The 115,343-nt window shown below is 32.2% G+C and carries 96 protein-coding genes, 4 pseudogenes and 1 CRISPR repeat array (1 of these 101 running past the window's edge); of the genes and pseudogenes, 52 read left to right on the top strand and 48 right to left on the bottom strand.

Annotated features, from left to right (window positions below):
- The 9 genes from E0F91_RS09450 to E0F91_RS09410 form a co-directional block, all read right to left on the bottom strand.
- Positions 1–477, bottom strand: the 5' end (the start) of a protein-coding gene (locus tag E0F91_RS09450) for a DNA translocase FtsK (protein WP_132066245.1). Its footprint begins 1,971 nt before the window's first position; the window shows 477 of its 2,448 coding nt (coding positions 1–477); the start codon lies at positions 475–477; its stop codon lies off the left edge, out of view.
- Positions 478–495: 18 nt separating this feature from the next.
- On the bottom strand, positions 496–870 hold the full coding sequence (locus tag E0F91_RS09445) for a diacylglycerol kinase family protein (RefSeq protein ID WP_132066243.1): 375 nt from the start codon (positions 868–870) through the stop codon (positions 496–498).
- Positions 871–880: 10 nt separating this feature from the next.
- A complete protein-coding gene (gene tpx, locus E0F91_RS09440) occupies positions 881–1,378 on the bottom strand; it encodes a thiol peroxidase (protein WP_132066241.1) in 498 nt (165 codons plus the stop codon).
- Positions 1,379–1,566: 188 nt separating this feature from the next.
- A complete protein-coding gene (locus tag E0F91_RS09435; protein WP_132066239.1) occupies positions 1,567–1,824 on the bottom strand; it encodes a DUF6952 family protein in 258 nt (85 codons plus the stop codon).
- A gap of 110 nt (positions 1,825–1,934) precedes the next feature.
- Positions 1,935–2,243 carry a thioredoxin family protein gene (locus E0F91_RS09430; RefSeq protein WP_132066237.1) on the bottom strand — a complete coding sequence of 103 codons (309 nt, stop codon included), beginning with the start codon at positions 2,241–2,243 and terminating at the stop codon, positions 1,935–1,937.
- A gap of 128 nt (positions 2,244–2,371) precedes the next feature.
- Positions 2,372–3,010, bottom strand: a complete 639-nt coding sequence (locus tag E0F91_RS09425) for a peroxiredoxin (protein WP_132066235.1) — start codon at positions 3,008–3,010, stop codon at positions 2,372–2,374.
- A 142-nt stretch (positions 3,011–3,152) separates the two neighbouring features.
- Positions 3,153–4,763, bottom strand: a complete 1,611-nt coding sequence (locus E0F91_RS09420; protein WP_132066233.1) for a glycoside hydrolase family 3 protein — start codon at positions 4,761–4,763, stop codon at positions 3,153–3,155.
- Between the two features lie 127 nt (positions 4,764–4,890).
- Entirely contained in the window at positions 4,891–6,159 is a 1,269-nt protein-coding gene (locus E0F91_RS09415) for an MFS transporter (protein WP_132066231.1), read from the bottom strand.
- Between the two features lie 27 nt (positions 6,160–6,186).
- Entirely contained in the window at positions 6,187–7,719 is a 1,533-nt protein-coding gene (locus E0F91_RS09410) for a glycoside hydrolase family 10-like protein (RefSeq protein ID WP_132066229.1), read from the bottom strand.
- 237 nt (positions 7,720–7,956) lie between these two features.
- Between E0F91_RS09410 and E0F91_RS09405 the strand changes: the two genes are divergently transcribed.
- The 4 genes from E0F91_RS09405 to E0F91_RS09390 all read left to right on the top strand — a co-directional run bounded on the left by E0F91_RS09405 (position 7,957) and on the right by E0F91_RS09390 (position 17,718).
- Entirely contained in the window at positions 7,957–10,872 is a 2,916-nt protein-coding gene (locus tag E0F91_RS09405) for an FAD-binding and (Fe-S)-binding domain-containing protein (protein ID WP_132066227.1), read from the top strand.
- Between the two features lie 273 nt (positions 10,873–11,145).
- Positions 11,146–13,068: an amino acid permease gene (locus tag E0F91_RS09400; protein WP_132066225.1), complete on the top strand. Its 1,923-nt coding sequence runs from the start codon at positions 11,146–11,148 to the stop codon at positions 13,066–13,068.
- A gap of 372 nt (positions 13,069–13,440) precedes the next feature.
- Positions 13,441–14,664 (top strand): metallophosphoesterase family protein, encoded by a 1,224-nt coding sequence (locus E0F91_RS09395; RefSeq protein WP_132066223.1) that lies wholly within the window; start codon positions 13,441–13,443, stop codon positions 14,662–14,664.
- Between the two features lie 12 nt (positions 14,665–14,676).
- Complete coding sequence (locus E0F91_RS09390) at positions 14,677–17,718, top strand: AAA family ATPase (RefSeq protein ID WP_132066221.1); 3,042 nt, start codon at positions 14,677–14,679, stop codon at positions 17,716–17,718.
- Between the two features lie 150 nt (positions 17,719–17,868).
- Here the strand turns inward: E0F91_RS09390 and E0F91_RS09385 are convergent, their stop codons facing one another.
- The 10 genes from E0F91_RS09385 to E0F91_RS09350 form a co-directional block, all read right to left on the bottom strand.
- A complete protein-coding gene (locus E0F91_RS09385) occupies positions 17,869–18,429 on the bottom strand; it encodes a DUF6642 family protein (RefSeq protein WP_132066219.1) in 561 nt (186 codons plus the stop codon).
- Between the two features lie 1,369 nt (positions 18,430–19,798).
- Positions 19,799–20,527: a superoxide dismutase gene (locus E0F91_RS09380; protein ID WP_113637765.1), complete on the bottom strand. Its 729-nt coding sequence runs from the start codon at positions 20,525–20,527 to the stop codon at positions 19,799–19,801.
- A complete protein-coding gene (gene chrA, locus E0F91_RS17985; protein ID WP_243698870.1) occupies positions 20,524–21,195 on the bottom strand; it encodes a chromate efflux transporter in 672 nt (223 codons plus the stop codon). The genes E0F91_RS09380 and chrA overlap by 4 nt, the downstream gene beginning before the upstream one ends.
- A gap of 95 nt (positions 21,196–21,290) precedes the next feature.
- Positions 21,291–21,692, bottom strand: a complete 402-nt coding sequence (locus tag E0F91_RS17980) for a chromate transporter (protein ID WP_233206888.1) — start codon at positions 21,690–21,692, stop codon at positions 21,291–21,293.
- 12 nt (positions 21,693–21,704) lie between these two features.
- Positions 21,705–21,959: a bL27 family ribosomal protein gene (locus E0F91_RS17975; RefSeq protein WP_233206889.1), complete on the bottom strand. Its 255-nt coding sequence runs from the start codon at positions 21,957–21,959 to the stop codon at positions 21,705–21,707.
- Between the two features lie 122 nt (positions 21,960–22,081).
- Complete coding sequence (locus tag E0F91_RS18095; protein WP_255409050.1) at positions 22,082–22,210, bottom strand: hypothetical protein; 129 nt, start codon at positions 22,208–22,210, stop codon at positions 22,082–22,084.
- A 54-nt stretch (positions 22,211–22,264) separates the two neighbouring features.
- The gene (locus tag E0F91_RS09365) at positions 22,265–22,543 is read right to left on the bottom strand and encodes a helix-turn-helix domain-containing protein (protein ID WP_394335943.1); all 279 of its coding nucleotides are present in this window, start codon (positions 22,541–22,543) and stop codon (positions 22,265–22,267) included.
- Between the two features lie 29 nt (positions 22,544–22,572).
- A complete protein-coding gene (locus E0F91_RS09360) occupies positions 22,573–23,136 on the bottom strand; it encodes a TonB-dependent receptor domain-containing protein (RefSeq protein ID WP_099715203.1) in 564 nt (187 codons plus the stop codon).
- Positions 23,137–23,149: 13 nt separating this feature from the next.
- The gene (locus E0F91_RS09355; protein ID WP_099715204.1) at positions 23,150–23,545 is read right to left on the bottom strand and encodes a hypothetical protein; all 396 of its coding nucleotides are present in this window, start codon (positions 23,543–23,545) and stop codon (positions 23,150–23,152) included.
- A 6-nt stretch (positions 23,546–23,551) separates the two neighbouring features.
- On the bottom strand, positions 23,552–24,229 hold the full coding sequence (locus E0F91_RS09350) for a TetR/AcrR family transcriptional regulator (protein ID WP_099715205.1): 678 nt from the start codon (positions 24,227–24,229) through the stop codon (positions 23,552–23,554).
- A gap of 310 nt (positions 24,230–24,539) precedes the next feature.
- Here E0F91_RS09350 and E0F91_RS09345 point away from each other — a divergent pair, with 310 nt between their 5' ends.
- The 15 genes from E0F91_RS09345 to E0F91_RS09285 all read left to right on the top strand — a co-directional run bounded on the left by E0F91_RS09345 (position 24,540) and on the right by E0F91_RS09285 (position 38,747).
- The gene (locus tag E0F91_RS09345) at positions 24,540–24,818 is read left to right on the top strand and encodes a hypothetical protein (protein ID WP_099715206.1); all 279 of its coding nucleotides are present in this window, start codon (positions 24,540–24,542) and stop codon (positions 24,816–24,818) included.
- A 5-nt stretch (positions 24,819–24,823) separates the two neighbouring features.
- Positions 24,824–24,949, top strand: coding sequence for a hypothetical protein (locus E0F91_RS18090; protein WP_262510255.1), 126 nt, complete (start codon positions 24,824–24,826; stop codon positions 24,947–24,949).
- Positions 24,950–25,151: 202 nt separating this feature from the next.
- Positions 25,152–25,328, top strand: coding sequence for a hypothetical protein (locus tag E0F91_RS17730; RefSeq protein WP_158234597.1), 177 nt, complete (start codon positions 25,152–25,154; stop codon positions 25,326–25,328).
- On the top strand, positions 25,321–25,602 hold the full coding sequence (locus E0F91_RS09340) for a hypothetical protein (protein WP_099715207.1): 282 nt from the start codon (positions 25,321–25,323) through the stop codon (positions 25,600–25,602). The genes E0F91_RS17730 and E0F91_RS09340 overlap by 8 nt, the downstream gene beginning before the upstream one ends.
- A gap of 6 nt (positions 25,603–25,608) precedes the next feature.
- Entirely contained in the window at positions 25,609–26,445 is an 837-nt protein-coding gene (locus tag E0F91_RS09335; RefSeq protein ID WP_099715208.1) for a DUF6671 family protein, read from the top strand.
- An 8-nt stretch (positions 26,446–26,453) separates the two neighbouring features.
- Complete coding sequence (locus E0F91_RS09330; RefSeq protein ID WP_099715209.1) at positions 26,454–27,413, top strand: L-threonylcarbamoyladenylate synthase; 960 nt, start codon at positions 26,454–26,456, stop codon at positions 27,411–27,413.
- 9 nt (positions 27,414–27,422) lie between these two features.
- Positions 27,423–28,385: a sodium-dependent bicarbonate transport family permease gene (locus E0F91_RS09325; protein ID WP_099715210.1), complete on the top strand. Its 963-nt coding sequence runs from the start codon at positions 27,423–27,425 to the stop codon at positions 28,383–28,385.
- A gap of 195 nt (positions 28,386–28,580) precedes the next feature.
- Positions 28,581–29,360 (top strand): carbonic anhydrase, encoded by a 780-nt coding sequence (locus E0F91_RS09320; RefSeq protein ID WP_199074795.1) that lies wholly within the window; start codon positions 28,581–28,583, stop codon positions 29,358–29,360.
- A 116-nt stretch (positions 29,361–29,476) separates the two neighbouring features.
- Positions 29,477–30,166: a DUF2490 domain-containing protein gene (locus tag E0F91_RS09315; protein WP_158234598.1), complete on the top strand. Its 690-nt coding sequence runs from the start codon at positions 29,477–29,479 to the stop codon at positions 30,164–30,166.
- A 98-nt stretch (positions 30,167–30,264) separates the two neighbouring features.
- On the top strand, positions 30,265–31,611 hold the full coding sequence (locus E0F91_RS09310; protein ID WP_099715212.1) for a dihydroorotase: 1,347 nt from the start codon (positions 30,265–30,267) through the stop codon (positions 31,609–31,611).
- Between the two features lie 224 nt (positions 31,612–31,835).
- Positions 31,836–32,459: a dethiobiotin synthase gene (gene bioD, locus E0F91_RS09305; RefSeq protein ID WP_199074831.1), complete on the top strand. Its 624-nt coding sequence runs from the start codon at positions 31,836–31,838 to the stop codon at positions 32,457–32,459.
- Positions 32,460–33,034: 575 nt separating this feature from the next.
- Positions 33,035–33,469 (top strand): phosphate-starvation-inducible PsiE family protein, encoded by a 435-nt coding sequence (locus tag E0F91_RS09300; RefSeq protein ID WP_099715214.1) that lies wholly within the window; start codon positions 33,035–33,037, stop codon positions 33,467–33,469.
- Between the two features lie 77 nt (positions 33,470–33,546).
- Positions 33,547–36,279, top strand: a complete 2,733-nt coding sequence (locus E0F91_RS09295; protein ID WP_099715215.1) for a cation-translocating P-type ATPase — start codon at positions 33,547–33,549, stop codon at positions 36,277–36,279.
- Between the two features lie 660 nt (positions 36,280–36,939).
- On the top strand, positions 36,940–37,851 hold the full coding sequence (locus E0F91_RS09290) for a TerC family protein (RefSeq protein WP_099715217.1): 912 nt from the start codon (positions 36,940–36,942) through the stop codon (positions 37,849–37,851).
- A 62-nt stretch (positions 37,852–37,913) separates the two neighbouring features.
- Positions 37,914–38,747, top strand: coding sequence for a universal stress protein (locus E0F91_RS09285; RefSeq protein ID WP_099715218.1), 834 nt, complete (start codon positions 37,914–37,916; stop codon positions 38,745–38,747).
- 119 nt (positions 38,748–38,866) lie between these two features.
- On the opposite strand, the gene E0F91_RS09280 is transcribed toward E0F91_RS09285, so the two are convergent.
- From E0F91_RS09280 to E0F91_RS09245, 8 genes and pseudogenes are all read right to left on the bottom strand, one after another.
- Positions 38,867–40,891, bottom strand: a complete 2,025-nt coding sequence (locus E0F91_RS09280; RefSeq protein ID WP_315167353.1) for a TonB-dependent receptor family protein — start codon at positions 40,889–40,891, stop codon at positions 38,867–38,869.
- 385 nt (positions 40,892–41,276) lie between these two features.
- A pseudogene (locus E0F91_RS09275) lies at positions 41,277–42,563 on the bottom strand (HTTM domain-containing protein).
- Positions 42,564–42,741: 178 nt separating this feature from the next.
- Entirely contained in the window at positions 42,742–43,479 is a 738-nt protein-coding gene (locus E0F91_RS09270; RefSeq protein ID WP_099715219.1) for a DUF2490 domain-containing protein, read from the bottom strand.
- Positions 43,463–43,981, bottom strand: a complete 519-nt coding sequence (locus E0F91_RS09265; RefSeq protein WP_099715220.1) for a mechanosensitive ion channel domain-containing protein — start codon at positions 43,979–43,981, stop codon at positions 43,463–43,465. Before E0F91_RS09265 ends, E0F91_RS09270 begins: the two co-directional genes overlap by 17 nt.
- 2 nt (positions 43,982–43,983) lie before the next feature.
- The gene (locus E0F91_RS09260) at positions 43,984–44,781 is read right to left on the bottom strand and encodes a Fic family protein (RefSeq protein WP_099715221.1); all 798 of its coding nucleotides are present in this window, start codon (positions 44,779–44,781) and stop codon (positions 43,984–43,986) included.
- The gene (locus E0F91_RS09255; RefSeq protein WP_099715222.1) at positions 44,778–45,488 is read right to left on the bottom strand and encodes a TerC family protein; all 711 of its coding nucleotides are present in this window, start codon (positions 45,486–45,488) and stop codon (positions 44,778–44,780) included. The genes E0F91_RS09260 and E0F91_RS09255 overlap by 4 nt, the downstream gene beginning before the upstream one ends.
- 6 nt (positions 45,489–45,494) lie before the next feature.
- A complete protein-coding gene (locus tag E0F91_RS09250; RefSeq protein WP_099715223.1) occupies positions 45,495–46,271 on the bottom strand; it encodes a DUF2490 domain-containing protein in 777 nt (258 codons plus the stop codon).
- 51 nt (positions 46,272–46,322) lie between these two features.
- Positions 46,323–46,988, bottom strand: a complete 666-nt coding sequence (locus E0F91_RS09245) for a hypothetical protein (RefSeq protein WP_199074796.1) — start codon at positions 46,986–46,988, stop codon at positions 46,323–46,325.
- Positions 46,989–47,416: 428 nt separating this feature from the next.
- On the opposite strand from E0F91_RS09245, the pseudogene E0F91_RS18200 reads away from it, so the two are divergent.
- Positions 47,417–48,890 (top strand): annotated as a pseudogene (locus E0F91_RS18200) (IS1182 family transposase); the annotation flags it as partial.
- 286 nt (positions 48,891–49,176) lie between these two features.
- Here E0F91_RS18200 and omp85 read toward each other — a convergent pair.
- Both omp85 and E0F91_RS09225 read right to left on the bottom strand, forming a co-directional pair.
- Positions 49,177–50,583 (bottom strand): Omp85 family outer membrane protein, encoded by a 1,407-nt coding sequence (omp85, locus tag E0F91_RS09230; RefSeq protein ID WP_099715225.1) that lies wholly within the window; start codon positions 50,581–50,583, stop codon positions 49,177–49,179.
- A 105-nt stretch (positions 50,584–50,688) separates the two neighbouring features.
- Entirely contained in the window at positions 50,689–51,714 is a 1,026-nt protein-coding gene (locus E0F91_RS09225) for a helix-turn-helix domain-containing protein (RefSeq protein ID WP_243698869.1), read from the bottom strand.
- A gap of 358 nt (positions 51,715–52,072) precedes the next feature.
- Between E0F91_RS09225 and E0F91_RS09220 the strand changes: the two genes are divergently transcribed.
- Positions 52,073–52,513: a transposase gene (locus E0F91_RS09220; protein ID WP_243698868.1), complete on the top strand. Its 441-nt coding sequence runs from the start codon at positions 52,073–52,075 to the stop codon at positions 52,511–52,513.
- A gap of 104 nt (positions 52,514–52,617) precedes the next feature.
- On the top strand, positions 52,618–53,097 hold the full coding sequence (locus tag E0F91_RS09215) for a hypothetical protein (RefSeq protein WP_131909008.1): 480 nt from the start codon (positions 52,618–52,620) through the stop codon (positions 53,095–53,097).
- Between the two features lie 427 nt (positions 53,098–53,524).
- Here the strand turns inward: E0F91_RS09215 and E0F91_RS09210 are convergent, their stop codons facing one another.
- The 5 genes and pseudogenes from E0F91_RS09210 to dinB form a co-directional block, all read right to left on the bottom strand.
- The gene (locus tag E0F91_RS09210) at positions 53,525–53,872 is read right to left on the bottom strand and encodes a helix-turn-helix domain-containing protein (RefSeq protein WP_131909007.1); all 348 of its coding nucleotides are present in this window, start codon (positions 53,870–53,872) and stop codon (positions 53,525–53,527) included.
- Between the two features lie 833 nt (positions 53,873–54,705).
- Positions 54,706–55,443, bottom strand: a complete 738-nt coding sequence (gene istB, locus E0F91_RS09205; RefSeq protein ID WP_113667236.1) for an IS21-like element helper ATPase IstB — start codon at positions 55,441–55,443, stop codon at positions 54,706–54,708.
- 17 nt (positions 55,444–55,460) lie between these two features.
- Positions 55,461–57,008, bottom strand: coding sequence for an IS21 family transposase (gene istA / locus E0F91_RS09200; protein WP_132066216.1), 1,548 nt, complete (start codon positions 57,006–57,008; stop codon positions 55,461–55,463).
- 175 nt (positions 57,009–57,183) lie between these two features.
- Positions 57,184–58,998, bottom strand: a pseudogene (locus E0F91_RS09195) (PHP domain-containing protein); the annotation flags it as partial.
- A gap of 4 nt (positions 58,999–59,002) precedes the next feature.
- Positions 59,003–60,184, bottom strand: a complete 1,182-nt coding sequence (gene dinB / locus E0F91_RS09190) for a DNA polymerase IV (protein WP_132066214.1) — start codon at positions 60,182–60,184, stop codon at positions 59,003–59,005.
- Positions 60,185–60,272: 88 nt separating this feature from the next.
- Between dinB and E0F91_RS09185 the strand changes: the two genes are divergently transcribed.
- Complete coding sequence (locus tag E0F91_RS09185) at positions 60,273–61,037, top strand: XRE family transcriptional regulator (RefSeq protein WP_132066212.1); 765 nt, start codon at positions 60,273–60,275, stop codon at positions 61,035–61,037.
- A gap of 67 nt (positions 61,038–61,104) precedes the next feature.
- Here E0F91_RS09185 and E0F91_RS09180 read toward each other — a convergent pair whose 3' ends face one another.
- The 10 genes from E0F91_RS09180 to cas9 all read right to left on the bottom strand — a co-directional run bounded on the left by E0F91_RS09180 (position 61,105) and on the right by cas9 (position 82,798).
- Entirely contained in the window at positions 61,105–61,446 is a 342-nt protein-coding gene (locus E0F91_RS09180; RefSeq protein WP_132066210.1) for a hypothetical protein, read from the bottom strand.
- Between the two features lie 143 nt (positions 61,447–61,589).
- Positions 61,590–62,696, bottom strand: a complete 1,107-nt coding sequence (locus tag E0F91_RS09175) for a HigA family addiction module antitoxin (protein WP_132066208.1) — start codon at positions 62,694–62,696, stop codon at positions 61,590–61,592.
- 9 nt (positions 62,697–62,705) lie between these two features.
- On the bottom strand, positions 62,706–63,029 hold the full coding sequence (locus tag E0F91_RS09170; RefSeq protein WP_132066206.1) for a type II toxin-antitoxin system RelE/ParE family toxin: 324 nt from the start codon (positions 63,027–63,029) through the stop codon (positions 62,706–62,708).
- A 322-nt stretch (positions 63,030–63,351) separates the two neighbouring features.
- Positions 63,352–68,289, bottom strand: coding sequence for a P-loop domain-containing protein (locus E0F91_RS09165; RefSeq protein ID WP_132066204.1), 4,938 nt, complete (start codon positions 68,287–68,289; stop codon positions 63,352–63,354).
- 372 nt (positions 68,290–68,661) lie between these two features.
- Complete coding sequence (locus tag E0F91_RS09160) at positions 68,662–71,778, bottom strand: Eco57I restriction-modification methylase domain-containing protein (RefSeq protein WP_132066202.1); 3,117 nt, start codon at positions 71,776–71,778, stop codon at positions 68,662–68,664.
- A 148-nt stretch (positions 71,779–71,926) separates the two neighbouring features.
- A complete protein-coding gene (locus E0F91_RS09155) occupies positions 71,927–72,106 on the bottom strand; it encodes a hypothetical protein (protein ID WP_132066200.1) in 180 nt (59 codons plus the stop codon).
- 236 nt (positions 72,107–72,342) lie between these two features.
- Entirely contained in the window at positions 72,343–73,188 is an 846-nt protein-coding gene (locus tag E0F91_RS09150; RefSeq protein ID WP_132066198.1) for a TraM recognition domain-containing protein, read from the bottom strand.
- Between the two features lie 755 nt (positions 73,189–73,943).
- Positions 73,944–77,401: a CRISPR direct-repeat array (repeat unit 46 nt; unit sequence GTTGTGAATTGCTTTCAAAATTGTATTTTAGCTTATAATTCCCAAC).
- A gap of 117 nt (positions 77,402–77,518) precedes the next feature.
- The gene (gene cas2 / locus E0F91_RS09140; protein ID WP_132066196.1) at positions 77,519–77,866 is read right to left on the bottom strand and encodes a CRISPR-associated endonuclease Cas2; all 348 of its coding nucleotides are present in this window, start codon (positions 77,864–77,866) and stop codon (positions 77,519–77,521) included.
- Positions 77,859–78,755, bottom strand: a complete 897-nt coding sequence (gene cas1 / locus E0F91_RS09135) for a type II CRISPR-associated endonuclease Cas1 (protein ID WP_132066194.1) — start codon at positions 78,753–78,755, stop codon at positions 77,859–77,861. Before cas1 ends, cas2 begins: the two co-directional genes overlap by 8 nt.
- Before the next feature lie 2 nt (positions 78,756–78,757).
- The gene (gene cas9, locus E0F91_RS09130; RefSeq protein ID WP_132066192.1) at positions 78,758–82,798 is read right to left on the bottom strand and encodes a type II CRISPR RNA-guided endonuclease Cas9; all 4,041 of its coding nucleotides are present in this window, start codon (positions 82,796–82,798) and stop codon (positions 78,758–78,760) included.
- Positions 82,799–83,346: 548 nt separating this feature from the next.
- Between cas9 and E0F91_RS09125 the strand changes: the two genes are divergently transcribed.
- The 9 genes and pseudogenes from E0F91_RS09125 to E0F91_RS09085 all read left to right on the top strand — a co-directional run bounded on the left by E0F91_RS09125 (position 83,347) and on the right by E0F91_RS09085 (position 92,457).
- Positions 83,347–83,853 (top strand): hypothetical protein, encoded by a 507-nt coding sequence (locus tag E0F91_RS09125; RefSeq protein ID WP_132066190.1) that lies wholly within the window; start codon positions 83,347–83,349, stop codon positions 83,851–83,853.
- Between the two features lie 1,125 nt (positions 83,854–84,978).
- On the top strand, positions 84,979–85,614 hold the full coding sequence (locus E0F91_RS09120; RefSeq protein ID WP_132066188.1) for a hypothetical protein: 636 nt from the start codon (positions 84,979–84,981) through the stop codon (positions 85,612–85,614).
- Between the two features lie 285 nt (positions 85,615–85,899).
- On the top strand, positions 85,900–86,193 hold the full coding sequence (locus E0F91_RS09115) for a hypothetical protein (protein WP_132066186.1): 294 nt from the start codon (positions 85,900–85,902) through the stop codon (positions 86,191–86,193).
- Positions 86,194–86,313: 120 nt separating this feature from the next.
- Positions 86,314–87,060 (top strand): hypothetical protein, encoded by a 747-nt coding sequence (locus E0F91_RS09110; RefSeq protein ID WP_132066184.1) that lies wholly within the window; start codon positions 86,314–86,316, stop codon positions 87,058–87,060.
- Between the two features lie 727 nt (positions 87,061–87,787).
- The gene (locus E0F91_RS09105; protein WP_132066182.1) at positions 87,788–88,816 is read left to right on the top strand and encodes a hypothetical protein; all 1,029 of its coding nucleotides are present in this window, start codon (positions 87,788–87,790) and stop codon (positions 88,814–88,816) included.
- A gap of 184 nt (positions 88,817–89,000) precedes the next feature.
- Positions 89,001–89,831: pseudogene (locus E0F91_RS09100) on the top strand (IS982 family transposase).
- A gap of 194 nt (positions 89,832–90,025) precedes the next feature.
- Positions 90,026–91,060, top strand: coding sequence for a leucine-rich repeat domain-containing protein (locus tag E0F91_RS09095; RefSeq protein ID WP_132066180.1), 1,035 nt, complete (start codon positions 90,026–90,028; stop codon positions 91,058–91,060).
- A 173-nt stretch (positions 91,061–91,233) separates the two neighbouring features.
- Complete coding sequence (locus E0F91_RS09090) at positions 91,234–91,749, top strand: hypothetical protein (RefSeq protein WP_132066178.1); 516 nt, start codon at positions 91,234–91,236, stop codon at positions 91,747–91,749.
- A 198-nt stretch (positions 91,750–91,947) separates the two neighbouring features.
- The gene (locus E0F91_RS09085) at positions 91,948–92,457 is read left to right on the top strand and encodes a hypothetical protein (protein ID WP_132066176.1); all 510 of its coding nucleotides are present in this window, start codon (positions 91,948–91,950) and stop codon (positions 92,455–92,457) included.
- 225 nt (positions 92,458–92,682) lie between these two features.
- Here the strand turns inward: E0F91_RS09085 and E0F91_RS09080 are convergent, their stop codons facing one another.
- Positions 92,683–94,221 (bottom strand): IS1182 family transposase, encoded by a 1,539-nt coding sequence (locus tag E0F91_RS09080; protein WP_243698867.1) that lies wholly within the window; start codon positions 94,219–94,221, stop codon positions 92,683–92,685.
- A gap of 145 nt (positions 94,222–94,366) precedes the next feature.
- Here E0F91_RS09080 and E0F91_RS09075 point away from each other — a divergent pair, with 145 nt between their 5' ends.
- From E0F91_RS09075 to E0F91_RS09060, 4 genes are all read left to right on the top strand, one after another.
- Entirely contained in the window at positions 94,367–94,696 is a 330-nt protein-coding gene (locus E0F91_RS09075) for a BatD family protein (RefSeq protein WP_132066174.1), read from the top strand.
- Between the two features lie 48 nt (positions 94,697–94,744).
- On the top strand, positions 94,745–95,539 hold the full coding sequence (locus tag E0F91_RS09070) for a hypothetical protein (RefSeq protein ID WP_243698866.1): 795 nt from the start codon (positions 94,745–94,747) through the stop codon (positions 95,537–95,539).
- Between the two features lie 210 nt (positions 95,540–95,749).
- Positions 95,750–96,100: a hypothetical protein gene (locus E0F91_RS09065; protein WP_132066171.1), complete on the top strand. Its 351-nt coding sequence runs from the start codon at positions 95,750–95,752 to the stop codon at positions 96,098–96,100.
- Positions 96,101–96,475: 375 nt separating this feature from the next.
- A complete protein-coding gene (locus E0F91_RS09060) occupies positions 96,476–96,757 on the top strand; it encodes a hypothetical protein (protein WP_132066169.1) in 282 nt (93 codons plus the stop codon).
- Between the two features lie 191 nt (positions 96,758–96,948).
- On the opposite strand, the gene E0F91_RS09055 is transcribed toward E0F91_RS09060, so the two are convergent.
- The gene (locus E0F91_RS09055) at positions 96,949–98,964 is read right to left on the bottom strand and encodes a sensor histidine kinase (RefSeq protein ID WP_132066167.1); all 2,016 of its coding nucleotides are present in this window, start codon (positions 98,962–98,964) and stop codon (positions 96,949–96,951) included.
- 302 nt (positions 98,965–99,266) lie between these two features.
- Between E0F91_RS09055 and E0F91_RS09050 the strand changes: the two genes are divergently transcribed.
- From E0F91_RS09050 to E0F91_RS18085, 14 genes are all read left to right on the top strand, one after another.
- Positions 99,267–99,923 carry a response regulator gene (locus E0F91_RS09050; protein WP_132066165.1) on the top strand — a complete coding sequence of 219 codons (657 nt, stop codon included), beginning with the start codon at positions 99,267–99,269 and terminating at the stop codon, positions 99,921–99,923.
- Positions 99,924–100,307: 384 nt separating this feature from the next.
- Positions 100,308–100,619 (top strand): hypothetical protein, encoded by a 312-nt coding sequence (locus tag E0F91_RS09045; protein WP_132066163.1) that lies wholly within the window; start codon positions 100,308–100,310, stop codon positions 100,617–100,619.
- 281 nt (positions 100,620–100,900) lie between these two features.
- Positions 100,901–101,374 carry a hypothetical protein gene (locus E0F91_RS09040; protein ID WP_132066161.1) on the top strand — a complete coding sequence of 158 codons (474 nt, stop codon included), beginning with the start codon at positions 100,901–100,903 and terminating at the stop codon, positions 101,372–101,374.
- Positions 101,375–101,536: 162 nt separating this feature from the next.
- Positions 101,537–102,406, top strand: coding sequence for a hypothetical protein (locus E0F91_RS09035; RefSeq protein WP_132066159.1), 870 nt, complete (start codon positions 101,537–101,539; stop codon positions 102,404–102,406).
- A 146-nt stretch (positions 102,407–102,552) separates the two neighbouring features.
- On the top strand, positions 102,553–103,317 hold the full coding sequence (locus tag E0F91_RS09030) for a hypothetical protein (RefSeq protein ID WP_132066157.1): 765 nt from the start codon (positions 102,553–102,555) through the stop codon (positions 103,315–103,317).
- 109 nt (positions 103,318–103,426) lie between these two features.
- Complete coding sequence (locus E0F91_RS09025) at positions 103,427–104,449, top strand: alpha/beta hydrolase family protein (RefSeq protein WP_132066155.1); 1,023 nt, start codon at positions 103,427–103,429, stop codon at positions 104,447–104,449.
- Between the two features lie 169 nt (positions 104,450–104,618).
- Positions 104,619–105,095: a hypothetical protein gene (locus E0F91_RS17725; RefSeq protein ID WP_165930114.1), complete on the top strand. Its 477-nt coding sequence runs from the start codon at positions 104,619–104,621 to the stop codon at positions 105,093–105,095.
- Positions 105,096–105,475: 380 nt separating this feature from the next.
- Positions 105,476–105,787 carry a PH domain-containing protein gene (locus E0F91_RS09020; protein WP_132066153.1) on the top strand — a complete coding sequence of 104 codons (312 nt, stop codon included), beginning with the start codon at positions 105,476–105,478 and terminating at the stop codon, positions 105,785–105,787.
- Between the two features lie 576 nt (positions 105,788–106,363).
- Positions 106,364–106,657, top strand: a complete 294-nt coding sequence (locus E0F91_RS18195; protein WP_132066151.1) for a CPBP family intramembrane glutamic endopeptidase — start codon at positions 106,364–106,366, stop codon at positions 106,655–106,657.
- A gap of 806 nt (positions 106,658–107,463) precedes the next feature.
- Complete coding sequence (locus E0F91_RS09010; protein ID WP_132066149.1) at positions 107,464–108,081, top strand: CPBP family intramembrane glutamic endopeptidase; 618 nt, start codon at positions 107,464–107,466, stop codon at positions 108,079–108,081.
- Positions 108,082–108,164: 83 nt separating this feature from the next.
- Positions 108,165–108,830 (top strand): hypothetical protein, encoded by a 666-nt coding sequence (locus tag E0F91_RS09005; RefSeq protein ID WP_132066148.1) that lies wholly within the window; start codon positions 108,165–108,167, stop codon positions 108,828–108,830.
- Between the two features lies 1 nt (position 108,831).
- Positions 108,832–109,989 (top strand): hypothetical protein, encoded by a 1,158-nt coding sequence (locus E0F91_RS09000; RefSeq protein ID WP_132066146.1) that lies wholly within the window; start codon positions 108,832–108,834, stop codon positions 109,987–109,989.
- Positions 109,990–110,588: 599 nt separating this feature from the next.
- Positions 110,589–111,722, top strand: a complete 1,134-nt coding sequence (locus tag E0F91_RS08995) for a hypothetical protein (RefSeq protein WP_132066144.1) — start codon at positions 110,589–110,591, stop codon at positions 111,720–111,722.
- A gap of 198 nt (positions 111,723–111,920) precedes the next feature.
- Positions 111,921–112,049, top strand: coding sequence for a hypothetical protein (locus E0F91_RS18085; protein ID WP_279432787.1), 129 nt, complete (start codon positions 111,921–111,923; stop codon positions 112,047–112,049).
- A 205-nt stretch (positions 112,050–112,254) separates the two neighbouring features.
- Here the strand turns inward: E0F91_RS18085 and E0F91_RS08990 are convergent, their stop codons facing one another.
- Positions 112,255–112,782: a Riean_0653 family protein gene (locus tag E0F91_RS08990; protein WP_132066142.1), complete on the bottom strand. Its 528-nt coding sequence runs from the start codon at positions 112,780–112,782 to the stop codon at positions 112,255–112,257.
- 247 nt (positions 112,783–113,029) lie between these two features.
- Here E0F91_RS08990 and E0F91_RS18275 point away from each other — a divergent pair, with 247 nt between their 5' ends.
- Positions 113,030–113,287 (top strand): transposase, encoded by a 258-nt coding sequence (locus E0F91_RS18275; protein WP_165930113.1) that lies wholly within the window; start codon positions 113,030–113,032, stop codon positions 113,285–113,287.
- A complete protein-coding gene (locus E0F91_RS17715) occupies positions 113,224–113,397 on the top strand; it encodes a hypothetical protein (RefSeq protein ID WP_165930112.1) in 174 nt (57 codons plus the stop codon). Before E0F91_RS18275 ends, E0F91_RS17715 begins: the two co-directional genes overlap by 64 nt.
- Positions 113,398–113,618: 221 nt before the next feature.
- Here E0F91_RS17715 and E0F91_RS08980 read toward each other — a convergent pair whose 3' ends face one another.
- Positions 113,619–114,776: a hypothetical protein gene (locus E0F91_RS08980; RefSeq protein ID WP_132066138.1), complete on the bottom strand. Its 1,158-nt coding sequence runs from the start codon at positions 114,774–114,776 to the stop codon at positions 113,619–113,621.
- Positions 114,777–115,343: the final 567 nt, after the last annotated feature.

The raw sequence follows: 115,343 nt of genomic DNA, 5'->3' as shown, positions 1-115,343 counted from the left end.
AAATAAATTTAGTTCATATCCAATTGTTCCACCTAATTCTGGTGCTGAAGTAGCAAAGAACCCAAACAAAACGGATAAAACAATGATTACGAATAAATCCCAAAACCATATATTTTTTAATTTCCTAACCGGAATTCCAAGTACTAAATAAATACCCGAAAGGAAAAATAATCTTACAAATATAAAGGCAGCAATTCCAAAACCTTTGTATATTAGTAAATCAGCTAAGAAGGCGCCAAATTTTCCAAGCCAATTCTCAACGGTTTCTGAACGATTTGATAATTCTTGAACAGCGCTTTGATCTTGTTGTCCATAAATGAAAAAGGACACAAAGGCAAACAATAAAGCAATAGAAAATAAAACCAACAGCGAGCCGAAAACAATTTTGTGTTGTTTGGTCAACTGTAATGGTGTTTTATCTACTGATTTAGTATCTGTTTTTTTATTTAAAGGGGCTGTTTTTGTTGTTTTTGCCATTCTTTTTTGTGCTACTACCTAAAAAATAAGTGGTATATATATGATTAAACCAATTGCTACTGCTGTCAAAGCAGCAAAAAATACCGCTCCCGCAGCAATATCTTTGATGAATCCAATTCTTTCATGGTAATTTGGATGAATAAAATCTGCTATTTTCTCAACAGCAGTATTTAAACCTTCAATACTCATCACTAAACCGATAGCTAAAGTTTGAAAAAGCCATTCTGTTTTAGAGATACCAAAATAAAATCCAGCAATGCTCATCAAAATCCCAATGGAAAATTGAACCATGACACTGTGTTCCGTAGCGATTAATTTTAAGGCTCCCTTCAATGCATAAGAAACGCTTTTTAATCTTCCGGTAAAGAAAGTATTGTCTTTTTGAAACTCCATCAAGTTGGGATTATAGTACTGCTAATGCAGCTTCGTAGTTTGGTTCATCTGCAATTTCAGCAACTTGTTCCGTGTGCGTAATTATTCCGTTTTCATCAACAACAATGATCACTCTTGAATGCAATCCTGCCAATGGTCCATCAGTTATTTCTAAACCATTTGTTTTACCAAAACTTCCTTCTGGAAAATCAGATAAATTCACAACATTTTCAAGTCCTTCTGCTCCACAAAAACGTTTTTGTGCAAAAGGTAAATCTCTTGAAACGCATAAAACAGTTGTGTTTTCTAAAGTACTAGCGCTTTCGTTAAATTTACGAACAGATGCAGCACAAGTTCCAGTATCTATACTAGGAAAAATATTTAGTACTAATTTTTTACCTGGAAAATCACTTAATGAAGCTACAGAAAGATCTGTTTTAACTAATTTAAAATCAGCAATTTTAGTACCTACTTTTGGTAAATCTCCTGAAGTGTGAATTGGATTTCCTCCTAATGTTATCGAAGCCATAATGATTGTTTTTTTGTGAGGTTCAAAAGTATGAAAATTAATTAAGAATTAGTCCTCAAATATCGCGATAAGTTTAGCGTTTTTGGTCAATATTTAAACTGCATGGCTGCAATGTGTTTTGTATTTTGCATAAAAAAAACGCACCCGTTGCGGAGTGCGTTATAGAATTCAGAATTAAAAAATTCTTTTTATTTGTCGATGGAACCCAAAACACGTTTCATAAAACTGTTTAAAGCTTCTTTTTTATCCGTTCCGTTTTTTACTAATTTGTTGACTTCTAAAGCGCCATACATATTAGAAATTAATTCCCCAATAACATCTAATTCTTCCTCTTTCAAGGATGAAATCTCAGTCATTGCTTCTAGAACTTCTATTGTTTCGATGATATAATCTTCATCATTTTCTTCTATAAACTGCGTTAAATGCTTAATTACGGGTAATTTCATTTTTATTTGTTTAAAGTTTAGGGTTTAAAATAAGTCTAAGGTTTTAATTTGCTGTTGCATTAAACTTATGAATAAATTCAGGCAACTTTAAACTTTAAACTAGGAAATCATTAAACAATTTCGTTCACTAATTCAATCAACACTTCTTGTTTGTTAGTTTGTGTTTCGTTTACCAGTTTACCATTTACAAAAGTGGCAAAAGTTGGTAAATTACTAACATTGGCCAATTTTCTAGATTCTGGGAAATTTTCCGCATCAACAAGCGCAAAAGTGATTGTTTCGTTCTCTAAAGCTAATTTTTTAAATTTTGGCTTCATGATTCTGCAATTTCCGCACCATGATGCCGAAAATTGAACCACTACTTTTTCGTCTTTTGCAATTAAATCGTGTAACGTATCTTCGGTTAATTCGATTAACATAAGTTTGTTTTTTTAAGGTTGAAAGAGGCAAAGGTTCAAAGGGGCAAAGTTTTAGAACTTCGTTAATTTGGGCAACAAAAAACCTTTGTTGCTCACAGGACCTCTGAACCTTTGTATCTTTATTTTAATTAGTTTAAACTTAAGTATTCAGCAGTACTGGTTCTATCAGCGCTCATTGCTTCTTTACCAGCTTCCCAGTTTGCAGGACAAACTTCCCCTTTTTCTTGAATGTGCGTGTAAGCATCAACCATACGTAAATACTCATTTACGTTACGACCTAGTGGCATATCATTTACACTTTCATGGAAAATTTTTCCAGTCTCATCAATTAGGTAAGTCGCTCTAAAAGTTACATTAGAACCTTCAATGATAATAGAATCCGTTTCTTCAGAGTATTCCGTTGAATCGATATCTAGAATCCCTAATATGTTAGATAAGTTTCTGTTAGTATCAGCAAGAATTGGGTACGTAACACCTTCAATTCCACCGTTGTTTTTTGGAGTGTTTAACCAAGCAAAGTGTACTTCGTTAGTGTCACAAGAAGCTCCTATAACGATTGTATTTCTTTTTTCGAATTCCGGTAAAGCAGCTTGAAAAGCATGTAATTCAGTTGGGCAAACGAATGTAAAATCTTTTGGGTACCAAAATAAAAGTACTTTTTTGTTTTTGTTTATAGCCTCTTCAAAAATGTTGATTTTTAAATTATCACCCATTTCTGAGATAGCATCTACTGCAATACTTGGAAATTTTTTACCTACTAATGACATTTGATTTACTTTTTAAGTTGTTTTTTTTGATGGTGCAAAAGTAGCTATACGAAAGGGAAATTAAAATGATTTTTAATTAGAAATATTTATTTTAAAATAGGGAATTACTATACTATGATTTTTGATAAATTGAAGTTTGTAATTACATCAAGTTAACTGTCACGGGTAGAGTTCCTTTGCTTTCTGAGTTTTCTAAAAGTTGGTTTGCAGCGGCTTCTTGAAATTCTGAAAAATCTTGATATACTTGCACAATTCCTTGCGCTTGGTTCAGATTTGGGATAACTTGTAGTACGTACGGATTTCCAAAAACGTATAAAACACATTTTTTGGTGGTAAATAAATGGCTTAAAAACTGAAGCACTGCATCTTCAATGCCAAAATTACTTAAAGGTTTTGCCTTTGGAACAAATAAAGAAATGAGTATTGTGTCAAATTTATTCAGTTCTTTTTCCAATTCAATCAATACGGATTCACCTCCATTTTCATAACTAAATTCTGCTGAAGGCAAATCAGCAGCTAAACTTTTGAAAAATGTATTATCTGTGTTTTTATAAAGGCTTATTTTGGCAAGCGTGTTGCTTTTATTTGCCTCAAAAACACTTTTTGAATTAGTACTGTCTTTTATTTTGGTAAGCGAGTTTTGAGCAATTTTTAAGTTTAATTTAGAAGTAGTTTCAAAATCAAAATCACTTTCGGAGTGCTTTAGCAAATTAAGATTTCCATCTATAATTCCTACTTTTTGTTTGCATTTCCAAATACGGTTAAAACTTTCTTCAATACGTTCGATGGATGCATTTTTTAAGATTTCCTGAATTCCTTCGGGAATATTTTCAGCAAAGCACAACACATCATTTCCAGCATTAAAAGCCTCCCATTCTAATTGCCCTTTTTTGTCAAATAATTTAGAAACACTATGCATATTTAACGCATCCGAAATTACTAAACCATCATATCTTAGTTGCTTTCGCAAAAGCGTTTCGATAACTGATTTTGATAATGTGGCCGAAGTATCTTTTCCATCATTTAAAGAGGGAACTGCCAAATGACCAATCATAATCGAATCAACATTATTCTGGATTCCTTTTACAAAAGGGACTAATTCATTGGCTACTAATTCTTCGAGAGTTTCTTTTAAAACGGGTAGTCCTAAATGCGAATCGACATTGGTATTTCCATGTCCGGGAAAATGTTTCAGACAACCCAATATCCCAACATCATTCATGCCTCTGAGATATTCAAGAGCAAAATCACTTACTTTTTCTTTGTTTTCACCAAAGGAACGGTAGCCAATTACAGGATTATTCGGATTGTTATTGAGGTCGGCAAGCGGTGCTAAATTATAATGAATTCCAACTGATTTTAAGTCTAAACCAATTTGCTTTCCTACCTCATAAACCAGCTGTTTTTCACTGTGAGGTAAAGCACCAAGTGTTATTGCGTAAGGATATTGTGGCGTTTTCTCGACGCGCATGGCTAATCCCCATTCAGCATCAATACTCATTAATAATGGTGTAGAAGCACATTTTTGGTACCGGACAATGAGTTCCTTTAATTGTTGACAACTATCGTCGTTTAAAACTACTTTTTTCTTCGTTTCATAATTCGTTGCTGCGCTAGCTCTGCTATGAAAAAAAGTTAATCCACCTATATTGTAGTCTTTAATTAAGCGTTCTGTAGCTTTAATATTTTCTTCGGTATCATTGATGAAAACCGCTGGAAAGAAAAATTGTCCTATTTTTTGTTCTAATGTCATTATCGTAGTTTACTAGTATCAAATAAAGCTTGGAATACTTTTTACCGAAGATTCACAGATTATAAATTTTTTAAAATAATTTGCGAATCTGCGGTTAAATTTTTGCATCAATCCTTGATAACTATTTTTAGGTTGTCTTCTTTCCAAAATCCTTCGGAAATATCAGAAATCTCGACAATATCAATCCTGGAATGGTTGCCAAAAACACCCAAATAAAGAAATTTCCATAGCCTAGATATTCTTGGATATAACCGCTCAACATTCCCGGAAGCATCATTCCTAAAGCCATGAATCCGGTTGCGATAGAGTAGTGGGATGTTTTAGATTCCCCATCGGCCACATAAATCAGGTACATCATGAACGCTGCAAAACCAAAACCATAACCAAATTGTTCTGCAATTACCGTTGCATAAATATAAAAAACGGAACCAGGATGAAAATGAGATAGTAAAATAAATCCTATTATGGGCAAGTGCATGGCTAAAATCATAGGCAACATCCATTTTCCTAGACCGTCTCTGGAAATGACAATACCTCCTAAAATACCGCCAATAGTAAGTGAAAGTACGCCAAAAGTTCCGTAAATAACACCAACATCTTGGGTTGTTAAACCCATTCCTCCATCAGTTATGGGGTCTATTAAAAAAGGAGTTAACATTTTTAACAGTTGTGATTCACCTAATCGGAACAATAGAATAAAAGCCAAAACTAAACCAATTTGTTTCTTTTGAAAAAAAGTGGCAAATACGACTCCAAAGCTCTTATTCGAAGTTGATTCTGAAGTTGATTCTGCTATTTTGGCTTCAATTTTTGGAGTCGAAAAATAATTGTAAACTGTAATTACGGTCATAATTAATCCTACAACGACCATCGTATACGACCATGCTTTTTGTTTGTCGCCATATTCCTGTTCCAGATAACCAGCAATAACTACGATTAATCCGTTTCCAGTAAGCATCGAAAGTCTGTAAAATGTACTGCGTATTCCAAGGAAAAAGGATTGTTGATCTTTTTCTAAAGCTAATAAATAGAATCCATCACTGGCAACATCATTGGATGCGGATGCAAATGCAGCGACCCAAAAAACAGCTAAACTGATAACGAAAAAATTGCTCAAAGGAATCGTTAAACCTACAATCAAAAAGGCAATAGAAATAAGCAATTGCATGCTTAAAAACCATTTTCTTTTGGTCGAATACAAATCTATGAAAGGACTCCACAGCGGTTTAATCACCCAAGGTAAATAAAGTAAACTGGTATAAATTCCAATGTCTTCATTGTTGATTCCAAGGTTTTTGTACATGATTACCGAAACCGAAATAATAATGGCATAAGGCAATCCAGAAGCAAAGTTTAAAATGGGAATCCAATACCAAGGTCTATTGTCTGTTTTCATCTAAGGCAAATTATAATCAATTAAATTTTATAGCGTAAAGTTCACTAAAGTTGGGTCACTTTCATTACCATAAAAATCAATGAATGTAATCGCACAGGTGGTATTTTTGTCTAGTTTATAGGATGGAATTACCACTTCAACCGTATCACTATCATCTTTGAATGCAATTTTGTCAATAATTTGGCTTGGATCATTTACATTAATTTCCGAATTGAATTTGGCACCATAAACCATAACATAGCGAACTTTACTGTACATTGGATAGGTAACATTAAATCGGGATGCAATTGGATCTATCAAAATATTATTTGCTGTAGGCACGATAGCCATTTTTTTTACGGAACCGGGCACAACAGTTGGAAGAGCGGGATATTTGTATTGGTTTTCTGTTAGTAATTTAGTCACACTTTGATTTTTGTTCAGAAATGATTTGGCACTAAAAAACGCATTTCCCTGAACGTTTTTGTACGATCTTGTGATGTCAATTTGATTTGGAATTTCTTGTGGATTATTCCATCTTTTATCCGAATCAGTATTTATTTTATAGGTTCCATTTCCAATATAAATTGCGGTATTTGTGGAGTTTTCAGACCACCAACGCAACAACTTGGAATAAGATGCTTTCGGGTGATCCATACTCCAATACAATTGTGGAACAAGGTAATCAATCCATTTGTTTTCCATCCAAGCCAAAGGATCAGCAAATAAATCATCGTAATTTGTTTGTCCTGCTTCAGTTTCAGAACCTCTTGGATCTACTGATTTATTTCTCCAAACCCCAAAAGGACTAATACCAAATTGTACCCATGGTTTTATATGTTTTATAGAAACTGATACCTCTTTTACAAAAGTATTCACATTGGAGCGTCTCCAATCTTCAATACTTAGTCCATTTCCATATTTTTTGTATGAAGCGGTATCATTAAATAATTCTCCTTTTATTCTGTACGGATAAAAATAATCGTCGAAATGTATTGCATCAATATCGTACTTTTCTACAACTTCCTCTACAATAGCTAGAAGGTGGTTTTGAACTTCAGGTAATGCCGGATTATAATAATATTTCCCACCATATTTAATCATCCATTCCGGATGCTTAAAAAAATCATGTTGCGGGCTCAAAAGTGCTGTATTGTAATCCATCGTAGCTCTATACGGATTCATCCAAGCATGAAATTCAAAACCTCTAGCATGCGTTTCAGCGATCATCCAAGCTAATGTATCAAAGTAAGGTTTTGGCGCCTGACCTTCTTTACCGGTCAAAAAACGGGACCAAGGCGCTAACTCTGTTGGGTAAAAAGCATCACCTACGCTTCGTATTTGAACAATTACAGCATTATAATTTAATTTTTTATAGGCATCTAAGATCTCAATATAATCTGCTTTTTGCTTGGCAACATTATCTGTACTGGTTTTTGGCCAGTCAATATTGACCACGGTAGCAATCCAAACGGCCCTAAATTCATTTTTTGGATTGGTTGCCAATACTTGTGCGTTGCTATTCCATATAGAGAGCAGTAGAAACGCAATAAGCAAAAGAGTGTGCTTGTGATTTTTCATTAGAGTCCTGTATTTAAAGTATTCAAAAATAGTTTTTTTAGTGAAATGGACCAGCTAAAATGCTTTTAAAATTTCATCTATTTTAGTAGCGCAATTTCTTTGCCAATTTTTTCAAAAGAAGTTCAAAAAGTACTTTGCCGTAAATAATAAAAGGATTTGAATATTTACTAACGGTTTTAATCGAATCCATTGCTATATATTTATATTTGTGAAAATAATAGCAATTTATTCTAAGCAATGTCAATCTCATCTCAATTACAGCAGTTATCTCAATCATTAGAAGGAACCCTTTTATATGATGAACTTCATAAAACCTTATACGCTACAGATGCTTCTGCGTACCGAATACTGCCAATTGCTGTTGCTGTACCAAAATCAGAGGAGGATATTGTCAAAATTATTTGCTTTGCAGCAAAAAATAAGATTTCAATCACGCCCAGAACGGCAGGAACTTCTTTAGCGGGTCAAACGGTAGGTAATGGAATAATTGTGGATGTTTCGAAACATTTTACCAAAATTGTTGCTTTTGATTCCATAAAAAAAACGGTTACCGTTCAGCCAGGAGTGATTCGGGACGAACTGAATTTGTATTTAAAAGAACACGGATTGTTTTTTGGACCTAATACTTCAACTTCCAATCGATGCATGATGGGAGGAATGGTAGGCAATAATTCTTCGGGAACCACATCTATTCGGTACGGAGTTACCCGAGATAAAATAGTCGAGATCAAAGCGGTTTTGAGTGATGGGACTTTGGCAGTATTTAAAGAAATAACGTCGGCGGAATTCATTGAAAAAACAAAAGGGAACACCCTCGAAAGTTCCATTTACAAAACTATTTTTGAAGAACTTTCGAACACAAAAAATCAAGAAGAAATTATAAAGGAATTTCCAAAACCTGAAATTCACAGACGAAATACCGGATACGCGATTGATTTATTATTGAAATCAGAACTTTTTGGAGGAACTGAAAATACAATAAATCTAGGAAAACTCCTTTGCGGAAGCGAGGGAACGCTAGCTTTTACAACCGAAATTACGTTGAAAGTGGACGATGTACCTCCTACGAATAATATTATGGTTGTGGCTCATTTTCATACCATTCAGGAAAGTTTAGAAGCTGTGGTTACGGCCATGAAACATCATTTGTACACCTGTGAAATGATGGATGACACGATATTGGATTGTACTAAAACCAACAGAGAGCAAGCCAAAAATAGATTCTTTATTCAAGGAGAACCAAAAGCGGTTATTATGCTCGAAGTGGCTTCGCATCTTAGCATGGAAGATGCCGAAGTACAAGCAAATGCGTTGATTGCTGATTTAGAAAGAAATAATTTTGGATATGCTTTGCCTAAAATTTACGGAGCTGATATTGATAAAATAAATGAGTTGCGAAAAGCAGGTCTTGGACTTCTAGGAAGTATTGTCGGCGATAATAAAGCGGCAGATTCTATTGAAGATACCGCTGTTGAGTTGAGCGATTTGCCCAATTATATTGCCGAATTCTCTGCGATGATGGAACGCCACGGTCAGAGTGCCATTTACTATGCACACGCCGGAGCTGGAGAATTGCATTTGCGACCGGTTTTAAATTTAAAGACAACAGAAGGACTGCATCAATTTAGAAACATCGCAACCGAAGTGGCTATTTTGGTCAAAAAATATAGAGGTTCGCTGAGCGGGGAACACGGTGACGGAATTGTCAGAGGTGAGTTTTTACCTTTTATGATTGGAGAACAAAATTATGAACTCTTGAAAAGAATTAAACTTGCTTTTGATCCTCATACGATCCTAAATGTAGGGAAAATTGTAAATGCTTTCAAAATGGATGAAAACCTAAGAGTGGAAGCGGGCAGAGCGGAACCCGAGATACAAACCATTCAGGATTTCTCGGACAGCATGGGGATTTTGCGTGCTGCAGAAAAATGCAATGGCTCCGGTGATTGCCGAAAATTACCTTCGGCAGGTGGAACCTTGTGTCCCAGTTATCGCGCTACCCGAAATGAAAAAGATACCACTCGGGCCAGAGCCAATGCGCTGCGAGAATATTTGACTCATTCCGATAAAGAGAATAAATTTGACCATGAAGAATTGTATAAGGTATTTGAATTGTGTGTGAGTTGTAAAGCTTGTGCCAGCGAATGTCCTAGTAATGTAGATGTGGCCGCTATGAAATCAGAGTTTTTGTACCACTATCAAAAAGCAAATGGTTTTTTATGGCGCAATAAAGTATTTGCTTTTAACGCTAAACTAAATGGTTTAGGCAGCATTGTTCCTCGGTTTACTAATTTTATGGTGAATTTGCCGATGGTGAAAAAAACTATGGGAATCGCGTCCCAAAGAGAAGTACCATTATTGGCTCCAAATACTTTTAGAAAATGGTATGAAAAAAATTGGAACCAGGCGCCAAGTGATTCTTTTGTAAATGGAAAAGTCTGCTTGTTTTGCGATGAATTTACTAATTATTATGATGTTTCGGTGGGGATTGATGCCTATGAATTATTGACTTCATTAGGCTATGAAGTGATTTTGGTAGATCATGAGGAAAGTGGAAGGGCTTTTATTTCCAAAGGCTTTCTTGAAGAAGCCAAAGCCATTGCCAATACTAATGTGGCTGTTTTTTCGGATTATATTACTGCTGAATTTCCTTTAGTAGGAATAGAACCTTCAGCCATATTAACCTTTAGAGATGAATACATCCGATTGGCTGATGATAAGGAAAGTGCCGAAAAATTAGCCAAGAACGTATTTACAATTGAAGAGTTTTTTAAAAACGAAATTGGTGCTGGAAAAATACATTCAGACCAATTTTCTGAGGAGCAGAAAACAATAAAAATTCATGGCCATTGTCACCAAAAGTCCTTGAGTACAATGGAAGCTACTTTTGCGATGTTAAATGTTCCTAAAAACAGTTCAGTTACTATTTATAACTCGGGTTGTTGTGGCATGGCAGGTTCTTTTGGATATGAAAAAGAACATTATGAAATCAGTATGCAAATGGGAGAAGATACGTTGTTTCCAAAAATTAGAGCCACTGATGCTGCGACTGCCATTGCCGCGGCAGGAACGAGTTGCCGCCACCAGATCTTTGATGGAACCAGTAGAAAAGCCTTGCATCCAGTTTCTATTTTAAAGAGCTGTTTGAAGTAAGCTGGAGCTTAAACCGATTGTAATACGAAAACGAATTCTTACTTTTTTAAAATTATTTTCCTTTTAAACGTTTTATTAAGTTTAATTTGACTTTTTAAAGAAATATAATAAACTATTTTAACTTATTTTTTAAATTAATATAAAAAATAGTTGGAGAAACTGTATTAGTTCAATTTGTTTTATACTTTTGAATTTCGAACATTATTTGCACGATTTAGAGGATAAAAATATACAATTCACATTATATTAATTTTTAATGATAAAATTCACAATATGGCATTAAAGGGTTTATTTAGAAAAAAAACAGTACAGGATATTTTAAAACAGGTGGAGAAGAATAATGCCGATGGACATAATGCGCTAGGTAAGCATTTGACAGCGCGTGATTTGACTGCATTTGGAATTGCAGCCATTGTAGGAGCAGGTATTTTTAGTACTATTGGAAAAGCCAGTTCTGATGGAGGACCAGCTGTTATTTTTCTATTCTTGTTTACTGCTATTGCTTGTAGTTTTGCCGCTTTCGCTTATGCAGAATTTGCTTCTATGGTTCCGGTTTCCGGAAGTGCTTATACGTATTCTTATGTTGCTTTTGGCGAAATTATAGCTTGGATTATTGGTTGGGCCTTGATTATGGAATATTCTGTGGGTAATATAACGGTTGCTATTTCATGGAGTGATTATTTTACGAGTTTACTAGATAGTGGAGGCATTCATTTACCACAATGGGTTCAGATGGATTTCTTGTCTGCCTCCAGAGGTTTCGATGACGCTACTGCGCTAATGCAAGGGGGAAAAGAATATGCTAAATTGAGTCCGGCTTTGCAAGATGCTTATATGGCATGGACCACTTCACCAGTGATAGGTTCGTTTCATTTTGTAGCGGATCTCCCAGCCTTATTGATTATTGTTTTAATCACCGCATTGATTTACCGTGGAATGAAAGAGTCTCGAAATGCGAGTAATATCATGGTAGTAGTGAAATTATGTATCGTTTTACTGGTGATTGCGGTTGGGGTGTTTTACGTTGATACGGCAAATTGGGATCCTTTTGCTCCTAATGGGGTTACTGGAGTTTTAAAAGGTGTATCTGCTGTATTTTTTGCTTATATCGGTTTTGATGCCATTTCAACAACTGCCGAAGAATGTAAAGATCCACAACGTGATTTGCCAAAAGGGATGATGTGGGCTATTATTATATGTACTATTTTATATATTGCCATAGCGTTAGTATTAACGGGAATGGTTTCTTATGATCAATTAAACGTAGGTGATCCACTCGCTTTTGTATTTGAAAAATTAGATTTGAAATGGATGTCGGGAATTATTGCGGTTAGTGCCGTGGTGGCTATGGCTAGTGTTTTATTGGTTTTCCAAATGGGGCAACCGCGTATCTGGATGAGTATGAGTCGTGATGGTTTATTGCCAAAACGTTTCTCAAAAGTACATCCAAAATACAAAACACCTTCTTACGCGACTATTGTTACCGGTTTTGTAGTGGCAGTTCCAGCGTTGTTTTTAAACTTGACGTTGGTTACTGATTTATGTAGTATTGGAACTTTATTTGCTTTTGTGTTGGTTTGTGCAGGAGTGTTAGTCTTACAAAATAGAACTGATATTCCTCGTGGAAAATTCAAAACACCGTATGTAAATTCAAAATTTATATTGCCCGTTTTGATTGTAATTGGATTGGTATTTGCTTTTGGTTACAACAAAAAAGCGACAATGGATTTCATTACTAATGAAACTCAAATCAATAGCTCAGAAGCAATTATTACTTCGTTAAATAAAGAGGAAACTAAAAAAGTATATGCTTACTTAGTAGGTGTAGATGCTAAAAACAGTACTGATAAAACACCAGATTTAGAACTTTTATTAAATCAGTATCAGAAAGATGACGCCAAATATTCTAGTGTTATTGCAGGTTTGCCCTTAGCAGATGCTGTTAAATATGAAAGTGGATTTAGCTTGTTCAAGCATAAAATTCCAATGTGGATTTTCCTTATTGTTATGGTAGGATTAGTCGTATGGTCTTACAGATCAAACTTATCATTGATACCATTATTAGGTCTTATATCTTGTTTGTATATGATGGCAGAATTGAGTGTTTGGAACTGGATTTATTTTGGAATTTGGTTGTTGATCGGTTTGATGGTCTATTTCAGTTTTGGTCGAAAGAATAGCAAATTGAATATTTAAAAGTATTTTAAAATCTTTAGGACCGTCTTTTTAATAGGAGACGGTTTTTTCATTTTAATTACTACCACCTTAAAAATTATTTTTAGTAGGTCGTTGCAATACTAGCGACAAATCCTATTTAAAAGCGCTACAGCAAAAAAAAAGAAATTGTAAAAGGTCATATGCCAGAGATCATCTGCAAATAGTATTGCTTTGACAAGTACAGCTAATCTTTAATCTTGTGAAGTGGAGAAAGCGATTTAAAACGTCAAAAAATAACAAGATCTAATTTTATAAAAACTCCATTTTATAATTTTTTTATTACCATATTGTTGTAGAAAATTAGCTTTTAAAACTACTATTTTTGAAAGTCCTATTTAATAGAAATACAGCATGAAAATACTACACACTGCCGACTGGCATTTGGGAAAGAAACTGGATCACTTTTCTCGTTTGGAAGAACAAAAGAAAGTAATGAATGAAATATGTACAATAGCGGATGTCCAAAATGCAGATGTAGTTATCGTAGCAGGGGATTTATTTGATACGTTCAATCCGCCAGTCGAAGCTGTAGATTTGTTATATAAGACGTTGAAAAAATTGACTAATAATGGCAAACGTCCTGTAATTGCTATTGCGGGAAATCACGATAGTCCAGATCGAATTGATGCTCCAAATCCTTTGGCTAGAGCATGTGGGATTCTTTTTGTAGGGAACCCTGATGTGACCATTCCCACCGTCACCATCGAAAACGGTTTTGAAATTACGCAATCGGAAAATGGATTTTTAGAAATTCAACTGCCGCAATATGAATTTCCTATTCGCATTATCACAACACCTTATGCGAATGAGATGCGATTGAAAACCTATTTAGGAGCCGAAAATAAGGAGGAACAATTGAATCAATTATTACAGGATTCTTGGGCGGCGCTGGCAGATAAATACTGCGATACTAAAGGCGTTAATATCCTAACCACCCATTTGTATATGCTGAAACGTGGAGGCGAAATCTTAGAAGAACCAGAGGGTGAAAAACCGTTGCGAATTGGTAATGCAGATATAGTTTACACGGATTGCATTCCACACCAAATTCAATATACCGCTTTGGGACATTTACATCGTTTTCAAAACGTGGGTGGCCATCCCAATCCAGTCGTGTATTCCAGTAGTCCGTTGTGCTACAGTTTTGCAGAAGCGGGTCAGGATAAAAAGGTAGTTCTAATTGAAGCACAACCAAACGAGGTTGTAAAATTTACAGATATTCCGCTGCAATCGGGTAGGGTTTTACATCGAAAACGATTTGAAAATACAGACGAAGCAGTAACATGGTTATTAGAAAACCCATACTGTTTGGTTGAGCTGACTTTGGTTAGCGATACTTTTTTCGCCAGTCAAGATTTAAAAAGAATCCATGAAAGTCACGACGGAATTATCTTTATTATTCCAATTGTGACTAAGGATGGGAATGCGGAACAACACACTCCAAAAGTAAATTTAGATCAGAATATTCAGGGATTGTTCAAAGATTACTTTGTATCGAAACACAAACAGGAACCGAACGAGGAACTATTGGATTTGTTTAATGAGATCATTGGAAGTCAAGCTAAAAACGTCTAAAAAAAACCTTTTATGTTACCACTAAAGTTAAGTATAAGCGGATTGTATTCCTATCAGAAAAAGCAAACGATAGATTTTGAAGAATTGACTAATGCTGGATTATTCGGTATTTTTGGAGCAGTAGGATCCGGAAAATCTTCTATTTTGGAAGCGATTGGTTTTGTTTTATATGGGGATACGGAGCGTTTAAACAAGACAGACAAACGTTCCTATAATATGTTGAATCTAAAATCGGATAAAGCCAATATCGAATTTGAATTCTTAAATTTTGAAGAACGGAAATTCAAATTTGTAGCCGATTGGAAGCGAAAAAAACGCTTTGAAGAAACCACTTCTATTGAACGCCTAGCCTATGAATGGAAAGGGGAGGAATGGGTTCCAATGAATTCTGCTGATGCCACTATCATCATTGGTTTAACCTATGAAAATTTTCGTCGGACCATTATCATTCCACAAGGAAAATTTAAGGAATTTTTAGATTTGAAAGGCAAAGATCGTTCAGATATGATGAAAGAGATTTTTCACCTTCAACGTTTTGATTTAGCATCCAAAGTGGGATTATTACAGAGTACCACTAGAACAAAACTAGATCAATTAAAAGGCGCTTTATCAGGATTTGAAGCTATTTCTGCTGATGCTATTTTGGCCTTGGAGAAGGAAGTTATAGCAGCGAATAACGAATTGCAAAACGACAAAATAGGGTTAAGTTTAGTTGAAAAAGAACTAAGTGAACTCAATACATTAAAGGCAAACTTTGAGGATTTAGAAAAAAAGCAACAGCAGCTTTCTAAATTGAATGCTGAAAAAGTGACGATGAATGCTTTGGAGTTGGAAATAGATTTGTTCGAAAAGACGGAACGGAATTTTAAATCTACTTTAATCACTTTAAAAACTGAGAAGACGGCTTTAGAAAAAGCGAAAGAAAATCTGGTTGCTACTGAAAATCTGAAGAAATTAGTAGTGGATGGCAATTTGAAAAGTCAAAATGATTTAGAAATAGTACAGCCTGATTTTGATATCCTTGAAATTTCTAAGAGTAAAGTATCCGATTTAGAATCCATTGAAAAAATTACAATCGCAAAGAGTGCTTTGGCCGTTTTAGATGAAAAAATAAAAGTAGAGGAAGCTTTGTTTTTAGCTAGTGAAAAAAAAGAAAAGGAGGTAGTTGCAAAATTAGATAGAATTCTGGGGCAATTGGTCGACGCCAAAAAAAAGCGATTGGAGGCTTCTTTCTTAGTTGATTTAGGAACTTGGTATCAGCAGCAGCGAAATCTCCAAAATAATTTTGATGTACTTAACATAAAACTTAATTCATTGAAACAAGAATTAAAGTTAAAAACAGCAGCTTTTCTACTTTTGGAACTGCCTTTTGATAGTTGGAAAAACGTGTTAAAAACTAAAGTAGAATCAATTTTTTTCGAAAAGGAAAAAGCAATTGATATAAAAACTAAACTATTAGTGTCGAAAGAGTTGGTCCACTATGCTGAGAATTTGCACGATGGCGAAAATTGCCCTCTTTGTGGTTCGCAAGAACATCCAAATGTGATGCAAGGGGAAGATGTTTCGAATCAATTAGTACTTATTACCCAAACAATTGCTGATTTAGCCAATAAAGAAGCGCAAATCAGTTTAAAACAGGCACAAGCTGAGAAATTAGAATTCGAAATAAATCATGTTCAAGCGCAACTGAAAGGAATTATTGCGGAATGCGAAACCATTGAAAAGGACCAGAAAATGCACCTGTCAAATTTCATTTGGAAAGATTTTGACGCAAAAAATTCGCAGTCTTTTGAATCTACTAAAACACAACAACACCTTTTAGAAAAAGAAATAGTGGCTTTAGAAAATGACGAAAACGAACTTCGCAAGGAGCGGGAAATTATTTCGTTGGTACTAAAAAACAACAATACTTCGAAGGGCGAATTCGAAGCAATAAAAGCTGCTAAAAGTGGTGCTGTTGCTAATGAATTGTCGCAATTGAAAGTACTTTCATTTGCCGATTACGAATCAATTTCAGCTGCTTCAATTCAAGCTGAAAAAATCGTCCTACATAATAAAAATATAAAAATAGCTACAGATTATCAAGTGATAAAGGAGCAAATTGCACTTCAAAATCAAGAAATAGCAACGCTCACAGGAAGTTTAATTACATTACAATTGCAAGTAATTGAGAATGAAAAAATTCTAGTACAGACACAAAAAATAATTGCCAAATTACTGCAAGAACATTCTTTTTTATCGGTTGAAGAAGTGAGAACAATACTTTTAAAAAACTGGAATATAGCAGCAGAAAAAGAGAAAGTGAAAGTTTTTACCGGGAATGTACTAATTGTTATTAATTCTGTTTCCGAAGCGGAGAAACTGATCCTTGGTAAAACTTTCGAAAATAAGATTTTAGAAGAAAAAACCACACAATTTTCTGCTTTCAAATTAAAATTTGAAACTCAATTAGGAATTGTTTCTGCCCTACAAGATAATTTGAAACGCGTTCAGGCACAATTTGTTGAAAAAGCAGATTTGCTAGCCCAATTTGAACTATTAAATACCCGTGCGACTAATTTAGTTACGCTGGCAAATATGTTTAATGCAAGTGGCTTTGTAAACTATGTTTCGAGTATTTATTTACAAAATTTAGCCGATGTGGCCAATGTTCGTTTTCATCGCATGACCAAAAACCAATTGAGTCTAACGATTAATAGTTCCAATGAGTTTGAGGTAATTGATTATCTTAACAATGGAGCTTCAAGGAGTGTGAAAACGCTTTCCGGAGGTCAAGGATTTCAAGCTTCCTTATGCTTGGCTCTGGCTTTGGCAGAAAGTGTTCAGTCCTTAAATCAGAACGATAAGAATTTCTTTTTTATTGATGAAGGTTTTGGAACACAAGATCCCGAAAGTGTCGCTGTGGTTTTTGAAACGTTGCAATCGCTGTACAAAGAGAACCGAATTGTTGGAATTATTTCCCATGTAGCCGAACTGCAAGAACGGATTCCCCGCTCAATTAATGTCTTTAAACAGGAGGAAAAAGGAAGTGTGATAAGCGAAAGTTGGAATTAAATGAGGTGTCTTTTATAAAAAATATAGGAGTAATCAGCTTTCACAATTCGTGCTTTTTTTGATGCATATTTTGCTAAAAAATTAAAAAGAGGTTCAACGGTGTAATTCTTTACTTTTTTAATTGGTTAAAAAGGTGTTGAGATTTGCTTTTTAATAGTACAATCTAAAATCAAGGAGCTTACAAAGAGCAAAGTGCTTTTCATGTAATTCTTCAACGATTTGTATCAGATCATCTTCGTCTTGGCACAAACTGAAAAACACTTTATCCAAATGAATGCTACTTAGATTATCGAATTTTGCTCCATAACCCGAAATGGCTCTTGCTCCAGTAATATCTAAAAAGTACTGTGCTTCTTCCGCGCTTAAGTCCACCACCTTTTCATTTGCGAAGTGTACAATTTTACCCTTCATTTTTCCTTCAAATAGTTCGGCTATTTCTTCTAAACTGTAATAATATTCATTGATACAAATGCTATTTTCCTCTCCTTGCATCACTAAATAGATGATTTCATAATCCTTAAAATTATGATCGTCATAAAGCAAAGCACTTAAGCTTTCATCCAAACCTTCAATTGTATCGCATGTTTTATAAATGCTTGAAATCCCTTGCGCAAAAGCTAATTCTTCTAGGTTTTTAACCACTTCTGTTGTAGTGTCGTTTTCTGTATCGGGTACGGCTTCAAGGCAGAAAATAAATTTATCTTGATCCATTGTCATTTGTTATGTAGGTTTATAATACCAACAAATGTATGATTTTATAGAGACAAAAACTTGAAAAGTGAAAACAGTTCGGATCAAGAATAAAACATGAGGAAGATTGGATGAATATAAAGATCTTCGTTTCATTAACCTTTACTTAAAGCCTCATTAGACCTTTTAAATTTATTCTTCCTGATTTTTTAGCAGATAACTTTGAAATCGTTTCTGCTATTAATTCTTTAGAAAACCCAAGTCTGTATTTCGAAAAAAATACAAAACTCTAAAAGTGCTTGTCGCTGAAGAAATAGTATGGAAACGTTTTTTTAGATGAGAATACTATTCAAGATTTTTCGTTAGAGGTAATTAGTGTCAGGAAGTACATAGGTATTTTATAAATCAAGTGAAAAGTAGACCAATAACCAAGATGAACGAGTACATCTTTTATTTTAGCTATATCCTGATAGTAAAATTGGATATAAATGTATTACAGCTATTAAAAAGTATTTACCATTCCTACAATTACAAAAGCAGTACTATGCTCAAATTAGCGCTGTGGTCTAAAAATGAATAGTAATCTGGTTATAAGAACTCCAATATAGTCTTCAAGGCAATAAAGGGTAATTGCGGATCAATATTAAATTATTTTGAGATAGAGTACAAATAGTATAGCAGACCCTTCCTGTGTCAAAATTAAAGCAATTAGATTGCAATTTACAGTAGTTCTAAAAAATGATTTTTACTTTTCGGATTAACTAATCTTTTTTGATAATTCCCAACTTTTGTAACAAATCCGTTTTATAAATAGTGGTGAAGTACAAAAACAAAAAAAAACCTGTAAATCTTATGATTTACAGGTTTTACACATTTTTTGGGTCTTTTTAAAAAGTTTGATAAAGTTATCTTTTCCATTCCTTTTACCCTTTTGTGGGGAGAGCAGGATTCGAACCAATAAGCTGGAACCCGTGCCTATACTGCATTTTCAACTATTTATAAACTAATGTGCCACGATTTTGCCACAAAACTTAATATGACAATTTTTAAGTAAATTATTGAATTGACTTGTTTAAAATGAATGCTGTAATTCATGTTTTGAAAATCAAAATTAAGTAATTTTATGATAATCCAAAAAGTTTATTTAATATTTTTTCAGTTTAACGCTGATTTAATATTTTTTACTAATAGTGTCCTAAACGTTTTCTTGAATCAATTGTAATAATTTGAAATACAGAAAAATACATTGCTTTTTGATGGAAATGCGTATCGAGCCCAAGAATAAATGTGATTGAAAATAATATTTATTTTGATTAACAACGATTTAATGAATAGAAGAACCGAACAAATGAGTCATTTTCCCATTTGTCCTGACAAGTAATATCATATTTTATAATGTCAATTTTAACGCATCATTCAATCGTAATGCTACATTATCCCAATTAATAATATTAAACAAAGCATCCACGAAATCGGTTCGTTTGTTTTTGTATTTTAAATAATAGGCGTGTTCCCAAACATCTATAACCAATAAAGGAATGGCACCCCATTGCGTTAGTTTTTCGTGGTTTTCGCATTGTAAAATTACCAAACTATCGCTGTATGGTTGATATGCCAAAATTCCCCAACCATTGCCATCTACATTTTTTGAAGTGGCTGCAATTAAGATTTTAAGTTTATCAAAACTCCCAAAACTTTTTTCTATTCGCCGCAACAAATCACCTTGCGGTAACGTGTTTTTATTAGTAAGGTTTGTCCAAAAAATCGAATGTAGTATATGTGATGAAAAATGATGTGATAATTTTTTTGTCCAAAAATCAATGGTTTCCAAATTGTTTTCGTCCAATGCTTTTTTTATCATTTGCAAATCTTTGTTTGCCCCTTTTACCGCACCACCGTGATGAAAAGTATAGTGTAGATGCAAGGTTTCGGCATCCATATAGGGTTCTAAAAAATTTTCACTATACGGAAGCGTTTGTTGAATATAATTGCCGTTTCCATCAACCAATTTATCAATTGAATTGTCCGCTAAATTTTTGGCAAATGCATTATTTGTTGGAAGAATTAGCGAAGCTGCACCTAATAAAGTGCTCGATTTTAAAAACTCTTTTCTGTTCATAGTATTAATTTTATAAAAACCCCAACAACTGCTGCTGCCACGATAATATAAGGTCCTTGAATTTTCTTGATATAAAGTAAAGCAAAAATTGTTGCAATAGCTATTAGTGTTGTTGGAATATCAAAAATACTTCGGGAAGCAATTACTCCAACCTCACCTACCAAAGCCCCAACAACAGCCGCAGTAATAACATCTACAAAGGCTTTGATTGATTTATTCTGCGCAATTTTCTTAAAGGATGGAGCAAAAGTAACCGTAAATAGATAACACGGCAAAAATGTGGCTAAAGCTGCAACCAAAGCACCTGGAAAACCAGCAACTAAATAGCCAATAAAGCCAACAGGAATAACAACTGGGCCAGGGGGAATCATTGCAACTGCAACCGCATCAACAAATTTTTGTTCCGTTAACCATTTATTTTCTATTACTACTCCCGAATGTAAAAAAGGAACTATTGCCAGTCCACTGCCAAATACAAATGCTCCCGCTTTGGCAAAAAAGAGGGCAATCTTCATAAGAGTAGAATTGTCATAGCTCCTAAAGCCCATTTGCAAAAGAAGAATAGAATTTGCCGTTTTATTATTGAACCATTTTGGTGGTGCTTTGACAAACATATATATAATTCCAGCCAATACAAATAACAAAACTTGTTCCAGTTGTGTAACCAATGTCACAACTATGGCAACTACAAAAAAACAGCCACAATAACCAATTCGTTTTAAAAGAGGTTACATTAAATTTGCCGATAGATTTTATCGTTAGTTTATAGGAACTCATTACAATAATACCAATAACAGCTGCACCTACGCCATAAAAAACAGCTTGTATCCAAGACAATCCTCCGTATAACTTGTAAACGATTCCTAAATAGTACCACCATTATGAAAGAAGGCAAAATAAAGGCAAAACCAATCAACGTTGCCCCTAAAAAACCACAATGTACAAATCCAAGGTAAATGGCTAATTGTGCCGCTAACGGACCCGGTGCTAATTGCGCCAGGGCTAAGCCTTCTTTATATTCATCTTCTGAAATCCATTTTTGATCTTCGACTAAATCCCGGTGCATATAACCAACCAATGCTACTGGACCACCAAAACCAATTGTCCCTAATTTCAGGAAATAAAGAAGTAACTCTTTTAAACTATATTTTGGATTTTCTTTCATAAACAAGATGTTCTAAAAGGCTATACCAAATTGGAAACCTACTTTAAAATTGGCCGGATGCTCATTGCCAAATCGTACTGGTAATGGAATAGCAACATAATAGCTACTGTTGGTATTTTTTATTACAGTTTTGTTGAATACTGGAGTTACTCCATATCTGCCATTTGTCTCAAAGGCAACTCTACCCGCAAATGTGTAGTCTTTACCTAATGCTATCAACACGCCAGGATGAAATAATAAATTATTCATTTTACTAGCTAGTCCCATCTTCTGCTTTTATATTGGGTACAATTTCAAATGAGAATCCAATTTTAGAGCTTTTCCAGATGTTAATTCCTGTTGGAAAACCAACGGCGTAATAATCTCTAAAGTTTAAAGAAGTTTGATTTTCAGCGAAAGTTACTACTAGGATGAACTACACCAAAATAGCCCGTAATTTTTGGATAGGTTGTTTGTCCAATAGCAGCTATAGAAAATACTAATAAAGCAGGAAGCAGAAAATGTTTAAAGGGAATCATATAGTTTGTGTTTTATTACAAAACTATAAAGGTTAAATAGGTATAAATAGTATGTTACTTACTTTTTGTATCTGGATTACTTTTTTGTGTATTTTTTCGATAGGAAGAAGGATTTTTTCCTCTACTCTGCTTGAATATTCTCGTAAAATGACTTTGATCTGAAAACCCAGTCATGTAGGCTATTTTAGTAAGCGTATAGCTTGAATTTTGAATAAGAGTAATTGCTTTTTCAGTTCGTAATTTCCTAACATAATCCCCAAAATTAAGATTTTCAAAATACTTTGAAAACTCTCTTGATAAATAGGAAGGATTCAGCTCTAAATCATTAGAGATTTTTTTTAGGTCAAAAGTAAATTGGGTGTCTATTTGATCTGATATACTACCACAAATGAAATTGATCCATTTCTTCCATCAGATGCCCATATCCCTGGACTCGGATAAAATAAAGGTCGTTTAGTGAAATATTGCTTATTAAAAACATTATTCAAACTTGCTTTAATTTCAAATTTGGAATTTATTCTTATCGTTGAATTGAGATCAAATATTCCATATGAAGGAACTAAACCAATTGCTCCGGTTGCTGTTGGCGTAAGTGTATTTAATGCATCGGCAAAACTTGTGGCTGTATAACTATAGAGTCCCGACAAACTTAATTTCCAATAATGAACTGAAATTCCATTTCTGGAAATTATATTTGGTACACTTTCAATTTTGTTGTCTTCAATATTTACATTTGAATTTCCTGTTTTAAGATTTCCTGTTGTGTAGCGACCATCCATAAAGGAGGTTGAACTAAATAATGACATTTCTATTTTTTTATTTAAAACCCAGTTAATCTCAATAAATATTTCAATTCCTTTGGTTAGAGAATTTCCAATATTTGTTCTGTATGTATAAAAATTTCCTTCATTATCAGTTAAAGCCAAAGTTCCAAAACGGTTATTGTATTGAAGTAAAAAACCTGTAACGTCCCACTTTTAAAGATTTCCAATTTCCTCTAAACCTTAATTCTGCATTATATCCTTTTGCATCTTTAATGTTCTCATCTACTTTTTCGTATATAGAATTTGGAACAATGTCTTTGAAAAGCATGGGCCTATATACTTGTGAGAACCCTCCATAAACCTGTGAGAAATTTGTGGGCTTACAGCTAAAACTTGCTGCAAATAACGGAAATTTATGTTGTATACTTGCTGGTATTTCATTTTGAGGGTAATAGTTTATTGTTCCTGACATTTTACTTTCACCAATTTCATGCATTATTAATTCTATATGCGGGCACAGTTTAGCATGTCTAGTCTTGGATGGAGCTCCTGAAAATGACAGAGATCTCATCAACAACTAAATTTTATTTATGCTGGAAAACACCAAATTATCAAGAAAAGAAATGATTTTTGTCTCGTCTTTATTTACCCCAAAATCGGTAAGTGAAGGCAGGTTGTTCATGAAAAAATTCTGAAAATGCGCCATTTCAATGATAGTGGAAGCTAATGATTTAGGGTATTTGTATTTCGGATTGCATTCTGAAATTAAATCTCCAATAACGGCACAAAGATCTTTGTATGGTTTAAAAAAATGGTGTCTATTGTCTTCGCTTACATGCTTTGTTAAGTATGCTTTTGAACCTTCTGAAATAACAATTTGATGCAATAGGCTCTCGTTGACATAACTTGTTTTTTCATCATGTTTTACTGTTGTGGCTAACAATTTAATTACCATTTTTAATCTAATTATGGGGTCACTAATGTTATTGGTATTAAAGCCTATCTGGTATTCAAGCCAACTCCAATACCAAGCTACAATATATAACAGCAAGCGATGTTTGTTTTCAAAGTATCGGTAAATACCCGCTTCGGTTGTACCAATGTCTTTTGCTAATTTTTTAAAGGTGAACGCTTCAAATCCATTTTTATAGATTAATTCAATGCTGTGTCTAATGATTTTTTTGCCTAACTCCGACTGTTCAGGGTTGCGCAGAAATAATGCTTCATTCATTTTTATTTGTAACTGTAACTCCATTTTAATCCTTGTATTGATTGGTCTTCGTATAATAAATTGCTAAAAAGAAGATGTCTCATCTTTCTTTGGCAAATATAGCTAAAAATTATTTTACAATTATTAATGATAGTATTGCTATCATTAATAATATTATATCTATCTTTGTCGCGTTAATCTAAAAGATATAATCATGTTGCTAATTCGTAAATTACAGGAATTGCCAGACCCAATTAATAGTTTTGAATTAATATATTAATATATAAAGGAAATCCAAAAAATTTATCGAATAATTAGAAAAGTAAAAAACTAAAACCTAATAATTAAGTATAAAATGAAAAATCAACAAGTCTTTAAATTAATAGATGGGGTTTTTACTCCGGTAGAAGCAGGGAAAGTATTAACTGCATTAATAAACAGTAAGATTAACCACCATAATCTAGAGGATTTTAGCAATCATATTCGTTTCAATAATGACATCACTCACTCCAAAAAAAGAGTAGTGGAACTTAACGAAGCTAAAGAAAAAATTAAAAATTTAGTGGAAGTTGCAGAAGCAAATGGATTAAATTTGGTTGTAAATAGTACGATTGAAATAAGTTTTAAAGAATAACTAATATGTTTCAAGGTAGAAAACCTCTTATAGCAACCAAGCATAAAAAAGAAAATGTGATTGCACCGATTTTTGAAAAAGAATTAGGCATTATTTGCTTTGTCTCTGATAAATTTGACACTGACATATAGGGAACTTTTTCGGGAGAAATTGTGAGAAAAGATAGTGCATTAACGACTCTTTGCAGTAAATGTCTCCTTGCGATGAAAGAAAATGATTGTGATTTAGGGAGTCCTAAATAAAACTACTACAAAAAGAACTGTTTTATTTAAGAAATAACATAGATGAAAAAAAATGGAATTTAAAATTGGAAGCAGTAATTAAAATAGAAAAATGAATCAATTAGTAATAAAAATAGCTATTTCACTAGTCGCAATGATTGTTTTACTTGTTATGGCTTTAACAACACATGACGTAATTAACAGTGAACTATTTGCGTCTTTTGCCATAATACTTGGAGCATATTCTTCTAATCAGTTATCAAATAAAAACAACCAAAATTATGAATAGAATCGAAAATTTAACACTTATTGACGGTAACTTCTCGGAAGTTGAGGCGAAGGAAATTTTAATTAGTATTTTTTCTTCCAAAATAAATTTCCATAAGATAAAAAATTGGAGTTCACAGGAACGATATGGAGAAGACGATGAAATTGCTCAAAAAAGAATTCCTGAGCTAAAAAATGAGATTGAAAAATTGCAGAAGATACTATCGGAGGCGAAAGCCAAAAACAAGAGATTGTTAGTTAGTTCACAAATAAACATTTCACTTATTGACAATTAGTAATTTATGTTCAAAGGTAGAAAACTTCTTATAGCAACTAAGCATAAAAAAGAAAACGTGATTGCCCCGATTTTTGAAAAAGAATTAGGCGTAAGTTGCTTTGTCTCAGATAAATTTGATACTGACACATTGGGAACTTTTTCGGGAGAAATTGAGAGAAAAGATGGCGCGGTAACGACTCTTCGCAATAAATGTCTCCTTGCTATGAAAGAGAATGATTGCGATTTAGGTATCGCCAGCGAAGGGTCTTTTGGGATGCACCCCACAATTTTTTTTGCCCATGCCGATGATGAATTTTTAATTTTTATTGATAAAAAAAATGAGTTAGAAATTATAGTAAGAGAACTCAGTATGGATACCAATTTCAATGGCAGCGAAATTAAAACTGAAGTCGAGCTACTGGAATTTGCTGCTAAAGTAAAATTTCCATCGCACGGACTTATTTTAAAACCATCGGAAAAGGATATTTCGAAAATAGCTAAAGGAATCACTGATGAAAAGATTTTAAAGGAAAGCTTTAATGAAATGATGAAAGAATTTGGGAAAGTATATGTCGAAACCGATATGCGCGCACTGTACAATCCAACACGAATGAAAGTGATTGAAACAGCGGTATTAAAATTAGTAAAGGCAATTCAGTCGTTATGTCCTATGTGTGAAACACCTGGATTTGTGGTTTCTGATGCCAAAATGGGATTACCGTGTGAATGCTGTAATTCGTCTACGCGTTCTACTTTGAGTTTTATTTATACTTGTAAAAAGTGTAACCATACTTCTGAGGAATTGTATCCACATAAAAAAATGACCGAAGATCCTATGTATTGTGATTTTTGTAACCCTTAAAACGAATTATGACAATGGTTTCAAAAGACATATCAAAAGCTGCCAAGATTTTAGTCCAAGAAGATTTGGTTGCCATTCCTACAGAAACGGTTTATGGGTTGGCTGGAAATATTTACAGCGAAAAAGCCATAAAAGCGATTTTTGAAATGAAACAAAGACCTTTTTTTAATCCTTTAATTGTTCATATTAAATCAATCGAACAATTAGACGAATTAGCAAAAGATATACCGAAAAAAGCTAGATTGTTAGCTGATAAATTTTGGCCGGGACCTTTGACTATGGTGTTGAAAAAACAAGAAGCGGTTCCCGATTTAGTTACTGCAGGAAAAGATTCTGTGGCTATTAGAATTCCAAATCATGCTACAGCTTTGGCATTGTTGGAAGCATTAGATTTTCCATTAGCTGCTCCAAGTGCCAATCCTTTTGGGGCAATAAGTCCAACAAATGCTTTGCATGTTGCGGAATATTTTAGTGAAAAATTACAGATGGTTTTAGATGGAGGCGATTGCCAAAACGGAATAGAATCTACGATAATTGGTTTTGAAAATGAAGAACCGATATTATATCGATTGGGTTCTATTTCTGTGGAAGATATTGAAGAAGTTATCGGGAAAATCCAAATTAAAAACAAAAAAGAAAACGCACCAGATGCGCCTGGAATGTTATCACGACATTACGCACCAGCAACCACCACTTTTTTAGAAAGTGATGTAGCGCAATTCATCAGGGGATTTCCAGATGAAAAAATCGGATTGTTACTTTTTAAGGAAAGGATCGAAAATGCTACTGTTTTTCATCAAGAAATTTTATCCAAAAAAGGAGATTTAAAAGAAGCTACCTCACATTTGTATGCTGCAATGCATCGATTGGATAAAATGGACTTAGATATGATTGTTGCGGAACGATTTCCGGATTTTGAATTAGGAAAATCCATTAACGACAGATTAGAACGTGCAACAAAAAAATAAAAATAAAAGATGAATTTAGATTTACTACTAGATAATTTAACAAATCCGGCTTTATTGTTTTTCCTTCTTGGTATAATTGCCACAAGATTGAAAAGCGATTTAGCAATTCCAGACAATACATCCAAGTTTATTTCTTTGTATTTATTGTTTTCTATTGGATTTAAAGGCGGACAAGAATTGGCGCACAGTGATTTTCATATGGAAATCATTTGGGCAGTCTTATTTGGGATATTAATTGCGGTTGTCATTCCTATTTATTGTTTCTTTATCTTAAAGCAAAAGTTTAGTGTTGAAAATTCGGGTGCAATTGCGGCAGCATATGGTTCGGTTAGTGCGGTAACTTTTGTAACAGCAGTAACTTTTTTGGAAATTCAAAAATATACTTTCAGCGGACATATGGTAGCCGTAATGGCATTGATGGAAGCACCAGCAATAATCATCGGAGTAATTTTAATTAGATTATACAACAAGAAAGAAGTTAGTTCCAGTAAAATGAGTTCTGTCATAAGACATTCTTTAACCAATGGAAGTGTTTTATTAATTCTTGGAAGTTTGGTGATTGGTTTTTTAGCTAGCGAAGAACAAGCTATGGGAATTAAACCCTTTACCACTGATATTTTCAAAGGGTTTTTAGCAATTTTTTTATTAGACATGGGTATTGTAAGTGGAAGAAAATTAGACGATTTCATTAAAAGTGGATGGTCTACCTTGGTATTTGCCATTGTAATACCGCTGATTAATGGGGTAGTAGTAGCTTTTTTAAGTCAACTAGTGACTGATGAGGTTGGCAACCGATTTATTTTTGCCATTCTAGCAGCAAGTGCTTCCTATATTGCGGTTCCTGCTGCCATGAAAATTGCAGCACCAAAAGCCAATCCAGGTTTATTTTTGCCTATGGCATTAGCCGTTACCTTTCCGTTTAATATTACTTTTGGAATGCCTATCTATTTGTCTATTATTCTTCGTTGTTAAAAAATAATAATTGTAATCACTAATAGAATAAAAAAACTATCAACCAAATCAATCAGTTCATTTGTTGTAAATTAGCAATAATAAATTAAACCTTATATAACCATTGAAATTCAAATCATAATTTTACTTTCATCATTAAATAGATTTAGAAGTTATTTTAAAAATTGATATAGTCTAAACATTAAATATATTATTATGAAAAAACACTTTTTGATCGCTATTGCATTGTTATTAATTCAAAATATCACACATGCACAAACAGAAAAAGCTAACAAAAAAAAGGCTAGAACTCTAATGGCAATTGATTCTGTTAAATGGAGGGTTGACCATTATATTGTAAATAGGGATTCTGCTTATGCAAATCCTCGTTACGCACTTAAAAAACTCCAAGGGGGTAACAGACGATTTATTGAGAGCAAAAGTATACGCCCAAGACAAGACATTAGCTTTATCAAAAAATTAGAAAAAGGACAAGAACCATTTGCTACAATTGTAGGATGTTCAGATTCACGTGTTCCAAATGAATTAATTTTTGACCAAGGTTTGGGAGATTTATTTATTATTCGTACAGCAGGTCAAGTTTCTGCGGCTGCTTCTTATGGTAGTATGGAGTTTGCTGTTTTAAAATTAAATACAAAATTAATAGTTGTACTTGGTCATACAGAATGTGGCGCGGTTGATGCAGCAGTTAAACGTCCTGAAAACGTACCTGGTCATATTGTTACGCTTATCAACGAAATAAAAGGAGCAGTTGCAAAATCCTCTCATATTGCTGGTAATGCTACTAATAATGCTGTGAGACAAAACGTAATTGACCAAGTAGCGGATCTGAGAGACTTGGACCCAATATTACACAAAAAATATATTGATGGCGAAATTTTAATAGTGGGTGCCGTATACGATATTCATACAGGGAAAGTAGAATTTCTGGAAGAAACTCTATTAAATCTGCCACAAAATAAGTCTAAACAATAATATTGAACTATATGATTGCCGCTTTAGAAACAACTTGGTATTAGTTACGGACAGTCATATTTATTTTTATTCTAACACTATTTCTACACAATTATACTTATTCGCAAGAACAGAGATTGTCTGACCATAATAGTATTGGCTGGCTTGCCTATACCGGCACCTTAAAAATACATCCAAAAATTGCTTTGCATACCGAATACCAATGGCGCAGAGTAGATGGGCTAAAAAATCCGCAACAAAGTTTGCTGCCAACAGGGGTGAATTATGCCCTGAGAAAGGATGTAAGTTTAAATGCAGGTTATGCTTTTGCCGAAACGGATCCTTATGGCGATTATCCAAATGCAAATGCTTTCTCTGAACATCGCATGTATGAGCAAATAGTTTTGAAAAATCCAATAGGAAAAGTGGAGGTGTCCCATCGGTTTACCTTGGAACAACGGTTTCTTGAAAAATTCATTACTCAAAATGGAGTAACTAACACAGACTGGGTTTTCCTGAACAGGATGCGATACAGGTTAAGAACGGAGATTTCTATATATAAAAATAGTACCGACAATAACAGCGTGAGCATTATTTTATTGGATGAGGTGTTTGTCGGTTTTGGTAAAAATGTCGGAGCGAATGTTTTTGATCAAAATAGATTGGCTGCTTTAGTCGGTTATAAAGTAAATAAAAATGTAAAAATTGAAGCAGGTTATTTGAGTCAGATTTTGCAACAAGGAAAAAGGGTAAATGACAAATCGGTATTTCAATATAACAATGGATTTATGCTTACCACGCATTTGTCTTTTGATGCCGTGAAATAGTCGTGTAGCTTATCTAAAATTAGAAACTTTCAGTAAAATCAAATGTCATTTCTTTGAATATTAGGGATGAATTCAAATAACAACCAAAAGTACCACCTATGCATCAATCTATAGTAATAAAAAATGTTAACATCGTCAACGAAGGTCAGATAAAAAGTACTGACGTTTTTATCCAAAACGGCTTTATCCAAAAAATCGGCAATCTGTCCGGAGAAATCACAAAGGATGCTAAAACCATTGATGGAACCGGCAAGTACCTGTTTCCGGGTATTATAGATGGGCAAGTGCATTTTAGGGAACCCGGACTAACCCATAAAGGAGATCTCTATACAGAAAGTAGAGCAGCTGTTGCGGGCGGCACAACTTCTTTTATCGATATGCCAAATACAGTTCCCAATGTATTGACCACTGAAATTCTAGATGAGAAATTTCGTATTGCCTCAAAAAAATCTTGGGCTAATTATTCTTTCTTTTTAGGGGTTAATAACGACAATTTAGACAGTGTACTTCAAATGGATACGTCTCAATTCATAGGGGTTTCTGATGATGGACTTTATTTTACCAAGAAGGGAAATTTGCTTGCCGATAGTCCAGACACTATGGAAAAACTTTTTTCGAATTGTAAATCCATTATTGCCATTCATTCAGAAATGGAAAAAATCATAGAAGAGAATGAGGAAATTTACAGAGCAGAATATGGTGAAGATGTGCCAATTGCATGTCATCCATTAATTCGCAGTGAAGAAGGATGTTATCAATCTACCAAAAGAGCTATTGCCATTGCCGAAAAACACAAGGCAAGGTTGCATATTCTGCATTTGACCACAGAGGCCGAAACCCATTTGTTCCGAAACGACATACCGCTAAGAGAAAAGAACATTACCACCGAAGTATCGGTTCAAAATCTTTGGTTTTCAGACAAAGACTATCAGCGATTGGGAACCTTGATAAAATGGAACCCTGCCATAAAGACGGAGCAAGACAGAGTAGGTCTTTTGAAGGCTTTGCTGGATGACCGAATTGATATTATCACTACGGACCATGCACCGCACAGCTTGGAAGAAAAGGAAAAGCCATACTTCCAATCCATGTCGGGTGCGCCAATGGTGCAGCATTCCCTGTATATTATGCTTGAATTATACAAGCAAGGGCTTATCTCTTTAGAGAAAATCGCCGAAAAAATGTGTCATAATGTAGCGATACTTTATGGTATCGAAAAAAGAGGCTTTATCCGTGAGGGTTATTTTGCCGATTTGACATTGGTTGACTTGAATTCACCTTGGACAGTTGGTAAAGAAAATATTTTGTACAAGTGCGGTTGGTCGCCATTAGAAGGCGAAACATTTCAGTCAAAAGTGACCCATACGTTTGTTAACGGAAATCTAGTCTATGAGAATGGTAATTTTTCCGAATTCATTCCGGGGCAAAGATTAGAATTCAAGTAACTATTCAGGTCTCAATTATAACTGCTAAGTCGAATAATAAAAAATTGCCGCAAAGACACAAAGGCTCAAAGGAAATAGTTGGAAAAGAATAAGAGATTAAGTTGATTACTTAAATTATCAAATTAAATGACTTGAAAACTTAGCGCCTTTGTGTCTTAGCGGCAAAAAAATGTCTATTATTTGTGGTTACTGAGTAGTCACGAATTCAATTAAAAAAACACAACATAATGAAAACATATTTTATAACAGGAATTGGTACGGATATAGGAAAAACAATCGTGTCAGCCATTCTCGTCGAAGCGCTAAAAGCCGATTATTGGAAGCCTATTCAATCCGGAGATCTGCACCAAACAGATACAATGAAAGTGCAGGGACTTATCAGTAATTCCACTTCTGATTTTTTCCCTGAAGCGTACCGCCTTACAGAACCAATGTCTCCACATGCCGCTGCCGCTATTGATGGCGTTACAATTAATTTAGATTCCATTAAAGTTCCACCAACCAACAATAATCTCATTATAGAAGGAGCAGGCGGTTTGATGGTTCCGCTCAATAATGATTCTTTGGTAATTGACCTTATAGAAAAATTAAAAGTGGAAGTTATTCTGGTCTCCAGAAATTATCTCGGAAGCATAAACCATACACTGCTTTCCGTCGAAGCTCTTCAACGCAGAAACATTCCCATTAAAGGAATAATATTTAACGGGAATCCTGTAAATACCAGTGAGAAATTCATTTGTGAATACACGGGGCTGAAATCTTTATTTCGCATTGATAATGAAGAAACAATTGACAAGCAAACCATTTTAAAATACGCCTCTGAACCAAATATAAAATCACTACTTTAAAATTTAAGTGGGTTTTTATTTCAAACCTTAGTCTAGAGTAAGTTAACCCGTTTGAACGATGGTTGGGTATTTTACCTTTTGGTAAATCAGGTTCGTCAGCAAGCAATGGCGCAAAAAAACGAAATTTGGAAAGTGGGAAATAGAAGCATGAAAAAACTAAATCGCCGAACTTAAGCTGACAATTAAAATGTGGAAAGTGGAAAAATAAAACTTACGCAAAAAAAACAAAGATCCTACAAAATTGTCATAGTTGTTAAACATAAAACATCGACAACATAGGATTAACGTTTTGCTAACCAACAAGCTAATGTTTCTGTATTTTGCTAACAACCAATTAAAAAAAAACAAAAAAACAATTATATTGCTAAAAGGACACATTTTTATAACTAAATTTACTTGTAATAGCAGGACTTTAATAGCGTAAAAGACAACCCTGATAAAATTGACACGGAGGACAAACATAAAATATCGAAAACTTAAGATCAATTTTCGGAGGGCTTTTTGCCGATTTGACAAGCCAACGCTTAAAAATTGAAATAATTAATCTCCAACTTTAATCTGTTAAAAAAAATACTATGAAGAGCGATGATAAATTTTTAAGAATAATTATAGCCATTAATAAAAATATAATTCGTGTTTTAATTGGAATTATGACTTTAATTTTAATATTGGGCACATTACATCTTTACTATTTAGAATTTAAAAAAATTACCGCTCCACCTTATTTATTGATTGATGTTTCCACTTTATTCGAAGTGTTTAATTTGATATTGATTATTGCGGTTGGATATGAGCTTATAAAAGCATTGCTATTAATTATTTCATCCGATACAATTCCTACTATTCCAATTATAGAAATCTCAATTATTGCTATTTCAACTAAAATAATCACACTAGATATACAGCAAACAAATAGTAATACTATTGTAAGTTTAGCTTTGTTAATTGCTGCGCTCGGTCTTGCTTATTTTTTGTTGAAATATTGTAAGACACCACAAAACAAACCCTGAACAAATTTAAGTAGCACCTATTTCTGAATGATTTTAATTGTTTTTTAGATAATTAAGTAACGATAAATGAAGATTTTATGAGTAGCATAGTCCAAAATAAAGAATGGCATTCAGTTTCATACAGTAATGTATTAGAGAGTCTCGATACTTCCTCTGAAGGTCTTAGTACAACAGAAGCTGGGAAGCGCTTGAAAAAGGAAGGACCTAATATCATTTACAGGCAAAGTAGAGAAAGTGCCTTTAAAATTTTGCTGAGGCAATTTCTTAACCCGCTTATATATGTTCTACTTACTGCTACCATCCTTGCTATAACTATGGGCAAAATCACAGATGGTATAGTGGTGTTTTGTGTAATAATTATTAATGCCATTATCGGGTTTGTTCAGGAGTACCAGGCTGGAAAAACCATTCAGGGGCTTCTCCAATTAATTCCGGAAAATGCTACAGTGATTAGAGATGGAAAGCAAAAGAATATTCAGGCTGCTGAACTAGTTCCCGGTGATTATGTATTGCTTCAGGCTGGCGATAAGGTATCGGCAGATATGCGGCTCACATTCGTAAAAAATATGCAGTGTAATGAATCTATCCTTACAGGAGAATCCTTGCCGGTGGAAAAAAACACGGATATTATTGACGCAGATGCAGGAGTTGCTGATCGTAAAAATATGGTTTTTAGCGGCACATTGATTACTTCCGGCACAGCAGAAGGCGTAGTTGTTTTGACAGGCATTAAAACCGAGATTGGTAAAATTTCCGCACTTCTTCAAATTACCACATCAGTCAAATCTCCACTGACAAAATCTCTTGAAAAAATTGCACGGGGAATTACCTATGCCATCATCCTTGTTGGTATTTTAGTTTTTCTAATAGGAATATTTCGTAATTATACATTCATAGATGCAATATTTTTTGCCATTACTCTTGCGGTAGCAGCTATCCCAGAAGGACTGCCTGCCGTAATTACTATTGCATCAGCTATCGGTATTATGCGAATGGCAAAGAGACAAGCTATTATCAAGCATTTATCTGCTGTAGAAACCTTGGGTAGCACCACTGTAATCTGCTCAGACAAAACGGGAACGCTTACCCTTAACGAAATGACCGTTCAGGTACTTTGGAATGGAAAGCAAAAATTCAATGTTACAGGAGTAGGCATTAATACTGATGGTAAAATTTTAAAAAATGATTCCGATGAAGAAGGAACAGATGATGAAATTGGTGAACTTATTAAGGCTGCAGCACTGTGCAATGACGCAACACTTCATAAAAAAGAGGGTCATTGGAAATCAGTAGGAGACCCTACAGAGGTTGCCCTGATAGCAGTAGCTGGAAAGTTTGGAATAAACGAGGACGAACTAAGAAGCAAATGGCGGAGGTTGGATGAATTACCCTTTGATTCCGAAAAAAAAATAATGGCTACGCTCCATCTATCCCCTTCCGGAGAAAAAATGATTTACCTTAAAGGCGCACCTGAATCAGTTATTCCACTTTTATTAAATAGTGAAAATTCATCCATTGTCTTTGACACAGAACAGGTACGAACGGAGGCTTTACAATTAGCAGGAACAGGAATGAGAGTATTGGCTTTCGCTTCCAGAAAGTTGGATAGCGAACATTCATCACTCATTACGGAAGAGGATCTTTGCGATTTTACTTTTTTAGGGATACAGGCCATAAGTGACCCTCCAAGGATGGAAGTAAAAGAAGCGATCGATTCGTGTCATAATGCAGGTATTACGGTGAAAATGATTACCGGAGACCATCCTGCAACAGCCGCAGCAATAGGCAGGGAACTTGGATTTATAAATGCAGACAGGGTTATCACCGGAAAGGAACTTCAGAATTTGAATGCCCAGGAGATTCAAGAGGTAGTAAAAAACACCAATATTTTCGCACGGGTATCCCCCGAAGATAAATTAAATCTAGTAAAAGCCCTTCAGGCCAACGGGGAAGTGGTAGCCATGACAGGAGATGGTGTAAATGACGCCCCAGCACTTAAACGTGCAGATATTGGCGTAGCTATGGGTATCAGTGGTACGGCTGTTGCCAAAGAGGCGGCAGACATTATCCTGGCCGATGATAATTTTGAAAGTATAAAGGCTGCTGTTGAAGAAGGACGCAGAGTATTTGATAACCTTTTGAAATCGATTGTATTTCTTCTGCCTACAAGTATAGGATTGGGATTGGTTATTTTTATTGCCGTGTTATTTTTTCCCTCTGAAGGGGGAATTCTACTCATCCCAATACAGCCTGTTCAGGTATTATGGATCAATCTTATAACTGCCGTTGCCTTGTCATTGCCGCTTGCACTTGAAGCAATGGAACCCAATGTAATGAATCGTCCTCCACGTAAGCCCAATAAACCTTTATTAAGTTCTTTGATAATTTTCAGGATGACACTGGTTTCTCTGGTAATGGCAGGTGGAACAATTGGATTATTTCTTTGGGAATATAATATTGAACTGTCCAGAGGCATGGAACACTCACTGGCCATTTCGGAAGCTCAAACAATGGCTGTAACAGCAATGGTTTTATTTCAGGTGTTTTACCTTATTGATTGCCGATCTCTTAATTTTTCAGTCAATCAAATCGGGCTTTTCTCCAATCCATTTATTTATATCGGAATTGCAACAGTACTGTTTGTTCAAGCCGCTTTTGTTTATTTTCCATTTATGAATCGTTGGTTTCATTCATCTCCATTAAAAGCTGAGGCATGGGGGATGTCAGCCATGGTAGCTTTTTCAATTCTAATAATTATCAGTGTTGAAAAATGGATTCAAAGAAAATATTTTAAAAATGTTAAGATGTAATACTTGTTGTGAAGTACATGTTTTATATGCGAGGAAAAACTTGTTGTCAAGAAGTGTTTTACAAGGAGGAAGAATGGATTGTAGCATAGTAAATGAAATGTTTTGTGAACCAATCAACAAAAACCTAAAACAAGATGGATATGATCCTTATGCCGATGAAATAAAAAAACATAAACACTGAACTCATGAAACTACTTTGGCAATTACTGTGAAACAACACAGCAACAATTTGAACAATTTAGAGGTCATACAGTTTGGAGTATTGAACAAGGTTTTTATGCCGCAACATTTGTGTCAAACTTACAGAGTATTATAGAAAAAAAAATCGAACCGAATATAAACAATAGAATATGAAATATGACTATAATCAATAGTATAGGTATTACAAACTATAAAGGATTCATACAAGCATCAAGTTTTTTCATGCTATAAAATTTTGTTAGGCATTTGCCAAAAAGTTCATTACCTTTAAGAAGCGTTTTCGTTCAATACAGTTTGTACAAGTAAATCCCGAACAGCTTGTAGACGCAGACTGTCAGACCATCGTTATAGAAAAGTATTTTAGTAAGATTCAATAGACAAACATTTTGGTAAACCGTAAAAATCGACCAAATGAATTTGGTAAAACAAGAGGAGTCGAAAAATTAAACAAGTACAAGTATGCAAACGGATTTGAGTTTTTGGATTGGTTTTAACGTATTTGTACTGCTGATGCTGGCATTGGATTTAGGGGTGTTTAACCGCAAAGCGCATGAAGTAAGCATTAAAGAAGCCATGATTTGGACGGGGGTTTGGATAACACTTGCCATGTGTTTCAATGGGCTTATTTATTACTGGCAAGGCGAGGTAAAAGCATTGGAGTTTTTTACGGGTTATGTGATTGAAAAAGCATTGAGCGTAGATAATATTTTTGTATTCGTTTTAATTTTTTCTTATTTCAAAATTCCGGCTATCCATCAGCATAGAATTTTGTTTTGGGGAATTATCGGAGCTTTAATAATGCGGGCTGCATTTATTTTTGCGGGAGTCGCGTTACTCGAAAAATTCCATTGGACGATTTATGTTTTCGGGGCGATACTGATTTATACGGGATATAAGATGCTTAAGCAAAAGGAGATAATAATTGAGCCAGAAAAAAATCCCCTTATAAAATTATTCAGAAGAGTAATGCCTGTTACTAATGAACTGCATGGTGGTAAATTTTTTGTAAAACAAGATGGGAAACGGTTTGCAACGCCTTTATTTTTAGTATTGGTGTTGATTGAAACCACCGATTTGATTTTTGCGGCGGATAGCATTCCTGCAATACTGGCAATCACACAAGACCATTTTATTGTTTATACTTCAAATGTGTTTGCAATACTTGGCTTGCGCTCTTTGTATTTTGCACTGGCGGGAATGATGGATAAATTTCGGTATTTGTCGAAGGGACTTGCTTTGATATTAATATTTGTTGGACTGAAGATGTTGCTGGCTGATTTCTACAAATTGCCAATACAAATTGCTTTGTTGGTAATTCTCGTTATTTTAATCTTGAGCATTGCAGCATCATTGATGTCTCGCAAGAGATGATAATAGATTTAATCGGTCAATTGAATAGTGTTTTGCCATAATAACAATTAACATAAAAGATAATGGATAAAATTCTTGTTACCACCGATTTTTCTTCAAATTCAAAAGCAGGTTTGCGTTTTGCCATTCAATTGGCATCCCAACATAAATTTGAGTTGACTTTTTTTCATTCCTACTACATGGCAAATCTCACGTCGTTAAGCAATCTTGCCTTTGCTGATTATGAAAGGAAAGAAGCGGATAAAATTCAAAAAAAACTAAACCAATTTGTAGCATCGGTTTATAGGGACATGGATGTTGTTTCTATAAATAAGAAGTGTATAATAAATAGTGCTGTTCTTGCGGACAGCAATATCCGGGAATATGCCCAGGAAAATAAATTCAGTTTTATCTGCATCAGCACCAGAGGCTCAGGAAAACTGAAAAAAATATTCGGCACAAACACTTCCAGTCTAATCTCCCATTCAACAGTTCCTGTTATAGCCGTACCCCAGAATTATCGTCGAAGTGAGATAAAGAGCGTTATTTACGCCTCCGATCTTGTAAATCTTGAAAATGAACTGAAAAAAGTAATTGAATTCACGAAGCCATTAAAGGCAAAAGTTGAAATACTCCATTTCAATTTCCCCGCCGAAATAACAACCAACAAAAACACCATAGATGAATTGGTAAAAAAAAATTCAAAGCATAATATTAAACTGCATATCGAAAATATCAATCTGGCCAAGAGTTTAATTTCAAACATAGAGGCGGTAATTAAGCAGTCAAAACCTTCCATGATGATTATGTTCACGCAACAAAACAGAAGTTTTTTCGACAAAATATTTTTCTCCAGTAACTCAGCCAATTATTCCTTTAAAGCCAAAGTACCGTTACTCGTTTTTAATAAAATATAAGTCCAAGAAATGGAGAGATGAAAAGAACGGTAAAATACTCATAGGCAACTTCCCGTAATTTACTGATTTTAATACTTACCAACAACTTTAGGAGAAGATCAGGGTAAGCTTTTATTACTCTAAAACACAAATTCTAAAGTTGTGTAAAAAGTTCTAGTATCAGAAGGTATTATTCCTGGTCCTGGGTAGCCAGTTGCTCTTCTTGTAAAATAACTATTGTTTGTAAAGTTGGTGATTCCAGCTTCCAATTTACAGTTTTTCCATTTGTAGGAGGTGGAGAAATCAGCTACATAATAGGCTGGAATTTGACCAAAAATGCCATACGTATTGTCATTTACATCTGTTTTACTGTTATTAGCTTCCGTAAATTGAGAAGAAACATAGGTAAATTGTACACTCGAAATAAAGTTTTTATACCCAATTCCTGTCTTAATGTTATAAAGCGGAACAAACTCTACCTTATTTCCTTCAATATTTGGTGCGTCTGATTTTAAATATTCCGAATCGGTGATAGCGATATTGGAGAATACATTCCAAGAAAAGTTGTCGTTTTGTTTGAAAAATGTTTTATTTAAACTCCAATCGAACATCGTTTCAAAACCATACGTGACTGCTGTTCCAATATTATCTCGGAATCGTACTATTGCTGCTGAACCATTGGGATTTCTAGTTTCATATTCACCAATTTTATCATCATAATACAATCCGTAAACACTTGCGTCAAAAGTTACTTTGTCGCCTATTTGCCCGCGAATTCCAATATCCGAAGTATAGCCTTTTTCATCTGTAATATTTTCATCAATCACCTGACTTGGACTTACGGTTCGAATATCATTAAAAGTTACAGAGCGATAGTTCTGTGAAACATTTCCATAAAATTCAATTCTGTTTCGTGGTTTATAACTTAATCCAACTCCTACTAAAACAAAGTTTCGGTCTTTTATATTATTCTCAAACTTAGTTTCGTCTAAAATCACATTTCCTGCTAAATCCAGATTTATTTTCCGATAAGAACCTTCTGCTTGTGTTTTTATTTTTTCAAATCTAAAACCTGGAGTAATAGAGAACTTAGGTGTTATTTTAAAGATATTCTCCCCAAAAACAGATACATTCAAGTTCGGATATGTATAATTGGATTGATTTTGATAAAAAGGGAATTCTGCATCGGCAACATTAAAATTGGCATCACTACCGGAGCTTCCCGGACCTTGAATTCCGGAATTTTCAGATTGGTAATATTTGGCTCCAATTAAAAAAGCACTGGTGTTGTTTTTTATTCTGTACCGTTTTAAAAATCGTGCTTCAGCACCCCAATTGACAAATTCCCCTACTATTAAATCTCTTTCCGTTCCTAATACATCAGGATTAGATACTCTATTGGAACGATATCCAACAGCTTTGCGGCTAGCATCTAGCCCAAATAATTGCAGTGAAAAATCGGCATTAGCATTAAATTTATGTTTCAAGCGCAATGCAAATAAGTTCCAGTTTACTGCAAACCAATTCATGGTTCTGTTGCTTTGTGTAGGGTTATCGTTAAACATCACATCGGTCAATCCGCCGGCTTGTTGGGCTAGATAATTAAAATAAGTGTAGTCCAAATGCAAGGAAGTTTTATCGTTTAATTGATAATTTAAATTTCCAAAATAATTTTTACTCTCGAATTCAGAATTGGATCTAAAACCATTTCCTTGCTTGTAATTATAAAAGGTATAGTAACTGAATTTATCTTTTGTACCGCTTAATGAAGTGAAATTGGTAAACAAACCATAAGATCCAATGCTATTTCTTGTTGTAAATTCGAATGGTTTTTTGCTTGGCGTTTTTAATTTAAAATTGACTAATCCGCCAAATTGGGTTCCATATTGCAATGATGCTGCACCGCGAATTACTTGAATTTTTTCGAGAGCCTCGGTAGGTGTTGCATAATAACTTTCGGGATAACCCAAAACATCGGCACTGATATCATAACCGTTTTGTCGGGTATTAAAATTGGATGTTCGGTTTGGATCCAATCCACGTCCACCAATACTTAATTGTAAACCTCCATCTGAACTTTCGTTGATTGTTAATCCTACAACTTGAGCAAATATTTGACGTGCATTGTTGGTTGCCTTGTTTGCCGTAAGTTTGTTTAACGAGATTACTTCGGTTTTCTTTCCGGCATAAATGGCCGTTTCATCAATATCTTTTAATTTATTAAGTGCAAATATTTTTTCTTTTTGTTTATTGATAACTACTTCCGAAAGGTTGGTGATTTTATCTAAAATAATAACAATACTTTCTTCGGATGTTGAAACTGTTTTTTCTAAAAAGGCATAGTTTTCTTTGTAAAAAACGAGTTCATAATTGCCTGGTTTGTCAAACTCTATTGAAAACTCTCCTTTAGCGTTAGATAGGTATTTAGTCCCGGAAGATCTATTATATACTTCAACGGAAGCCAGTATTCTACCATCGTCAGCTGTAGTTATTCCTGAAATTTTATATTAGGAAAAACTATCTATTGTAAACAATAAAAACAGGATGTAACTAAAATCCTTTAATTTCATCGTTAAAAGGTAATATCCAAGTTTTGTGATGGAATGTTTCATTTTCGTTGGTTAAATTTATTGTTGGATTGATATATTTTTGACTTAATCTTCCATTGAGAGCGACGTAGCTTTCTACTCTAACTTCCGGGTTATAAATACCTTGTTTTTGGTAATAATCGTGTAAAAAATGTGCGTATTCCAAAATAAAATCCGGTTGAAAAGACATTTGTTTTTCCTGAAAAGTGGTTAAGAAATGACTGTTATCTACCATTATATTTTCTTTTGTTTTCGCATCGGTAACACTAAATTGTGTATAACCGGCTTTTTCCATAAGCATCACGCGCCACGAAAACCGAAATCCTTCCTCTGTCCAAAATAATTCGTCTGGATACAATACATATCGAAAAGGAAACAGTAGTTGGAAAGTTATAAAAGAGGTTAAAAAGGCGATTTTAATTTTATAAATCCCATTGAAATTCTGAATTTTTTCTTTTCCGTTCTCAAAGAAAGTTATACTGAAATTGAATAATTTTGAAACAGTTAGGAAACACTTTTTATGAAAATCCGCATCAAAAAAGAGCAATGAACTTACAATCATTATAAATGGAAAAACACCAATTGGGAAAAGAATTCTAGTCAAAATATGAAATACTACCACTAAAACAAAAGCGAATAATCGGGCTCTTTTATAAAGTAATAAAAAAGGAATACTTAAATCGTACATCATTCCTGTCCAACTGAAAGCATAATGCACCCAATTCTCGTTTAATAAAGAACCAATTATTGGTAAATTTGAATTATTTGGCAACCATATTTTGAGTGGCATGGCTTTAAAAAGCCAGTCGGAATTGAGTTTTGCTATACCTGCATAAAAATAGACAATTCCTAACAGCAATTTTAAAATATCAATAGTCCAACTCGGGATTTTCTAAAAGGCACTTTTTGGATTTCTATAGGCATCAACAGAAAAATAGGCGTTTGCCGGCAGAAAAATCATTATAAAACTCACAACCGTAATAAAATAATAATGGTTTAGGTAAGTGGTTTTATCCATAAATTCTATTTAGGTAAAGCTCAGGAAAAAGGTAATGATCGATAATTTATATTTGTATCCAATGGCGACAAATAAGGCAGCTAATCCTGAAATAAAAAACAATAAATAAGTATAAATTCCTAAAGGCTTTACCCACTCAAAACCATAATACGTAAAGTGAAATTGGGGTTGGATATAAAATTTATCAATCCAACCGTAACTCACAAATCGTATTAGACTTAAAACCATCATAACGCCAAACGCTAGCCTAAAAAAAGCTAGCGTTGATGCCTCTTGAAATTCTTCTTACACATTTATCGAAAAACCCATAAGGTATGGATGTAGAGTGGTTCCGTTCAACACAGCTTTCATTGTTCGTGCTACGCACGCAACGAAAGCTTAGCTGTTAGGTACTGGCGTTCTCATATTGTCAATTGTCTTTAAGCTCATTTTCTGTTTCTATTTTTGTTGCCAATTTTCGGAACAGTTCAAAATAAAAACCTACTACAAGAAAGTCCCGACCTGTTTCATCATTTATTTTATAGTCGAACTGATGTAAGTACCCCAATTGGATTGTTGAGCCTTTTGAAGGTTTATAGTTCAGTGTCATTTGTATTCTGTTCCGTTCAAAGTAAGGCTCGTTGTCGGTAAAAAACAATTCGTTACTAATGCTTGTCTGAAAAGGTTTGTACCCATTTCGTTCTTTCCCAAATGGATAAGATGCACCTAATCTATAACGAAAACGGTTACGGTAGCCATTGCTCGTCCATCGCAATTCTGCTCTGTATCGTTGTTCTATTTTAAATTTACCGACTGATTGAAAAAGTATTACCTGTGGCCAAAGTCTAAATTCGTCATTATTTTTTGGTAGAACAAAATTGCCTCCTTCTTTATATGTTTGGTAGCTACCTGCTCCTAATGTCAAATTTACATTTTTATGAACTTTGTAGTTTATACCGCCTTTATATTCGTAATAGTGAAAGTCGTTGTAAAATTTTAATGAACGCAATTGTGCTTCGCCAAATAAGCTTAGTTTGTCATTGTGATTGTATTTGATATTTAATATATTCCAAGAGCCTAAATCGAATTGCTGTGCATAAGTTATCGTAGGATAAATCATAAAACTCAATAGAAATAGTATCGTTCGTTTGTTATTTATTAACTTCATTTTTGATAGATTTTTCTACTACCAAAAATGAACTTTTTAATAGTAAGGCATTTGGGATTGTTAATACTCCTCTGTTTGGCGTTTTTATGAAGATAAAAAAGTAAGTAATATCTATTAGCTCACCTTCAGTTTCTTTCCCTTCAAAAGTTATTGCTATGGTATCACCAACTTTTATTGGGTGTTGGAAAAAAAGAATTAGGCAAGCTGTAATATTCGTAAGAATGGACATTTCAGCAAAAAGTGCTACACCAAAAACAGTAAGTAACGAACTTGCAAATATTAAAATGTTTTCTTGCTTAACACTCCATATAGCCACTATGATAATACAAAGTACGACCATTAATATTAGTCTGATTACTTTTAAAACATCATTTTGTTCAGCATTTTTGAAGTATGAGTTTTTAATTGTTAGTTTAACGAAATACATTAAAATTATTTTTACAGCAAAAAAGCTAATTACAGCTATGATTGTTTCAATTATTTGAATTTTATACGTTTCCATTCTTATTGTTTTGTTATTTGTTTTTCTCTATTTTGCCCAGTTAGGTTAATGCTCTCATAAAGCATTTTGGCATTATATAATAAGCGGTCAAGTTCTTGTTCAAAAAACTGTGAAGTGTAGTTGTTCCATTTGTCGGGTTGTTTCATAAGTTCTTTGAAACTATTACTCAATGTGTTTATGTATTCCTTTTTTTGTGAAGCATCATTAATAAATATAGGAGGGTATAAGTCATACATCAACATCCAGTTTTTGGCAATTCTTGTTACACGTCCATTACCATCTACAAAAGGGTGTATTCTTATTAACTCGTGATGAAAGTAAATAGCCCTTATTATAGGGTTTTGAATTGATTGAATTTTATAAAATAGCTCGGAAACCAAATGAGCAACTATTGTTGGCTCGGGACAAATATGTCCGCCTACTTGAACAAGAGTTTGCCTGTATCGGTTGGGGTGAATGGCATTTGTTTCAGGGGAAACTAAACGCAACAGCTGAAATAACTGAACTTCCTTTTCAAAATTGTTTTGTAAAATTATTTCTTCAACAACAAAATCCAGCGATACTTTTAAATTTAATAAATACTCTTTGGCTTCTTCTTCGTTTTGAGCTTCCATTTGGGCATTTTTGATGCCAACGAGTTCTTTAAGATTATGATAGCCTGCTAAATAAATGTCTAAAAGGTCATCGTCAAGGTGGTGCCTACTATAAATAATAAGACGGTAAATTGACTTTATGATTTTGTCAATTTCATCTATTTTATTTTGATTTATTTGAATAATTTCTACTGGTAGTAATTTCATTTTGCAAGCTCGTTATTAGGCATTGTATGGGTTTTTACTTGTATAAAATTTACAATAAAGGAAAATGCCATTGAAAAATAGATATATCCTTTGGGAATTTCAAAATGCAATCCTTCGCCTAACAAAGCGATACCTATCATAATTAAAAAAGATAGTGCCAAAATCTTGAATGAAGGATGCTTTTGTATAAACTCACTTATTGGTTTTGATGCAATAAGCATTATAACGACACTAACAATAACTGCCACATACATTATCCAAAGTTCTTTTACCATACCTACTGCTGTAATAATACTATCAATAGAAAAAACTAAATCCAATATAATGATTTCTAAAAGTAGCTTTCTAAAATTACCGTTTAATGTTTTTGCCTTTTCAGGATTGTTAGCTAATTCTGTTTTGTGGTATATTTCTTTTGTGCTTTTCCATATTAAAAACAAACCTCCTAATATTAATATTATTCCTTTTCCAGAGATGTCTATATTAATTATCGTAAAAAGTGTTTGGTCTAACTTTAATATCCAAGCTATACCAGCTAATAATATAAGCCTAAAAACCACAGCCAAGCCAAGCCCCATATATCGAAGTTTGTTTCTTTGTTCGGGTGGTAGTTTGTCTGTAAGGATGGAGATGAAGATGATATTGTCAATCCCCAAAATTAATTCTAAAGATATAAGGGTAATAAGTGGTATTATGAATTCGCTCATTGGATATTATTGTTTTTTTGTTAAGTCAATATTGAAATTTGCATTTAGTATAAATCCATTGTTCTGCTGAAAAACATTTCTACCATTTACTTCACGCCCAAGTTGAAGGATTTGATTTAAATAACCTGCCTCTAATCGTATATTTTGATTTAATCGGTAACCCATTAAAACACCTAACCTGTTTTGGTCAAAAATATTTTCATTTACGTTTTCACCAAAACCAATAAACACTTCCTCATAAATGGCTAAGTATGGTGTTTTATCTTTTATTTCTTTTCCTTTTAAAGGGACTTGTAAACGAAACATATACCTAAACCTGTTAAGCAAAGGATATTCATCTTCTTTGTTCAAATTGGCATTGGAGTACCTACCAACCCAACGCTGTTCAAGCATAAAACGGTGCGATAAATCCACAATACCTGCTTTGTCAGTTATTGTTGCCATTTGAAATAAGCGATGTTCAGTAAAATCTTTTCCCATTCCATTTATTGGGATTTCACCATAGGGAAAAGTTTCTATCCAAGCATAACCAACTCGTAATTGAATTTTTGGATTGAGTTGATAATTCACCCCAACTCGTAGCAAGCTTTGTTGCCATTCTGTTATTACATCGTTTCTGCGAAATTGATATTCCGTATGCAGTCCAAATTTGTTGTTGAGTTTAAATGTGCCAAAATAATTATACCACCCAATGGAATTACGGTTTGTTATTCTTGTATTTTGGGAAAATGAAGTATTACTTAAGGAAAGAAAAATGATTATAATTATGTATCTTTTTAGCATAAATTGGGAAAGTATTAAAAGGGTTGAGCTAAGCTCAGCCCTTTTAGTTAATTATTTAGTTTGTGGAGTAAAAGGAAGGGCTGATTTATGCACAATAATTCTAAGTTTTCCGTCTTTGCCTTTTTTGAAAACCCAAGTTTTGTCAACCATTACTTCTTTACCGTCTTTACCTGTTACCCATACATTACCCATAGTAATTGCTACAGAACCGTAAATTTGTATGCCTTCGTTTTTCTCTCCAGCATTGTCATATCTTGCTTTAACCCACGGTGTCAATGCAAAGCCTTTGTCGTTCGGATAGTCAGGGTCGCCACCTATAAAATAGGCTAATGCACCCTTTTTGTCGTTTCTAAAAGTTTGGTCGCCATAGGCTAATGTTGGTTTAAAAAATACTTTACCGTTGTCATAATTGTAAGCTGAAGACAGTACTTCATTTGCAAAGGCTTTGTAATCTCCACCCTCTTCTTTCAATTGTCCAATTTTTACCAAAGCATCGCACCAGGCTTGTTGTGCAGCATTTACTTCTTCGTAAGTAATAATCGTTTGTGCTCCTTCTTCAACATAAACCAACCCTAAGTCGTTAATTGTTTTCTGAACGCTTTCGTTTGTCTGAGCAATTACCTTGTTTGCTTCTTCTTTTACTTTGTCTGTTGCTTGGTTGCAGGATGTTGCTAAACCAGCTATTACGATTAAACCGTAAATCATTTTTTTGTTCATTGTCATTCTATTTATTTTTCTTTTGCCTACTTCTTAATGTGGTGTTCGGCTTGTCCACTTGCAAAGATAACTTTTATTGGTTGGGATGCTGTAGTTTTCGTGTGGTTACGCTTGCACCTAACGTCAGGCTGTGAAAAAACCTCTTCAAATCTAGAGAGTATTCGGAGGGCTACCAAAGAACAATCTCAAATATGGGATTCTCAAGAGGTTCTTTTTAGTTTTTTCATGGCCTGACGTTCCGGCGCTTGGCGAGGTTGCGAGCTTCGGAACTACTTATTTTCTTTCAAAGATAAAATTTCTTACGAAACTTAAACGTGAACGTACCACAAAATTCGCAATTGCGAGAAACGGCTGTGCTTGTTGCACACCACAACAAATATATCAAAAAAAACTTGCGAAAAAATAAATAAAATAGTATTTTTAACTATGCCACAGCCCAGTATTATGGAGAGGAAGGACAAGAAAGTATTGATCCTGTTGTGTTTTTCAAAATCTGTTTGGTAGGCTATTTAAACAATATCAATTCGGATAGAAAACTCATAGAATATTGCTCCAATTGTTTAGATGTTCGTTTGTTTATCCGGTATGACATTGATGAAGCCTTACCTTGGCACAGCACAATTAGTAGAACCCGTCAGTTGTATGGCGAAGAAGTATTTTTAACCTTATTCAAAGCCGTTTTAAGGATATGTGTTTCCAAAGGGATGATTCGAGGCAAACGTCAAGCCGTGGATAGCGTTTTTATCAAAGCCAATGCTTCTATGGATAGTTTAGTTGAGAAAGAAGTATTGGAAGATGCCAGTGCTTTTGTAAATGAATTGGAAGAGAATAGCGAGTTCAAAACAACCAGCACCAGAAAGAAACTAGTGGAACAACACCACGCTTGGAAACAAGAAGCCTATAAAGGAATGCCTAATGCCAATCAAAAAGGCGATAGAGTAGATGAATACGGGAATTTAATACGTCCAAAATATGTATCGAATCATACCCATTATTCACTCACAGATTCTGATGCCAGGGTAAGTGTAAAACCAGGAAAGGCAAGACAGTTAAACTATTTTGGACAAATCGCTGTTGACGATGCTCATCACTTAATAACAGGAGCTTGTTCTGATTTTGCAGACAAACGCGATAGTCAATGTTTAGAAAAAAAAGTTGAACTAACAGAGGGAAATTTACAAGAAAACGGCATTGAATTAGAAGAACTTTTAGCCGATGGAGGTTACAGTAGTGGAGAAGCTTTAAAGTATTTGAACCAAAAAAAACATCAATGCCTACATTCCAAACTTTGGGCAATACAAACCTGAGAGAGCAGGATTTATTTTCAACAAAGAATTGCATCAGTACGAATGTATAAAAGCAGGAGGAAACAAAGCTAATTTAGTATTTAAAGGCGAAAAAATCGATAGCAAAGGCTACACCAAACGTACCTATCGCAGTAGTGAGAGCGATTGCAAAAACTGTCCACTACGAGAACAATGCTGCGGAAAAAGCACCAAGTTTAAAAAGATAGACGACAGCATCCACAAAGAACACTACGACAGAATGCACTTAAAACTCACCCAAAATCCACACTATGCCAAGAAAATGGTACGCGTGAGAAGTAAAACAGTAGAACCTGTAATTGGAACATTGGTCAATTTTACCAATATGAAGCGAGTAAATACAAGAGGAATCAAGCAAGCTAACAAACACGTTTTGATGGCAGCATTAACCTATAATTTGAAGAAATATTTGAAGTTTATCACCAAAAAAACAAAAACAAAAGCTGGAGTTGTAAATGAAATACAAACAAAAGCACCCACTTCTGTAAAAACAGCTTTTTATGACTTGAAATACTTGTTTTTAAGTGGCTTATTTTTTAAAAACTACAACTTAAAACCAAAAACAAACCTCGCTTAAATGTGCTTAAACGAGGTTGTTTTTTATACTTATTTTGAAAGTTTAGTTTTTGAATGAGGTTGCGCAACAGCTACGGCTGTTGGCAGATGCCCTTTATTCTTTCTGTTTCCGTTCTGTTTTGCAATCCTTATATAATTAGGTTGCGGGTTTCAATCAATGTAAGTCGGATATATATAATTGCGATAGCAATAAATATAAATCAGGCTAGGTAGTTTTATATTTCTGTTTGTAACATACAATGTTTTTATATCTCCAAAATCTTTACAAATAATACCAAACTAATTTGTTAAAAAGCTTGACCTATGCCGATGTAGAAGAGTTTATCTTCTTTTGACATTCCGTAATCAAATGATAAAATTGTGGACTGATTCCAAGCAATTCTTGCACCTAAACCATACGAGTAACGAATGTTTTTAAAGTTTAGATTTTGCCATTCGTCTCTTACTGTTCCTGCATCAAAAAATGGTGCGACACCGAAAGCAAATCTTTGTTTTCCTAATTTTGTTTCTGCAATTCTATATCTTAATTCAATATTTGTGAACCACATAGAACGTGCTAAAAACCGATTTGCTCGATAACCTCGCAACGATTGCTTTCCACCAAGTGCATTGATGCTACCTTCTGGACTCCATTGGTCTTGAAATTCAAAAAATGGGGTATTCGAGCCAAAAATGTTACCAACTCCAAATCTTCCAGCGACAACAGTTCTTTTTCCAAAAGGTAACTTTTGATATCCTCTTGCTTGAATAAAAAGTTTATTGAAGTCAAATTGTGAGCCAATATATTTGCTAGAATATTCGTTTGCTATTTCAAAATAGTAACCTTTGGTTGGGTCGGGTTCAAAATCTCTTGTGTCATAAATTAATGCGGTTTGTAAAATTGAAATCCAACCACCATTTAAGCCAGATATTAAGCCTTGATTAAAATCTCTTCTTAAAAGTGATAGTCCATTTGGCGCTGTTGTTTCTTCTCCAGTTGTTGGATTAATAGCCTCGGCTGATTCTCCTTCAAAAGTTTTATAACTTAAATTTTGAATTTCATAACCGCCCATTACTCGCCATTTTCCGTTTCCTATTGCGTAATCTCCTTTTAGATTAAGCATATATTCTGTTTCTCTAAATCGGTTTGACAAGGCATCTGTTACAAAACTTGCTTCTCCAATTCCACCTGGTCTTAGCGTTTTTCTTGCTTTGTCAAATGCTTCATATGTTGAAAAAGTAATGTTTTCATTGGATGGCAATCGAAGATTGCCCAACGTTGATTCTGTTGAGCCAAAATATAAATTTGCTGGATTTTGTTGTGCTTTAAAATCAATTTTAAACCTCCAACGTGTTCCTTTATAATACGGCACATCTAACGATAGAATTAATTCTCTTGCGTTTGAAGTGTAATATGCTGCATTAGCTTTTAGTTTTGCCAAGTAAGGTGTGTAGGCGAAAAGTGGATTTGTTCGTTCGCCGTTCCAATAAACATTACTTCTAAGACCAAAACCAAAACCTGTTACAGGATCTGATGAAAAGTCAGGCAAACCCGTTATGAAAGTTCCTTCTCGTTTTTTTGCAAGGTCATCATCTGACATTCGTTTTGATTTTACAAATGAAAGTGTATCGTTTACTTGTGCGTTAATTGAGTACGTTGAAATAGTTAAAACAATGCAAAAGAGAATCTTTTTAATTAATTTAAGTTGCGACATAATTTTGGGTTCTTTTAATTATTTCGCAAATATCGTAAGTAATTGTGTTTTCCTAAAAATGAAATAAGTGCAAGATGATTGATTTGTACCAATTATTTTTTTTTACTAAAGATTTTTCTTGAATTGTGTTGGTGTTAAGCCTTTGAATTTCTTGAATGTAGCATTAAAAGAAGATTTGGAATTAAAACCTACATCTGTAGCGATTCCTAAAAGTGTAAGATTATTATTTTGGTCGTTTTTTAGGCGGTTTACAAATTCTTCCACTCTATATTCATTTATGAAATCTTGAAAATTGTTATTCATATGTTCGTTTAAAACTTCAGAAATGTATTGACGCGGAATATTTAATTTATCTGAAACATCTTGTATGGATAATTTTCCATCAAGGTATATTTTATCAATTTGCATTGCATTGATTAAAGCAGTTTTATATTTATTAATTGTTTCATCGTTTAGATTTGAGTTTTTGTATTTACCGATTTCTACTTTAGGTAAAATTTCTTTATTACCATTAAACAACTTAAAAGCTATAAAATAGAATAAAAACGCAACAACTAATAAAAGATATGAATTGAAGTTTTGGTCGGATAAAAACGGTAATTCTGATAATCCAACGATTTTAAGAATATCATTAATGAGTGAAAAAACGAACAAAATAATGATTGGAATAATGAAATATATAATCCAATTTTTTCTTTTACTTGAAATTATGGAAAATAAAATTAGTGATAAGTAGATGATAAAAGTTAATTCGCAAAATACTTCTAAAACTTCGATAACTATATTAGTTTGAATTAATTTTATTTCAATTACTTCAAGAATTAGATAAATGATATTTGGTATAAAAAAATAGTAATCTGATTTTATGAACTTTTCTTTTTTGCTTTTGAAATACCTAACAAACAAAAATAAAAATGTTATAAAAAGTGTGTTATCGAAAAGAAACCAATCGGTGTTATTAACAAATAAATTATTCTTGTCATCTCCAATAATATATAGAACGATAGAAAATAGACTGCCGAATAATAACCAAAAAGTTGTGTTCTTATAACTCTTACGATTGTTATATAAAATAAAAAGGACGAAAAGTCCTTGAAGTAATGCAATAATTTGAATTGTTTTAAGCATCATTAAAATTTACTGTTCGCAAGATACAAAATTTGAAAAGTATTTAATAGTGCGAAATATCTTTACATTATTTTAGATAATGTTATCTTTTTATGGAGGTTTCTATGCAATTCGTGTAGCTCGAGGGTTTCTGCCAACGTCAGTCTGTGAAAAAACCTCCGTTTTTTTTTGCATCAAATATAGTATTTTATATTGGATATAAGAGAGAAAAATTGTACATTTAAATATGCAACATATATCTGGATTATCGCGTCAACAATTACAAATTAGCAGTTTAGAAGATAAAATCGCTTTGGATAACCCCGTGCGTTTTATTGAAGCCTTTGTATAGTACATTTCACTTGAAGCTCTTGGTTTTACGGTGCAAACTATAAAATCCGAAGGGCGCCCTAGTTTTGACACTAAGTTGTTTCTTAAAATCTATTTATACGGTTACTTAAATGGCCTGCGAAGTTCTCGCAAATTAGAAAAAGAGTGTGTTCGCAATATCGAATTACAATGGCTCTTAGAAGATATTCGCCCCAATTACCACAGCATATCCGATTTTAGAAAGCAGAATCCAGCAGGGCTTAGAAAACTATTTAAACTCTTTGTTTCTTTTTTGAAAGATGCCGATCTGATTGCCGGAGAAACCAGCGCCATTGACGGTACAAAAAGCAGAGCGCACAACAGCAAGAAAGCGAATTTTAGTCAAAAGAAAATTGACAAACATTTGGCCTTTATTGAAGTTTTTAGATCCATTATACTACAGTTCCAGATGGGCATTAAGAAAGAAAAAAAAGCAACGATTATGTTTGAATAGTATAATTTACAATTTAAATGTCATTAAGAAATTTTCATAACACGTTAATTATGCGTAAATTAGCAATAGGTATTACCATATTTATTAACTAAATTTTTACTATTATGAAAACTCCAGTCCTTTTTTGTTTGCTGTTTGCTTGTATTGGATTCCAAAGTTGTAAAAAAAATCAAAACGAAAAAACCGTTAAGGCTACCCAAGTCCAAGCTGAAAAAGTGATAAGCGTACAATGTTATAAAGCGCTGTATGAACAGGATACTATTGAATTAAAAATGAATACTTTAAAAAACGGAAAAATAACCGGGAATATGGTGATGAAATTTTTTAATAGACCGAAAAAGGTTGGAAAAATCGCCGGAGAATTCCGTGGAGATACATTATTTGCCAGCTATACATTTATTCGGGACGTTAATAACAAAATAACATATAAAAATCCAATGGCATTTCTAAAGCGAGGGAACGAATTTATTTTAGGCAAAGGTGATATACAAACCACTTTAGGTGCCTCTTATTTAGTTAAAGGCACTATCGATTTTGAACGTGTGAAATTTAGATTTACAACTGTTGACTGTATCGATAAATGATAAGCAAAAAGCGGAGAGTTATTCTCCCCTTTTTGGATATAGCCTAGGTTTATCAGCTAATTTACGGGGATTTCAGGTTTTGAACTATTTGAACAAAGTTACACGAAATGATACAAACAGACATCTTTTCCTTATTAAGTTGGATTCCCACGTTTTTTTTGAGTCTCAAAAGTATTTGAAAGAAAACATTAAACCAGTGCTATTATTTCGTAACATTCCATAGCTCAAATATAGAACCTATAAAGAGTTGCTTTTTTAACATTAAATCAAAGCCTTAGCAATTATGGTAAGAGTTTTAACTATTGGGGTTGTTTCTCCTACTTCAAATCTCAAATTATTTGTCCTATTTTATTCTCTGCCTAATGCTTTAAAACTATTTCTGTTATATTTTACGGTTTTCCGTAAATACATTTAAATTATAGTATAATTATTTTAAATGCTCAATCTTCACCACCTCAGAACTCAAAGCTTTAGTGCCACTTTCATTCATAGTTTGCTTTACGGTTACTTTAATTCTATCATATTGAGGAGTAGGGAACTTCATCAGGTCTGAAATATTTTTATACCCAAAAGCTCTGGCTAATAAAGTTAAATGGCGAGTTGAATACTTATGTGATTCATTAATATTCTCCACATTGCCTACAAAACTGCGAGCTAATCCCATACTTATACTTAACTGTTCTTGTGAGATTTTTTTCTCTAGCCTAAGCGTTTTTATATGATTTATCAGGTCAAAATCAAATTGCGATATGGTATATTCTGTAATTTTCATCATTAATTTCGTGAAATTTTACACCTATATATTGGTGTATTAAATAATTTTAGTATATTTGTTCTAGCGAATTGACAATTAGCCTCTTTTGGCATAATTTAAACGATGTTTTCTCGTTCCGTAAAGTCCTATTTAGCAGACGAGAGTATCGTGAAATCGCTCCATGTCAAAAAGTTTCTTACTTTTGTATACGGCATGCGAGCGGTTCTCACATATGCTTTCAATTGCATACAATAATTATTAATTATTGTAAGGGTCGTAGGACACCCACGGATTGAAAGTGTGAGACCGCTCCTTGCTTTTTCTGCAAAGATGCTTCATACCACGAAATACATCGTTCCATAACCATAAACCTATAAATTATGAGAACGATTTTTTTATGTACAACCGTTACCAAACCACCTTAACTACCTGCTAAAAGCAAGCTGCCTTTTGTTATCCCAAAACTGAAATAAACATTGTGTTAGGATAGAAAAACACCGAGAAGTACTCTTATCAGAGACACTTCCCCCATCAGAATTTTAGTGCTGATGTGTTTAACTCTACCTTGATATATAAAAAAGGGAATTATATAAAATAACAATCCCCTCTATATCAAACCTCAACCCAAACCTAAAATTCTTTTGGTACTTAGATTTAAGCTTTCCCTCTTTAAACTCGCACTTTAAAAGTATTGTGCAAATTCCAGTGATATTGACCACCCAATTCCAATTTAAAGTGAGCACCTGATTCCAATTCAAAATGACCACCCAATTCCGGGGCAAAATGACCACCCCATTTTTCATTAAAAACTACTCTTTTTCATCTGTTAATTAGTGTTCAAATATACTTAAATATTATCCTTTGTTTATCCCTCTTTTTTTTCTCATAGATTCTCCATGTAATTCGAGTCGATGAGATTGATGTATCAGCCTATCCAAAATTGCATCAGCTATGGTTTTTTCTCCAATGATGTCATACCAGCCTTGCACTGGGATTTGTGAGGTTACAATGATAGAACCGTTATTATGCCTGTCTTCAATGATCTCTAAAAGGGTAATTCGGTTACTGCTATCCAAAGCTTGGAGTCCAAAATCGTCTAATATAATAACATCTTGCCGTTCTATTTTGGCCAATTCTCTCAGGTAAGAACCATCTGCTTTGGCCATTTTTAATTTAGCAAACAGCTTCGAAGTATTAAAATAACTTACTTTAAAACCTTGGATACAGGCTTGATAACCTAATGCTGTGCCTAAATAACTTTTGCCTACACCAGTGCTTCCCGTTATTAAAATGTTTTCATTTTTTTCGACAAATTCACATTCTGCCAGACGCAGTATGGTATTTCGATCCAGATTACGGGTTTGGTCAAAATTGATACTTTCAATATTTGATTTGTAATGGAATCGGGCGTTGGTGATACTGCGGGCAATACGCCGATTGTGCCTTTCATCCCATTCGGCATCAATAAGCATCGATACAAACTGATCGAGCGTGTAATGGTCTGTTTTTCCGCTTTCAATGGCTGTTTTAAAAGCATTGTGCATGCCGTAAAGCTTCATTTGTTTCATTTTTGTTACTGTGGATTCATTCATGATTACTGTGTTTTAATTTAATTATAATACTGTTTTCCTCTTATGTTAGCGTGAATTGGAAGTTCCTGCTCAGGTTCTTGTTCAAATTCGATATGATCTAAGTTGTTTTCTAAAATATTTTGAATGGTCTTAAAATTGTAAATTTTAAAATCAAGTGCCCGCTTACAGGCATTTATTAATCGCTCTTTCCCTACCTTTTTCTCGAAGTTTAATATTCCCAAACAACTTTTATAAGCCTGTTCAGGATGGTTTCTACTTTCAATTATTTGCATAATATATTCTGCTACTGACTCGTCAATACTACTGGCCCAATCAATGAAGCGGGCAGCACTCCACTGAGCTACAAATTGATGCGTGCTAGCCATATGTTCCGGGATTGTGGTATAGATATAAGGTTTGTAATTCCTTGGATGGATGGCTATTCGATTGTATTTGTGATAGATCTCTACCGTTGATTTGGTATACAATAGTTTCGCTTTTTTCTTGACATATTGATACGGAACGCTATAGTAATTTTTGTCCTCACTTAATTGAACATGCCCATTTTGCATTACTGTTGCAAAGGATTGGTATTTGATTTCAAAACGTTCTTGTGGTAATGGACTTAGTTTTTGTTGTTCATCTTCTAAAAATAATTCTATCCGAGAGTACGGACGTCCTGTGAGTTTTCGACTGTTATGAGCATCCAATAAATCCCATATTTGCTGGTTTAATTCTTCCAGAGAAAAGAATTTAGTTTCTTTTAGATTTACATAAATCCTTCGATACAAGATCTTAACAGCTCCTTCAACCAATGATTTGTCTCGGGGTTTATAAGCCCTGGCAGGCAAGATTGTAGTTTGGTAATGTTCGGCTAAATCAGCCAAGGTTTCATTAATGGTGGGTTCAAAACGACTGCTTTTTATCACTGCAGATTTTAAATTATCCGGAACAATTGCCGCAGGAGTACCTTCAAAAAAACGCATAGCATTTTCTACCGATGTAACAAAATCTTCCTTTTGTTGGCTCATGGAAGCTTCGGCATAGGTGTATTGACTGGCTCCTAATATGGCTACAAAAAATTGTACTTCTTTAATTTCTCCCGTGTCTTTATCAATGATGGAGAGTGTTTTTCCAGCATAATCCACATACATTTTATCACCCGCTTTGTGATTCATGTGCATCACTGGATTGACTCGTTTGCTCCATATTTTATAATGATGTCCAAATTGCGAGCTTCGGTAACCATTAGGATTTAGGACAATATATTGCTCCCACATGTGCTGTATGGTAACGCCAACTTTTTTTAGTTCGCGTTCCATTTTAGGAAAAAAATCATAAAGAAGCTGCAGTTTGGGACTGATTGATTCCACGGTAGTGTGTGAGAACAAAAGTTCTAACTCAGCATCAGTTTTTTCACTAATTACTTCAAAACTTAATCCTAGCACTTCAAATAAAGAAATATACTTCTTTACCGTATTTCTAGAAAGAGATAAGTACTTACTTATGAATAACTTACTTTTTCCGTTACAGTAGAACTTAATTGCTTTTCTAATTTTACTCATGTCTGTTATTTTGTTTGCCATAATCCGTCTTTTTTTAACGAATGTATGGTGCTAACAACATGAAAAAGTAAGTAGTTTTTGATGATCAATTGTACCCCAAAATTAGGTGGTCAATTTGAACTGGAAAGTGGTGGTCAGTTTGCTCCGAAACTGGTGGTCAATTTGCACTGGAATAGGATGGTCAATTTGACTGGTTTTTCCAGACCATAACCCCATACGTTTCTCCAAGTTGTTCCTTAAAAACGTCATGAAAATATTCGAAACGATCCGGATGGTTGTGCCTGAAAATGTATTCTTTCATCATACCCGATTGGGCGACACCCGGACGGATAATGGAGGAGGCCGCTACTAGAGTTTTGTAATTATCACATTTCAGTCGGCGCAATAAGCCACGCATGGCGGGGCTTTCGATATAAAAGCATCCAATGGTTTTTCCGTGGCTTAGAAAATGATTCGCCTTCGCCTCATTTTTTGATATAGCAGTATCTCGGATATCGACTTTAATCCCCTGATTTTTCTCGATTAATTTTACACTGTCATCAATATGACCAATCCCGCGCTGGCTCAGAATATCAAACTTTTCAAAACCGATGTCCTCTGCAATGTGCATATCAAACAACACTATTGGAAATCCTTTCGGAGGCATTTCCAAAGGTGTGTAATTGGTAATGGGTTCTTCCGAAATCAATATACCGCAGGAATGCATGCTGCGTTGGTTGGGGTATTTTTCGAGTAGCATACCGTATTCCTGCACTAGCTTTACAATTTGATTTTTATCATGTAATGCCATTGGGTTTTTAGCCAAAGCATCTAATTCCTCTTTGGGTAATCCAAAAACTTTACCCACTTCCCGAAATATGGAGCGGTACTTAAATTCCACATTGGTTCCACAGAAAGCAACATGATCCGCGCCATAGGTATCAAAAATATATCGGAGAATGGTATCGCGTTCTTTCCAGGACCAGTCAATGTCAAAATCGGGCGGACTCTTGCGGTTTACATTCAGGAACCGTTCAAAATACAAATCGAGTTCAATAGGGCAGATGTCCGTTATTCCTAGACAATAACTCACGATACTGTTGGCACCGCTGCCCCGACCAATGTGCAAAAAGCCCTGACTCATGCTGTATTGGATGATGTCCCAGGTGATGAGGAAATAGCCGCTGAATTCCAGTTGATCGATTACCTTTAATTCTTTTTCTACTCTTGCTAACGCTTGCGGATTATTGGCACCGTATTTTTTTAATACTCCTTCATGAGCCAACTTGGTCAAAAGCTGCATGTCGCTTTCCCGGCTTCCAGAATAGTATTTTTTGTTTTTGGGTGTTTTGAAGTCGAATTCAAAATGACACTGCTCCATCAGTTTCTGTGTGTTTTCGATGATCTGTGGATACTCTTCAAATTTCGAAAGCAATTCCTCCAAAGGAATCATTACTTCTGAGGTCTTGCAATAATCGTCCACAGTCAATTTGGACAAAATCACATTGGTATCAATAGCTCGAAGAATTTTATGCAGGTTGAATTCTCTTTTAGTTCGAAAGGTAACAGATTGTAAAATCACCATTTTGCTAAGCCAAGAATTCCATTCTTGAAGAAACAATTTGGGAAGCTGATCGGGAGTAATCCCTATAAATTCATGTTTTTTTAATTCCGCTGGCTTATTTTCGAAAGGATAAATAATACAGACGTTATTAAATGAAGGTGCTGCCAACGGTAAAGCAGTACCTTCAAAATTATGATGGGTCAGAAAACGGTTCATTTCGGCGAGCCCATCTGCATTTTTAGTCAAACCTATATACCGCAATTGATGGTTGCAGCGAAATTCTATTCCGACGATTGGTTTAATTCCAACTTCGTTACAGGCTTTTGTAAAATCATAAATACCAGTAACCGTGTTGATGTCCGTTAACGCCATTGTCTTAACCCCACAAACAACAGCCTGCTGGATAAGATCCAACAGCGGAATGGTGCCGTAACGCAGGGAATGAAAAGAATGACAGTTTAGGTACATTATGTTATAATTTGCGTTTTAAAATTTCCGATTTGTTATTGGGTTTGAAGGTAGCTCCGGCACACCGCATTACCGCATCAAAGCCATAGCGAGTTTTCATTTTATCCATCGCTTGGTATAGTGACAGCATTTCTTCGGTATCTTCAAATAAATTGATCTGATAGGTTCCACGAACCAACCCACTGAAACGAATTCCGATTAAACGAAGCCGCATGCGACGTTGGTAAACTTTATCAAATAAGTCAGTAACTGTTTTGGTCAGCGTATGATCGGCTGAGGTATAGGCTACTTTGCATTGTTTGGTTTCGGTGTCGAAATTGGAATATCTAATTTTGATTACCACAGTGGAAGTCAGCCATTCTTCGGAGCGCAATTGAAAAGCCAATTTTTCTACCATTCCGACCAGTATTGATTTTAATTTTGGAATGTCAATGGTATCCTGAGTAAAAGTATGTTCCGTTGAAATGGATTTTCGTTCCGTGTAGGGTTCCACTGGGTTGTTGTCGATGCCATTGGCTTTCTTCCAGATGTCGATGCCGTTCTTGCCTATCATTCGCTGTAATACTTCGGCAGGCATTTCTGAAAGGGTCTGAATAGTACGGATTCCAATTCGGGATAACAACTGAAAAGTAACATCACCCACCATGGGAATTTTTTGAATCGAAAGCGGATTTAAGAAAGACCGCACCCTATTTTCGGGTATTTCTAAGTTACCTTTTGGTTTGGCTTCGCCGGTACCAATTTTGGAAACGGTTTTGTTAACCGATAAAGCAAAGCTTATTGGTAGACCAGTTTCTTTAGTAACGGAATGTGCCAGTTCGTTGGTCCATTTGTACCCCCCATAAAATTTATCCATACCTGTGATATCGAGGTAAAATTCATCGATGCTGGCTTTTTCTACAATTGGTGCTTTTTCTTGGATCACTTCGGTTACGTCATGTGATAATTTGGAATACAATTCCATATCGCCTTTCATCACTTTAGCCTGAGGGCAGAGGCGGAGTGCCATTTTAATAGGCATGGCAGAACGCACTCCGAAGTTGCGGGCTTCATAGGAACAAGAAGCCACGACACCACGATCTCCGCCACCAATAATCAAAGGAATTCCCTCCAGTTTTGAATTCCCCAGTCTTTCACAGGACACAAAAAAAGTATCTAAATCCATGTGTACAATTGCTCTTTCCATCTTCTTTTCTTTTTTATACGTTACAAAATTAGTACAGATACTAACAAATTTGATTATATTTGTTGTTACAAATTATAACAAAATACCTATGTCTTTATTTTCCGACAACATCAGGAACCTTAGGGTACAACATAAAATTTCGCAAGAAAAGCTGGCGGAATCCTTAGGGATAACCAGGGGCAGGTACGTCAAATATGAAGACGGCACTTCGGAAGCCCCGTATGAAATATTGAAGAAGATAGCGCATTACTATCACATCAGTATAGACCTGTTGCTATCTGTGGATGTTAGAAAAATTCCGGTAGATGATTTGTTGCAATTGGAAAATAACAGATTAGTATTGCCGATTACTGTAGATACTAAGGGAGAAAATTTTATTGAAGTTGTCACACAGAAAGTAAAAGCCGGTTATTTGAATGGGTATGCCGATCCGGAATATATTGAAAGTCTTCAGCAAATTTCTTTGCCTTTTTTGGGATCTGGAAAGCATAGGGGTTTTCCGGTGGAAGGTGATTCGATGCCACCACATGAAAATGGATCCATCATTGTTGGACGGTATATTGAAAAGTTAGGAGATGTCAAGGATGGCAAGACCTACATACTGATCACCAAGAATGAAGGTATGGTGTACAAGCGATTGAATAAAAACAAAATGAATGCACTCGTTGTAGCGTCAGACAACAGTTTTTATCCTCCTTATGAAGTCAAGGTTTCCGCTATACTTGAAATTTGGGAATACGTATGTAACATTGGACTCACAGATGAAAAACAGCAAGTAAAAGAAACGGCAAGTGTTACAGATATGTTTTTAGAGTTGAAAAGAGATATTAATGATTTGAAAATTAAGCTTTAAATTTAGGTTATTGTTAGAAAGGAATTCCGAAGTCAGGAGACTTTAAGGAACGGAGCTTTTTTAGAATTTATTCTTTTATAAAGTTTGTAGCATTGAAAATTATTTCATTGCTTTTTTTTACTTCCTTATTGTAATATTCAAGATCAAACTCAAATTCGTTTTGGGTTTCAAACAATTTATCAGTGAGTTTACATATTAAAATTTCAAATTTTTCATCTTCAATTTTTTTAATTTCAATTGGAGTTTCAGGTAAATTCTCACCAATTTCGCCTGTGAAACCCTCTGGAATATAAAAACCTATTTCCGTTTGCCCGTTATAAAATTCATCAGTTAAAAGTGCTTCGAGTAAAGTACATTTATCATCGAAATCTAGTTTGGAAAATTTTTCTCTTGTGTAAATTCTAATCATTTTTTCAAAATTTGTATTCGTAAATTTGGAGATAACTGAATCTGTTTTTACTAAGGCTTATTAGACGCTATAAACTCTTTAATTTTTTATTTCAAGATTCCTATTTCCTATCTTATTTTTCCAGTAACTGGAGTTTAAGTTTATTAATTAATATCGTTGCTAATTGAAGTGTAGCTTCTGAAATTATTTAGCGCAAAGCAAGCTCTACCTCGCACAATACTTGGATGGATTTTTACTTGTTTAGCAAAAGCAATCATTGCTGTGTCATTGTTATTGAAATTCAAATTCTTTTTGAATTTGTTCCAATCTTCGTCTTTTATGAGCTTATCTAGTGCAAAATGGTCTGCTTGTTTTTCTTCTGTAGAGTTTTTGTATTCTTCTTCTTCATTTTTATTTTCCAGATCAATAAATTCAGCGGTGTCATTATTTACTAAATGTTTGTAAATGTGTCCCAATTCGTGAAACAATGTAAAGGCAAAATTATCTAAGCGATTGTGTCTTAATGTCATCCCAATAGCAGGGTTTCCATCACTCCAAAAAGAAACTCCATCCACGGGTGTTTTTTCTCCTTTTGCCTGATATATCAACTTAATGCCATTCTCATGTAATTTAGTTTGAACTTTATTTAGTGTGTCTTTATTTTGTAATAATATGGTTCTCAAGTCTGTTATCAGTTGTTCTTGATTTTCGAGATTGAAAGGTGGGACTATAACCTCTGCAGCTTTGTATTGCACCAGTTTCACCCAGCCCATAATATTGACTACATCTGTTTTTAGTTTGGTTGATTTTTTGAACCTGTGGTAATTGTTTTGTACGGACATTGTTGCCAATTGGTCCAAGTTTACCACTCCGTATATTTCCCTGATTTTTTGATTGTCCGTTAACGGATTACCGGAAATCACTTGTTCTTTTTTATAGAAAGAAATCGGAATAAAGACTTTAGCCACATTCCAGATTTCTATAGCTTCTAACTGTGCTTTGTTTTTAGCCTCAATTCTTGCTTTGTCGAGATCATAGTTTTTTTGCGCTTCCATCCAGAAATCGGCATCAATACCCAAGGCTTTTTCTAACAATAATGCTACATCTGCGTTTATGTTTCGTTTACCTTTTATGATTTCGTTGAGTTGGCTGCGTTTGATGTCTATGAGTTTTGCAAGATCAATTTGAGAGTATCCATTTGCTTCCATTTCCTCGGAAAGTATTGTTCCGGGATGCGTTGCAATTGCTGGTACTAGATTTTTTGTCGTCATTTTTTGTCGTTATTTTTCGTAATGTTTACTTAAATCCTCGATTTCTAATACATCGATTGTGAGATCTCCTGAATTGGAAGTCACTTCATTAAAAAGAATGCGGTATTGCTCATTTACCCAAACGGCACTTACTCCTTTGAGGTTGCCTTCTTTTTTTTCATAACGTAAACTTTTAATTTGATACAATTGTTCAACACGAGTGACGGATTTTAACGTATTGATTTTGTTTATAAATTGTTTTACCAATTGTGGGTTGGATTTATACTCCTTGTAGGGTTTTACGATTCCTTGGTATAGGTCTGATAAATACTGTTTTTTAAAGATTATCTCCATAATTGGTTTTGCAAAGATATGTAAATGTTCACATATTTGTGAACAAATATATATTAATTAATGTGTATTTTTTTTTAGGCAGAGTTTGATAGGGGGTTGGGTGTGTTGGTGTTAGGTTGTTAAGGGACTTGATTAGTAAATAAATCTGTGTATAGGGAGTTAGGGGAGGATTAATTTATAGACTGTAGATACTTATTGGGATGGGCACGGATTGCAAATCCGTGCTATCCGCAAGAGGATGTTTATTGTATATCCGAGCGATCGGGATTAGAACTCCGCGCTAGCGAGTCAACCTTCCAGCAAAATACTTCCTTAATTTTTTTTAGTCTTCTAAATCAAAACTTTCATATTTTAAATTGTAAGTTCCTATCTTTCTAATTTCTTTATATAAATATTTATTAATTATGTCCTCTACATTTATTAAACTTTCAGTGTTTAATTCTTCAATACTTGATTCTTTATTACCAAATCCATTAAATGAAGTGCCTAATTTTAAACCTTTCTTAGTATTGGGTTCAATAATCCATCTATCATGTATCGGTGTATCTAAGGTATCTTTATCCCAAACAATTCTAATAATTGTAGGAAGCGGATCATCACTTGATATAGTTCTCCAAGCTCTTAAATAAACTTCTTTATTGATAGATTTCATAGTATCACTATCGATATGATTATTATTACTGCTTTTTGTTTTACTTGTTAAGATTTTAACTTCACAATTAGGCTTAACCTCTTGTATTAACTGTAATATATTTAATTCTTTTTCTGTAAAGTATGGATCAATAATAATCAATTGATTATCAATATTATTTAGAAACCAATTTTTTAAAATTTCAATTGCTTTATTTCTTTCCCCAGGAGAAATTATAGGATTTAAATCTAGTCCAACTTTCGCCTTATAAAGATTTTTCATTTTCATTATATTATCTGAAGATAGAATCCCAATCAATTTTGTGTTTTCTATCGTAGCTGAAAAAATTGATGTTAAAATATCTTTTTCTTTTGAATTGACCTCATATCTTTTAATTGCATTTTGAATAAAATACAAGTATGATTCGAAAGCATCATTTAAAGAAAACTCAGATGATTTGTCTAAAATTTCAAATGTTTCAGCTATATCTTTTGAAACTCTTTTACCGTTATTTAAGTCAATTAAATTTTTTTTAAACACTTCTTGATATTGATAATTATCTAATCCTGCTAACATATTTGATTGTTTACAAGCCTTATTGACAATAGTTTTACTTTCTATTCTTTTTACAAATGGTTCCTTCAATTTTTTTCTCGCTGGATCATCATCTAACATAATAATTAATTCATCTGTTAATTGTGAATCATGTTGATGCGCCATATCAATTATTTTTTTGATACCATTTATTTCGCCATCTTTAGCTAATAAAAGATCTTTATAAGCTAATTTTAGGTATTTTTTAAACTTACTTTTATCTATACTCAACCAAGTTTCCCAAGTTGCATCGAATCTATTTGTTTTATCATATACTGAAGGAATTGATTTTATCAAGTCGAAAGCTTTTTCCATTAATTCAACTTGTTTTTTATTTGATTTCAATGTGATTTTATTTGCTAACATTACTAATATAAGAGCTCGATCGGAGACATTAGTTATAAAATTAGCCCGTGTTATTAAATTTTTCCAAGAACTTTCATTGTAAGATTCTAAAGATAAAATTTCAGATTCAGAAATAATTTTATATCCTTCATGTTGGATTCCACTTAAACTTGGCAATCTCAATTTGATGATTAACTTAATTTTCTCTTTAAGTGAATTTTTTTGAACAATTGTTAACTCATTTTTACTCTCTTTTATGCATTTAACAATTTTTTCTATATAAAAATGTATTAAAAAATCACTGTTAAATCTATCAATAAGTGAACATAGTTCATTTATTTCAGAATATTCTAATTTCTCTGTTTTTTGGTCAAAACTTGTAGGATCATCAATATATAATTTAGTCAAAATATAATCACAAACATTTTTAATAGCTTGCTCTTTATATTCAGCATTTAATTTATCAAAATAATCTGTATTAAATGTTCCCGAGTTATAAATATATAATGCTGGGGAAATCTTAGTTATTGTATTTGATTTATATGTATCCGCGGCATTAAAAATCCATTCATTTAGTAACGGATTAATATATTGTTTGTAAATGTTTTTTGACAAATCTTCCTTGCCTAAGGCGTATACTCTAAGATAAACTTCTGACCAAAGTTTTAATTTTTCTCCAACAGATTGTAAAACGTTTATTGTATCATAAATCAAGTTCAGTTCTATTGATCTTTTGTCATCTATTAAAACTAATCCACAAAAGGACATTATTGTTAGTTTAATACTAGCAATATATGTGTTTACTATTGAACTGGAAGAAAAGGCTTCGTGATGTTTTAAATCTGTTGCAAAGTTTAAATATTCTCTTGCTTTCTCTTGTGAAAAATCGGTTAAATCCCTAGCAATTAAAAACCCAATTTCAATTTTTTCCCATAAAACATCTATGAAATCCCATGATTTTTTTAACTCAATTAGTAAATCGTCAATCTTAACTTGGTGAGTAGCTTTATCAAAATTTAATATTTTTATTGCATGACAAATAATGTAACATTTATTAGCAACTTGACTTATATTTGCTATTAATAGATAATATGGAAGAATTTTATTTATATGAGGTATTACGTCTTCTTTTAAAAAATAAAATTTATCTATTATTTCAATAATTACTCCTTCTTTTAATAATGAATTTATTATTTCCTTATTAAATTTATTAATTAAAACAAAATCTAATTCTTCAATTTTAGTTTTTTGAACATAATTTTCTAAAGCTAATTTATAAGCAACATCCCTTCTTTCTTGAGTATTTAATTTTTTGATAGTTTCAAATATAAAATCTGGATTTGAGGTTATTATTGTTGATATTACATTTTCTACCATTTTGAAATGAAAAGCAGTATCTTTAAGTAATAAATCAATATTTTTTTTGGTTTGAGCTTCAATAGTTTCAATTAAACTAATCGATTTTTCTATCTCATTATTTATATCGTTTTTTGATAACCATAACCAAAGAAAACTTAAGCAGTCTGTTTTTATTGATAGATCACTTAACTCCTCAATTAATAAATAAATATCAAATATTCTATCCTTAGATTTAACAAAATCGATCTTTAATAAAGCTTCGGCAATGATTAGTTGGAGCTGTACATAACTTTTCGTTGGTCTGTCAATTGTACTTTTATGTGCATCAAATAATAAAATTAGTTCTTCGATTTCACTAACATTATCCAGATAAGGTAGCGGGGATGCAATTTCCGAAAGAGATGTTGCATTAGGTACATTTTCACTTGAAGTACGAACTATTTCTTCTAATGTTAATTTAATAGCTTTTGTAACTTCTTTATTATTAGTGTTATTTTTTATCCAATTTTTTAGAATAAATAATTTTTGACTAAATTTGGATATACGATTAACATTAACAAAAAGTTCATCAATAGAATATTCATCTGATAAAAAGCGTAGAGCATTTGTAATATTTTTTACGTCATCATTTTGAATTTTGGCGTTAATAACATCTATATCTGCAATTTGAGATTTGTTTTTTTTGTTTATCTCTGATGCATATAATGTCAAATACGCAAAAGCATAATCAAGTGAATTATTAGTTGATGAATTATCAGTTACTTTTTCAACTAATTCAATAGCTAATTGTAAATTAGAATAAATAAGTATTCCTGCAATTTCAAATCCCTTTTCACGAATGTTGGAAAAATCTATTTGTTCGTAAAGACATATGATTTGTTCCAACAGATCTAAATCCTCAGGAAGATTATTAATTTTTCTTTGTTTTGCTAAAATTGCTAAAAGTTTTAATCGATCCTCCTTAAGCAATGCGCTATTTGCTAAACTTAGAGATTGATTATATTCTCCCAATAAAATTCTTGCTTCTATTTCGCTTTCCCAAAGTTCATGTTTTTCCAATTCTATAATTGAAGATTTATGCAAAGCAAATCTTAATCTTGCCTCATCAAATCTTATTTTAGTGTTTTTAGAAGCATTAAATGCAATAGAAAATTGTGAATTTATATTAACAATTGTTTGGTATTTATCTATAAAATGAATAAACGCATCCGTAGTAAAAAACTTTGTTATTTTTTCCCATTGTTTTGCTTTGCTGTACAAATAAGGCAAGTTAAACATACTTTCTTCCGAATCTTGTTGTAGCTCATAATAATCAATTAATAAATTATTTATATCATCTTCCAAATTTTTTAATTTGATTTTCGAAAACTTTCTTATTGTATCAACTTGAAAGGTTATTTTATTATCAGTTATAATTATAAAAGTAATTTCTTTGATGTTGTCAATTAAAACTTTTTTTTCTATGTTAAGAATTTCACAAATTGTATATGTATCTAAATCTGTATCGCTAAAAACAAGCAGAGCAATAATTTTACTTAAAATTAAATTTTCTTCATTTACTTCTTCCCAAATTTTTTCTAGATAATTAGTTTTATCAGTTATATCCTCAATTTCAAGAAATTTTGTTACACCTCCATTATTATTACAAAGTAGTTTGAGTTCTTTCAGTTTTGATGGAATACCTTTACTACTAAGTTTATGAATTTCTTGTAATTCAATTTCATTGACACAGATTTCTTTAAAATATTCTTTTGTTTCATGAAAACCAAAATTATAAATATCTATAGAAGTGCTATTAAGTTTTTGACTGTAAAATCTCGAAAATATTTCGTGATTTCCTGAAAAAATAAATTTTGCATTTTTCCATGGTAAAATGTCAATTAATGGAATTATTTGGTCTAATTCTTTAGAGTTTAAATTGTCGAAACCATCAAGAACAAAAAATAAATTTTTTCTACTTGATTTAATTTTTTTTCTTAAGTCTCCCTGAATTGAATTATATAGATTTAAATCTGGGTATACTTCTGATATTTCATTTTTAGTGTAAAAGAAAATTTGACTGTAAAGTTTATCTAATATACAATCAAAATTATAAGTATATTTATCAAATTCATTTACGAAAAAAGATACACAATTTTGAGAATTTTGAAGGACAAAATCGTTAAGAATTGTAGTTTTTCCAATACCTTCATCTCCTTTAATAAAAACAATATCATTTATTTCTAACGCTTTATCAATTTGATTTAATATGGCATCACGTTTTACATAATCTTTTGGTAATTCTTCTATACCTGAAATATTTGGTAGATTAATTATTTTAGTTTTTGTCATTTTTGAATTTGTTTTTTGAATTACTCAAGTTTATTAGTGTATTTTAATCAAATATTAAATCTTCTATTTAATTGTTGAAACCTTTACAATGCAAGTCTTCTCACAAAAGATAAAGCAATAATATTTCATTATTCAAATTGCTTTTTTATAAACATTGCTCCTATCGATCACAAAATGCGATCAACTCTCATAATTATGTTACGATTTACTCATTTTGTGATTTTTATTTTTGGAACTTGTGAATGTTCCATCGATATAAACATTATAATTATTTTCATTAACAATTTTATCTTCATCAAGAGTTTTAAATGTTTCAATTTCAACTGATTTTTTCCATTGACATAAATATATTTTCTATCCATAATATAGTTATTAATTCCCTTCAACAATCCCAATCTCCTCCTCACTCAAGCCATATAACTCATATACCATTTTATCAATGGCTTTTTCGGTGGTTTCTATTTGTACTTTTAGGATTTGGGCTTTGGCTTTGTTTTCTTCAAACAGATCCAGCCATTCGAACTCGTCTTTTTTGGTGAGTTGCGTTAGCCCTGTTTTTTTAATGGCTTTAGTGAGTTCTGTAATGAAATCAGCAAAGGTTAATTCACTCCAGTTTTCTAGTTTTTTAGGTAGTTTTTCAAGTTTATATTGTCCTGAAAAGTAGCTGTTAAACTTTCTGTTTACGCCTTGAAAATCTTTATTTAGTGAGAGTATTTTATTCGCTTTTTCAACAAATGGTTGTTGTTGTTCCATCGAAATTGGTGGTATTTGAAATTCTTTACAGTCTTTAATTAAAATTTTTTGAAAACGATCTTTATACTCTTCAAGAAATTTTTTTCTATGATAAAAAGACATTAGATTGCTATTGATTAAAACAAGTAAATATTCTGTATTATAGTTTTTTTTTGCAATTAAATTAAAGGCATTTTGTGTATTATAGAGTTCTTCTGAAGTAATACCTGCCCAGATTTTTTTCGCTGACCAATCAATAATTTGTTTTACTAATATTCGTTTCTCCTTAAAAAATTTATCTTCTCTTTTTGCTCCTAACCAATTTCCATAACTAATCCATTCCTCTCCATTCCATTCGATGTTATATCTGGTAACACCATTTCCGGCTAACAATTTTTTAAATGTTTCATCTTTTTGATAAGTAGAATGAAATACTCGATTAATAATTTGATCGGGTGTATGTCCTTTATATTTGTCATATGGAGTAAGTCCCAAACAAAATTCAGCACAATTAATTAGAGAAGTTGATTTTTTTTCAATTTTATCTAAAAGCTTAGAAATATTTTGATTTCCATTAATTCTGAAGATATAATTTTCATCTTCTTTCCATAGGGATTGATCAATAAATGAATGTTCATCGCAATTTATTGAGGATATTTCATTTATTCTATCAAATCCTTTGTACACCATAATTTCAACTGGAAGTCTCAAAATATTTGTTACAGTAAAAGTCAAAATTATAGTGTCAACTTTAACCTCTCCTGCACTTCCTCCAAATGATTCATTAGGTAGTCTTACAATATTATTGATGTTAGTTTTAGTGAGCAAAACATTTCTAATAAGTTTATAAGAATCCTGAGTTAATAAAGAAGAAGGTATAATAAATGAAAATTTAGCATTTTCTTTTAAAATCTGACAAGACTTTTCAATGAAGAGAGAAAATAAATTAATTCTATTATTTGCAGTTTTGTAATCTTTAAAAAAATATTCTACAACATTCTTCTCTAAAACTTTAATATCTACATAAGGCGGATTCCCAATAATTACATCAAAGCCCCCTCTGGCAAATACTTCCGGAAATTGTTCCTTCCAGTTGAAGGCTTTGTCGCCGGCAACGGCTTTGCTTTCAATAAGCGAGTTGCCACATTTGATGTTGTTGTTTAAGCTCGTGAGTTTTCGTTTAGGTTGGGCGGTTCGCAGCCACAAAGAGAGTTTCGCAATCTCGATACTTTCCTCGTTGAGATCGACACCATAGATGTTGTGTTCCAGGATTTGGTTTTCGATATCGGGAAAGACAAAGAAACCTCCAAAGAGCTGTTTGTTGAGTTCGTCTAAGTAGGCGTGTTCCCGAATCAGGAAATCCAAGGCTTGGTTCAGGAAAGCACCGGAGCCACAAGCCGGGTCACAAATGGTGAGTTCCAAAAGCCATTCGCGGTAGTCCTTGAGCTGCTGGTCCAGTTTTACAATGGTGGCGGTTTGGCGGTTCTTGCGGCCTTTTGCATATTCTTCATCAATAATGCCCAACTCCTGTTTTTTCTCGGTACAGAGTTTACCAATGGTATTGTCGACAATGTATTTGGTAATGTATTTTGGGGTATAGAACACCCCGTCTTTCTTGCGTTTGGTTTTTTGTTTGTCGAAATCGATTCCTTCAATTTCGGCATTGACACTTTCGATTTCATTCAAGGAATGTTCGAAAATGTGCCCCAGAATATTGACATCCACCTGACTTTCGAAATCATAGGTCGAAAGCTTTAAGGTATGACGGTAGAGCAGATCGTTATCTATGATAACGGCATCTAGAATAGTATCGGCTTGGAAAAGCCCACCGTTATAGGCAAAGATTTCTTCTTTCTTGTCGGTGCCTTTGCGTCCGGTATCAAGGTAGCCAAAGTATTGCTTGTAGCGGTCATATAATGGTACTTCCACATCCAAGTCGGCTAAGGCTTTCCATTCTTTTAAAACGGTATTGATGGAGTTTGGAGCCAGCAGTCCGCGGTCTTCGGCAAAGAGAATGAAGAGAAATCGGTCGATTAGTTTTTGCGACTTCTTGAAAAGAATCAGTTTGGTGGTTTTTTCGGTTAAGTCATTCAATAATATGTTAGCCCGGTTTTGTTTGACCAAATCTCGGTACAACTCGCGTTTGAATACCGAATAATCACCATAGAATTTTTTGGTAATATTTTCTTCTTCCACCACCGAAGCTTCTTTTATGCTGAGTGGTTTGTTGGCCAAGATATTTTCTTTAGCCAGACAGAGGTAGAAGATTTCAAATTCAGAGTGTGTGAGGGTAAAGAGGTTGAATTCCTCGAAGTCTACGGCATTGTTGATGTAGAACCTCAATTTCTCGAAATTGGAAGTAATCACATAGATGCAACCCGTTTGGTTGGCTTTGTAATCAAAGGCTTGTTGGCGTATGCTTTCGAGGTCTTTTGTATTTGTACCTTTAAGTTCAATTACACCGAGGGCGTTTCCGTCTTTGAGAATGGCGCCATCTACTTTTTTGGCACCTTTTATGTTTTTGAGTTCTGTTGTCAGATTAAAGTTAGCTGCCGGATTTAGTGTGTAGCCCAAAATGTCCACAAATAATTCGCGCAAGAATCCTTCCTGGAATTGTTCCTCCTTACTGTTGCGAATATTTTCCTGAATTGCACCATTGTGAAAATACTTGACGTATTTTTTATAGGCTTTTTGGATCAAGGCAGAATCTTGTTGGCTCAAGTATTTCTTGAGTACGGAGGGCTGAAATAATGACATTGGTAACGCTTTTTTTTTGAGAATCTAAAAATACACAATTTGAAAGTAGTGTAAGATTTTTGTTATTAACAAATTAGGTTGATAAAAAACATAAATCAAACAGTTCCATTCTACTTGGTTTTTTCAAAGCTAAGTTGACTAAATTAATTTATCTCACGGTTTTCCACATTTTAAGAAAATAATTATTTAATTCCGCACCGTTTAAATTGTCTATAAACAATTGAAAATCATATAATTTAACCAACCCGTCCTTGTTATCTGGTACTTGTGCCAACTGCACAAAATTGATGTTTTGGTATAGCGATTTTTCTCCTAAAATGTCTTGCATGATGATGAAAATTGATTGCTTTAACGTCTTCGTATCACAATACAAATTGTTACTTTTAAAAAAAACTACAATGTCGAACTTCTGGGTTACTTCATGATACTCCAGCGGTAAAAAAGTGATTTCGCTGGCTTTTACTGTAATCTCATGAAAGAAGCTGATAAAAGAATTGAATAGGTGTTTAACAGTGTTTTTAAAACCACTATAAAAAATATTATTTTCATTGGAAGTAGACAATCTCACTTCTTCAGTATCAAATAGGCCAGACTTGGATCATTTAAAAGGCGCTCAATTTCAGATTGCATGATCTCTTGAATATCCTGCTTAATTTGTAAATAATTTCGTTGAACTATAGTGTTATCAATCTTCCTAATAACGGCAATATCTGTATAATTTTCTTCTTCCTTTTTTAGCCCTTGGTAATCGTTGACAATTTCATAATGAAAAGTTTTTAGATCAATCTTGCAGTTAGGATCATCGGCAACCATTCCGACAAATTCACCTGAACTTAGAGAAGAAATCTTGGAAGGAGGCACGGCTGACTCTAATTGTTTGTAAAGGCTGATGGAAGTGTCGCCGCTATTTATAGATATCGATTCTCTGTCCTGCATAATTTTTCCAAAACGTTCTGATAATTGTTTGGCGGTGTCACCGGTAACTTGACCGCTCACAATATTTCCGTTGATGTTCATAATAACATCGGCCTGTTCGCGACCGTAATCTTTACGCAACTGACTGAAGTCTTGAATCCCCAAACAAGTCGCTACTTTATTGCTTCGTGCAGTGGCAATCAGACTATCCATATTGTTGAGATAGATGGTCGGGAATTCATCGAAGATCAGGCTGCTTTTGAGTTTCCCTTTTTGATTCACCAATTTTACCAAGCAAGACACATATAAGGACAAAACGGCACCATAAATTTGTATTTTCTGGGGATTATTACCCATGCAGACTATTTTTGGTTCGGCTGGATTATTAATGTCTAATGTAAAGTCGTTTCCCGATACTACATAATACAATTGAGGAGAAGAGAGTCTGGCCATTGCAATCTTAGTGGAAGCAATTTGTCCCTCCAATTGTTCCATGGCATCTTTTAGATAAGCAGGGGAATACTTAGAGATTAGGGTTAAAAAGTAAAGAGGTCAAAAATCTAGTATTAACTTTAGATTTTTGACCTCTTTTCAATATCATTTTGGGTTTCTAAATAAGTTTTACTCGACCGGACTTAATCCATTTCATTAACTCATTTCTGTAAAAATAAATGCGTTTAGCTTGTTTATTGACGGGGATTACCTTTTTTACATACTTTACTATAGATTGTTAATACCGATAGATTTAAAAGTTTTGATGCTTCTTGAATGTTTAGAATTTAGTCCATATTTTCCTGTACAATAGAGAATCCTATAATAAGTTTTTCCCAATGCTCCAATTTATCATGAATTTTGTTCATCATTATAGGTATTTGATCAAAAGTAAATTGCTTCATGGTGATTGTTTATTTAAATTTTATATAAAAGTATTTAATACCAACATTGGAGATAAAAGATGTCCTTAAAAGGGGAAGTTTGGCTTTTAATTTCTAATGGTTGCCGTTTATAAGACTATAAGAATCCATTATGGAGAAATGTTGGCTAGAACTGCCGGTCTAGCTGCCCTGTCCAAACAGAAAATCCCAAGAGAAAAAAATCATAGATCTAGAAAGGACCGATTTTGAATCCCTAAATGCAATGAAACGGGAGCAAGATACAGAAGACTAAAATATTTTAGTGTGCAAGTGATTTTCTAATTGGATAATTGGTAATTAGGAAGAGTGTAAAAAATCAAAGGGAGTACTGAGGCAATTGTGAATTGCTTTCAAAATTGTATTTTAGCTTATAATTCCCAACTTTTACAAAATTATCCGAACTATCAAAAACGTTGTGAATTGCTTTCAAAATTGTATTTTAGCTTATAATTCCCAACTTCTATAAAAATAACGGTAAATGCTCAACTGTTGTGAATTGCTTTCAAAATTGTATTTTAGCTTATAATTCCCAACAAGCAAGCATTGAAGGAACAACCCGAACAGGTTGTGAATTGCTTTCAAAATTGTATTTTAGCTTATAATTCCCAACTATTCTTTTTTTTAATGAAACATCTAATCCGTTGTGAATTGCTTTCAAAATTGTATTTTAGCTTATAATTCCCAACATTACTTCTTTCAGTTACGATGTACGGACGTTGTGAATTGCTTTCAAAATTGTATTTTAGCTTATAATTCCCAACTTTTACTGTTTTTTGTGCTTCTACTGTATCGTTGTGAATTGCTTTCAAAATTGTATTTTAGCTTATAATTCCCAACTCTCATTGATTTCAATAGCAGGTAGTCCTTGTTGTGAATTGCTTTCAAAATTGTATTTTAGCTTATAATTCCCAACAGCCGTCAGTTGAGCCTGTTGTTGTTGGGAGTTGTGAATTGCTTTCAAAATTGTATTTTAGCTTATAATTCCCAACAAAACTGAATTTACTTTGTCAATCGGAACGTTGTGAATTGCTTTCAAAATTGTATTTTAGCTTATAATTCCCAACAGGAACACAAGTATTAAGAAGATTCAATGGTTGTGAATTGCTTTCAAAATTGTATTTTAGCTTATAATTCCCAACAGTACTCCATCGAGTGCAACGGCTTAGGTAGTTGTGAATTGCTTTCAAAATTGTATTTTAGCTTATAATTCCCAACTCGCTTAATGCGAAAGTTTACTGACGTAAAGTTGTGAATTGCTTTCAAAATTGTATTTTAGCTTATAATTCCCAACTTACAGCAATAAGAAAAGTATTTTCCCCTTGTTGTGAATTGCTTTCAAAATTGTATTTTAGCTTATAATTCCCAACTAAAACCCATGAAAAGACTAAATTATTTCCGTTGTGAATTGCTTTCAAAATTGTATTTTAGCTTATAATTCCCAACTCGTTTTCTAACAGCGTCTTTTCCCGCTTCGTTGTGAATTGCTTTCAAAATTGTATTTTAGCTTATAATTCCCAACGATCGCCGGTCAGGGGTGGTGGCGGCGTAAGTTGTGAATTGCTTTCAAAATTGTATTTTAGCTTATAATTCCCAACTATCTATCTTCATATCTTCATATCTTCATAGTTGTGAATTGCTTTCAAAATTGTATTTTAGCTTATAATTCCCAACAAAATATTTAAACATTGAATTGAAAGGTGAGTTGTGAATTGCTTTCAAAATTGTATTTTAGCTTATAATTCCCAACCAAAAACGCTTTTTCTTGTCGTTCAACTGAGTTGTGAATTGCTTTCAAAATTGTATTTTAGCTTATAATTCCCAACTTACACGTTTTAATATAAGTGTATGTGTTTGTTGTGAATTGCTTTCAAAATTGTATTTTAGCTTATAATTCCCAACTAGCAACGGCCAAACCGTTTGCATCGGTTAGTTGTGAATTGCTTTCAAAATTGTATTTTAGCTTATAATTCCCAACAATAGATCAATAGTTTTGGAAGGAGCAAGCGTTGTGAATTGCTTTCAAAATTGTATTTTAGCTTATAATTCCCAACGGCGGATGCTGCAGCCAATGCGGTTTCAACGTTGTGAATTGCTTTCAAAATTGTATTTTAGCTTATAATTCCCAACTTATCAGATGAAGCGCCATTCGATCATTTAGTTGTGAATTGCTTTCAAAATTGTATTTTAGCTTATAATTCCCAACATATAAACTTTGACCCCATTGTATACGAGTGTTGTGAATTGCTTTCAAAATTGTATTTTAGCTTATAATTCCCAACGAAAGTCGCCGCTAAAATAGCATCATAGCGGTTGTGAATTGCTTTCAAAATTGTATTTTAGCTTATAATTCCCAACGGGTGAGGCTGCGAACCTCTTAACAGTAAGTTGTGAATTGCTTTCAAAATTGTATTTTAGCTTATAATTCCCAACTTAAAAAGTCTTCATCCATACAACCTATTCGTTGTGAATTGCTTTCAAAATTGTATTTTAGCTTATAATTCCCAACGAAAAATTTAGATTTCAAAGGAACTGTACAGTTGTGAATTGCTTTCAAAATTGTATTTTAGCTTATAATTCCCAACCAGCATTTTCAAAATTAGCAGTAATCGTTAGTTGTGAATTGCTTTCAAAATTGTATTTTAGCTTATAATTCCCAACAGAATGAATTGTATGTCGATAATCAGTTTCGTTGTGAATTGCTTTCAAAATTGTATTTTAGCTTATAATTCCCAACAGTGCACCCTGTTAAGTTTCTTAACACGGGTTGTGAATTGCTTTCAAAATTGTATTTTAGCTTATAATTCCCAACTTTTGCATAGGTACCAATTGCAATCAAAGGTTGTGAATTGCTTTCAAAATTGTATTTTAGCTTATAATTCCCAACGTCGTTCGTCAACACCGTAGCCACGTCAGCGTTGTGAATTGCTTTCAAAATTGTATTTTAGCTTATAATTCCCAACGGTTGACACAAAACAGTATGCTCGAAAAGAGTTGTGAATTGCTTTCAAAATTGTATTTTAGCTTATAATTCCCAACCGTGACCGAAGAAACAGTTTTGGAAGCCGTGTTGTGAATTGCTTTCAAAATTGTATTTTAGCTTATAATTCCCAACCAAGTTGCAGCAGAACCATCCGTTGCAGTGTTGTGAATTGCTTTCAAAATTGTATTTTAGCTTATAATTCCCAACGCGGGATTTCCGTCATGTTTTATTTTTCCGGTTGTGAATTGCTTTCAAAATTGTATTTTAGCTTATAATTCCCAACTAGTTCCTTTAAAAGCTTTCAAGTTGATTGTTGTGAATTGCTTTCAAAATTGTATTTTAGCTTATAATTCCCAACAACCTTCATTGAAGCGTGTTGATCTTCATGGTTGTGAATTGCTTTCAAAATTGTATTTTAGCTTATAATTCCCAACTTGGAAAATATCACTTGTACAACCAGCATAGTTGTGAATTGCTTTCAAAATTGTATTTTAGCTTATAATTCCCAACGCTCTACTTGTGCTGGCTCTAAAGTTCGCCGTTGTGAATTGCTTTCAAAATTGTATTTTAGCTTATAATTCCCAACTTGTCCCAGTTGATAAAATCAGTTGAAACAGTTGTGAATTGCTTTCAAAATTGTATTTTAGCTTATAATTCCCAACGGTCTATTTATAAAAAAAACTATTGGGACCGTTGTGAATTGCTTTCAAAATTGTATTTTAGCTTATAATTCCCAACATTAAGATTCAATCCATAAGCAAACTGATTGTTGTGAATTGCTTTCAAAATTGTATTTTAGCTTATAATTCCCAACATACCTCGACCTAATCGTTTGATATGTTGGCAGTTATGGGTTTGTTTTGAAATTAAAAAAAAGAAGTGTTTATATGTTGTTGTACAGTGAGTTATACTTTTTTCTAATCCTGTTAGATTAAAACAACTCTAATTGTTGCGAAGGTTTGTCTGTTTCTACCAATTTTTTTCCATAAAAAAGCTCCATCATCCCAAATTGTTTATCGGTTATTTGCATGACGCCAATTTTGCCGTGTTCGGGTAAGTTATTTTTTATTCTTTTAGTGTGTACTTCCGCATTTTCCCTGCTGGCACAAAATCGCATATAGATCGAAAATTGAAACATAGAAAAGCCGTCGTCTAATAATTTCTTACGAAATGTACTGGCTATTTTGCGCTCTTTGCGCGTTTCCGTAGGAAGATCAAAAAATACTAATATCCACAAACTTCTATATTGATTTAAACGGGTGTAATGTTCATCATACATAAACGGGGTATAAAATTTTCCTTGCCGTTCCCTCAAAACATTCGTGTAAGGAATGTGTGGTTCTGCTCATGGCCACCATCAATGGACTGTTTTTTCCGTCAATAAAAACATCTATACTGGCTATACTCAATAATTGTTTTTTAATGTCAATGGTCAATTCTTCAAAAGTATCTTCAGTTTCCATGATATGGCATACAATCAAATCTACATACGGGCGATACGGTTCCATAATATCATCAGCAAGGCAATACGCATTGTATTTGTTGCGATGAAAAATGCCTAAAGTGGGCAGCATCCCAGAACTAACAATAGCTCGTGCGGTAATAGCCCTTAGAATGGCATAACCATAATTCAACAGATTATTAGGGGCGATTCCTTTTTGTCCTCTAGTAAAATTTTCTATTTTGATGAGGTTTGGCCAATAATATACTGCAGCTCTGGATTCGTGATTGAGTGCATCTCCCGAAGTAACTTCTTTTGCCCAAAGCTCCATTTTTCGGCACGGGATTCCTTTTTCTTTCAATATTCCAGCTTGGTTCATAATTTTGGAACTAATGGTTTGCTGCCACAGATTCTTTTTGAGTGGAGCAGAAGCATTAATTTGGTTTTTGAACCGTTCGCTTTGTTCGGTATGTCCGTTGAGGGGCATTAGCAAACCAATAGGCAGGTGATATTGGTCGCAATTGATTAATGCTACATTGTTGTGAATTAGTTTTTCTAATAATCCATTAGTAATCGTGATTTGTTGATTTTCCAGAACGATAACACCAATATCTTCAATAGCCACTGTTTTTGTTTCGTGTTCCTTGTCAGGATAAGAGATTACTATTTGCTCATTTTTAGTGCTCAAATAAGCAGGATTGCCAAAGAAAAGGGTTCTTTTTATCATAATTAATATTCTCCAAGTTGAACAATTTTACCTAAATGATTAATTCTAACTTTAACAATTCCTGATAAAGGAGAGGTACTTCTAATATTTCTATACGTTATATCTTTTAATTCGTTTTTCTCTTCAATGATAGTCTCTAAATGATGTCTAAACATATAATTTTTAGTTGCAATTTTCTGAACTCTAAATATATTGGGACTAATCAAATAATAGTTATTTGGGTTTTTTAAATCAATCTCTTGAGGATTAAAAGAATCCGTCGGAAATATAAAAAACTCATTTTGCTTCATAGTAAACATAAATTCCCAACCGTGTGCATGATTTTTATTGATAATAGATAATCCTAAGTTCTGACGAACTACAGCATCATAAAAAGAAACTACTTCTTCTTGTAAATTTCCTTTCCCATCTTTGTAAATTGCTACATGATGGTTGTTTCCAGTACTGACAAAATCTACTGGAATTGGATTGCCTTTTTCGTCAAAAATTTCATTTCCAAAATGATCTTTTTTAGTATGTAACGCTTGTGCATTACTCACGCCACTAATAGTTACTCTTTTTATGGCTATTCCTTTTTCTTTGTTTTGCCAAATAGGATTTTCATCTAAATTGACAAAAGCTTTTTTAGGATCATTGTTATATTCGTTCAAACGATTTTGAAGAATAGTTTTTAATCCAATGTCAATAACTTTGTCGATTTTTAAATCGGGAGTAATATCTTTTCTAATGGTATAATTATCTTCAAACCTAACCATTTTAACTTTTTCAGGTACTACTTCTGTGTTTTCTGGATCCAAATAAATAGGATTTTTAGTCAGGGCATTTTTCCCTGTGAAAGCTTTTTTCGGATCGTCACTGTTTTCAAATAATCGAACCAATAATGCTTCACGATATTGTTTTTTTGCTACTTTACTGATATATTCAGCTGTGAAACTGGCACTAACTTTTTCCTCTTTTGTTGCGTATAGTTGCAGTTTTCCGTAAACGGTTTCTTTATGTAATTGTCCACGAGGTGTGAGTTGAGTTTTAGGTTCTGCCCAACCACCTTTAATTTTTGTTCTGTTTTTATTATTGGTAACTACTTTGTTTTTGGCTTTGTAGGAAATCAAAATACTTTCAAGTTGCTTTTTAGCTTCTTCCCTAAAGTTTTTCATAGGAGCTATAAAACGCAATTTATTATTTTTGTCTCTTTTTAAATATTTAGATTCGATCCCTAAAATAGAGCTTCCTTTTTTAGTATTTATATCCCGTGCATTCAGATTATTTAGATATTGAATATAAGCGGGTTTAGTAAATGCAACCGTTATGGCATCCATGGCGTGATGGCGATGGTCGTTTCGTTTAGTCCAATCCAATATTTTGTATAAACGTTCTCCGTTTTTACCTTCTTCCTCTTTTGTTAATCCCAGTTTATGATATTTGTCCCAATTCAGCTCTTTCATCACTTCAACAAGTTCCCAATCTTCACGTAATTTGTCGGTTACGCTTCCAATCGTTGAGGTTACATTTCTAGAAACCTCCAAAAGGATTTCTTTGGCTTTTTTGGCTATATATTGTGTTTCTCTTAATTGTCGGTCAATAAAGCCTTCAGGAATATCGCTGTCTGCCATCAAAAGTTTATTCTGCTTCGTTCTACTTATTTTACCAAATAAACTTTTTACTCTTTTTTCGAATTGGTCAAAATCTTCAGGAGATAATTTGTCTTTTAAAAAAGAATAGGCTGTTTTATTGCTTTTGTCAATATTCAACTGACGTTCACAAATTGTTTTGTTAGAAAAACTATCGTCAAACAAGCGCGATTTTGGAATTATATGTTCAATATCATATTCTTTAGAAAATAATTTGGATGGCTCAATAGGTTTTCCAGTATAAAGTGAAATCCCATCTGATTCTTTCCAAAGTTTATAACGAATAATGTCGTTTCTGGTTACACGATGGATTCCAAATTCTGTATGTAATAATTTTCTAATTAGTTCGTGTTCGGCTGTACTTTTATTAATAGCCTTAGTCATTTCACTACGTTGTTCGTTGTTGTTTTTTAGCTCACGAGCTAATTCCACACGAATTTCATCTGGTTTTCCCATTGTTGGGTCTGCAATTATGGCATTAATCACGTTAATCATTTGATTAAGGATTTTCTCTACCACTGGATTTCGCAAACTGTTTTTCTTTAGTAATTCTAGGGTATCTTTTAGAATTCTAATGTCATTCGCTTCTTTAGTTAATGATGAGGAATGATTATAACCTGAAAGGAAACAAGCTTGGTCATAAATTTGTCCATCCATTAAATGAGGCAATACTTTTTTGATTGCTTTTGCACTCAAACTACCGTAATCGGCTTGAAGATTTATATTTAAAAGAAAAGGAACGTGATTTTCTTTAAAATTAAATTTGCTCATTAAACTTTTTTTCAAGGTTTCATCCTCTTCCGAGGAGTACAGTAAATGCCACAATTGGTAATAGGGCTGTTTATCAAATTCATTTCCCTGAATGGTTGGATCAAAATCGAGTATATTGGTATTGATATTTAAATTTTCAAATATTTTTACAATAGCTTCTTTAATCTCAAAAGAGCTCATCTTTGAGAAATCCATTTCATAACCTTCAACTTCAAGTAATTTTTCAAAAGCTTTGTAAAGTACCGTATTTGTTCTGTTTCCTTCTATTTTTTTGAAATTAACGGAATGGCTGCCTTTTTTCAATTCGCAAAAATCCATCAGTTGGATGTCAGTCATTCCATCTTTAAACTGAAGTACTTCGGCAATTTGTTTTTTTAATTCTTCACTTAACAAATGGGGTTCTTTAGTAGTTTCGTTTTTAACGACAATATTATTCAAGTTTTGCCAAATTCTGAATTCTTGAAATAAAGGAGATGATTTTGGAATAGCTTTATGTCCTTTTTCAAATTCACAATGGCTAATCAAATGTTTCTGAGATTTCAATTTTCTTTGATAAAAAATGGTAATATCTCTAACTTCTGATTTTAGCTTATCGTTTAATTCAGGATGATATTTGGCTTGAGTTTCCCAGATTTTTTCAAATTCATCTAAATAATCTTGGCGGTAAAAAACTTGGTTTTTTAGTTTAGAATGTGTGTTGTTTTGGAGTTGTTTGTATTGAAATTGTCCAACAGTTTCCTTGTTGAAATATAGCTCTTTACTGCGGTCACTGATAGCTCCAAGATAACCGCTTGACTGATTTATTTGATTGTTGATTTCAGTAATGATAAATGCAATAACTTTTAAATCAAGTTCATTTGCCAAAGCATCGTTTCTCCATTTGTAATGTTGCAATTTGGTTTCTTCTCGTGAGCCTTTATTTTCAGTAAGTTCTATTTTTAATATTTTATTAAAATGTTGAGAAGTTTGCGTCCTTGATTTCCCCCGAATATCTTCAAGTAATTTGCTATTTATACTTTCAGGATGGAATTGTTTCTGAAAATGCACGATTTTTTCTAATTCTTTTTGCAAATCGGAACGATAGAAATCAGGAATGTATTTTCCGCCATTTAACAAGGAATTATAAACCCATTGCCCTGGAGTGAGATTATTTTCGAAAAGTGCGGTAGCAATTGCCATTCCATCAATTGCTTCTCCCTCCTCGGCTGTTTTTGCTTTTCTACTGCTTTTATAACCTCGCTTTTTATTCAGCATCAAAAGAACTTTTACAAATTCTTCTTTAGTAACGGCCTCCGTTGCTGATTTAGCTCTTAACCTATATGATGAAAAAGTAGTTTCTTTTCCTGTTTCTGCATAAATAAAAGTGGAAGAAATAAACTTTATTTTATTAAAAGATTCCAATAATGCATCTCTTCTTTGTTTGAAACGTTGTAAACCTCTTCTCGCACCTCGTTTTAAAGTTCTATCGGCATTAATAGAAATCGTATTGCCTTTTTTAAAATCGGCTTCTTCGTCTGTTGTAAGAGGAACAATGCGAACGCCGGTATTTATTATTGATGATGTTTCATTATCATTTTCAGCTTCATTAATAAAAGACCATCCAATAGATGTAGTTCCTAAATCCAATCCTAATATTTTTTTCATTGTATGTATTTTGTACTTAAGTCCATTGCATTATAAAAATAAGTGCTAATATAAATATAAGAAAATTAGCATCCTTACGGGAAACCGTAAACGAATATCAAAACTTTTGTTGTATCATTGCATTACAATTTTGAAGCAATTCACAATAAGGATTATTCCGTTGTGAAAACATTCAAAGCGGCCCCACAAGGGTCGCTTTTTTATTGAGATTTAACTCAGTTTTTTACGGTCAATATCTTTATAGACGATAATGCACAAAATCAAATAAAGTCTTTTGCCTATCAACTATTATTAATTTAATGAATCTAAATTTACCACGACAGTATCACGTACTATTGTTTCTATGTTTCTAACGGTGATAGATAATACTTCTTGATTTTTTTCCTTTTAGCAGCTAACATGTAACTCTTTTTTAAAATAATTTTAATTATTGAATAAATCTAATACTTTTACTTTCGATTCATTTTAGTTTTATTGATTGCTTTTTACCTTGTATCTTTGTGTAACTTTCACCTAAAAAAATCCTTTTTTAAACTGTAAATTATAAAATGGAAAAATACATACGTCAATTAATTACAATACAATTTGAAGACAAAAAAGAAAATTTTAGTGGTTTTCTAATTGATTGGACGGAAGATTGGATTTTACTGAAAAATAATCCGGTCGATTTTATAATTGATGGCTACACGATCTTGAAAAATAAAAATGTGAAGGCCATTATTCAGGACAAAGATCATGAATTCACCGAAAGGGTAATTAAATTTAAAGGGTTAAAAACAAGTGCCGAAGAAATAATTCCGCTACAGGATTTGTCCTCCATCATCCACTTTTTAGCCAGTAAGTATACTATTTTTCAAATTGCGACTAAGTCTGACAAAGCGGTTTATTTAGGTAAACTCATAGAGCTAAATGAAGAAGAACTTGTCATCGATTTTTTAGGAACAGAAGGACAGTTTGACGGTGAAATGAGTTTCAAGCCCAAGAAAATTAGAGTGATTGAATTTGATACGGATTACATCAATTCGTTGAAACTAATTGTTGACGAAGACAAGTAAAAGTGAGTACTTGTGACTTACGTATTACTTTCATTAGACTTTATGCAAAAAATAGTTCAGAGGAGTTATCCAGCTGCGAAGTAAATAGGGGAGGCCAGCTTTTTTTGATAATAGCAGAGACCCGAAGAACGTACATTATTTATCTAATTCTATTTTGTAGTCTCGAAAAATCTATAGTACCTCAGCAATTAAATCTGACGAATAGGATATAGCAAAAAAAGGAGGCCTTTTAAAGGGCCTCCGATTGTAGATTTTGATTCACCATTTATCAAATCATGCCGTTAAGTATGAAATAACTATTTGAATAAGCTTCTCTTCTCAGATGGTTTTACTCAAGTGATCAATCAAAACCACACTCAAAGATATAACTAATAAAACAATAATAAATTGATAATAAGTATTTTAACTTTTATTTAGAATATTGTTTTTGATGGGTAGAGACTTTAAATTTTTGACTTTAGCTTTTGGATTTATTATGGGTTTCCTATTCGAAAATTATCAATACCGGGCTAATAGGTCCCTATCGTCAGCGTATATTATGATTAAACTTTGCCCTTAGCGTTGAGAAAAATAGTGATTGATTTTTTTAGCCTACAAGCTGCAATCGATTTTTACCTTGGTGGATGAAAATCTAGTAAAACAGTATGTGGAAGTTTGGCTTGTCATTTGGTAGCTCTAAAAGCGGTTTTTAACGCTTTTCAGTAATTGCCTTTTTTTTAAGAGCCATTAACCAATTTTTCACAAAGAATTTTAATTGTAAGTTTAAATCCCATATATTTACTCGTTGCTTAACGGTAAATGGGAAGTTTGAACGCTTTTATACCAACACTGTGGGAGCAACAAATAGCAAATTTTAAAAACAAGCAGTAAAAAAATAGCCTATCCAATTAGGGTTGCTGCCTTATACAAAATGAAGATTTATCCCTTGCAATTCCTACGAATAGGTTAGAAAAGAATACTGTCTGTTAAAAACAAAATACTTTAGTTTTCAATAAAAGAATCTATCTTTTACAAACAAAAGATAAAAGCGGAGTAATAATCTGGCAAGAGATTAAAGTAAAAAAATAAAATAATTACAATAGTAGGGTGACCTAAAACAACACGTACGCATTAAAAAATTAAAAAATGATGAGAATACTACAAACAGCCTTGTTCTTTCTGACCTTTTCCTGCTACAGTCAGTTTGTTGAAGACAATGAAATTAAAATGATTTCAGCTTATGATCATGCAACATTTGGTTCAAAAGAATTTGTAATGGAGACTTTTCAAGGAATTGAAAAATTAAATATTAGTTTTTCAAATACTACAAAATTAATGGATAAACACTTCAAGATTATAATACGCAAGTATAAGAACGGGAAAATTGAAAAAGATAAAGTCGTGATTGATACTAGAGTGGAAGGACTTCCCAAAATTGGAAAAGAATTTAAATTTTCTATTATTACACAGCACATTTTGAATAAGGAGAAAATTGCCTTTTTCTTTTCAAATTTTTTTAACAAGCAGATTTTTGAAATAAACAAAAGTTTTGATGACGGTACATTTTTACTTCGTGAAGTAACTGGCGGTGACGGAAAAATTGATTTTCAGATTGGTAAAGAGACGCAGATTGGGTTAATAACACCACCAAATAATGATCCTGGAAAAGGTGATTTAGGATATTGCGAAGTTTCAAAGGGTACTATTGATGTGAAAGAATGGTATAAGACCTATAAAATTTCTGAATTTTTTTTAGTGTATCTATTAGTTGAAAATAAATAAGCTTTATGAATACGCGATTAGTTGCTTTTAAAGCTTGAAAATCAACAATAGTTTCCAGCATTACTGTTAATGTAGAAATTTTGATAAAGTAAAGAGATGATAGCAATGCTTAACGGAATCAAAGGCAACGTTTGTCAAGGGTTTTTAGTTGTAATAAGACCACCTCTCAGTTAACCCAACACGTACAATTGGAGATTTCCATCTTTTAAATAAATATGGAACGAAAGTTCAAATAGTTAAACATAATACACTTTCGTTATCAAAGATAAAAGACCAAAAAACACCATGAAATACTTATTTATCTGTTACTTATTATTGGGAATGATTAGTTTTACTAGCAAGGCTCAAACTATTAACCCTGATATTTCCGCGAGAGTTGATACTTCGAAAGTTGTTGTGAAAGCCGTATACCAACTGTACAAAAATTATTTGAATTCGAGGCCCGACAGTATTTACAAAAATCCAAATTGGAAAGAAGAGGAAACGGAATATTATTTAAAAAGTAAGATTTTAAGAGTTGACAGAGCAGCTAATCTAATGTTCAACTATTACAAGTCAAATCAATACTTGGGATATTAAATTCCTAAAATACTGCAGATAGACAGTATTGCAGTAAACAGATACCAGATAAAAACAATTTTTGCAGTAGCCAATCCAGATCAGGAATATAAAAAATTTACACCGGATTGCATTACAAAATTGTATGCAGTCAGAAACTCACAAGGTGAATTTAAATTAGAAAATGTAATTTCGTATGACACTCGAAACTGGAAAAAATACCGTCATAAATTTATAAATTACATTGTGCATCCAGACTGTAATTTTAATAAAAAAGAAGCGGAAAAAGCCATTGCTTTCTGTGAAAAAATTGCAAAACAATTTAAGATTAAAATACAGCCATTTACTTATTATTTAGTGCCAAATTCTGACGAGATGGGTAGACTTTATAATTTTGAGTATTGGATGTCGTACATGGGAGGTCAGACCATGACGCCTTTAAATGAAATTTTCACCTCTTACGGTTCTGAAAATTATCCGCATGAATTTGTACACATGTTGTTTCCGTATCAAAAAGATCCGCGCCTTCATTGTCCTATGATCATTAATGAGGGGCTTGCTACCTGGCTTGCAGGTCCTAGTGCAAATGAAACTTTTGAGGAAGCTCTACAAAGTGTATCTAAATCATTTCAAAAGAAAGATAGAATTACTTTTGAAGATATAATGACGTTTCAATTTAGAAATGAGTTTGATAATAATATCTTATATGTTATTGGAGGGGTTATTTGTAAATTTGTATTTGAAAAACACGGTCAAAAAGGAATATGGGAACTATACAATTGCAACAAAGATAATTTTCAATCAGTCCTAGAAAGAGTCTTTGGAATGAGTTACAACGAGGTGGAGAGATTAATTATAGCTTACATCAAAAATTATTCACGTGTTTAAATTTTAAACTGTCACCGAGAGTATACCAGTTGATTCTGTTCACTGCTGCAGAATTAAATTGTAGATAAGGTGTTTTAATTCAAACGATTAGAGAAGTAATGGACGGTGCAGTGAATAGCGGCGTTTTAGAAAATAATTACTTTCCTGCTTGCATTTTTTATGAATAAAAATAGAATAACTTATGAAGTTTCCTTTTAAACTACTTTTAATTTTCGTTTGCTATAACGTCTTTTCACAAGCAATTTATGATGGTCTGAAAATGTAGGGATTTAAGTTAAACACAATAGTGACAAAAAAATTAGATAAAAGAACAAGATGCTTCATTGAAAAATAGAGCAAAAAATTATGTTTTCAAATCTTCAAAAATAAAATTCAGTGATTGGCATGACTATTTAAAATTAGATTGGACACAATTTAGAGATGATGAAAGGCTAAAACAAATTATAAAGCCAACTGCATGCTTGTATGAGTTTGATTAAGACTAAAGTTGTAGTTAATTTTTTTTGATAATTTAAATATCCTGTATTTTACCATGTTTTACTTAAAAACAACTTTCTTTGTGAAATCCGGTTAAACTTTCGTTAGCATTGCGATAAATTTTTTTATTTTAGCTTCGTTATGAAGTAGCTTTTTAATTTTATGAAAATTCACAATGAAATTATTTTTTTTTCTCTCATTTTTTCTCTCAGTTCCGTATGGTTATTCTCAAGAAAAAAATAATTTTTTTTTGAATTATACTTTAAAAAGTGATCACAATACTGCTGTCTTAAATAAATTTTATGAATTCATCAACGCTACTACAGAAGATAATGGTATGAATGCTTTTTGGGGCGACAGTAAATATTTTAAGCATCCTGAGGATGATTTTTTAGATGTCATTAAAAATGCGAAAAATCATAAAATGACACTTTTATCGATAAACAATATTGACGATCATAGAAGTTTAGTGAAAGTTGCATGGATTAAAAACAATAATAATTTTGGTAATCTTTACGCAGTCTATAACTTTATTGCTTTTAACAACAAAAATGAAATCATTTTTGAGAATGTTTTAGATCGTAATACAAAAGATTTTAAAACATTTAATGTTAATGAAATAAAATATGTTATTCATCAAGACCATGAATTAAATAGGAAAACAGCAAGAAAAATGGTAACCTTTAATAAAAAGATGGCACTTTTTTTTGAAGAAGATATAATGAAATTTACCTATTTGTTGAGTAAAGATATGAAGCAATTCAAGGAAATTAGAGGTTTTGACTTTGATAGCATGATGGTTGACCAAAATCAAATTGGTGGTGAAACTTTCCCTGCGGATAATCTAATTTTTGCAGGAAATGATTCCGAATTTTACCCGCATGAAGTCGTTCATTTATATACCTATCAACATTTTCATAAAATTCATAAAATAGTAGATGAAGGTTTAGCTACTTACTTTGGAGGTTCAAAAGGAATTAAATTTGAGGATCATATTTTAAAATTAAAAGAGCACTTGAATGAAAAGGATTTAAATGTTTATGAAGAGCTTTTTAATAAATCAGAACACTATATTTTGGATGACACAACCTCATTGTGGTACACTATAGGTGCCTTATTATGTGATATAACTTTAAAAAAGTATGGTAAAGAAGGTTTGTTTAATTTGATGAACTCCGGTAAAACGAATGACGAGCTGCTACTATCGTTAGAGAAAATTTTTAAAATAAAGAAAGCGGATTTGGACGGTTTTATAAAGAGTGAACTGAAAAATTATTAATAACGCTATTGTTTGAAACGAGTATTTATATTATTTCATTTATTACTGTCATAATCTTATGATTATTAAATACATAGTTGATTAATAAAATAACCCGTTGGGTGTAATTATTTGGAATAAAATAAAGTGATTAGATATTGGTCAAGATGCTGAAATTTAGTATCTTGAAGTCGCAAAACACCCAATATCTAAGTCAAATAGAGTAAAAAATTATTTTAGAGTTTTAGAAGTTATAAGTTCTTTGAATGGTAAATTAGAGCATAAATCGGATTTTGGCAGAAAACAAAAAATGTCTGATTTAAGAGTAGTTGCATTGAGTTTAACAGCTGGATTTATGTCTATTGATAAAGAGAATTCCTTATTCAAAGAGATTGATAAGCAACAAATTCCTAATTTAATTGAGCGAAGTCAGTTCAATAAAAGAAGACGAAAATTATTTTTATTTTTAGAGGAAGTAAGAATAAAATTAGCATCTAGGTTTTTAGAATTTGAAGATTATTTCATCGTGGATAGTATGCCTTTGGAGATTTGCAAATTTGCACGTCATAGAAGAATTAAAATCTGTAAAAATGAGTTTGAAACTGCTCCTTCAAAAGGTTTTTGTGTTTCTCAAAACAACTGGTTTTACGGATATAAATTGCACGGAGTTTATTCTATAAATTAAGTTTTTCAATCATTGAATATTACAAAAGCAGAAGTTCAAGACGTTCATTTTTTGCAAAACATAAAACAACAAATGTCTGATTGTGTATTGCTTCGTGATAGAGGTTACTTATCTCAAAGCATTCAATTAGATTTGTTTCAAACTGTAAATATCAAATTTGAAACACCAAAAAGAACTAATCAAAAAGATTACAAGCCACAACCTTATATCTTTAGGAAATCAAGAAAAAGAATTGAAACATTATTTTCACAACTATGCGACCAGTTCACAATTAGAAACAATTATGATAAAACTTTTGAAGGTTTTAAAACAAGAATTTTAGCAAAAATAACAGCATTAACATTGGTTTAATATATTAATAAATTCGTCTTTGATACATCTATAAATAATATTAAAAATTAAACAATTTAATTACACCCAACGGATTAAAATGTATATTTGAATGTAATACGCTACTAAGTAGCGCCTATCCACCCAAAATAAGATCTATATGCGCTACTTTGTAGCGCATATACACTAGTTATATGCCATTTTAACAACAGACTATGAATTTACCAAGTTTAAAAAAAGAAGATAAGTGGGGAAATTTTAGCGGTAATATCAATATCTATAAAGACTTGGTTGAGCCAGATATTGAAATACTAATTCAAGAGAAAAATATACACTCATTACAATTTTATTCTTTTAAAAATCCATCAGAAAAAACTTGGGAAACTTTAAATAAATTTTATGAAAAATATCCCGAAATTGGGTTGACGATATTTTGGTACGACACAATTGACTTTGCTTTCCTTAATAAAATTCCAAATGTTAGAAAATTTGGAGTAGACTCATATTTAACAAAAGAATTTAAACCTATTGAAATCTTATCGCAACTTACTAAACTTCATTTAGGCGAAACGAAATCAATTGCAATTAATATAGATTTCATCAAAACTTTTAAGAATTTAGAAATTCTTAATATAGATGGGATGAAAAAGGGAATTGAAAACATTAAATATTTGACACAAATTAGTTCTCTGAATTTAAGGGGAGTAAAACTTAAAAATGTAAATTGGATTAGCAATTTAGAAAAATTGAGGCTCTTAAAGTTAATGTTTGGAAGTTATCAATCATTAGAATCTTTATTTGAATTAAAAAATTTAGAATATTTAGGCATAAGTAGAGTGAGACAAATTGAAAGTTATGACTTTTTGAATGGTCTTATCAATTTAAAATTTTTACACTTTGAAGGTTTAGCAACTATGGATACTTTGCCAAGTTTTCAAGGATTAAAAAGTTTGAAAAAAATACAAATCCAAAATTTATCAAAGATAGAAAACATCAAAGAAATTAAATCTCTCGAAAACCTTGAAGAACTATTGTTTATATTCCCAGAAAATTTTAAAGCATCAAACAGAAATTTATTGCTAGACAAACTATTTGAGATTGCTTTAAAATTACCTAACTTAAAAATGACAAATATTTTGTTTTGGACCGAGCATAAGAAATATAAAGCTTTAATTGACAAAGGTGTAAAAGTCTATGAACATTCGAAAAGTAATTACAAACAAAATACTGAAGGCGGTTGGGTGCTATAAAAACGGCATATAACAGCCACTACAACGGATTTGGGCATTTGGCTTAATGGAAAAATGGTCTTGTATTTGGGATGATTTGGTAAATCCGAAAATAGGGCTTAATTTAGTCCCAAACCCGCTGTAGTAGCGGGACGTTGGCAGTAATGGTGCCAAAAAGACAAAATCAAACAAAAATGAATATGAAAGTATTTTTTTTCTTTATATTTTTATTGTTAGTTTCCTGTGTAGCTCAAAATGAGTTTGGCATTCATAGATATAGTAAATCAAAATATAAAATTGAAGCAAATACAAACGATGAAGCGTATTCAATTATTGATACAAATTCTATTTATAAATTTATCAAGGATAAAAGAATAAATGTAAGTCAAGGTTCTGTTCAACCCTTTTATTATAAATTTTATTCCAATGGAAGAATTGCTTGGTTTGATAGTTATTTGATAGATTTTAAAAAAGATCCGACACTCGAAGCTAAGAAAGCTCATATGGGGTTTTATAATTTTAATGGTAAAGATTTTATTGTCCAGTTTTATAATTCTAATATGAACGCAGCAGAATTAACAAATGAGATACTGTCTGTTCAAAATGACACAATGATTTTGACAAAAACCTATACAGATGCAGAAATAAAATCATATTTTTTTAAGGAAATTATTCCAAAAAATGTCAATATAACAAAACCAGATTGGTAGCATCCTGTATCAATCGCCTGAAAACCACTACTGCCAGTAGCCACTACAACGGATTTAGGCTATTGGCTTAATGGAAAGTTAGTTTTGTATTTGGGAGGATTTGGAAAACCCGAGTAATGGGCTTAATTTAGTCCTAAACCCGCTTTAGTAGCGGGACTTCATATGGAATACTATAAAAATCCTGTAAAAAAGAAGAAAATGAAACAAATAATTATTTTAATTTCAATATGTTTCTTAACTAGTTGTTCCTATAGAAATGAGTTTGGTAGAGACAGAGTGAAATTTAACATAGAAAGAATAAAACCAAATACAGACGAAACTGTTTATAGAATAATAGATACTTCGAAAATATATTACGAAATTTCTATAACAGACAATTTCAGAAAACCAGTAAATTTTCCAGGTTACAAAGCAAATTATTTAAAGTTTTACAAAAACGGCAGAGTTGCTGAATTTAGCGATGTAGATTTTGAAGACGAAAATTCTTTTAATCCAAAAAAAGCTAAAAGTTACTTGTATAATTACAAAAAAGAGAAACTTATAATTCAAGTTTATTTTAAAAATCCACAATGTGGTCAATGTTTTATAAAAGAAAAATTCAACAGAATTTCAAATGATATTTTTGAATTAGAAAATGATGGTTATATATCAACATATAAAGCGATGGAAATGCCGAAATCGTTTCTGAAATTTAAACCTGATTGGTAAGTACAGCATATAACAACCGTTTCTCGCAATTACGAATTTTGTGGTAAATTCACGTTTCCGTTTCGCAAGATTTTTTATCTTTATCAGAAAATAATTCGTTCCGAAGTTCGCAACTGACGAGAAGCGGCGGAACGTCAGGCTGTGAAAAAACCTCTTTTTTGCGTTAAAATCTTCAATTTTTCCTTTTCTACAATCCAAAAGAAAGCCTTTTAAGAAAGGTCTTTTTTAGGCTGCTAATTTTAAACTGGAAAAAAAGAACTCTAAATTCAGCTTTAAATAACTCGTTTTTAGCAAAAACAAGACTTTTGCCTTGTAGGGTGAGTTCCATTTTTTGAGTTTAGTAATCAAATCGGGAACGCCTAGGATATTGACACTGCGTTTGATGTTATACACCAGCATAATCAAGCTATGTTCTCCGTTCACTTTTTCTAATCCCTTTAAGTTGGTATGGTTATAGCCCCATTGTCGTTTGATGGTGCCAAAAATATGTTCGTTGATTTCCTGTCGTTTACGGTAGAGCTGTGGGTTCTCATGGTAGCGCTTGTTGTTTTCTTCTGCGGCATCGGCATATTGGCTTCGGTCGATTTCTCTGCCTGCAGCTCTACTAGTACATAAATGTTTTACAGGGCATTCTTTACATTTTGGGGTTCGGTATTTTTTAAAATTATAACTATCTCTATCTGTAGTTTTCTTATGCCAACTGCCCGTAGTTTTTAGCGTTTCGCCTTGTGGGCAGGTATAGGTATCGTTGTCTTGATTGTATTGAAATTGGGCTACCAAATAATCCTTGGTCGTACCGTTTTCGTTACTTTTTCCTTGTTCAGGCTGTGCTACAATGGTAGTTATGTTGGCTTGTTTGCAGATTTCTATTTGTTTGCCATTATGGTAACCTTTATCGACCAATGCAGTATAGGTTTCGATATCCAGATTCTCTTTGGCTTCTATGGCAATAGCTGACAAGGCGCTGCGATCGTTCTTGTTGATGGTATGTGTGGCCAAAACAAGATTAAATTTAGCATCGACTGCGGCTTGAACATTAAACGAAATTTCAACTACTTGTCCTTGAAATAGTAATGCTCTGGCATCACTGTCAGTTGTGCTTATTTGAGGCTCGCCACTTGCTTTTAATTTTTCTTCCAGTAGCTCATAACGCAATTTGTTCCCTTTCAATCGGTCTAACTTTTGTTGGATATTTTGGATTATAGCTGGATTATCTTTGCCGTCATTTTCTTCCAAGGTATCCAAGTATTCTTGGGTCTTAGCTTCAATATAAGCTAAGTGTTTGTCGATTTTCTTTTGGTTGAAATTGGCTTTCTTACCATTGTGCGCGCGACTTTTGGTACCATCGATAGCAATAGTTTCGCCGCCTATCAAATCAACATCTTTCAAAAAGGAAACAAATAGTTTGAATAGCTTTTTCAAGGCAATAGGATTGTCTTTTCTAAAATCTGAGATGCTGTGGTAATTAGGACGAATATCTTCTAAAAGCCATTGCATTTCGATGTTTCTGAAACATTCCTTTTCTAGATCACGGCCACTCCTAATTCCGTTGAGATAACCGTATAAATACATCTTTAGAAATACTTTACTATTGAAACTTGGGCGACCTTCGGTCTTGAGCGTTTTTACAGCAAAATCGAGTTTAGAGAGGTCAATATATTCGACAAAGGCATCTATAAATCGCACCTGATTATCGGGACTTATAGTGTCTTCTAAACTTGAAAAACGCATTTGTTGACGGGAAATACCTGAGATGTGTTGCATTCTTAAAAATACGAAAAATCTTCTTTTTATACTAGTATTTTGTTATATTTGATGATAATACAACGGAGGTTTTTTCACAGACTGACGTTGGCAGATAGTTAAAAAACGAAAATAAAAAAAATCAACCTAAAAATAAATTGGACTTATGAGAGCGAAAATCTCACTTATCATTATTCTTATGCTTTACAATGTAAATGTTTTTTCGCAAGAAGACCTTACTGTGCTTAGCAAAATTTCTACAGATACTATCGGATTTTTTGACATTTTAACGGTAAATTTTGAAGCAAATAATTATGAAGCGGAACTTAAAGAACCTAATTTCAAAGATTTTGAAATTTACATAGACAAGGAGATGAGTATATCACAAATATACCAAAACGGCATACCAACCTCCAAAAAAGTCGTTACCTATTATTTAAAACCCAAAAGAGAGGGTAAATTAATTTTAGAAAGTGTAACTTTTGAGTATAATTAAAAAACATTTGAAACCAAACCAATAACAATAGAAGTAAAGGGGGAAACCTTGGTTAATGACCCTTTAAAAGACGGGAATAAAATTTTTATTGTTGCTCAGGTTTCCAATTACAATCCCTATTGTTATCAGCCTATAACAGTTGACTACAAAATGTATTATAATGATGATTTTAAACCTGAAACGGTTGAATTTGCTTTTGATGCTGAATACTCAAAACAATTCTTGATTTATACTATTGGTACAGATAAAAGTGTAACTAAAGAAAAGTTTGATGGAAAAGAATACAATTGCATTTTGATAAGGAAAGATGTAATTCGATTTAAACAATTATATGATACTTATATTAGCAATAGAATAATTGTTGGGTATAAAGCCAAAAGAAAAACTGCTGATTTTGGTATGTTCGACATTTCAAGAAAAATTCTGCCCGTAGTTTCGGAGCGAATTATAGCAAAAAGATTTGAAACTAATAATAAATTTCCATTTAACATTATATCGTTTGGTGATTATAAATTAGAGGTACTTCATCCCAAAAAAACAAAAATTGAAAAAGATAAAATTATTGAAATTACCGTACAACTTTATGGAGAAGGCTATATAGAAGATAGCACCATACCACTAATTAATATTCCAAGAACATTTGAAATCATTTCGAATACAATAAAAAACGAGCACATTTTGGAAAATGACAAAATAAAATCCATAGCTACAAGAACCTACAAAATTAAACCATTATTAGAAGGTGATTATACGTTTTATCCTGCTCAATTTTATTTTTACAATGAAAGTTCAAATGAAAAAAAAGCCATTTATTCTAAAGAATTTACACTTTCTGTAAAATAAAATTGAAAACAAAACAACTTTTAATAACCATCTGCCAACAGCTACTACAACGGATTTGGGCAATAGGTTTAATGGAAAGTTGGTTTTGTATTTGGGATGATTTGGCAAATCCGAAGAGTAGGCTTAATTTAATCCCAAACCCGCTGTAGTACCAGAACGTTATGCGTCAGTTTAGACCAATAGAAACCTAAAAGAAAAAAGGAAAATGTAATGAGAAAAATAATTCCTGTAATAATAGTAATTTCAATTTTCTGCTTTATGGTTTATAACTCAAAAACGGAATATTACGAAAAAAGCATTGAATTTAGCAAAAGTACTTTTAGTGGAGAAATTCTAAAAATAACAGAAGGAAGAGGGAACAAAATATATTATGAAAATGATAAATATTTTTATGATAGCAATTGTGAAGGATTAGAAATAAAAGTTGGTGATGTAGTTCGAAAAAGTATTGGTGAAATTATAGTAATGAGAAAAGACTCAAACGGAAAATATGTTGAAGTTGGAAAACAAATAATTAAAGAACCGAGTAAAAGTTATTTTAATTATTTTTTTGGAATTTAATCTAACAAAATGAGAAAATCTATTCTTATTAATTCATCAATACAGTTATAGATAATAAAACAGGATTGGATTATTCAAAAATCATTGAAAAAGCAAAACTAGCGGAATTGGAATTAATTGCAACTAATATAAAACCGAACGCATAACAGCCACTACAACGGATTTGGGCAATAGGCTTAATAGAAAGTTGGTTTTGTATTTGGGATGATTTGGCAAATCCGAAAATAGAACTTAATTTAGGCCGAAACCCGTTGTACCAGAAAGTTATTTGGCATACAACCAAAATGATAATCAGTAGAAGAACATTCTTAAACAACCGTTAGAAATGTCTATTATAAAAATTTTAATATTAAATAAAAACATCTGAAAAACAAAATGAATCAAGATAAAATTGAACAATTTAAAGCAGTCTTAAAAAAGTGGAACCCTTTAGGAATTGCTGATAATAATATACCTGATATAAATGACTATGAAACAGAAGTTGACGATATTATTTTTAACCTTAAAATAGATTACGACTTTCCAGAAAAAAGTATAACCCAAAAGCAGTTGTCTAAAATGATCAAGGAAGTCTTGAATGAAGCTTTTGATTTGTATTTAACAAACTCAGATTGTTACGCCCCTTCAGAAGAAATATTGAAAATTCTGAAAGAGTAATAAAAGTACGTCACATAATAGCTACTGCAACGAATTTGGGCAATTGGCTTAATAGGAAGTTTAATTTGTATTTTGGGGATTTGCTTAATCAAAAACATAAGTATTAATTAGTCCCAAACCATCTATACGTAACTGCAAGACTAACAAAATTTGTATTAGTGCTGGTACCTTATAACAGTAATGTTTTCTCATCAAAAGACTATTTCTATTGTAGTACCATCACCTGAATTTGAAATTATTTTTAGTTCTCCTCCTAATGATTTAGTTCTGTCTTTAATGTTTTTTAAACCAATTCCATCTTTTTGTTTTTCAGGATTAAAACCAATACCATTATCCCAAATGCGGATGGTTATTTTATCTGCTGTTTTTAATAGCATTATTAAACATCTTTCAGCATGAGAGTATTTATTACTATTCTGAATGGCTTCTTGTATAATGCGATAGATATGTATTTTGTTGGCACCAGTTACGTCAGACCAATCAATGTATTTATCGACTGATAAATCAAATTTAGTATTGTATTGATTTTGTTGTGAATCAACTAAAGACATTAGAATTTCGGTTAAACTTTTATCCTCAAATAGAAGATTTTGAGTTAAATCATGAGAAACTCTTCTTATTTCTTGCTCTGTTTTTTCAAGTTCATTTATTAGTTCTTGCTTTTTATCAACAGAACTTGATTCTAATTGGATTAAATTAAAACGAGTGGTAAAAATACTGTTAACTATACCGTCATGTAGTTCCATTGCTATGCGGTTTCGCTCTTCATTTCTGGCTTGTTCCGTTTCAGATTGTTGCGCGAGAATCAGCTGATATATTTTTTCATTAGCTTCCTGCTGTTCTTTGATTAATAGTAACTCTTTGTTTTTCGATTTTAAATGATATAAAGAAAAAAAGGCACCTAAAAAAATTATAATAATGGCGGATCCAATGATAATTACGCTGTTCCTCTTCGATAAAATTTGATTATTTTCTTCTACTTGTTCAGTTTCAAATGCTATTCTTGCAAATTTATTTCTTGTTTTCCTCTCTAAAGTTTGAATACTATCATTAACTTTAAAATATAAATTGGAATAAAAGGTTTTGTTTTTAAGATCGTTTTCGGTTAATAATTGTAAGGAATGAATAATATCTTGATTGCTTTTAATTTTCTTTGATAACAGGAATCCTTCTTTGATATAATTCAATCCTTTAACAGTATCTTTTTTAATTATGTAATATTCTCCGATTCTTATTTTGCTAGATACAATGCTCGGTAATATTTGAAGGCTATCTTGAATTTTTAGAGACTCAAATAGCAATTTCTCAACACTTTTGGTGGATCCTAATTTCATTTTAGTGTAACCAAGGTTACTAAGAAGCATCGCATATAATTTTGGGTAACTTGTCCGAAGGTCTTTAGTTTGTAACCCTTTTTTATATAAGTTCATTGCCTCCTCATAATTCTTCAGTTTTTGATAAAGATTACCTAAGTTGTTGTAAATGGAGACCCTTGATTTAACAACCTTCACTTTAGGTTCACCTTCATTTTCTAATTTGTCTAATTGTTTTAAAGCTAGCTGAAAATAATCCGCTGCTTTTTCATCATTGCTCGTTTCTTTTATTGAAAGTGCCATTAGATTGTAGCATTCATAAATTAATCTTGTGCTACTAGTTTTTGTCAATTTTTTCAGCGCAAAGACCGTTTCAACTTCACTCTCAGTAAAATTTCCTGTATCATATAAAATTCCAGCTTTATAAAGCGTTGTTCTGCCAGTATTTAAAGTGTCATTAATACTCTTGTACATTTTTTGGGATTGCGAATAGTAATTAAAAGCACTATCAACTTGTGATTTTACTTCATAATAATCGCCGTAGTAGAATAATGATTTTGCAATATGAGAACTATCACTATCCTTCACTGATAGTTTGTAAATTAGCTTTGTGACAATTAAATATTTATCTAGTTTATTAAGATGATAGTATTTATTAGCAATTTTAAAATATAAATTTCTTGTAACTGAGTCATTTTTATATTTTAATAAATGTGTAGTAAGCGTGTCTAATGTTTTTTCCTCATCTTTATTTTCTGATTTTTGATTATCGAGGTTGCGTAAAATTGTCGTTACTTCATTTTTAAATGCTGTACTCTCCTTTTTTTCTTGGCATGCTATAAATAGTAAAAAAGAGCTGATTATTAATACTAATTTGATTTTTGTGATTAACATTTAGTGCAATATTTTTATAGATGACTCAAAAATATATATTAAAAGCCAAATAATTGGAAATTTATTCCTCTTAGAAAAAAAATCAGAAAGTTTCGTCTGCTACCATGGTCTTGTTAAGTTCAGGAAAGAGAACTTTGAAAAATTTCCGAAAAGATTTAGAATTTTATTTTTTATCTCCTTCGTGTGCAATTTAAGTGATAAGATGTTTACGATGCAGATTGATAAGAAGAAATTTATCAGTAAAAAACACATTTTTTGTTATGTAAAACCACCTATTTTTGTAAAGTTAAATAATATATAACATGAATGTTTTTTTAGTAGATGATCATCCTATGACTGTAGAAGGCTACAATAACGCTCTTTTAGCAGCTCCTTTTGGATTGTATAATCCCATATTTACAAAAGCCTACAATTGTGAAGAGGCTTATGAAGCATTATCAAGAAGATTAGATTTGAAAGAATTATTTGATATAGCTATAATTGATAAAGGTTTACCCGGTTATGAAGGAAAGTCTATTTTATCAGGGAACGATTTGGCTATTTTGATACGAGAAAAGATGCCTAATTGTAAAATCATTATGATTACAGCCCATACCGAAGTAATTATAGTATATGATATCGTTAAAAAAGTTCGACCTGAAGGACTTATCATAAAAAATGATATTACACCTGAGAAATTACAGCAAGCCGTGATAGCTATTATTGCAGGGGAGCAATATTATAGTGCTATTGTCCAAAAATGTATAAACGATATATGGAAAAAGCAGCTGATGATTGAAGATTATAACCGTCAAATACTTTTATATTTATCTAAAGGTTTTAAAATAAAAGAGTTAGAAAGTATTTTGCACCTTACTACAAGTACTATTCAAAAACGTATTATCCGAATGAAAAAAGCTTTTGAGGTTACAGACGACACCGGTCTGGTCAAAGAAGCAATAAAACAAGGATTTATCTAATGCCTCGTTTATTAAATTTTAACATGTTTTACATGAAAACTGCCTTCTTTGTTAAAGGTTACGGGTTTATTAATTATTAATGGATTTTAATTTATAAGTTCGTGTCATATCCTTACTATGAACAAAAGAAATTGGATTTTCAAAGTGCTATTTTGTGTGATTTGACATATAGTCAAATTAATCAAGTTTAAAAAAGATTTCTAGGGCACCTAAATCAATCCGTAAATTACAATACACTATTATAATTTTGTTTGCGTATTAATCAAAGAGAATAAATATACAAATAATAAAAATATTTTTAATAATTGGCAAGATAATTACTATATTTTTAATTTAATATTGTGTGATATCAAAACAACGTGACAAAATTAAAGCTTAAAAAAGATGAAGAAAAATATTATTTACATTACACTGATTATACTTTTAACAATAGGATGTGCACAGAAAAAAAATCTTTTAAAAAAAGAAGTAATAAACTCGTCTAATTCTATTTCCTTAGACGCTTATGAAAGCACTGATGGAACAAATAGAATAAGATCTATAATCAATTCGAAAGAGTCCAATAAAATTAATTTAGATGGAAAAGAATATGACATTACTCTGTTTAAATCTATTGTAGATACAATTAAAGGTGAATATACTATCAAAGTAGATAGTAGTGCGAAAATTGTTAAAATTATTAGAATTCGTCAATAATATTTTTTTTATATTAATCAGACAGTAGTTTTGCTTTAGCTAAAACAAAACTACTTTGTTTTTTTATTTTCTAAAACAAAGAAAATTTGAATATAATATAAATACACAAAATCTACAATTAAATCTTCCTCCAACCTCCGTTTGATAATATGGCTGGATTAGGCTTAATTTAAAGATGGTTTTGTACTTGAGAAATTAGTCTTTAGCCGAAAGTCAAGGTTGACTTAATCCGCTAAATCTCCAAGCGTCCTACCATTAGCTGCAAGCTTAAAAAAAAGATAATGAAAGCGAGATGTTTTGACATAGTAGAAAAGAAGTTTAAGGAAATGCAAAATCAATTCCCAAATTTACTTATGACATTAGATTACGATGACAACGATGTCGATTTGGCTATGGACATACCAAAACAAAATGGACTTGACTTTGAGATTAATTTGAATTTACAGAATGAAGATGAACTTCATATTTCAACTGATTACATTTGGTGCCAATTTTTCTCAGCTGATTCTGAAGAATTAGTTAAAAAATTTTATGAAAGTGCTATTGGTTTAATTAATGGTGAATATAGAATTCTTCAGTTTGTAAAAGATGATAAAGTATATAAGACGTTTCTACAAAAACCGAAAGAAGACGATTGGGAAACTATCTATACATGTTACGAAAGAATAAGAATGCCATGGATAAAAGTTAAACAAAATATCATCCAAAATAAAAAGGAAAGTAAATTAATCAGTGTTTACAAAGCCAACAACTAACAGCGGTTTTGTTGGATTTGGGTATTTGGATTAAATATAAGTTGGTCTTCTACTTGAATAAAAATTGATAATTCGAGAGATAAAGCTGAATTTAATCCCAAAACCCTAGCAAAGCCTCGGGAAAGTTACTGGTAATGCAATAAAAAACTAAATACCGAAAATATGAAAAAATACATTATTGTAATTCTAATTTTATTGTTTGGAGTTTTTAATTCCTGTAAAAGTAAGGAAATGAATTATGTCAATTATTATAATGAAATTTATTCTTCTGATAGTATAATGAGATTTAGAAATGATACTATTAAAGCTTTAAAAAAATACAGAAAAACTTTTAGAAAATTTGAACCCAAAAATGATGAAAGAATTAAAGAGTTTGAAACTTACATTAAATTATCAGACAAATATAAAAGATATTTTGGAGGCAAAAAAAAACTATATAAGCTTATTAAATTATATGCTGTAAACTGGGAGTATAAAAGGAAAGACAAAGATTTTATTAAACTCATTAAAAAAAATGGTATTGACAGTTTGAGAATTCAAAGAGAAGTTAATAATTGGAAAAAAAATCTAAACAAAGTATTGATTGATTCTTTTAAAATTGCATTTGAAAGAGATCAACAAGGACGACATTATGATTTACAACTAGTTAAGAAAAACGTAGACAAAAATGCAAGTTTTTTAATTTGGACTTTTCAAAAATATGGTTTCCCAACAGTAGATAAAATTGGATGGTTTCCAACACCAACATTCTTGTCACATATGATTGAAAGTGAAAAATATCTATACTTCAAAGAAAAAATTCCAGAATATGTTAAAAAAGGAGAATGTTCTCCAAGAGATTATGCAATGCTGGTAGATTATGGTCTAGAAATTATTGATAAAAAAGAGTATTCTTATTACGGTGTTAACGGCAAAGAAATTATTGATTCTACACAAGTTAATAGAAATAGAAAAAGTATTGGTCTTCCTAGTTTAAAACACAGAGCTAAAATTAGTGAGGATTTAAAAGAAAAAAATAAGCAATTACACTAATCGCCGTTTGACAATATGGCGGGTTTAGGCTTAATTTGAAGTTGATTATGAGCTTGGGAAATTAGTGTTTAACCGAGATTTGGGCCGATTTAGTCACCCACATCGCCAAGCGGCCAAACGTTAGTGGTTATTATAAAAAAAAGCGAATGAAATCAACCGAAAGAATAATTAAAGATATTCGTTATTACGAAATAAAACCAAAAGATTTCATAGGGGATTTTAACGGAATTATTGGTAATGTTTACCATATTACTGAAGACACAAATTCAATCGGTCAACGAATTGCTAGAAAACTTAACGAGTGGAAATTTATTTCAGGAGAATTTGATCATATTTATATAAACTTTACCGAAAAGATAAAACTTGGAGAACTAATTGAAAGCGAAAAGTTTCTAGATGAACGTATAAAATATGTTGATTACGGAATTGAGCCAAAATCATTTAATTCGCTAACAGAATTTAAAAAAGATCAATTAGTAAAAGACGTTACAATCAAATCTTTAATTTTACTGTACGAAAAAGACGAAGAAAAAATTGGTAAAATAATTGAAGTCGAAAATTTGCTAAATAAATTTGAAACGGAAATTGAAATCACTTATAGGATCAAAGAAACAAATTCATATAAAATTGAAATTTGTTATATGATTAATCCGAAAAAAAACTTGTCAAAAATTGTTGTAAAGTATTTTGATAAAGAAAACAAAACTCAAAAAACAACGACTAAAGATTTATATTTTTATGAAGACATATTTTATTTAATTGACAAAATTAAAGTTAAAAACGGCAAAATTATTTTTACGCAAAAGAAAACGAGTTTAGGAGAAATAGCAAGTGCCAGATACGAAAAGCCATTTGAAATAGAAACCACCGAAATGGAGAGAAATAACAGCTACTACAATGGATTTGAGTAATTGGCTTAATGTAAGATGGTTTTGTATTTGGAATGATTTTGAAAATTCGTTTAATGGGCTTTATTTAGTGTCAAACCCGCTATAGCAACGGTTTGTTAGCAGATATATTATGAAAAAACTACAAACGACATTATTTTTATTGCTTTTTATCCAAATAAGTTTTGGACAGAAACTCAATATAATAAATAATCAAGCAATTCAATTCAGTATCAAAAAAGAAAAGGATACTATCAATTTTGTATTAATCGACACTAATTTAGATGAAATAAAACCTATTTTTTTATTTTGTCAAGGCTCTTTGCCAATGCCATTATTCGTAAAACCAGCAACAGAAAATATATGGATGATTGGCGGTGGAATTACAAATTTCGACATTAATGAAATAAAAAAGAACTACCATTTAATTGTCATTTCAATGCCGAAAACTCCTGTAATTGTTGATGAAAAACACTTAAATAAATCTTATTGCTATATTCCAAGTGGAGAAGAACCCGATGAATTTGATAAAGAATATGTAAAAGCAGATTTTTTAGAAAACTATGAATACAGAGCAGAAAAAGTTTTAAATTTTTTACGAAAACAAAAATGGGTAGATAATTCAAAATTAATAGTTGCTGGACATTCTCAAGGTTCTAAAGTGGCAACATTAATTGCTCTAAATAATAAAAAAGTTACACATTTGGGATTATTTGGTGCAAATCCATTTGGAAGAATTGACCAAAATATTAGAAATTATAGAAAGGAAGCCGAAAGAAAAGAGATTACATGGGAAAAAGCTAATGAATATATTGAAAACACATATCAAATGTATAGAGAATCTTATAATAAAGAAGCTTTAAAAGACAATCCTAATTTATTAGCCTGGAAATCTTTCTCAAGACCTTTATTAAATGATTGGTTACAAATCAAAATACCGACTTATTTAGCTTATGGAACAAATGATATTGCTTCTGATTTATGTGATTTAGTTCCTTTATTTTATATCCAAAACGCAAAAGACAATTTAACATATAAAAGATACTTAAATTTAGAACATAACTTTTTTGAAGTAAATGAAGATGGAAATGCAAACTACGAAAATGAACATTGGAAAGAAGTTATGAATGAATTTATAAAATGGACAAAAAAGTAAATCGATCTGCCAAAAGCCATTTTAACTAGTTGGAATTTAGTGGAATTAACGTTTCGCATCAAGTTTTCGTTCAGCGGAAAATTGAGCGGTTACGAACTTCCAGCTATCTCAAAGCAGCGGGACGTTCGTGGCTATGTTACTGCAAAAAAAAAAATAAAAAACTTATTTAATGAGGTCGAATATAGATATAATTGAATTTAGAAATAGATTAAAAGACAATACGAAAATTGGCTCGCCAAAACTAAAAATATTATGGGGAATTTTGTCATTTTTTTTTGCTGATAATTCAAAATACTTTTACGGAAAATTTGACAATTCATCTTTTGGACTCATAACAAATTCTAATTTTTTGCTATCTTTTTATTTTCTTAAAGGAACATATAAAAATACTGAAAAAAGTCTAACTGTAAATTATAGTGTTGAACCTGTTGGCAAATTACAAATTGCTTGGATAAAGTACTTTCCAATTATTGCATTTATTATCTGTAATTCCGTTTTCTATTATGAAGCAAAGCCACCAAAAGAAATTTATATTATATTTAATGTATTCATAATATTTATTTCCATCTTTTCAAGAGTTGTCATAAAAATGCAAAATAAAAAACTGAAAACAAAATTCAATAAAATATTTGAAATAATTGAATGAGAAAAACACAGCCACCAACCGACGTTTGGCAATGTGGCGGGTTTAGGCTTAATTAAAAGATGGTTTTGTGCTTGTAAAATCAGTCATTAATCAAAAGTCTAGGCTTCTTTAATCGGCCACATTGCCAAGCGGCCAAACGTTAACTATAATTTTAAATCACGTATATGCCTAAAATTAAAACTTACACATTAATTAATTTCAAATTTCTATTTGCGTCATTACTATTTTTGCTTTCGTGTTTTATCTGTACATTCTGCATTTTTACAGGAATAAAATTTTTTCCTGGATTTTTTAGTCCAAATTATAAAATTAAATTTTTTACATTCTTTTTTTACTTATTACTTTTCTATTTATTTTAGCGTTGTGGTCAATTAGCTTACATGTATTTGAGATATTTTTGGCACGAAAAATTCACAAGAGTTATTATTGATTATCAAAATGAAACTATTACCACAATTAATAATTCTAATTCAAACATTTTTAATTCGGATAATTTGAAGCATATTGAATTTCACTTATCTACTAAAAATCACATAAATCCTTTGTATGATTTTGGATTTACAAAACTATGTTCTCACGACGGGAAAGAAACAATCATTACCAGTTTAATATTAAATTATTCGAATATTGAAAACATCCTCGACGATGTAAAAAAAATTAAAAAACTAGATGAAGTAATTTATCTGTCATAAAGAAACTGCAGTTAATAACTACTACAAAGGATTTGGGCAATAGACTTAATGTGAATTTGGTTTTTATTTGTTGATATTAGTGTCGAGGCGCACCACAAGATTTAATTACACCATATCCGGTATCGGAGCTTTTTAAAGGAAAAGTATATTTATTGACAAGTGCAGGAAAGATTTCCTCTGCGATGATCTTTGTTTTCCTAATGTGCTTTACTATTCTATAAATATGATAAATTACTATGAATTATTTTTTTTTAAGAAAACACTACTTATTTGTCTCTTTTTCATTATCTATTTTTTTTTAAAAGCTATATTATTTGACATACTAATTCGTTTTTTTGACCCCAAGATGTCTTCTTTTGTGATTTTGCCTTCTATTGTTCTGGTTATTTTATTAATAATTAAAATTTATAAAAATAAATTTGATTTTATTAGATTATAGGTAAGAAAAATAGATTTTATTTTTTTATTCAAGATGTTGTTTTTAGTTGTTTGTACAGTTATAGTCAATTATTTTTTGATTTACTTGATAGATATGATTTTTTTACTTCTGTAAAATCTCCAAATAACTTAACTTTTATGGCCTATTTATCTGTCGCTTTGGCAGCTCTTGGAGAAGAGTTGTTCTTTAGAGGGTATTTGCTGCAATATGCCTTAGATACTAAAGAGGAAAATAACCTAATTAAAAACATATTTTTTTCTACGTTAGCAAGTTTTTTATTTAGTATCGCTCATATGCGTTTTGATTTATTTATTTATCAATATTTCTTTTTTTCATTGATTTGTTCATTGATATTTATTAAATGCAAAAACATTGGGTATACTGTATCGTTCCATTTTTTTTTACAATATTATGGTAATTACAAATCTTGAAGAAATAGTGCATATAAGAGAATTAGATCTGATATATTTAATATTATTATTACTGTTTTTTGTAACTTTTATAATTGGACAAATATTAAAGTTAAATTGTTAAATCAAATTAAGATCAGCCATGAAATTTCAATTTTAACTAAAAAAGTTAATTACAAGAGTAAAATAAATTTGGCAGACCCAATTTTGACGACATTTTAGTACAAATTTTTTATGTATTTATCAAAGTAAATAAAGATTGAAGATCACAATCCTTAGATTATTTCTATTAATCGATATGGCTCTTTAAATAAAAGAATTGGAGTAAATCATATCTTACGTCAAGTCTTAAAAACATAATATCTAAGTAAATCATTGTCGTTAAACATTAAACAGCTTTGTTAAAAGATTCCGCCAAAAAAAGATTGATCTAGTACCTTTTTTTATTAAATTTTAACATGTTTTACTTGAAAACTACCTCCTTTGTTAAAGGTTGTTGCTACTACATTCACATTCCATTTCTTCTTTATATTTTTGGCAGAAAATCATCATAAACTTACTTATTATATGGTAAGACTATTAGGTAAATAAAAATTATTAACACAAAATTTATTGAATAGGTTAAACGTAGTAATACGAAGAGCAGAATCCACAGCTTCTACAGAGTGATTTGTAACTTTTATTCGTACGTTTAGGATAAGCTTGTATTATTGGTGTTGAATCCACATGAACAAACCGGAAAGTGATCAAGAGGGATAGTTGGGCAATTAGTTACGAAGAGTATTTGACATTGGTTGTTTTTTGATTCAAATTATTAATATTTAAGTATGGACTCAATTAAGTTATTTATTAACCAATCGATCATTATTCTAATATTGATTGTTAGTATTGCAGTTCTTACATTAGTAACTTTTATTTTGCCAGTCGAGTTAGCAAACTATGAAAAGGATTTATATTTATTAGTTATAAAAACTATTTCATTCTTATTTGTTTTTAAGATGATATTAAAAATTAATTTTTTGCATTTAATTTCTAATGATAAATTTAATAGAATTGATGCTTTAAAAATATTGTTACTTGCAGTAACATATTCGGTATTATTTAATTATTATGTTGTAAACTTTACTATTGGGGAAAACATGTTAATGAACAAACATTCTATAATCAAATCAATAGAGTTATTTTTTGTCGCACCTTTATTAGAAGAAATTTTATTTAGAGGAATTATTCAGAAAAGATTTAATCAAGAATTAAATTATTTTTTATCGATTATGTTAACTTCAATCTTATTCTCATTATATCATGCCACTTATCAATACTTATTTTCACATTTAGCATTTAGTATGGTGGTAGGATTAATTTATCATAAATATAACTCTTTGCTTCTTTGTGTTTTTTTTCATTCACTTATTAACATTGGTATATTTACTATTTATTCTTTATAAATAAGAATGGGAGTAAAGCAACTGTGCTTAAAATAAAAATAAAGAACTTTAAAATTAACATTAATAATAAATTGAAAACAACCATGAAATTACTAAAATTTACCTTTGGAATCTTATTTTTATTATCAGTTACAAGTTGCGTAACAACTTTACCATTAAACAAACAGTTTTATAACACTAAAAAGGTTGGAGTGATTTTGCAAGTTGATAGCATTGGAATGGCAAAAGCTGGTTCGCAAGGATTATTAGATATGGCTTTCACACCCGGAAACCGCTTTAAAGAACCTTTACAAAAAGTGGAGCCTAAATTAAATATCAATGACACAATGAAGACCGAAATCACTACTCTTTTAAATTTAAAAAATAAGCAATTTCAATTTATAACTGAGAAATTTGATTACCAAGCTTTAAATAAATTTGACAAACCAAATTCTGATAAAAAATACAGTAAAAAAGATTTCAGAAATCTAAGAACAGCAAACAATGTAGATGAAATTTTGTTTGTGAAAGTAAAATACGGAATACTGGTAAGTTATTATGGAGTTATTGAAACTGGAAAACAAGGTTACGTAAATATAGGAACTGAAATTGTAGATTTAGCTGATAATTCGCTTTTGCAACAAGAAAATTTACAGACGGTAACTTCCATTAAAGGAAATTGGAAAAAAGGTGATGATTACGAAAATCTAAAAAATTCTATTCAAGAAGCAATTAATAACTCAGTGGATAGATTAAAAACAGTGTTTTAATATGAAGAAACTTATCTTTTTAATATTAATTTTTTTAAATGTTAGCTCCTATTCTCAAACCATAATTCCTGATATTTCAGCGCGAGTAGACACTTCCAAAACAGCGATAAAGCAAGTGTACAATTTATATAAAAACTATTTAAATTCAAGACCTGACAGTATCTATCACAATCCCAACTGGAATACAAAAGAAGCCAAACAGTATTTAAAAGGTAAAGTTTTTAGAATTGACAGAAGCGCAATTCAAATGTTTTCATATTATGATTCTAAAACATATTTTAGTTACTATAAGCCAAAAATTTTACAAATTGACAGCATTGGTTCAAACAGATATCAAATAAAAACCATTTTTGCCAAGGAATGTCCTGATACAGATTATAAAACATTTACTCCAGATTGTATTACTAAACTATATGCTGTCAGAGACGATAAGGGTTTATTTAAATTAGAAAATGTAATTTCTTATGACACCCGAAATTGGAAAACCTTTAAATTTAAATTTATTACCTATAAAGTTCATCCTAATTCCGTCTTTAATAAAAAAGAGGCAGTAAAAGCAAGTTCTTTTTGTGAAAAGATATCAAAACAATTTAATATTACAATAGAACCATTTACATATTATATTCTACCAAATTCTGATGAAATGGGGAAGTTATATAATTATGAGTATTGGTTATCCTATTTAGGAGGACAAACGCTTAATCCTTTTAAGGAGATCTATACAACTTATGGAAACGCCAGTTATCCTCATGAATTTGTACATCTTTTATTCCCGCTTCCTAAAGATAATATTTCCTTCTGCCCAATGATCATTAATGAAGGACTGGCAACATGGTTAGCAGGGCCAAGCATGACCGAAACATTTGAACATGCATTAACGGAGACATCAAAAACATTTCAAAGTAAAGAAAAAATTTCTTTAGAAGACATAATGACTTTTAAGCTAAGAAATGAGTTCGATAATTCAATTCTATATGTTACAGGAGGTGTGATTTGTAAATTAGTTTATGAAAAACATGGGGTAGAAGGAATATGGGAATTGTACAATTCCACTGATAAAAACTTCAAATTTGTTTTAGAGAAATTGTTCGGCGTGCCATATGACAATCTAGAAAAATATGTTATCGAGTATATTAGGGATTTTGAAAAGCCAAACTGAAGTTTGGTAAAAAACATTTGTGTAGAATTGTATAATGTGGTGAAAAACATAGTTGATTACAATATTTGTAAACAATAACAAAGAAGCAAAGATTACAACGAGGTTTTATACTATGAATTAGAGGTAGAATATTAAAACAAATCTAAAAGTACTGAAGCATTGTTTTACGCTTTCAAAGTCGCACCACTTCGCAAATAATCCGTTGATTATATCTAACCAAGTTTAAAACGAGTTAAATAGAAATGAAATATAGTGTATGTTAAAATTTTTTGCAAAAATAGATCTGCTCATTGCTTGGCTGCAAATTGTTGCTTCACCATTGATAATTTCCTGTGGGATTAGCGCTTTTATATATTTTAGAAATCCAAATCAAAAGAATCTTCAGTTTGCAATATAGATAATAATTTTGGGATTAGTAGTGGGAATAATATGGGCGAATAAAATCTGGAAAACCAAAGGAACATTGTGGTTTATCTCACAAGTTAATGCTTAACGTGATTTAGATAATTTGGATAATGAGAATGACAGAAAGGAAAATTAAGCATGTTTTCTTTTTTTCAGTGGTAGCCAACTTAGACACATAAATAATTTTAAATCACATGAAAAATATATTTTTATTTTTATTCCTATTTTTATTTATTTCTTGCTATTGTCAGGAGATAAAGAAAATTTCATTGACGATAAATAGCTCTGTAGAATATAATAATGATAGTAAAAATGAATATAAAAAAATTATTAATCTACTCAGAGAATTTATAAATTCAAAGAACTCTACATTTAAAGATAATCCTAGCTGGATCAAAAATGATAATGTGTTTTTTTCATATCCTTTTTTAGACCTGATAAATATCGAATACATACAAGGTAATTATAGGTACAATCCAACTTTACTATCCATTAGCCAAACGCAAAATAAAAATCAATTCATAGCAAAAATAGGATGGTTTAAATCTGATGAAAATAAAGAAATTTCTTTACGAATGATCTATAATATCTTAGTAATAAAGAATGATAGTGATTATCTGTTAAAAAACATCCTTACGCACAATATTAGTAATTGGAAAGAATTTAAATTTGAAAATATTAGATATTTAATTAATCCATCGCATCAATTTGAAGAAATTAAAGCCAAAGAGTTTAGTAAAATTAATGATGATTTAGCGGTATATTTTGAATGTGATAAAATATCTTTCACATATTTTTTATGTAACTCAAATAAAGAGTTAATGCAAACATTGGGTTATGATTTTGAAGAAACAATGTACTTTTCGAATCAAAATGGTTCAATTACCTATCCACATGATAACTTAATTTTTTCAGGCAACAATTCAGAGATTAACAAGCATGAGGCAGTTCATTTATACACATTTCAAAAATTTAAAAACAAAAATAATATCATTGATGAAGGGATCGCTACTTTTTTGGGTGGTTCAAAAGGTTTGAATTATGCCGCTCATTTAGAAAAACTGAAGAATCATTTAAAAAATAATCCTATTAATTTACATGACGAGCTTTTTAATAATAATTATGTTTTAGATGAAAGTACTTCTTTACGATATACTTTGGGTGCATTTTTATGCGATCTATCATTAAAAAAAGGAGGGAAAAATCTATTGTTTCAATTACTCAATTCTGGTAGTACAAATGAGGAGTTAATCATTTTTTTGAAAAGTACTTTTGATATTAAAGATAACAGTTTACACGATTTTTTCTTAATTGAACTAAATAAGTGAAATTTTGAAACAAATAATATTAAAATAATGAGCTGCGCATGGTAAAGTTATTTTCATCTTATAAGAAATATAAAGTAGCAAAATTATAATTATGTTGGTTTAAACTACAAAAAGTAGCAGGAAAATTCAAAGACTAGATGATTTGTGAATCTCAAAAACATTTGTCAATAGTGAATATGGCAGCCAAAATCATTGAAGATGAAACATAAGGTTAATGATTTGATAAGTGGCGAAACCAAAGCTATAGATGGTTTTTTGGCGGTGGCCAAAACACAATTTCCTTTTAAAACTAATTTAATAGGCAGGTTAACTTGTGTTCAAAAGTGAAGGAAAATACTAAACGAAACCCAAAATACTTCTTGAAAAAAAAGACACTAAATCCTCTTGAAATTCTCTATCAAACTTTACGATAACTCCATAGTTCTCACCAGTGAACGGTTCTCCCGTCTAAAAACGGGACAGGCTGTTCAACCGGAGTTTCATTGTTCGTGCTGCGCACGCAACGAATCTCTAGCTGTTGGCGGATGTTTTTCTAGCGCAAAAATGTGTCAAATCTACCTTCTGTTACTTTAACGATTTCCCCATTACTATTTATAGCTTCAAACCAAAAAGTTCCAGCGATTATTCCTTTTACTTTGTCGTGGTATAATATTTTCAGTTCTCCTTTTTGAATTGAATTTGTCTTGTATTGGTCTTCATTAAAGTTATTAGTTATTAGAGCATAGGTTGCAAAACTTTCTGAATTTTTTTCCGTCTGTAAACTATAAGTTTTATCTACCATATTTTCATAAGAAACATTTAAAGCAACTATTCTAATAGATTTATAAATATCGTTTTTATCATTTGAATAACTAATGGAGAAGAATGTTGTTCCATTTGATTCTTGGTCAATTCTACAATCAATATTTCCATAATCTCCACCTTTAGGTTTCACTACAATACCATTAATTTTACTAGAAACTCCACCATAGCCATTATTTTTTATTTCAGTTAATTCGTCGTCTTTAGAACAACCAAAAAAAACAAATGTTATAAATAAAAATATTAAACTTTTTCTCATATTTAAGTTGAATTATTAAATTAAAATCTGTTTTTTTTAAATTAATGTTGAATTCACCGTTTTTTCTCAAAATATCCACCAACGTCAGTCTATGAAAAAGCTTCCGTTTTATTATGCTCAAATATAACAAAATAGTAGTATAAAAAGAAGATTTTTCGTATTTATAAGAATACAACACATCACAGGAATTTCCCGTCAACAAATTCGTTTTTCAAGTTTAGAAGATACTATAAGTCCCGATAATCAGGTGCGATTTATAGATGTCTTTGTAGAGCTTATTGAAATCTCTAAGCTCGATTTTGCTATAAAAACGCTCAAGACCGAAGGTCGCCCGAGTTTCAATAGTAAAGTATTTCTAAAGATGTATTTATATGGTTATCTCAGCGGGGTCAGAAGTGGTTGTGATCTAGAAAAGGAATGTTTTAGAAACATGGAAATGCAATGGCTTTTAGAAGACATTCGTCCCAATTACCAAAGCATTACCCATTTCAGAAAAATAACCTGATCGCATCAAAGGACACTTTTAAACTATTTGTTTCGTTCTTGAAAGAAGGGGATTTGATAAGTGGCGAAACCAGAGTTATCGATGTTTTTTTGGCGGTAGCCAAAACATAATTTCCTGTCAAAACTAATTTTATGGGTAAGGTAACTTGTTTTCAAAAGTGACCGAAAATACGAAACCAAATCCAAAATACTTCTCAAAAAAAAGAGGACACTAAATGCTCTTGACATTCTCTCTTAAAACTTTACGATAACTCCATAGTTCCTGCCAGTGAACGGTTCCGTTCAACCGGAGTTTCATTGTTTGTGCTGCGCACGCAACGAATCTCTAGCTGTTAGTGGCTGGCTTTTATTTTTGCATTATCAAACTTATTTTCGGTGGATATTTTCTCTATCCTCTGTCTTATAGTTTTGTTCAAATCTCCTTTTTTTACTTTCAATTCTTTTTCTATGAACAAAAGGAATTCCTCTTCGCTTTTGCTATTATTTAGAAAACGTTTTAATGTATTAATTCCTCCTTTTTCAAATGCAACATCGCAAATTATAGCTCCAGTAACATATTGAGGATTTGTTTCTTCGTCTAATTTCCAAAACTCATTCGGTTTGTTTAAATCAATTTCAGGATGATTTTTCAAATATTCATTTACTCTTTTAATACTATATAGCAAAGGTTTTCCTTTGTGAGCATTTTCTTCTCCCCAATATGCTGAAAGTCCTGTTAATAGTAATTCATTTGCATTTGGAAAATAGTTATTTATAAAATGAGTGATTTCGTGTTGGTGGTTTTCACCTGCAAAAGCCGTAGCGTAAATTATATTATTATATTTATCAAAAAAGCCACATTCTTTTCCATTTCCCATTGATAACACATAATCAAATCCTTTTACTCTAAAAATATCTTCGCAATCACGGCAAATAAAATAATTAATTTTTTCAGGCTTTAGTTCAAACACAGAACAAATTTTATTTAAATATGCGTTTGCTTGTTCTGCTTTTTTTTCATCGAAATGATATTCAGGAAAATAATGATAAGTAATATTACCTATTGTTTTGGTTCTCCATTCTTTAATAAGTTTTGGCTGATAATTTGTAAGGTAAAATTTATCATTTAATTTTGTTGCAACTACATTTGTTATTGCGTAAATGTCAAAAGTTTCACTATCATAAAAAGCTGATTTTATAATATAATCATTTTCTTTTTTTGATATTGATAGTATTTTATTGTTCAATTGAAAGTAATAAAGTGACGGACTTAAAAATCCTTCGCTTTTCAATAAATCATAACTTTTGTATTTTATTTTGTCATTTTCACACCAATTTGGATTGTTATTTATTTCATCTGGATTTGATTTTAAATAATTACTCCACAGTTTGACAATTTTATTTCTCTCTAAACTTAAAGTATCTAAACCAATATTTACAGAAATTTCTTGTGCTGTTGTGTAAAAGCTATTTGTTAAGATGAGTAAAAATGTAAAATATAATAATTTCATATTCTGTTTTTAATGATTTTCTGCGATTCTGCGGACAGCTTGCCACTAACGTCAGTCTGTGAAAAAACTAAAATCAACCTCATGAGAATTCCATATTTGAGATTATTCTTTGGAGCCCTCCGAATACTTTCTAGATTTGAAGAGGTTTTTTCACAGCCTGACGTTCTCGCGCCTTGTGCCGTTTGCGACTTACGAAGACGAGTATTTTAGGCTAAACGAAAATACGATAAAAAACGGTAATTCCACTAAATTCGCAAATGGCGCAAGACGTGTGTGTGTGCCTTGCATGCACTTCCAATTCCTCAAAAGTAGGAATTTTATCTATAGGGTGCAAGTCCCTTATCGGCAAGTTGTTGTATTATATTGAGCCGATTAGCACGTGGTAAGCTGGTTTGGAGCGATCCATGCAGTGAAGGAAGCCAAACGGCAAAAGTCTGTACCGAGGAACACAAAGCGCATAAGAGGCTAGCTAAATTGGGTAAGCATGCACAGCAATGCAAAGCCTTTAGACAACAGGTTTAGTTAGTAGATGCGTCGGGCATAGACGGAAAGAGGAAGTGCTTACCG

The organism is Flavobacterium sandaracinum (genome assembly GCF_004349135.1).
In the GTDB taxonomy this organism is placed as follows: domain Bacteria; phylum Bacteroidota; class Bacteroidia; order Flavobacteriales; family Flavobacteriaceae; genus Flavobacterium; species Flavobacterium sandaracinum.
This window is presented reverse-complemented; position numbering and strand designations above follow the sequence as displayed.

Excerpts from the sequence above, each read along its gene's own strand:
- E0F91_RS09380 (WP_113637765.1), bottom strand. The coding sequence starts at position 20,527 with ATGAACAGAAAAGAGTTTTTAAAATCGAGCACTTTATTAGGTGCAGCT.
- E0F91_RS09325 (WP_099715210.1), top strand. The coding sequence starts at position 27,423 with ATGAATTTAGATTTACTACTAGATAATTTAACAAATCCGGCTTTATTG.
- tpx (WP_132066241.1), bottom strand. The coding sequence starts at position 1,378 with ATGGCTTCGATAACATTAGGAGGAAATCCAATTCACACTTCAGGAGAT.
- E0F91_RS17725 (WP_165930114.1), top strand. The coding sequence starts at position 104,619 with ATGAGGTCGAATATAGATATAATTGAATTTAGAAATAGATTAAAAGAC.
- E0F91_RS09050 (WP_132066165.1), top strand. The coding sequence starts at position 99,267 with ATGAATGTTTTTTTAGTAGATGATCATCCTATGACTGTAGAAGGCTAC.
- E0F91_RS17980 (WP_233206888.1), bottom strand. The coding sequence starts at position 21,692 with ATGAAAGAAAATCCAAAATATAGTTTAAAAGAGTTACTTCTTTATTTC.
- cas2 (WP_132066196.1), bottom strand. The coding sequence starts at position 77,866 with ATGTATGATGAACATTACACCCGTTTAAATCAATATAGAAGTTTGTGG.
- E0F91_RS09000 (WP_132066146.1), top strand. The coding sequence starts at position 108,832 with ATGAAGAAACTTATCTTTTTAATATTAATTTTTTTAAATGTTAGCTCC.
- E0F91_RS09435 (WP_132066239.1), bottom strand. The coding sequence starts at position 1,824 with ATGAAATTACCCGTAATTAAGCATTTAACGCAGTTTATAGAAGAAAAT.
- E0F91_RS09090 (WP_132066178.1), top strand. The coding sequence starts at position 91,234 with ATGAATATGAAAGTATTTTTTTTCTTTATATTTTTATTGTTAGTTTCC.
- E0F91_RS09165 (WP_132066204.1), bottom strand. The coding sequence starts at position 68,289 with ATGACAAAAACTAAAATAATTAATCTACCAAATATTTCAGGTATAGAA.
- E0F91_RS09425 (WP_132066235.1), bottom strand. The coding sequence starts at position 3,010 with ATGTCATTAGTAGGTAAAAAATTTCCAAGTATTGCAGTAGATGCTATC.
- E0F91_RS09395 (WP_132066223.1), top strand. The coding sequence starts at position 13,441 with ATGAAAATACTACACACTGCCGACTGGCATTTGGGAAAGAAACTGGAT.
- E0F91_RS09255 (WP_099715222.1), bottom strand. The coding sequence starts at position 45,488 with ATGAGCGAATTCATAATACCACTTATTACCCTTATATCTTTAGAATTA.
- E0F91_RS09120 (WP_132066188.1), top strand. The coding sequence starts at position 84,979 with ATGATGAGAATACTACAAACAGCCTTGTTCTTTCTGACCTTTTCCTGC.
- E0F91_RS09030 (WP_132066157.1), top strand. The coding sequence starts at position 102,553 with ATGAAATCAACCGAAAGAATAATTAAAGATATTCGTTATTACGAAATA.
- E0F91_RS09320 (WP_199074795.1), top strand. The coding sequence starts at position 28,581 with ATGAAAAAACACTTTTTGATCGCTATTGCATTGTTATTAATTCAAAAT.
- dinB (WP_132066214.1), bottom strand. The coding sequence starts at position 60,184 with ATGGAAAGAGCAATTGTACACATGGATTTAGATACTTTTTTTGTGTCC.
- E0F91_RS09210 (WP_131909007.1), bottom strand. The coding sequence starts at position 53,872 with ATGATGAAAATTACAGAATATACCATATCGCAATTTGATTTTGACCTG.
- E0F91_RS09310 (WP_099715212.1), top strand. The coding sequence starts at position 30,265 with ATGCATCAATCTATAGTAATAAAAAATGTTAACATCGTCAACGAAGGT.
- E0F91_RS09055 (WP_132066167.1), bottom strand. The coding sequence starts at position 98,964 with ATGTTAATCACAAAAATCAAATTAGTATTAATAATCAGCTCTTTTTTA.
- E0F91_RS09350 (WP_099715205.1), bottom strand. The coding sequence starts at position 24,229 with ATGGAGTTACAGTTACAAATAAAAATGAATGAAGCATTATTTCTGCGC.
- E0F91_RS09155 (WP_132066200.1), bottom strand. The coding sequence starts at position 72,106 with ATGCAAGACATTTTAGGAGAAAAATCGCTATACCAAAACATCAATTTT.
- omp85 (WP_099715225.1), bottom strand. The coding sequence starts at position 50,583 with ATGTCGCAACTTAAATTAATTAAAAAGATTCTCTTTTGCATTGTTTTA.
- E0F91_RS09115 (WP_132066186.1), top strand. The coding sequence starts at position 85,900 with ATGAAATACTTATTTATCTGTTACTTATTATTGGGAATGATTAGTTTT.
- E0F91_RS18090 (WP_262510255.1), top strand. The coding sequence starts at position 24,824 with ATGTTTCAAGGTAGAAAACCTCTTATAGCAACCAAGCATAAAAAAGAA.
- E0F91_RS18095 (WP_255409050.1), bottom strand. The coding sequence starts at position 22,210 with ATGATTCCCTTTAAACATTTTCTGCTTCCTGCTTTATTAGTATTTTCT.
- cas1 (WP_132066194.1), bottom strand. The coding sequence starts at position 78,755 with ATGATAAAAAGAACCCTTTTCTTTGGCAATCCTGCTTATTTGAGCACT.
- E0F91_RS09170 (WP_132066206.1), bottom strand. The coding sequence starts at position 63,029 with ATGGAGATAATCTTTAAAAAACAGTATTTATCAGACCTATACCAAGGA.
- E0F91_RS09065 (WP_132066171.1), top strand. The coding sequence starts at position 95,750 with ATGAGAAAAATAATTCCTGTAATAATAGTAATTTCAATTTTCTGCTTT.
- E0F91_RS09420 (WP_132066233.1), bottom strand. The coding sequence starts at position 4,763 with ATGACATTAGAACAAAAAATAGGACAATTTTTCTTTCCAGCGGTTTTC.
- E0F91_RS09150 (WP_132066198.1), bottom strand. The coding sequence starts at position 73,188 with ATGGAACAATTGGAGGGACAAATTGCTTCCACTAAGATTGCAATGGCC.
- E0F91_RS09390 (WP_132066221.1), top strand. The coding sequence starts at position 14,677 with ATGTTACCACTAAAGTTAAGTATAAGCGGATTGTATTCCTATCAGAAA.
- E0F91_RS09125 (WP_132066190.1), top strand. The coding sequence starts at position 83,347 with ATGGAAAAATACATACGTCAATTAATTACAATACAATTTGAAGACAAA.
- E0F91_RS09300 (WP_099715214.1), top strand. The coding sequence starts at position 33,035 with ATGAAGAGCGATGATAAATTTTTAAGAATAATTATAGCCATTAATAAA.
- E0F91_RS09410 (WP_132066229.1), bottom strand. The coding sequence starts at position 7,719 with ATGAAAAATCACAAGCACACTCTTTTGCTTATTGCGTTTCTACTGCTC.
- E0F91_RS09175 (WP_132066208.1), bottom strand. The coding sequence starts at position 62,696 with ATGACGACAAAAAATCTAGTACCAGCAATTGCAACGCATCCCGGAACA.
- E0F91_RS09180 (WP_132066210.1), bottom strand. The coding sequence starts at position 61,446 with ATGATTAGAATTTACACAAGAGAAAAATTTTCCAAACTAGATTTCGAT.
- E0F91_RS17715 (WP_165930112.1), top strand. The coding sequence starts at position 113,224 with ATGGCTTTTAGAAGACATTCGTCCCAATTACCAAAGCATTACCCATTT.
- cas9 (WP_132066192.1), bottom strand. The coding sequence starts at position 82,798 with ATGAAAAAAATATTAGGATTGGATTTAGGAACTACATCTATTGGATGG.
- E0F91_RS17730 (WP_158234597.1), top strand. The coding sequence starts at position 25,152 with ATGAATCAATTAGTAATAAAAATAGCTATTTCACTAGTCGCAATGATT.
- E0F91_RS18085 (WP_279432787.1), top strand. The coding sequence starts at position 111,921 with ATGAAACATAAGGTTAATGATTTGATAAGTGGCGAAACCAAAGCTATA.
- E0F91_RS09270 (WP_099715219.1), bottom strand. The coding sequence starts at position 43,479 with ATGAAGTTAATAAATAACAAACGAACGATACTATTTCTATTGAGTTTT.
- E0F91_RS09215 (WP_131909008.1), top strand. The coding sequence starts at position 52,618 with ATGAAAACTCCAGTCCTTTTTTGTTTGCTGTTTGCTTGTATTGGATTC.
- E0F91_RS09025 (WP_132066155.1), top strand. The coding sequence starts at position 103,427 with ATGAAAAAACTACAAACGACATTATTTTTATTGCTTTTTATCCAAATA.
- E0F91_RS09035 (WP_132066159.1), top strand. The coding sequence starts at position 101,537 with ATGAAAAAATACATTATTGTAATTCTAATTTTATTGTTTGGAGTTTTT.
- E0F91_RS09355 (WP_099715204.1), bottom strand. The coding sequence starts at position 23,545 with ATGAGATCTCTGTCATTTTCAGGAGCTCCATCCAAGACTAGACATGCT.
- E0F91_RS09430 (WP_132066237.1), bottom strand. The coding sequence starts at position 2,243 with ATGTTAATCGAATTAACCGAAGATACGTTACACGATTTAATTGCAAAA.
- E0F91_RS09385 (WP_132066219.1), bottom strand. The coding sequence starts at position 18,429 with ATGGATCAAGATAAATTTATTTTCTGCCTTGAAGCCGTACCCGATACA.
- E0F91_RS09225 (WP_243698869.1), bottom strand. The coding sequence starts at position 51,714 with ATGATGCTTAAAACAATTCAAATTATTGCATTACTTCAAGGACTTTTC.
- E0F91_RS09085 (WP_132066176.1), top strand. The coding sequence starts at position 91,948 with ATGAAACAAATAATTATTTTAATTTCAATATGTTTCTTAACTAGTTGT.
- E0F91_RS09245 (WP_199074796.1), bottom strand. The coding sequence starts at position 46,988 with ATGAACAAAAAAATGATTTACGGTTTAATCGTAATAGCTGGTTTAGCA.
- E0F91_RS09040 (WP_132066161.1), top strand. The coding sequence starts at position 100,901 with ATGAAAGCGAGATGTTTTGACATAGTAGAAAAGAAGTTTAAGGAAATG.
- E0F91_RS08995 (WP_132066144.1), top strand. The coding sequence starts at position 110,589 with ATGAAAAATATATTTTTATTTTTATTCCTATTTTTATTTATTTCTTGC.
- E0F91_RS09045 (WP_132066163.1), top strand. The coding sequence starts at position 100,308 with ATGAAGAAAAATATTATTTACATTACACTGATTATACTTTTAACAATA.
- E0F91_RS09415 (WP_132066231.1), bottom strand. The coding sequence starts at position 6,159 with ATGAAAACAGACAATAGACCTTGGTATTGGATTCCCATTTTAAACTTT.
- E0F91_RS09265 (WP_099715220.1), bottom strand. The coding sequence starts at position 43,981 with ATGGAAACGTATAAAATTCAAATAATTGAAACAATCATAGCTGTAATT.
- E0F91_RS09250 (WP_099715223.1), bottom strand. The coding sequence starts at position 46,271 with ATGCTAAAAAGATACATAATTATAATCATTTTTCTTTCCTTAAGTAAT.
- E0F91_RS18195 (WP_132066151.1), top strand. The coding sequence starts at position 106,364 with ATGGCCTATTTATCTGTCGCTTTGGCAGCTCTTGGAGAAGAGTTGTTC.
- E0F91_RS09160 (WP_132066202.1), bottom strand. The coding sequence starts at position 71,778 with ATGTCATTATTTCAGCCCTCCGTACTCAAGAAATACTTGAGCCAACAA.
- E0F91_RS09295 (WP_099715215.1), top strand. The coding sequence starts at position 33,547 with ATGAGTAGCATAGTCCAAAATAAAGAATGGCATTCAGTTTCATACAGT.
- E0F91_RS09285 (WP_099715218.1), top strand. The coding sequence starts at position 37,914 with ATGGATAAAATTCTTGTTACCACCGATTTTTCTTCAAATTCAAAAGCA.
- E0F91_RS09020 (WP_132066153.1), top strand. The coding sequence starts at position 105,476 with ATGTATTTGAGATATTTTTGGCACGAAAAATTCACAAGAGTTATTATT.
- E0F91_RS08980 (WP_132066138.1), bottom strand. The coding sequence starts at position 114,776 with ATGAAATTATTATATTTTACATTTTTACTCATCTTAACAAATAGCTTT.
- E0F91_RS09075 (WP_132066174.1), top strand. The coding sequence starts at position 94,367 with ATGAGAGCGAAAATCTCACTTATCATTATTCTTATGCTTTACAATGTA.
- E0F91_RS09330 (WP_099715209.1), top strand. The coding sequence starts at position 26,454 with ATGACAATGGTTTCAAAAGACATATCAAAAGCTGCCAAGATTTTAGTC.
- istB (WP_113667236.1), bottom strand. The coding sequence starts at position 55,443 with ATGAATGAATCCACAGTAACAAAAATGAAACAAATGAAGCTTTACGGC.
- E0F91_RS09405 (WP_132066227.1), top strand. The coding sequence starts at position 7,957 with ATGTCAATCTCATCTCAATTACAGCAGTTATCTCAATCATTAGAAGGA.
- E0F91_RS17975 (WP_233206889.1), bottom strand. The coding sequence starts at position 21,959 with ATGGGACTAGCTAGTAAAATGAATAATTTATTATTTCATCCTGGCGTG.
- E0F91_RS09095 (WP_132066180.1), top strand. The coding sequence starts at position 90,026 with ATGAATTTACCAAGTTTAAAAAAAGAAGATAAGTGGGGAAATTTTAGC.
- E0F91_RS09445 (WP_132066243.1), bottom strand. The coding sequence starts at position 870 with ATGGAGTTTCAAAAAGACAATACTTTCTTTACCGGAAGATTAAAAAGC.
- E0F91_RS09060 (WP_132066169.1), top strand. The coding sequence starts at position 96,476 with ATGAATCAAGATAAAATTGAACAATTTAAAGCAGTCTTAAAAAAGTGG.
- E0F91_RS09345 (WP_099715206.1), top strand. The coding sequence starts at position 24,540 with ATGAAAAATCAACAAGTCTTTAAATTAATAGATGGGGTTTTTACTCCG.
- E0F91_RS09080 (WP_243698867.1), bottom strand. The coding sequence starts at position 94,221 with ATGCAACACATCTCAGGTATTTCCCGTCAACAAATGCGTTTTTCAAGT.
- E0F91_RS09185 (WP_132066212.1), top strand. The coding sequence starts at position 60,273 with ATGTCTTTATTTTCCGACAACATCAGGAACCTTAGGGTACAACATAAA.
- E0F91_RS09005 (WP_132066148.1), top strand. The coding sequence starts at position 108,165 with ATGAAATTACTAAAATTTACCTTTGGAATCTTATTTTTATTATCAGTT.
- E0F91_RS09400 (WP_132066225.1), top strand. The coding sequence starts at position 11,146 with ATGGCATTAAAGGGTTTATTTAGAAAAAAAACAGTACAGGATATTTTA.
- E0F91_RS09260 (WP_099715221.1), bottom strand. The coding sequence starts at position 44,781 with ATGAAATTACTACCAGTAGAAATTATTCAAATAAATCAAAATAAAATA.
- E0F91_RS09335 (WP_099715208.1), top strand. The coding sequence starts at position 25,609 with ATGTTCAAAGGTAGAAAACTTCTTATAGCAACTAAGCATAAAAAAGAA.
- E0F91_RS09340 (WP_099715207.1), top strand. The coding sequence starts at position 25,321 with ATGAATAGAATCGAAAATTTAACACTTATTGACGGTAACTTCTCGGAA.
- istA (WP_132066216.1), bottom strand. The coding sequence starts at position 57,008 with ATGGCAAACAAAATAACAGACATGAGTAAAATTAGAAAAGCAATTAAG.
- E0F91_RS09290 (WP_099715217.1), top strand. The coding sequence starts at position 36,940 with ATGCAAACGGATTTGAGTTTTTGGATTGGTTTTAACGTATTTGTACTG.
- E0F91_RS09010 (WP_132066149.1), top strand. The coding sequence starts at position 107,464 with ATGGACTCAATTAAGTTATTTATTAACCAATCGATCATTATTCTAATA.
- E0F91_RS08990 (WP_132066142.1), bottom strand. The coding sequence starts at position 112,782 with ATGAGAAAAAGTTTAATATTTTTATTTATAACATTTGTTTTTTTTGGT.